The organism is Shewanella sp. AC34-MNA-CIBAN-0136, assembly GCF_040309945.1.
Lineage (GTDB): Bacteria > Pseudomonadota > Gammaproteobacteria > Enterobacterales > Shewanellaceae > Shewanella.
The window spans coordinates 173015-288357 of record NZ_JBEOPJ010000004.1 but is presented as its reverse complement, the minus strand read 5'-3'; the positions used below and the strand labels follow the sequence as shown (position 1 = coordinate 288357).

96 protein-coding genes and 2 riboswitches (1 of these 98 cut by a window edge) are annotated in these 115343 nt (G+C 42.3%); of the genes, 58 read left to right on the top strand and 38 right to left on the bottom strand.

All coding sequences use genetic code 11. The features are described 5' to 3' along the window. Positions 1-107 precede the first annotated feature (107 nt). The 5 genes from AAEY94_RS06075 to AAEY94_RS06055 all read left to right on the top strand — a co-directional run bounded on the left by AAEY94_RS06075 (position 108) and on the right by AAEY94_RS06055 (position 6851). Positions 108-2021: a peptidase U32 family protein gene (locus tag AAEY94_RS06075; RefSeq protein WP_101086306.1), complete on the top strand. Its 1914-nt coding sequence runs from the start codon at positions 108-110 to the stop codon at positions 2019-2021. 194 nt (positions 2022-2215) lie between these two features. Further along, positions 2216-2551, top strand: a complete 336-nt coding sequence (locus tag AAEY94_RS06070) for a DUF3622 domain-containing protein (protein ID WP_101085917.1) — start codon at positions 2216-2218, stop codon at positions 2549-2551. A gap of 126 nt (positions 2552-2677) precedes the next feature. Continuing rightward, a complete protein-coding gene (locus tag AAEY94_RS06065) occupies positions 2678-3343 on the top strand; it encodes a hypothetical protein (protein ID WP_101085916.1) in 666 nt (221 codons plus the stop codon). A 312-nt stretch (positions 3344-3655) separates the two neighbouring features. After that, positions 3656-3869: riboswitch (cobalamin riboswitch) on the top strand. Between the two features lie 141 nt (positions 3870-4010). After that, entirely contained in the window at positions 4011-5990 is a 1980-nt protein-coding gene (locus AAEY94_RS06060; RefSeq protein WP_162022436.1) for a TonB-dependent receptor, read from the top strand. Positions 5991-6110: 120 nt separating this feature from the next. Beyond that, positions 6111-6851, top strand: a complete 741-nt coding sequence (locus AAEY94_RS06055) for an HDOD domain-containing protein (protein ID WP_101086305.1) — start codon at positions 6111-6113, stop codon at positions 6849-6851. Here AAEY94_RS06055 and AAEY94_RS06050 read toward each other — a convergent pair. Beyond that, a complete protein-coding gene (locus AAEY94_RS06050; protein ID WP_101085914.1) occupies positions 6834-7736 on the bottom strand; it encodes a LysR family transcriptional regulator in 903 nt (300 codons plus the stop codon). The genes AAEY94_RS06055 and AAEY94_RS06050 overlap by 18 nt on opposite strands. Before the next feature lie 154 nt (positions 7737-7890). Here AAEY94_RS06050 and metE point away from each other — a divergent pair, with 154 nt between their 5' ends. Beyond that, positions 7891-10182 carry a 5-methyltetrahydropteroyltriglutamate--homocysteine S-methyltransferase gene (gene metE / locus AAEY94_RS06045; RefSeq protein ID WP_350977952.1) on the top strand — a complete coding sequence of 764 codons (2292 nt, stop codon included), beginning with the start codon at positions 7891-7893 and terminating at the stop codon, positions 10180-10182. Positions 10183-10510: 328 nt separating this feature from the next. Next, the gene (locus AAEY94_RS06040; RefSeq protein WP_041412796.1) at positions 10511-10723 is read left to right on the top strand and encodes a dodecin; all 213 of its coding nucleotides are present in this window, start codon (positions 10511-10513) and stop codon (positions 10721-10723) included. A 12-nt stretch (positions 10724-10735) separates the two neighbouring features. Here AAEY94_RS06040 and queG read toward each other — a convergent pair whose 3' ends face one another. Together queG and AAEY94_RS06030 are read right to left on the bottom strand one after the other, a co-directional pair. Beyond that, a complete protein-coding gene (gene queG, locus AAEY94_RS06035) occupies positions 10736-11965 on the bottom strand; it encodes a tRNA epoxyqueuosine(34) reductase QueG (RefSeq protein WP_350977948.1) in 1230 nt (409 codons plus the stop codon). A gap of 40 nt (positions 11966-12005) precedes the next feature. Next, the gene (locus AAEY94_RS06030) at positions 12006-13889 is read right to left on the bottom strand and encodes a tetratricopeptide repeat-containing diguanylate cyclase (protein ID WP_101085912.1); all 1884 of its coding nucleotides are present in this window, start codon (positions 13887-13889) and stop codon (positions 12006-12008) included. 422 nt (positions 13890-14311) lie between these two features. On the opposite strand from AAEY94_RS06030, the gene AAEY94_RS06025 reads away from it, so the two are divergent. Beyond that, the gene (locus tag AAEY94_RS06025; RefSeq protein WP_101085911.1) at positions 14312-14746 is read left to right on the top strand and encodes a DUF3069 domain-containing protein; all 435 of its coding nucleotides are present in this window, start codon (positions 14312-14314) and stop codon (positions 14744-14746) included. A gap of 156 nt (positions 14747-14902) precedes the next feature. Here AAEY94_RS06025 and AAEY94_RS06020 read toward each other — a convergent pair whose 3' ends face one another. The 4 genes from AAEY94_RS06020 to AAEY94_RS06005 form a co-directional block, all read right to left on the bottom strand. Then, a complete protein-coding gene (locus tag AAEY94_RS06020; RefSeq protein WP_101085910.1) occupies positions 14903-16591 on the bottom strand; it encodes an NAD-dependent malic enzyme in 1689 nt (562 codons plus the stop codon). Positions 16592-16875: 284 nt separating this feature from the next. Beyond that, complete coding sequence (locus AAEY94_RS06015; protein WP_101086303.1) at positions 16876-17340, bottom strand: YehS family protein; 465 nt, start codon at positions 17338-17340, stop codon at positions 16876-16878. A 449-nt stretch (positions 17341-17789) separates the two neighbouring features. Next, complete coding sequence (locus AAEY94_RS06010) at positions 17790-19055, bottom strand: NRAMP family divalent metal transporter (protein ID WP_335692913.1); 1266 nt, start codon at positions 19053-19055, stop codon at positions 17790-17792. Positions 19056-19067: 12 nt separating this feature from the next. Further along, the gene (locus tag AAEY94_RS06005) at positions 19068-19607 is read right to left on the bottom strand and encodes a PH domain-containing protein (protein ID WP_101085908.1); all 540 of its coding nucleotides are present in this window, start codon (positions 19605-19607) and stop codon (positions 19068-19070) included. A 223-nt stretch (positions 19608-19830) separates the two neighbouring features. Here AAEY94_RS06005 and AAEY94_RS06000 point away from each other — a divergent pair, with 223 nt between their 5' ends. Beyond that, a complete protein-coding gene (locus tag AAEY94_RS06000; RefSeq protein WP_350977941.1) occupies positions 19831-22398 on the top strand; it encodes a TonB-dependent receptor in 2568 nt (855 codons plus the stop codon). 95 nt (positions 22399-22493) lie between these two features. Next, on the top strand, positions 22494-23126 hold the full coding sequence (locus tag AAEY94_RS05995; protein ID WP_350977938.1) for a glutathione S-transferase family protein: 633 nt from the start codon (positions 22494-22496) through the stop codon (positions 23124-23126). Between the two features lie 62 nt (positions 23127-23188). Here AAEY94_RS05995 and AAEY94_RS05990 read toward each other — a convergent pair whose 3' ends face one another. From AAEY94_RS05990 to AAEY94_RS05975, 4 genes are all read right to left on the bottom strand, one after another. Beyond that, positions 23189-23689: a DUF4447 family protein gene (locus AAEY94_RS05990; RefSeq protein WP_162022444.1), complete on the bottom strand. Its 501-nt coding sequence runs from the start codon at positions 23687-23689 to the stop codon at positions 23189-23191. 91 nt (positions 23690-23780) lie between these two features. Continuing rightward, on the bottom strand, positions 23781-24182 hold the full coding sequence (locus AAEY94_RS05985) for an SMI1/KNR4 family protein (RefSeq protein WP_011636316.1): 402 nt from the start codon (positions 24180-24182) through the stop codon (positions 23781-23783). A 175-nt stretch (positions 24183-24357) separates the two neighbouring features. Next, positions 24358-25137 (bottom strand): nucleotidyltransferase family protein, encoded by a 780-nt coding sequence (locus AAEY94_RS05980; RefSeq protein ID WP_182744895.1) that lies wholly within the window; start codon positions 25135-25137, stop codon positions 24358-24360. A 214-nt stretch (positions 25138-25351) separates the two neighbouring features. Continuing rightward, entirely contained in the window at positions 25352-27439 is a 2088-nt protein-coding gene (locus AAEY94_RS05975; RefSeq protein WP_101085903.1) for a M13 family metallopeptidase, read from the bottom strand. A 292-nt stretch (positions 27440-27731) separates the two neighbouring features. On the opposite strand from AAEY94_RS05975, the gene rsuA reads away from it, so the two are divergent. Beyond that, complete coding sequence (rsuA, locus tag AAEY94_RS05970; RefSeq protein ID WP_101085902.1) at positions 27732-28421, top strand: 16S rRNA pseudouridine(516) synthase RsuA; 690 nt, start codon at positions 27732-27734, stop codon at positions 28419-28421. 183 nt (positions 28422-28604) lie between these two features. On the opposite strand, the gene AAEY94_RS05965 is transcribed toward rsuA, so the two are convergent. The 3 genes from AAEY94_RS05965 to AAEY94_RS05955 are packed head-to-tail and all read right to left on the bottom strand — an operon-like array spanning position 28605 to position 30660. After that, positions 28605-29543, bottom strand: a complete 939-nt coding sequence (locus AAEY94_RS05965) for a DUF4097 family beta strand repeat-containing protein (protein WP_350977932.1) — start codon at positions 29541-29543, stop codon at positions 28605-28607. Further along, positions 29540-30166 carry an anti-sigma factor gene (locus AAEY94_RS05960; protein ID WP_350977929.1) on the bottom strand — a complete coding sequence of 209 codons (627 nt, stop codon included), beginning with the start codon at positions 30164-30166 and terminating at the stop codon, positions 29540-29542. Before AAEY94_RS05960 ends, AAEY94_RS05965 begins: the two co-directional genes overlap by 4 nt. Further along, complete coding sequence (locus AAEY94_RS05955; RefSeq protein ID WP_101085899.1) at positions 30163-30660, bottom strand: RNA polymerase sigma factor; 498 nt, start codon at positions 30658-30660, stop codon at positions 30163-30165. The genes AAEY94_RS05960 and AAEY94_RS05955 overlap by 4 nt, the downstream gene beginning before the upstream one ends. 298 nt (positions 30661-30958) lie before the next feature. Between AAEY94_RS05955 and AAEY94_RS05950 the strand changes: the two genes are divergently transcribed. After that, a complete protein-coding gene (locus tag AAEY94_RS05950) occupies positions 30959-32821 on the top strand; it encodes a methyl-accepting chemotaxis protein (RefSeq protein WP_350977925.1) in 1863 nt (620 codons plus the stop codon). Between the two features lie 131 nt (positions 32822-32952). On the opposite strand, the gene rpiA is transcribed toward AAEY94_RS05950, so the two are convergent. The 3 genes from rpiA to AAEY94_RS05935 form a co-directional block, all read right to left on the bottom strand. Then, positions 32953-33612, bottom strand: a complete 660-nt coding sequence (gene rpiA / locus AAEY94_RS05945) for a ribose-5-phosphate isomerase RpiA (RefSeq protein WP_011636324.1) — start codon at positions 33610-33612, stop codon at positions 32953-32955. Positions 33613-33676: 64 nt separating this feature from the next. Beyond that, positions 33677-34489 (bottom strand): mechanosensitive ion channel family protein, encoded by an 813-nt coding sequence (locus tag AAEY94_RS05940; protein ID WP_101085897.1) that lies wholly within the window; start codon positions 34487-34489, stop codon positions 33677-33679. A gap of 11 nt (positions 34490-34500) precedes the next feature. Continuing rightward, the gene (locus AAEY94_RS05935) at positions 34501-35853 is read right to left on the bottom strand and encodes a P-loop NTPase family protein (protein WP_350977921.1); all 1353 of its coding nucleotides are present in this window, start codon (positions 35851-35853) and stop codon (positions 34501-34503) included. A gap of 345 nt (positions 35854-36198) precedes the next feature. Here AAEY94_RS05935 and pbpG point away from each other — a divergent pair, with 345 nt between their 5' ends. The 7 genes from pbpG to AAEY94_RS05900 all read left to right on the top strand — a co-directional run bounded on the left by pbpG (position 36199) and on the right by AAEY94_RS05900 (position 42242). Next, positions 36199-37107 carry a D-alanyl-D-alanine endopeptidase gene (gene pbpG, locus AAEY94_RS05930; protein WP_101085895.1) on the top strand — a complete coding sequence of 303 codons (909 nt, stop codon included), beginning with the start codon at positions 36199-36201 and terminating at the stop codon, positions 37105-37107. A 171-nt stretch (positions 37108-37278) separates the two neighbouring features. Further along, entirely contained in the window at positions 37279-37923 is a 645-nt protein-coding gene (locus tag AAEY94_RS05925) for a cupin domain-containing protein (protein ID WP_101085894.1), read from the top strand. An 84-nt stretch (positions 37924-38007) separates the two neighbouring features. After that, positions 38008-38628, top strand: coding sequence for an FMN-binding negative transcriptional regulator (locus tag AAEY94_RS05920; protein WP_350977916.1), 621 nt, complete (start codon positions 38008-38010; stop codon positions 38626-38628). Positions 38629-38727: 99 nt separating this feature from the next. Further along, positions 38728-40026 carry an MFS transporter gene (locus AAEY94_RS05915; RefSeq protein ID WP_101085892.1) on the top strand — a complete coding sequence of 433 codons (1299 nt, stop codon included), beginning with the start codon at positions 38728-38730 and terminating at the stop codon, positions 40024-40026. A gap of 247 nt (positions 40027-40273) precedes the next feature. Then, complete coding sequence (locus tag AAEY94_RS05910) at positions 40274-40624, top strand: HopJ type III effector protein (RefSeq protein WP_192115724.1); 351 nt, start codon at positions 40274-40276, stop codon at positions 40622-40624. A gap of 200 nt (positions 40625-40824) precedes the next feature. Beyond that, the gene (locus AAEY94_RS05905) at positions 40825-41373 is read left to right on the top strand and encodes a type II secretion system protein (RefSeq protein WP_101085890.1); all 549 of its coding nucleotides are present in this window, start codon (positions 40825-40827) and stop codon (positions 41371-41373) included. 380 nt (positions 41374-41753) lie between these two features. After that, positions 41754-42242, top strand: a complete 489-nt coding sequence (locus tag AAEY94_RS05900) for a hypothetical protein (protein ID WP_350977911.1) — start codon at positions 41754-41756, stop codon at positions 42240-42242. Between the two features lie 117 nt (positions 42243-42359). Here the strand turns inward: AAEY94_RS05900 and AAEY94_RS05895 are convergent, their stop codons facing one another. The 3 genes from AAEY94_RS05895 to AAEY94_RS05885 are packed head-to-tail and all read right to left on the bottom strand — an operon-like array spanning position 42360 to position 47052. Further along, a complete protein-coding gene (locus tag AAEY94_RS05895) occupies positions 42360-43649 on the bottom strand; it encodes a c-type cytochrome (RefSeq protein WP_350977908.1) in 1290 nt (429 codons plus the stop codon). Continuing rightward, positions 43646-44182 (bottom strand): (2Fe-2S)-binding protein, encoded by a 537-nt coding sequence (locus tag AAEY94_RS05890; protein WP_101085887.1) that lies wholly within the window; start codon positions 44180-44182, stop codon positions 43646-43648. The genes AAEY94_RS05895 and AAEY94_RS05890 overlap by 4 nt, the downstream gene beginning before the upstream one ends. Next, positions 44179-47052: a xanthine dehydrogenase family protein molybdopterin-binding subunit gene (locus AAEY94_RS05885; protein WP_182744887.1), complete on the bottom strand. Its 2874-nt coding sequence runs from the start codon at positions 47050-47052 to the stop codon at positions 44179-44181. Before AAEY94_RS05885 ends, AAEY94_RS05890 begins: the two co-directional genes overlap by 4 nt. Positions 47053-47960: 908 nt before the next feature. On the opposite strand from AAEY94_RS05885, the gene AAEY94_RS05880 reads away from it, so the two are divergent. From AAEY94_RS05880 to trxC, 7 genes are all read left to right on the top strand, one after another. Continuing rightward, complete coding sequence (locus AAEY94_RS05880) at positions 47961-49589, top strand: methyl-accepting chemotaxis protein (protein ID WP_350977903.1); 1629 nt, start codon at positions 47961-47963, stop codon at positions 49587-49589. A 360-nt stretch (positions 49590-49949) separates the two neighbouring features. After that, positions 49950-51236, top strand: a complete 1287-nt coding sequence (locus AAEY94_RS05875) for an acetyl-CoA hydrolase/transferase family protein (protein ID WP_101085884.1) — start codon at positions 49950-49952, stop codon at positions 51234-51236. Positions 51237-51963: 727 nt separating this feature from the next. Continuing rightward, positions 51964-53076 carry an agmatine deiminase gene (gene aguA, locus AAEY94_RS05870; RefSeq protein ID WP_350977901.1) on the top strand — a complete coding sequence of 371 codons (1113 nt, stop codon included), beginning with the start codon at positions 51964-51966 and terminating at the stop codon, positions 53074-53076. A 95-nt stretch (positions 53077-53171) separates the two neighbouring features. Next, the gene (locus AAEY94_RS05865; protein ID WP_101085882.1) at positions 53172-54875 is read left to right on the top strand and encodes an amidase; all 1704 of its coding nucleotides are present in this window, start codon (positions 53172-53174) and stop codon (positions 54873-54875) included. A 717-nt stretch (positions 54876-55592) separates the two neighbouring features. After that, the gene (locus AAEY94_RS05860) at positions 55593-56192 is read left to right on the top strand and encodes a hypothetical protein (RefSeq protein ID WP_350977897.1); all 600 of its coding nucleotides are present in this window, start codon (positions 55593-55595) and stop codon (positions 56190-56192) included. Between the two features lie 603 nt (positions 56193-56795). After that, positions 56796-56990, top strand: coding sequence for a hypothetical protein (locus tag AAEY94_RS05855; protein ID WP_350977895.1), 195 nt, complete (start codon positions 56796-56798; stop codon positions 56988-56990). 92 nt (positions 56991-57082) lie between these two features. After that, positions 57083-57505 (top strand): thioredoxin TrxC, encoded by a 423-nt coding sequence (trxC, locus tag AAEY94_RS05850; RefSeq protein ID WP_350977892.1) that lies wholly within the window; start codon positions 57083-57085, stop codon positions 57503-57505. Positions 57506-57714: 209 nt separating this feature from the next. Here the strand turns inward: trxC and AAEY94_RS05845 are convergent, their stop codons facing one another. The 3 genes from AAEY94_RS05845 to metH form a co-directional block, all read right to left on the bottom strand. Continuing rightward, on the bottom strand, positions 57715-58869 hold the full coding sequence (locus AAEY94_RS05845) for a lipase family protein (protein ID WP_350977889.1): 1155 nt from the start codon (positions 58867-58869) through the stop codon (positions 57715-57717). A 28-nt stretch (positions 58870-58897) separates the two neighbouring features. Beyond that, positions 58898-59383, bottom strand: a complete 486-nt coding sequence (locus tag AAEY94_RS05840; RefSeq protein ID WP_157822773.1) for a DUF6795 domain-containing protein — start codon at positions 59381-59383, stop codon at positions 58898-58900. A gap of 588 nt (positions 59384-59971) precedes the next feature. Beyond that, positions 59972-63688 carry a methionine synthase gene (gene metH / locus AAEY94_RS05835; protein ID WP_350977887.1) on the bottom strand — a complete coding sequence of 1239 codons (3717 nt, stop codon included), beginning with the start codon at positions 63686-63688 and terminating at the stop codon, positions 59972-59974. A 283-nt stretch (positions 63689-63971) separates the two neighbouring features. On the opposite strand from metH, the gene AAEY94_RS05830 reads away from it, so the two are divergent. The 10 genes from AAEY94_RS05830 to AAEY94_RS05785 all read left to right on the top strand — a co-directional run bounded on the left by AAEY94_RS05830 (position 63972) and on the right by AAEY94_RS05785 (position 73382). Next, positions 63972-64715 carry a histidine phosphatase family protein gene (locus AAEY94_RS05830; RefSeq protein WP_350977885.1) on the top strand — a complete coding sequence of 248 codons (744 nt, stop codon included), beginning with the start codon at positions 63972-63974 and terminating at the stop codon, positions 64713-64715. A gap of 230 nt (positions 64716-64945) precedes the next feature. After that, a riboswitch (cobalamin riboswitch) is annotated at positions 64946-65066 on the top strand. Between the two features lie 79 nt (positions 65067-65145). Continuing rightward, the gene (locus tag AAEY94_RS05825; RefSeq protein ID WP_350977882.1) at positions 65146-65955 is read left to right on the top strand and encodes an ABC transporter ATP-binding protein; all 810 of its coding nucleotides are present in this window, start codon (positions 65146-65148) and stop codon (positions 65953-65955) included. Beyond that, entirely contained in the window at positions 65948-67054 is a 1107-nt protein-coding gene (locus AAEY94_RS05820) for a FecCD family ABC transporter permease (RefSeq protein WP_350977879.1), read from the top strand. Before AAEY94_RS05825 ends, AAEY94_RS05820 begins: the two co-directional genes overlap by 8 nt. A gap of 153 nt (positions 67055-67207) precedes the next feature. Further along, on the top strand, positions 67208-68263 hold the full coding sequence (cobT, locus tag AAEY94_RS05815) for a nicotinate-nucleotide--dimethylbenzimidazole phosphoribosyltransferase (protein ID WP_350977876.1): 1056 nt from the start codon (positions 67208-67210) through the stop codon (positions 68261-68263). A gap of 9 nt (positions 68264-68272) precedes the next feature. Then, positions 68273-69058 carry an adenosylcobinamide-GDP ribazoletransferase gene (locus AAEY94_RS05810; protein ID WP_011636351.1) on the top strand — a complete coding sequence of 262 codons (786 nt, stop codon included), beginning with the start codon at positions 68273-68275 and terminating at the stop codon, positions 69056-69058. Continuing rightward, complete coding sequence (gene cobU, locus AAEY94_RS05805; protein ID WP_101085869.1) at positions 69058-69588, top strand: bifunctional adenosylcobinamide kinase/adenosylcobinamide-phosphate guanylyltransferase; 531 nt, start codon at positions 69058-69060, stop codon at positions 69586-69588. Before AAEY94_RS05810 ends, cobU begins: the two co-directional genes overlap by 1 nt. Further along, on the top strand, positions 69588-71159 hold the full coding sequence (locus AAEY94_RS05800) for a cobyric acid synthase (protein ID WP_350977873.1): 1572 nt from the start codon (positions 69588-69590) through the stop codon (positions 71157-71159). Before cobU ends, AAEY94_RS05800 begins: the two co-directional genes overlap by 1 nt. Then, on the top strand, positions 71156-71794 hold the full coding sequence (cobO, locus tag AAEY94_RS05795) for a cob(I)yrinic acid a,c-diamide adenosyltransferase (RefSeq protein ID WP_101085867.1): 639 nt from the start codon (positions 71156-71158) through the stop codon (positions 71792-71794). The genes AAEY94_RS05800 and cobO overlap by 4 nt, the downstream gene beginning before the upstream one ends. Before the next feature lie 683 nt (positions 71795-72477). After that, positions 72478-72936: a hypothetical protein gene (locus AAEY94_RS05790; RefSeq protein ID WP_350977869.1), complete on the top strand. Its 459-nt coding sequence runs from the start codon at positions 72478-72480 to the stop codon at positions 72934-72936. Positions 72937-73181: 245 nt separating this feature from the next. Then, positions 73182-73382, top strand: a complete 201-nt coding sequence (locus AAEY94_RS05785; RefSeq protein ID WP_157822771.1) for a hypothetical protein — start codon at positions 73182-73184, stop codon at positions 73380-73382. A 56-nt stretch (positions 73383-73438) separates the two neighbouring features. Here AAEY94_RS05785 and AAEY94_RS05780 read toward each other — a convergent pair whose 3' ends face one another. Beyond that, the gene (locus AAEY94_RS05780) at positions 73439-74248 is read right to left on the bottom strand and encodes a substrate-binding periplasmic protein (RefSeq protein WP_350977866.1); all 810 of its coding nucleotides are present in this window, start codon (positions 74246-74248) and stop codon (positions 73439-73441) included. 149 nt (positions 74249-74397) lie between these two features. After that, complete coding sequence (locus AAEY94_RS05775; protein ID WP_101085863.1) at positions 74398-74754, bottom strand: winged helix-turn-helix transcriptional regulator; 357 nt, start codon at positions 74752-74754, stop codon at positions 74398-74400. A gap of 110 nt (positions 74755-74864) precedes the next feature. Here AAEY94_RS05775 and AAEY94_RS05770 point away from each other — a divergent pair, with 110 nt between their 5' ends. The 3 genes from AAEY94_RS05770 (at position 74865) to AAEY94_RS05760 (ending at position 78331) form a co-directional block, all read left to right on the top strand. After that, positions 74865-76232, top strand: coding sequence for an aldehyde dehydrogenase family protein (locus tag AAEY94_RS05770; protein ID WP_350977862.1), 1368 nt, complete (start codon positions 74865-74867; stop codon positions 76230-76232). Between the two features lie 137 nt (positions 76233-76369). Next, positions 76370-77164 (top strand): 2OG-Fe(II) oxygenase family protein, encoded by a 795-nt coding sequence (locus AAEY94_RS05765; protein ID WP_101085861.1) that lies wholly within the window; start codon positions 76370-76372, stop codon positions 77162-77164. A 672-nt stretch (positions 77165-77836) separates the two neighbouring features. After that, entirely contained in the window at positions 77837-78331 is a 495-nt protein-coding gene (locus AAEY94_RS05760; RefSeq protein ID WP_350977859.1) for a hypothetical protein, read from the top strand. Positions 78332-78441: 110 nt separating this feature from the next. On the opposite strand, the gene AAEY94_RS05755 is transcribed toward AAEY94_RS05760, so the two are convergent. The 4 genes from AAEY94_RS05755 to AAEY94_RS05740 form a co-directional block, all read right to left on the bottom strand. Continuing rightward, entirely contained in the window at positions 78442-80166 is a 1725-nt protein-coding gene (locus tag AAEY94_RS05755; protein ID WP_101085859.1) for an RluA family pseudouridine synthase, read from the bottom strand. A 90-nt stretch (positions 80167-80256) separates the two neighbouring features. Then, positions 80257-80937: a subclass B1 metallo-beta-lactamase gene (gene bla, locus AAEY94_RS05750; protein ID WP_350977855.1), complete on the bottom strand. Its 681-nt coding sequence runs from the start codon at positions 80935-80937 to the stop codon at positions 80257-80259. A 401-nt stretch (positions 80938-81338) separates the two neighbouring features. Further along, a complete protein-coding gene (locus tag AAEY94_RS05745; RefSeq protein WP_101085857.1) occupies positions 81339-81722 on the bottom strand; it encodes a VOC family protein in 384 nt (127 codons plus the stop codon). 65 nt (positions 81723-81787) lie between these two features. Then, positions 81788-83110, bottom strand: coding sequence for an ABC1 kinase family protein (locus tag AAEY94_RS05740; protein ID WP_335689913.1), 1323 nt, complete (start codon positions 83108-83110; stop codon positions 81788-81790). Between the two features lie 180 nt (positions 83111-83290). Here AAEY94_RS05740 and AAEY94_RS05735 point away from each other — a divergent pair, with 180 nt between their 5' ends. Further along, positions 83291-84865, top strand: coding sequence for a tetratricopeptide repeat-containing sulfotransferase family protein (locus tag AAEY94_RS05735; RefSeq protein WP_350977850.1), 1575 nt, complete (start codon positions 83291-83293; stop codon positions 84863-84865). Positions 84866-84992: 127 nt separating this feature from the next. Here AAEY94_RS05735 and AAEY94_RS05730 read toward each other — a convergent pair whose 3' ends face one another. The 3 genes from AAEY94_RS05730 to AAEY94_RS05720 all read right to left on the bottom strand — a co-directional run bounded on the left by AAEY94_RS05730 (position 84993) and on the right by AAEY94_RS05720 (position 87905). Continuing rightward, a complete protein-coding gene (locus AAEY94_RS05730) occupies positions 84993-86177 on the bottom strand; it encodes an aspartyl/asparaginyl beta-hydroxylase domain-containing protein (protein WP_350977847.1) in 1185 nt (394 codons plus the stop codon). Between the two features lie 98 nt (positions 86178-86275). Further along, complete coding sequence (locus AAEY94_RS05725) at positions 86276-87304, bottom strand: sulfotransferase family protein (protein ID WP_350977844.1); 1029 nt, start codon at positions 87302-87304, stop codon at positions 86276-86278. Positions 87305-87362: 58 nt separating this feature from the next. After that, positions 87363-87905 carry an isochorismatase family protein gene (locus AAEY94_RS05720; RefSeq protein ID WP_182745197.1) on the bottom strand — a complete coding sequence of 181 codons (543 nt, stop codon included), beginning with the start codon at positions 87903-87905 and terminating at the stop codon, positions 87363-87365. 131 nt (positions 87906-88036) lie between these two features. Here AAEY94_RS05720 and AAEY94_RS05715 point away from each other — a divergent pair, with 131 nt between their 5' ends. The 13 genes from AAEY94_RS05715 to AAEY94_RS05655 all read left to right on the top strand — a co-directional run bounded on the left by AAEY94_RS05715 (position 88037) and on the right by AAEY94_RS05655 (position 103267). Then, positions 88037-89074, top strand: a complete 1038-nt coding sequence (locus tag AAEY94_RS05715) for a T6SS phospholipase effector Tle1-like catalytic domain-containing protein (protein WP_350977840.1) — start codon at positions 88037-88039, stop codon at positions 89072-89074. Positions 89075-89261: 187 nt separating this feature from the next. Beyond that, on the top strand, positions 89262-90080 hold the full coding sequence (locus AAEY94_RS05710) for a cobalamin-binding protein (RefSeq protein WP_049763570.1): 819 nt from the start codon (positions 89262-89264) through the stop codon (positions 90078-90080). A 767-nt stretch (positions 90081-90847) separates the two neighbouring features. Next, entirely contained in the window at positions 90848-91279 is a 432-nt protein-coding gene (locus AAEY94_RS05705) for a WapI family immunity protein (RefSeq protein WP_350977837.1), read from the top strand. Between the two features lie 235 nt (positions 91280-91514). Then, on the top strand, positions 91515-91790 hold the full coding sequence (locus AAEY94_RS05700) for a hypothetical protein (protein WP_182754969.1): 276 nt from the start codon (positions 91515-91517) through the stop codon (positions 91788-91790). 377 nt (positions 91791-92167) lie between these two features. Continuing rightward, a complete protein-coding gene (locus AAEY94_RS05695; RefSeq protein ID WP_335689926.1) occupies positions 92168-92494 on the top strand; it encodes a hypothetical protein in 327 nt (108 codons plus the stop codon). A gap of 958 nt (positions 92495-93452) precedes the next feature. Then, on the top strand, positions 93453-94712 hold the full coding sequence (locus tag AAEY94_RS05690) for an efflux RND transporter periplasmic adaptor subunit (RefSeq protein ID WP_101085845.1): 1260 nt from the start codon (positions 93453-93455) through the stop codon (positions 94710-94712). Positions 94713-94789: 77 nt separating this feature from the next. Next, entirely contained in the window at positions 94790-95011 is a 222-nt protein-coding gene (locus AAEY94_RS05685; protein ID WP_101085844.1) for a hypothetical protein, read from the top strand. A 140-nt stretch (positions 95012-95151) separates the two neighbouring features. Next, positions 95152-95850, top strand: coding sequence for an ABC transporter ATP-binding protein (locus AAEY94_RS05680; protein ID WP_192115763.1), 699 nt, complete (start codon positions 95152-95154; stop codon positions 95848-95850). A gap of 10 nt (positions 95851-95860) precedes the next feature. Beyond that, the gene (locus AAEY94_RS05675) at positions 95861-97174 is read left to right on the top strand and encodes an ABC transporter permease (RefSeq protein WP_162022485.1); all 1314 of its coding nucleotides are present in this window, start codon (positions 95861-95863) and stop codon (positions 97172-97174) included. 30 nt (positions 97175-97204) lie between these two features. After that, a complete protein-coding gene (locus AAEY94_RS05670; protein ID WP_123777219.1) occupies positions 97205-98413 on the top strand; it encodes an ABC transporter permease in 1209 nt (402 codons plus the stop codon). 164 nt (positions 98414-98577) lie between these two features. Continuing rightward, positions 98578-99981, top strand: a complete 1404-nt coding sequence (locus tag AAEY94_RS05665; RefSeq protein WP_182745071.1) for a sigma-54-dependent transcriptional regulator — start codon at positions 98578-98580, stop codon at positions 99979-99981. Positions 99982-99983: 2 nt separating this feature from the next. Next, complete coding sequence (locus AAEY94_RS05660; protein WP_101086301.1) at positions 99984-101339, top strand: sensor histidine kinase; 1356 nt, start codon at positions 99984-99986, stop codon at positions 101337-101339. Positions 101340-101950: 611 nt separating this feature from the next. After that, on the top strand, positions 101951-103267 hold the full coding sequence (locus tag AAEY94_RS05655; RefSeq protein WP_350977829.1) for a hypothetical protein: 1317 nt from the start codon (positions 101951-101953) through the stop codon (positions 103265-103267). 758 nt (positions 103268-104025) lie between these two features. Here AAEY94_RS05655 and AAEY94_RS05650 read toward each other — a convergent pair. From AAEY94_RS05650 to bufA2, 3 genes are all read right to left on the bottom strand, one after another. Next, the gene (locus AAEY94_RS05650; protein WP_101085839.1) at positions 104026-104835 is read right to left on the bottom strand and encodes an HvfC/BufC N-terminal domain-containing protein; all 810 of its coding nucleotides are present in this window, start codon (positions 104833-104835) and stop codon (positions 104026-104028) included. A 2-nt stretch (positions 104836-104837) separates the two neighbouring features. Beyond that, positions 104838-105776 (bottom strand): MNIO family bufferin maturase, encoded by a 939-nt coding sequence (gene bufB, locus AAEY94_RS05645; protein WP_101085838.1) that lies wholly within the window; start codon positions 105774-105776, stop codon positions 104838-104840. 124 nt (positions 105777-105900) lie between these two features. Beyond that, positions 105901-106359, bottom strand: a complete 459-nt coding sequence (gene bufA2, locus AAEY94_RS05640) for a BufA2 family periplasmic bufferin-type metallophore (RefSeq protein WP_101085837.1) — start codon at positions 106357-106359, stop codon at positions 105901-105903. A 412-nt stretch (positions 106360-106771) separates the two neighbouring features. On the opposite strand from bufA2, the gene AAEY94_RS05635 reads away from it, so the two are divergent. Further along, positions 106772-107155, top strand: a complete 384-nt coding sequence (locus AAEY94_RS05635; protein ID WP_101085836.1) for an MAPEG family protein — start codon at positions 106772-106774, stop codon at positions 107153-107155. Between the two features lie 146 nt (positions 107156-107301). Here AAEY94_RS05635 and AAEY94_RS05630 read toward each other — a convergent pair whose 3' ends face one another. Then, complete coding sequence (locus tag AAEY94_RS05630; protein WP_101085835.1) at positions 107302-107556, bottom strand: hypothetical protein; 255 nt, start codon at positions 107554-107556, stop codon at positions 107302-107304. Between the two features lie 114 nt (positions 107557-107670). On the opposite strand from AAEY94_RS05630, the gene AAEY94_RS05625 reads away from it, so the two are divergent. Further along, the gene (locus AAEY94_RS05625) at positions 107671-108264 is read left to right on the top strand and encodes a uracil-DNA glycosylase family protein (protein WP_392341505.1); all 594 of its coding nucleotides are present in this window, start codon (positions 107671-107673) and stop codon (positions 108262-108264) included. Positions 108265-108355: 91 nt separating this feature from the next. On the opposite strand, the gene AAEY94_RS05620 is transcribed toward AAEY94_RS05625, so the two are convergent. Together AAEY94_RS05620 and glnD are read right to left on the bottom strand one after the other, a co-directional pair. Next, positions 108356-108856 (bottom strand): YcxB family protein, encoded by a 501-nt coding sequence (locus AAEY94_RS05620; protein ID WP_101085834.1) that lies wholly within the window; start codon positions 108854-108856, stop codon positions 108356-108358. A 147-nt stretch (positions 108857-109003) separates the two neighbouring features. Further along, positions 109004-111652, bottom strand: coding sequence for a [protein-PII] uridylyltransferase (gene glnD, locus AAEY94_RS05615; RefSeq protein ID WP_350977823.1), 2649 nt, complete (start codon positions 111650-111652; stop codon positions 109004-109006). 81 nt (positions 111653-111733) lie between these two features. Here glnD and AAEY94_RS05610 point away from each other — a divergent pair, with 81 nt between their 5' ends. From AAEY94_RS05610 to AAEY94_RS05600, 3 genes are all read left to right on the top strand, one after another. Beyond that, on the top strand, positions 111734-112447 hold the full coding sequence (locus tag AAEY94_RS05610; RefSeq protein ID WP_101085832.1) for a 16S rRNA pseudouridine(516) synthase: 714 nt from the start codon (positions 111734-111736) through the stop codon (positions 112445-112447). 64 nt (positions 112448-112511) lie between these two features. After that, positions 112512-113468 (top strand): LysR family transcriptional regulator, encoded by a 957-nt coding sequence (locus tag AAEY94_RS05605; RefSeq protein ID WP_101085831.1) that lies wholly within the window; start codon positions 112512-112514, stop codon positions 113466-113468. Between the two features lie 335 nt (positions 113469-113803). Then, positions 113804-115343 carry the 5' portion of an OmcA/MtrC family decaheme c-type cytochrome gene (locus tag AAEY94_RS05600; protein ID WP_101085830.1) on the top strand. Its footprint extends 857 nt past the window's final position, so 1540 of the gene's 2397 nt are visible here — the first part of the coding sequence; it begins with the start codon at positions 113804-113806; the stop codon falls past the right edge of the window.

The window sequence follows — 115343 nt, the reverse complement described above, 5'->3', positions numbered from 1 at the left end:
TAAAGTATAAAGCTATGTGAGTGCGTCAACATACTTATGTCAATGCGACAATATTAGTATGCTGGCGCACTTTTTTATCCGAATCAATGCGAAATTTAATTAACATTATGGTTTCTGTAGAATTGTTCACCCCTGAGGCGCCTGTAAAGCGCCAACTTGAACTGTTAGCACCGGCTAAAAATGCTGATTATGGCATTGAAGCTATTCGTCATGGTGCTGATGCGGTTTATATTGGCGGCCCTGCATTTGGCGCGCGTCATAATGCTGGCAACAGCGTTAAAGACATCGCTCGCTTAGCTGAATTTGCTCATCGTTACCATGCCCAAGTGTTTGTGGCGCTCAATACCATTTTAATGGATGACGAGATTGATAAAGCGCAAAAGCTTATTTGGCAACTTTATGAAGCCGGTGTCGATGCCTTGATTGTTCAAGACATGGGGGTTTTACAATTAGATCTTCCACCTATCGCGTTACATGCGAGTACCCAAACTGATAACCGTAGCCCAGAAAAAACGGTTTTTTTCGAACAAGTCGGTTTTTCACAAGTCGTGTTAGCTCGTGAGTTGAATATTCCACAAATTCGCGACATTGCTGCTAGCACAAAAATGAAGTTAGAGTTCTTTATTCATGGTGCGTTATGTGTCAGTTATAGCGGTTTATGTAATTTAAGCCATGCATATTCTAATCGCAGTGCTAATCGCGGTGAATGTTCACAGATGTGTCGATTACCGTGTAATTTGACTACGCGTGAAGGTGAAGTATTAGCTGAAAATAAGCATTTATTATCACTAAAAGACAATAACCAAACGGATAATTTAGAAGCCTTAATTGATGCGGGCATTAGCTCATTTAAAATTGAGGGCCGCTTAAAAGACATTACTTACCTCAAGAATGTTACCGCACATTACCGTCAACAACTGGATGCCATTATTGCTAAACGCAATGATGTAGAATCTATTTCTCATGGTCGTTGCGAGTTTAATTTTACGCCCGATCCTGATAAAAGTTTTAACCGCGGTAAAACAGATTATTTTGTCAATGAACGCACTGAGGCCATTGAGCATTTTAGTTCGCCTAAGTTTATCGGTGAAAAAGTGGGCCGTATCACCCAAGTAGGTAAAGACTTTATTAAAATCGATACCAGTGAAAGTGGCAAAGACATTCATTTTAACAATGGTGATGGCTTATGTTTCTTTGTTGAACATTATGAAACCCAGCGGTTGTCTGACGATAAGCTCTCCGGTGTGCGCATTAACCGCGCCGACGGTAATACCTTGTATTTAACTGAGGTGCCTAAAGATCTTAAAATTGGCGTGATGATGTTCCGTAACTTCGATCATAAGTTTGAAGCTATCTTAAATAAAGATTCTGCCACGCGTAAAATAGCTGTTGATATGCAATTTTTTGATACCGATGACGGCGTCGGATTAACCATCACCGATGTACACGGTATAAGTGCAACCGTTACCTTAGCCTGTGATAAAGCCCCTGCGAATGATCAAGCTAAAACGGCAGAAAATCTGAAAAAGCAACTTAGCAAACTTGGCAGCAGTGATTTTGTATTGAATAAGGTTAATTTACTGACGGAGCAAATGTGGTTTTTACCTGCCTCTGTGGTAAACGAGCTACGCCGCGATGCTGTGAGTGCATTAATGGCCACAAGGGTGACGAGTTACCAACGACCAGAGCGTTGGGTGCACGATAAAACGGCGCGTTTCCCACAAAAAGCATTGAGCTTTTTATCTAACGTGGCTAACGAAAAAGCTAAATCGTTTTATCATCAGCATGGGGTGATTCAAATTGAAGATACCTATGAGAAAAATAACGTGTTGCATGATGCACCGTTAATGGTGACCAAACATTGTTTGCGTTACAGCTTTAACTTATGCCCGAAAGAAGTTGAAGGGATTAAAGCCGACCCAATGTTTTTAGACGTCGGTAAAGATAAATTGAAGTTGGTGTTTGACTGCCATAAATGTGAAATGATGATTGTTGGTTCTAACCAATTAGTGAAACAATAACCGCATCGCAGCGAGATTTTATTCATCATATTTTCTCCAGTGGCAGCATTACGCTTGCCACTGAGTTAATTTTTCAAATAAGCTGCAAAAATAACCATTAAATAGCTGCCCAAACTCGTGCGTTTCGAGTACACTGCGCGGCTGAAATTTCATGGGTTTTAGCCTGTGATACCTTAAGTAGGAAAGAATAGATTATGAGCGATAGCAAAAAGTATGCTTTACGTGTTATTCAAATTGAAAACACGTGGAAAACCGAAATCACTCGTCGTATGACATCGACTAAAACCATAGTATCAAAAAGCCAAGATGGTTTTGCTTCAGAAGCAGAAGCTACTGCATGGGGCGAGCAATCACTGCAAGGTTTTTTATCTAAGCAAGTTGATCGTAACAAGCGTAAAACTGAAAAGCACCTTAAAGCTAAAAGTTTAGCAGCGGCTATAGCTGCAGAATCTGCCGTCGATGAAGAAGAGTTATTCGATGCTGAAGATGAAGACGATGCTGAAGACGAAGATGACGAAGAACTAAACTAACATCTTACCAACGATGTAAATGTTATCGATAAGTGTCAATTTTTGTATGTTCAGGATAGGATATACCTAATTAGAATGATTTTTAGTCAACTTATCTCTTTCTTGACCAAATAAGGATTCATTTGGATGAACAAGATTGCTGCAATTATCGGCTGCTCGGGCTGTCTAGGAATTATGTTCCTGTTCCCGAGTAGTGCATCTGCGACACTTCCAGCACTGATGGCATTTGGCGAAGATGACAACTCATCAGGTGCTATGGTGATGTCTGAGGATGTTCAAAAACTCACGGCTCTATCTGAAAAATTTGGCTTTTTACCGCCATTAGATTGGAAGCTTGCATTCAGCGATAAACGTGGCGATATGACAATGGCTGAGTTTATTCCATCCAATGAATCATTAAATGATTGGTCTCGTTTAGTCTGTATGCAGGGGTTTAAAGGCTTAGCAAATGACGTTGAACCCGACCAGTTTTTAGATTCGATGGCGGCGACATATCAAGAACATTGTGAAGGCAAAATTGTTTATCAACAGCTAGGCAGTTCTAAAGTCGATGGGCTCGAGGCTGTACATGGTTTATTAGGCTGCACCAGTATGCCTAATATTCATCATTCTTCCACAGTGGTTGAAGCGTCTTATGTTTCCAGCCCGCAAGGTGAGATGGGCTATTTTACGGTGATAAGTGATGACGAAAATGTCTACTTAATCCATAAATCCATTCGTACAGCCATTTTTACCACAGAGACAGCTCCTATCACTATCGATAATTATCGTAACTTCATGAGCCAACCTTAACGTCGACATTTATCGCTAACATTGACGACATATTCATATATTAGCGCTGTGTTGATATAATTAGTGCCGTGTTGATAGCGTTGTTGGCCATTTCTAGTGTCACTCTCGTAACATGTTGAATGCCCGACAAGTTGAATAATCTGTGAGTTAAGCTTTTGTTAGTATCAACTTCACCTTAGGATCCGTTATAATCGCCGCGCTAATATTTTGGGATGTCACTCATTAGTCAGACAGTACTATGGTACTCAATGTTAACGCAGACATAACAACAGATATTTTTCAATCATGAGTTGAATATCAACTTATGATAATTTAATAGTCAATCTTTACGGTGCTTGCTTTGAAACGATAGACCAAAGCAGGATAATCGGGAAACCAGTGTAAATCTGGTACTGCCCCCGCAACGGTGATTGGTGAGAGTCAGGTGCGCAATAACCTTGCGTTAATCATCTCGACTCGCGTGCGTTTACCTTTAGTGTAACGCCATAACCTTAGTCCGGAGACCGGCCTTAAAGGTGATTTCGATGATTTCGGTGGGCAGATCTCGAAATGTAATGTGATACCGCTTGTGTGCTTATTTATAGAACCTTTCTGTAGAATAAGGCCCAAGAGGAGTTTTATATTGCGGCGTTATTGCCCCATTTTTCCTTTCAGGAGTTAAAGGTAAATGGGTACTAAACCAACAAAAATTGCACTGTTATTAAGTGCTGTCTTCAGTGTCGCAAGTGTTAATGCTGTTGCGATTGAATCAGTTGTTACATCCCCCTCGTCTTCGGCTATCAGCATGGATGAAACCATTGTGGTTATTGGCCGTAATGCTGCCAAGCCATTAAATATTGCTGCCAATGTTAATGTCATTGATGCTGCTGATATTCAAATGAGCGGCGCCACCAATTTAACCGATTTATTACGTGGACAATCTGGTATTCAGGTGTCGGATAATAACTCGGGCAGTGTATTTTCTATGCGTGGGTTTTCTGCATCACAAGCCGCTAATAACACGCTGATCTTAGTCGATGGACGCAGACTGAATAATATTGATATTGCGGCACCGAGCATTGAGTCGATCCCGATTAACTTAGTTGAGCGTATTGAGATTTTATCAGGCAGTGCAGGGGTACTATATGGTGACCAAGCTGTTGGCGGCGTGATCAATATCATTACCAAAGCACCGACAGAAACGGGTGGTGGTTTACAGGTTAGTGGTGGCAGTTTTGATACCTATGAAGCTAAGGGCGATATTTCAGGGGCTATCAACGATGCATGGCGTTACTTTTTAGCGGCCAGCTATAACGAAAGTGATAATTACCGCGATAATAATGACAATGAAACTAGTTCTATTCTAGGTCGCTTACAATATCAAACAGATACCGAAGACTTCTATGTTGAAGTTAATCATTTTGATAACGATCGCCAAGCACCAGGCGCGCTAACGCTGGCGCAGTACGAAGCAGATCCTCGCCAAGTAGCATCATTTTCTGAAGGTGAATTTTCTCATGAAATAACCACAGCATTGCGCAGCGGTTATCAATACCAGCTGAATAATATTTGGGCCTTAGGTGCTGATTTAACCTACTCGGATACATCAACCACGAGTCTGTTATTTGGTGGAGCAGGGCGTATTGAGCGCGACTTATTAAGTTTCTCACCTAAAGCTACTGCTAACTATCATTTAGAACATGGTGATTTAAATTTTGTTGCTGGTATTGATGTGAGTAAAGGTGAAGCTGATTTCGATACACTTTATACGCAACGAAATAATGAACAAACACAAAAGAGCGCTTATGTGCAAGCATCGGTACCGATAACGCCGACGTTATCTTATGTTGTTGGTGGTCGTTATTCTGAAGTGACTGACGATTTATATGACCAATTACTTTATCCGAACCGTATTGAAATCGATAATGACGCCCATGCGTTGGAGTTAGGGTTAAATTTTCGCCCAAGCAGTGAACATCGTTTTTATGTCCGTGCAAATGATAACTTCCGTTTTGCCAAAGTCGATGAACAAGCTTACACCCCGCTTGATGTACAAGGTTTAAATCCACAAACAGGCCGTTCTTACGAAGCAGGTTGGGACTTTACCACTACAACTCAAACATTAAAAATCAATGCTTATCAACTTGAGTTAGAAGATGAGATTGTTTACGAAGGCGGTCGTACAGATGGGCCTTATGGAGGTGGTGCTAACGTAAACGCCGATGAATCTCGCCGCTTTGGTGTGAGCACTGCTTATGATGTGCAGTTATCAAATGACTGGCTGCTAGGTGCTTCGTACGACTATATTGATGCCGAGTTCACTCAAGGTGAGAACGACGGTAAAGCGTTATCTTGGGTGGCAAAACATTCAGGTAAAGCCTTCGTAAGCTATGATTTTGCTGATAATTGGCAAGCGTTTGTTGAAGGTGTTTACACTGGTGAGCGTTACATGGAAGGCGACAACAGCAATACCGGTGATAAGTTAGACAGTTACGTGCTAACAAACCTTGCGCTTAACTATACCTATTCAGGTTGGAATGGTAGCTTACGTGTAGATAACTTGCTTGATGAAGATTATGTTGGCACTGGTTATTACTCGGCTTATGGCAGTGGTTATTATTCTGGTACTGGTCGCTCAATTAGACTGACTGCGGGTTATCGTTTCTAGATTATCTTTTTTTAGCGAATAACCTTTCGAAAGCCAGTAAACTATTACTGGCTTTCGTTTTAATATATCGTTAAATTAATGAATAAAGTGATTTATTCTAAGAAAAGGTAACTGATGAATATGACTAATCTTGAGCAACAAGTCCTTACTCAAGTTCAAGCTATTATTGGCAATGAAGAGCAAGTCATTGGTCGTCGTGGCATATTAATTCCATTAAAAAAATCTCTGATTAACGAAGCAGATATTCGAGTCGTTATCGATATCATTTCAGCGGATCCTGCTTTGGCAGCACATTTATTGTTACGCAGTAATACCGCGCAAACAGCAGGTGTCATATCAACAAAAAGCCGTAGTGTAAAAGATGCCTTAATCCGTTTGGGCCAAGTGAACATTTATCGCTACGCGTTTTCGTTTTACCTTAAAGAAAGGCTTGATGAACTTTCTGAGCCTTACAAAAAACTGGTTCAAGGCTATTGGGCATTAAATGAAACCATTGCGGTGGATTGCATACAACTGTTACGTGAAGACAACGACATTGGTGTAGGCACTAAAATCGATGCGGATGAAATGCAAACATTAGCGTTGTTTAGTGTGTTTGGGCAGGTGATTGCGTTAACCGCTTTTGCTTATTTAAATGCTGAGTTGTCTCGACCAGTATCGTTAAAAGTATTGAAGTCGCTTATTGATAAACAACAACAGCAGTTATCGCTCGAAGCATTTGCGTCATTAGGGCTAGATGATGATTTACGCGAAGAATTTTTGATTGCACATAACTTACGCCAAACACAAAACCCTGATTCTCCAGGACTTGTGCTTCGACGCGTACTGTCTAAACGAGGTTTATTAATCAACCCGTTGTAGATTTATGCCTTCACTTGCTACCAGTTCGAGCCACTTTTGGATTAAATTTGCATTAGTGGCATCGCGACGATAGGCCCCAAACAAAGGACGTTTTAGTCCTTCTGCTCCTAATTTTACCGCAGTAAGGCTTAGCCCCTGACTCTCTCGGATAGACCAAGTTGGTAGGGTTGCTACGCCATCATTACAGGCTACTCTTTGTAACAGCATGGAGGTTAAATCGCATTGCTTTTGCTCGCCAGGTTCAATCCCCGCGGGCTCTAAAAAGTGTTTGTATATGTCTAAACGCGCTAAAGGCACGGGGTAACTGATTAAGGTTTGCTTTGCCAATTGCGCTGGCGTGACAAACGCTTGTGCCGCTAATGCGTGATCACTAGCAACGACTAACTTTACTTCAAAATCAAATAGATGCTGATATGCGACGCTATGTCCTGGCACAGGGTCAGATGTTAGCACTATATCTAAACTCCCCGTCTCCAACGCATTGAGTGAATCAAATAAATGACGGCTCGAAATGTCAATTTGAGCTGCTGGCGCATGCTGTTTAAATTGCTCAATAACGGGCATTAACCAACGAAAACAACTGTGGCATTCAATGCCGAGCTTAAGCTGTTGGCTTTCACCTTCTAAACCGCGTTTAAGATCTGACTCGGTTGCAATCACTTTCGGTAAGATTTCTTCCGCTAAATTCAGCAGACGTGAACCTTCGTGAGTAAACGTTAACGGTTTACTTTTACGAACAAAAATAGTTGAGTTAATTCGTGTCTCTAACTCTTTTATTTGATGAGAAAGCGCCGACTGGGTTACAAACCGTTTTTTAGCTGCACCCGCTAAACTGCCACTTTCCTTTAACGCCATCAAGGTGCGAAGGTGTCTAAGCTCTATCATTTTCTCTCCACATGAATCTTGCTCAACTAGCTGATGAAATCAATTCGATTGCTTGACAGCAGAGTAACACAATAAACTTCTAGACGTCCAGACGCCTATGTAGCTTTTCTACATAAATGGCTATAAATTTTTGCTCAACGAAAAGGAAAGCAGTATGAAAATTTCAAGTTTAGGATTTCCCCGCATAGGACGTCAGCGTGAATTGAAGTTTGTTTTAGAACGTTATTGGCGTGGTGAAGCCACATTAACGGAGCTGAAAAACGTTGCCAGTGAATTAAAGCGCACTCATTGGCAGTGGCAAGCAGATGCGGGTGTTGAATTACTGCCAGTAGGGGATTTTGCTTATTATGACCAGGTGCTAACCCTGAGCGCGACCTTAAATGTGATCCCCGATCGTCATCGGGCCACTCAAGCTGATGGCAGCCCAGCCGCTGTCGATATTGACACCTTATTTCGCGTGGCTCGTGGCCGTTCGCAAACCGGCCAACATGCGTGTGCGGCAGAAATGACCAAGTTTTTTAATACTAACTACCATTACCAAGTGCCAGAACTAAGCGCTGATCAAACATTTGAGATTGCCTTCGAACAATTGTTTGATGAAGTCACAGAAGCACAGCAATTAGGTCATCAAGCAAAACCTGTGCTGCTCGGTCCGGTGACGTATTTATACTTATCTAAAAGCCTTTCTGAGTTTAATAAGTTGACGTTGTTACCGCAGTTATTGGTTGCCTATCAACAAATTTTGTCTCGTTTTGCTGCCCAAGGTGTGAGTTGGGTACAGCTTGATGAACCGGTATTAGCGGCAGACTTAACCGATGAGTGGCAGCAAGCCATTAGCCACAGTTATCAAACGTTAGCGCAACAAAAGCCAGCATCATTAAAGGTTTTACTCGCCAGTTATTACGGTTCTATTGCCCATCATCAAGCATTGGTGAGTGCATTACCGGTTGAGGGGCTACATCTTGATTTAGTCACCGCGCCAGAACAGCTTGATGTGTTTGTTAATGCTTTAGGCGTTCAGCAGGTACTTTCTGTTGGGGTGGTTAATGGCCGTAATGTGTGGGCTGCTGATGTTGATGTGATTGCACAGAAGGTAACCGAGTTAGCGACCATGTTAGGCGATCGTTTGTGGATTGCACCTTCATGTTCATTGTTGCATTGTCCTGTGGATGTCGAGGTTGAAAGACAATTAATTACGCCATTACTTGGCCAATTAGCTTTTGCGAAACAAAAATTATTTGAACTTAACGAAATTCATCAATTAATCGTTGAGCAAGGTTCAGCAACTAGCCAAGCGATTATTGATCGTTGCCAGCAACGCCGCTTGGCAAAAGCTGCCGCAGCTAATCAGCAGGTTGTAGAACGTGTGTCGCAGCTAACCGCTGATGATTTTGAACGTAACAGTCCATTTGCCCGCCGTATCATTGCCCAACAACAAAAGTTAGCGCTGCCATTATTACCCACAACCACCATAGGTTCATTTCCGCAAACGCCAGCTATTCGGGGTTTACGCAGTCGCTGGCGTAAAGGCGAAATCAATGACAATGATTACCGTTCACAGCTTGAGCAAGTCACTCAAGACACCATTTCTCGTCAACTTAAACTGGGTATCGACGTGCTAGTTCACGGCGAAGCTGAGCGTAATGACATGGTGGAGTATTTTGGTGAACAATTAGAGGGCGTTGGGTTTACTCAATTTGGTTGGGTGCAAAGTTATGGTTCTCGTTGCGTTAAGCCGCCGTTAATTTATGGCGATGTGTCTCGCCCCAAACCAATGACGGTCGACTGGGCTACCTATGCGCAAAGCTTAACCGACAAGCCTGTTAAGGGCATGCTAACGGGTCCGGTGACCATTTTACATTGGTCGTTCGCTCGTGAAGATATTCCACGTAAAGATATTGCTAACCAACTTGCATTAGCAGTACGTGACGAAGTGGTTGATTTAGAGAAAGCGGGTATTGGCATTATTCAAATTGATGAACCTGCATTTCGTGAAGGTTTACCGATTAAACAAAGCCAATGGGCAGATTATTTAACCTGGGCGGTGGATGCGTTTAAGTTATCGGCTGCAGGTGTTGAAGATGCAACTCAAATCCATACACACATGTGTTACAGCGAGTTCAATGACACCATTAATGCCATAGCGGCGATGGATGCTGATGTTATCACCATTGAGACGTCACGTTCGCGTATGGAGCTACTGAGTGCCTTTGAAGATTTTCATTATCCTAATGAAATTGGTCCCGGTGTGTATGACATTCATTCGCCAAATATTCCAACCGTTGATGAAATGGTCGACTTAATAACTAAAGCGTCGCAAAAAGTGCCGGTGAAACAGTTATGGGTTAATCCTGATTGTGGTTTAAAAACCCGTACCTGGGATGAAGTTGAGCCCGCGCTGCGGAATATGATTGAAGCGACTAAAGTGCTTCGACGTCGGTTCTAATTGGGATGAACTCGTTATAGATAACATTGATTTAAATGAAAATAATTTATCAATATTAGCTGGCAGACATGGCGAAGCCAAATGTAGACTTGGCAATTGTATGTAGTTGTATGTAGTTGTATGAAGTTGTATGAAGTTGTATGAAGTTGAATTTGGTTGTTCTCTGTTGAGAGTAGTTGAAAAAAACTTATCTTAGGGAAAAACGGTGTGAGCCCCCCGGATTCAACGGCTTACCGTTATCTGTTTATTATTCAACGATACTGCGGTGAATAGCGCTATTGTTTACTACACTGAAACTAAAGATGTGCAGTTAACAATAGGAGCTATTATGAGTCACACTTATAAAGTCATTGAACTCGTGGGATCATCACCAATAAGTTCAGATGAGGCGGTCAAAAATGCGATTGCAGAAGCCAATAAAAGTTTACTACATTTGCGTTGGTTTCAAGTTATCGAAACTCGTGGTCATTTAGAAGAAGGCCTAATTGCTCATTGGCAAGTGACCATTAAAGTGGGTTTTACCTTAGACTCTAATGCCTAATGCTTATTTTGTTTATGCGTCTCTTGGTAAACCCTTTTGTATTGATCTGATCACTCGTTGAGTTTTACGTGAAAGCGCCGACTGTGGCGCTTTTTGTATTTGTTGAACTAATGCCCATTCAATATGCTCAAGTACCATATCATCCACTTCTTCACTGTGTTTACGTTGCTCTAACGCATTAATAATGGCCGGATTAGCAGGGGCATTACCTAATGCAATCGCGATATTACGTAACCAACGTTTATGACCAATTCGTCGAATCGCACTGCCTTCTGTTTGGCTGAGAAAATAAGGTTCAGACCAAGCAAATAGAGTCAGTAAATCGGGTTGAATAAGCGCACTGCGAGTATGAAAATCAGTTTCTTTTGTCAGTGGTGCTTTAGCATTGACTGGGCACACTAGCTGGCAGTCATCACAGCCATAAATACGATTGCCTATAAGCGGGCGAAACTCTTCTGGGATAGCGCCCTGTAATTCAATGGTCAAGTAAGAAATACAGCGTCTTGCATCGACAACATAGGGCTCGACAATCGCATCAGTTGGGCATGACTTTATGCAGGCTACGCAAGTGTTGCAGCCTTCTTCAATCGGGATATCTAACGGTAACGGTAAGTTAATGAGTAACTCGCCAAGAAAAAACCAGCTGCCTGCATCTGGGTGTAAAATTAACGAGTGTTTGCCTGTCCAGCCTAGTCCGGCTTTATCGGCTAATGGACGTTCTAAAATAGGTGCAGAATCCACAAAAGGTCTAAAATCAGTCGTATCAAAGTCGAGCTGTTGGCAATACTGGTTAATTTTATCGCCGAGCTTTTTAAGCCGTTGTCGGATGAGTTTATGGTAATCACGTCCACCCGCATAACGAGAGATATAACCAAGATTTGGGTCGGTTAAATTACTGGCAAAGCCAGCGTCAGGCGGTAAATAGTCCATCCGAGCACAAATCACTCTAATGGTTCCGGGATGTAACTCAGCGGGTCTAGCACGCATCATTCCGTGATTAGCCATGTAAGCCATCTCACCGTGATAACCTTTATCTAACCAGTCTTGTAATGCTGCCTCATGCTGAGTTAAGTCGACATCAGCAACACCAATATGAGCAAAGCCAAGTTCTTTACCCCAAAGCTTGATTTGCCTATTGAGCACATCAAGTTGAACCGCGGTCAATGGACAGGGCTCGGGGATTGAATTGATCTCAAGATCGGTAATTGGATCAGGCGTTAATACTGCGGTCGTTGTTGTCATAACACTATCATTGAGTAAACACGCTAAAATTATACGCGTTTTACTCAGCTTTGACACAATTTCGACCAGCAGCTTTGGCTGAATAGAGTGCTTTGTCCGCTTTTAGCAACAACGGAGATAACTCTGTTTCATTACTATAACTCGCCACTCCAGCACTGATGGTTTGATGTAAGTTCGGCGAAATCTGAGTCCAGTCGTAATCAGCAATGGTCTCAATTAACCGATTAGCGATTTCAATGGCTTTCGCTTTGTCGATATTAGGTAATAAAATCAAAAACTCTTCACCACCAACACGTCCAACAACATCGGTATCGCGCATCATACTAGTACTAATAGAGGCCAGTTTTACCAGTACTTTATCGCCCATGTCGTGGCCTAAAGTGTCGTTAACGATTTTAAAGTGGTCGGCATCAAAAGAGATGATTGAAAAAGGTTTACCCGACTGTTGTGATGATTTCAGGAAATAATTGCCTTGAGAATAGGTGTCACGTCTATTGGAGAGCTTAGTGAGCTCATCAGTTAGGGCTAAACGTCTAAAGAGCTGTTTTCGCATGACTTGCTTGTAAGCAAACATTGATACGATAATTAAAATAATCGCAACTAAGATTATAATGATGATTTGCATGCTTTCGTTACGCTGTAAAATCTGTAACTGTTGTTCTTTATCTTTGTCGCGTTGTATTAACCATTCGTTTTCGGTTTGAATTTTGTTGGTGTTAAAGCGCGCTTGCATTTCTGAGTTGCGATCAGACATATTTTGCTTATCAAGTGCCATGTGCATTTTAATAAATTTTTGTAATGTTTTTAATGCGTTTTCAATATCACCTTTAGCTTGGTAGATATCGCTTTTGAGATAGATGTTTTCATTTTCACCGCGTTCATTGCCACCACGGTTAAAATCAATTGATGCAAGCTGACTGTATTCAAGTGCCTTATCTAATTCATTTTTAGCTAAATATACTTGTGCTAGGTATAACATTAATGAGCTATGCGGCCCATCATGACTGACTGGGATTTCTTTTTCTGCTTCCTTTAACAGCACTAGTGCTTCATCTATTTTATCTAGCTTAATCAGATTACCTGCAATATTGGTTTTGGCATCTGCAATCGCAACGTTATCTTTTTGGGTTTTCCAGAAGGCGAGCGACTGTTTAAATCGAGCTGTAGACTCATCGATACGTCCAAGCTCTAAAAGTGAAAATGCGATCTGATTATTGATGTTATCAGCTTCTATTTGTTGATTGGCCTTAAGGTAAGCTTGTTCAAGTTTTATTTGGTATTTAAGAGCGGTTTCAGCATCACCAAAACGCCGATAACTTGCAGCAAGTTCACTCAAGTTATCATTTGCCCAATAAGTTAAATTAAGATTTTCATACAATTGTTGCGATGTAATTAAATCTTCTAATGCAGATGAATAGTTGCCTTGATAGGACAGCATTGCCCCTCGAATGCTGCGGCCGTCAGCGATAAGTCGAGGATCTTCAAGTTCGTATGCATTATTTATTGCATTAGAAAGATCGTCCAGAGCTTCGTCTAATTGCCCTGAAAACTGTTTGTAATAGCCCAAACATAATAATAAATCGGTATGAATTGCGGATGGATAGGGTTCTGAATATATCAGCAGTTGCTGCTCTGCATATTTAATGGCGTTGGTAAGTTCACTCTCTGTAGTAGAAGGCTGGTTCCAGCAGTTTAAACGGACATAGAGTTTTTGACGGATCTCATCGTCAGAGGCAATGATCCGCTTATATTCGTTGAGTAGCTTTTCGCCAGCGATCTGATCAATATAATCAGCTAAATCTATTTTTTTATAGATAGCATCAGCTTTGTCGTTGTCGTAATAAGCGGCAAAGACTGAAGTAGGTAAAAAATATATTGCGATAAAAATAGCAATAAAAAAGTGAAAATTTAGTGATTTATTCAAAATAATAAGCTGCTTTTTTATTTATAGTTTTTGTTGGCAACAATAATCATTGTGTAGGCGTAGTTATAGCACTTTTATATACATCTTTACTATCGATGAGCAATTATTGTGCACAATGGGTGTTTTATCAATGATAAATTGATGTGACCTGCAGATTAAAGTCCATATTTAGAGGCTGATCTGCTCATTAAGTTAATATATCGACGGAGTATTACTTTAAAAACTGATAATACAAACAGTAAAAAATCATGTCATAATTGGATTAGCTTGTTTTCATTTACATGAGTAAAAGACATATCACTGCATAGATATGGCATTAAGAGTGCGTTTGTTCTGGCCTAATTTCAATAAATAATTTGATTATTATGCCATCAAACATTCTGATGCCAATCCATGTGTAGAATGTTAATTGAGAGATAACCATGACCAAAGTTGACCCGCAGTATCAAGACGTAGCAAAACAAATTTCGTATAACGTAGCAAACAAAGTACTGCCGATGGACAAGTTACCTGAAACATTACTTGAGGCCTATGAAGGCTTGTTTAGCGAACTTATTGAAGATAAAGCCAATACATTTACTCATGCTTGGGATGCATTACCTGCGAGTGCGCAAAAGTTAATGACCAAAGCAGAGTTTCATGGCTTTTATATTGCCAATGCGTGGATGCAGTTAAGCCGTGTTGCGCAAGAAATTGCTGATAGTGCTGACTCTGAAGAAGAGATGAATAATAACGAATATGATGGTGTCTTCGGACGCTTAGCTGAGCAGTCGTTGAAAGAGTGTTTACGTAAGCTTAAAAAAGCGCGCACCGACCGCCCATTGTTGAATAGTTTTAAGCTAGTGATGTCGGCATAAATTTACTGTTATTACAGACATAAAAAATCCCAACTTAGGTTGGGATTTTTTTATGGTTAAAAAGCGCATAACCTTTTCAATCAATGAGTTTCACTATCACACTAATGACAATCAGCGCTTTACAATTCTAAAGCGCTGAGTCGTACTTAATTATTGTTAGAATGAGGTACGTTTGTAACGACGATATTCAGGTTCCCAGAAGTTAGCCTCAATCGATTGTTGCAGTAACTCATCGGTACAAGGTAATGCTAAACCTTGATCAATGGCAGCTTTAGCAACAGCAAAAGCAATATATTTACTGACAGCTTGAATATCTTCTAGGCGAGGTAATAGCGAGCCAACACCCTCTTTGCCTAATGGCGAACACTCCGCTAAAGCACGACTTGAAGCCATTAACATTTCATCAGATACACGCCTTGCACCACAAGATAATACGCCTAAGCCAATACCTGGGAAGATAAAGCTATTATTACATTGTGCTATCTCAAAGGTTTCGCCATTGACGACCACAGGTTCAAATGGGCTACCCGTTGCCACGAGTGCTTGGCCCGATGTCCAATTAAGAATGTCCTTCGGGGTCGCTTCTACACGGCTCGTTGGATTCGATAATGGGAATACAATTGGACGTTTACAATGGCTGTGCATTGCTCTAATGATTTCTTCAGTAAATAAACCAGGAGAGCCTGATACTCCAATAAGTACCGTTGGCTTGGCATTGTTAACCACATCAAGTAACGAAATATTGTCACTGTAATTGTCCCATGCTTCTATCGTGGCACAGGGTTGCGCTAGCTTCTGTTGGAATGGAAGTAGATTAGGCATGTTATCGAGTAATAAGCCCCAACGATCGACCATAAACACTTGTGAGCGAGCTTGTTGATCGCTAATGCCCTCAGATACCATTGTCGCCACAATCGCTTCGGCAATACCACAACCAGCGCTACCCGCACCCAAGAAGGTAATACGTTGCTCGCTAAGTTTACTGTTAGCGGCTTTACAAGCTGCCAGTAGTGAGCCTACCGTAACGGCTGCAGTGCCTTGAATATCATCATTGAAACTGCAATATTGATCTTTATATCGTTCAAGTAATGGCATGGCATTTTTTTGTGCAAAATCTTCGAACTGAATTAAGGCATCAGGCCAGCGACGGCTGACTGCTTGCATAAATTCTTCAACAAATTCAGCATATTCATCACCGCCAATACGTTGATGACGCCAGCCCATATACATAGGGTCTTCAAGAAGTTGTGGGTTATCAGTACCAACATCTAAGGTCACCGCAAGACAATACGCCGGGCTTATGCCGCCACAACTGGTGTATAGCGATAATTTACCAATTGGGATCCCCATACCGCCTATGCCTTGGTCGCCTAAACCGAGAATACGTTCTCCGTCCGTCACCACGATGACTTTGACTTTATGGCGGGTTGAGTTATTTAAAATATCATCAATGCGATCTTTGTTAGGATACGAAATAAATAAACCGCGGTTACGACGATAGTTTTTTGAGAAACGTTCACAGGCTAAACCAACCGTAGGCGTGTAGATAATTGGCATCATTTCACTGATGTTATTACGCACTAAACGATAAAATAAGGTTTCGTTAGTATCTTGAATGTTGCGTAAATAAATGTGCTTATCGAGATCATTGGTGAAGTTTTTAAATTGTGCGTAAGCGCGAGCGGCTTGCTCATCAATGGTTTCAATGACCCAAGGAATGAGGCCTTCGAGGTTGAAATAAATTCGTTCTTCTTCACTAAATGCACTGCCTTTATTAAGCAGGGGTGATTCAAGAATCGCTGGGCCGGCAAAAGGAAGATAGAGGGGGCGTTTGTTATCGTCCATGGGGAACCTTAATGTGTGAGATCCAGTTAGATCGTTATTAGAATTGGGCTGGTTTTTTGTGCTTGTAGATTATCACGTCTGATCTTTTTTGTGGTCTGTTAAGTGAGTAAAATCACATAATTGTTAGGTACTTTTACTCACCTCTTACTATTGTGTCATTGCTATGTGAACAATCGTATGGTGTAAATGCAAAATTATTATTGTTTAAATGTAAATCTCACAAACAAAAATGCGCAGCCTAAGCTACGCATTTATAAAGCATTATCTCAACAACTTGGCAGGTTTTACTTACCGCGATGTTTGATTGATAAACCTTTAACGAAATTTCTTAATACCTGGTCGCCACAAGGTTTATAGTTTTTATGATCAGGGTTACGGAATAGCGCACCTAGCTCAGATTTAGTCATTGAAAAATCTGCTAAAGCTAATGCGGCAATAATATCTTCTTCACGCATTTCAAGCGCAACGCGTAATTTTTTGAACATAAGGTTGTTAGTCAATTGCTTTAAAGGTGCTGGTACTTCAGCTCCTGGCTTTAATCCACGATTTTGAATGATCAAACCATCTAAGAATTGACACATTAATGTGTCATTACACGCTTGATAACCTTCTTCTTCCTCTTTTTTCAACAGCGCAATAATTTGCTCTGAAGACATGTCTACTTTGGCTTGGCTGAAAATGTTAATCATTTTGGCATTTGAATAGTCAAACACAAAGCGAATACGGCGAAGAATATCATTGTTAATCATAAGGTTCTCTGGCGCGGATGCGCATAAATGGTTTAGGTCAATTGACGAAACACTAGTATAACGGGTAATCATTGATTAGTCAGATTAATCCTGCTTGAACTGCAATCGATTTCTAACGCTGCTAGTGCCGCTTCGCTGCTAGTGCCGCTTCGCTGCTAGGGCGACCTTCGGTCTGCTAGTATCGCTTCGCTGCTAGGGCGAGCTTCGGCCTGCTAGTGTCGCTTCGCTGCTAGGGCGACCTTCGGTCTGCTAGTGTCGCTTCGCTGCTAGGGCGACCTTCGGTCTGCTAGTGTCGCTTCGCTGCTAGGGCGACCTTCGGTCTGCTAGTGTCGCTTTGCTGCTAGGGCGACCTTCGGTCTGCTAGTATCGCTTCGCTGCTAGGCTGTTGATTTTATAGCCTCTAGCCGCGAAGCGTACTAGCAGCGCAGCGTTCTAGGCTTTTAGTGAGGTTATTTAGCGAGATACCAGTAAATAAACAGTCCGGCAAAACCAACTAAATACAATAAACCAATCCAAGACAATCCAACCATCACCCGGCCATAACGATGTTTTTTAGCCAAGGTGTCACTGGTCATTAAACGGAAGTTAAGCCAAGCAAAAATAACGGTAGTCATAAAGGCAAGGATCATCACAAATTCAAGCAGCGGTAATAAGGCACCTTTAAAGAATAAAATGAGTAATAAACCCAGCGCGCTGATCCCGAGCATCACCTGGGTTAAATAACTGCGTGTGGACGTGTTGTTAGACAGTAATCGCCAGCCCATATCAAGTGTGCGGCTATAACCATCAATTACCGTCACTGTGGTGCTAAAAATACATAAAAACGCGACTATCCCAATGAGATAACGGCTTTCATTGCCCATAACTTGGCTATAGAGGGTGATCAATTGCGACGCAAATACCGCGCCAGAGTCAGAAAAACGCTCGCCACTGCCGTGCATCACTAATGCGCCTAACGCTAAAAATACAATCGCCAGTAATGCCGTGGTGACATAGCCTAGATTAAAATCAAAAATAGCCTGCTTGGCGGTTACCGTTTGAGTTTTACGTTTTTCTATTAACCATAATGAGTTCCAAGTACTGACCTCTATCGGAGCAGGCATCCAACCCATCATCGCCACTAAAAAACCGACATACGCCCATTGCCAAGGAGATTCGCCAACCACTGGAGTGCCGAATCCGCTATGACGATTAAAAGCCAATGCCACGGCGACTAAGGTGGTTAACGTAAGAGCCAACATGATAATTTTGGTCATTTTATCAAGTAGTTTGTAGTGGCCGAAAATTAATAATGCTAATGAGCTGACCAATACAATTAGCGCTAATACATCAATCGATAGCGGAATAAACTGGGTTAGCATGGCCGCCGTTAACATACATACCCCCGCCGTACTGGCAATGGCGGCAATAACATTAAGCCCCGTAAACAGCATCAAATACCCGCGGCCTTGCTTTTGATAACCGTGCAATAAACTCTCATCAGTTGCTGCTGTGTAGCGAGCGCCAGCGGCGAAGAAAGGATACTTAACGATATTGACTAATAAAATGAGCCACGCCAGTTGCCAACCAAATTCGGCACCCGCTCGAGTTGAGGCGACTAAGTGAGAAGCGCCAATCGCGGCGGCGGCCATTAAGATCCCAGGTCCTGTGGCTTTAAAAAGTGTGTTAACACGAGATACCCACGGTAAGGCTGATGCAGTTTGTTGATTAAGCATGTTAAAAAAGACCTAGTTTGATTGTTTAGCGGTTAATGATTGTTCAATACGCAAAAGAGTAGCGTTCATTTGTTGTAGATTGTCGAGGATTAATGCATCGGTATTGGAGCGGGCCGATGTGTGGTCTTTCCGTTCAGTGAGTTGTGTTTTTTGTGCCAGTACTTGTGCTCTAAAATCGACTACATTTATGACGCCCGTTAAGTTAATTAACGCCCCAGCACCAGATTGCCCGGCGGTTTCTACGGTAAGTTTATGTATGCTAAACATGCGCATGATGGGGCCTTGGATAAGCGCCATATCGGTGATTTTATCCAATGGAACGGTATTTTCTGTTCGAGTAAACAACCCTTTGCGGACGATGAGTTTTTGCTCGGTTAATTCAGCACTCATGTTATTGATGTAACGCTTTGTCGCCAGTAATCCTAGGGGAAACCATAATAATAACAATGGAATACCAACAACACTTAGGCAAAAGACTAAGCCGCCAGACAATAACCAGTACAGACCTAGGTTTGCATGAAAGTGGGCACTAACTAGCGTTTTGTCACTCATCTGACCTCCATATCAAAAGCATTTAAATTCACTTTTTTTAAGTATTTATTCTTGTTTAAGTGGCTGGTTACATTTACATTACGGGCTTGTGTTGACTTTGTTAAGAAATGACTTAACTTAGTTGCGTAAGTATAAATCCGCACGAGTTGCGCGTCGTTATAGCTTTAACGGCAGTGTGCAACAGTCAAGGATGTAAAACAATAAATTAACGTTAAGGATGATCATGAAAAAAACTAACCTACTGCGTAGTGCTTGCGCTATCGCCATATCACTGTCCCTTGCCCCTATCGCATTCGTTTCTCAAGCTGCTGAAGCCGGTGCTGAATCAAAAGTTGAACGAATTGAAGTGACTGGTTCTCGTATCAAACGAACTGATATTGAGGGACCTTCGCCAGTACAATCGTTGAATAAAGACGATATCGCCAACATGGGTTTCGATAACCTACAACAATTGCTTGAGCGTATGCCTGCAAACGGTTCTGGTGCATTTTCTACTCGTGGAAACAGCCAAGATTCTACCGCTAACGGTGGTGCATCAATCAGTTTACGTGGCTTAGGGCCAGATGCCACTTTGGTACTTATCAATGGTCGCCGAGTGGGATCGAGTGCCTTTGCTGAAGGTATTTCGAATTCATTTGTTGATATCAACAATATCCCAGTATCAGCGATTGAGCGCATTGATATTCTTAAAGACGGTGCTTCAGCCATTTATGGTTCTGATGCTATCGCTGGTGTGGTTAACATCATATTAAGAAAAGATATCGAAGGGCTTGAAATTAACCTAGGTTATGGTGATGACAGCGGTACGGGTTATGACGAAACCACAGCCAGCTTAGTGTGGGGCGTAAAAGCCGACAAAGGCAGTGCGTCAATTATTCTTGATTACTTTACCAATGGCACCTTGTCAGCAAGCGATATGGGTCGTTTTGGCACCGCTAACCAATCACCTTACGGCGGTGAAGATTACCGTTCATCACGAGGCTTTCCAGGGTATTTTTATGTTAATGGTGTGAAAACTATCGATCCTGATTGCCCCGCTGAGAATGCCACAGCAAGTGGCAGTTGTTTGTTTGATTACGGTCCATACAATTTAACCATTCCAACGTCTGAGCGTGTTGGTGCTATTGGCCAATTTGATTACATGCTAGGTGAAGATTTAACTGCATTTTTAGAGTTATCTGTACAACATAACACCTCTGAAGCGGGTGGTGCACCAACGCCATTAGATGAAGATGCTGGTTTAACCGTGCCTGGTTCTCATCCTAACAACCCATTTGGACAAGACATTGATATCGGCCGTTACCGTACAGTTGATGCTGGCGCTCGTCGTTGGGATATTGAATCAGATACTATGCGTATTGTTGCCGGTCTTCGCGGTGTAATAAACGATTGGGACTGGGAAGTGTCAGCGCAACGTGGTCGCAGTGAATCAACTCAAACAGGCGATCGTTCACAAGGTTGGGTAAGAACTGATTACTTACAAGCCGAAATTGATGCCGGTAACTACAACCCGTTTGGCGGCACGATGAACTCGCAAGATGTGATTGATCGCATCACCACAAGTCTAGTAAGACAAGGTAAGTCGAGCATCACAGCTTATGATGCGAGTATTTCGGGCCATGCATTTACCATCGCAGATCGCGATATCATGATGGCTGCAGGTGCAGAGTATCGCGAAGAAAGCGTTAGTGACGTGCCAGATGAGCAGTTCCAGCGCGGTCTGATTTTTGGTACTGAAGCGGTGTCTGCATTTGGTTCACGTGATCAACATGCTGCCTATGTAGAATTATCAATTCCTATTGCAGATAACTTTGAACTGCAGTTAGCGGGTCGTTATGACAGCTACAGTGACTTTGGTTCAACCACTAACCCTAAAATTGCCTTCCAATGGGGCATTAGTGACGAGGTAACTGCACGTGGTTCTTGGTCAACCGGTTTCCGTGCACCATCGTTAGCGCAAATAGGCTTAGGCCCATCTGAAAAAAGTGACTTTTTAATTGATAGCTATCGTTGTGAAGCTGATAACGTAGATTGTGAGTTATTGGATTACAACTTTATATTTGCCGGTAACCCTAACCTTAAAGCAGAAGAGTCAGAAACCTGGAATGTGGGTATGATTTGGGCTCCAAGTCAGCAGTTTGATATTGGTGTCGATATGTACAATATCCTCCAAGATCACAAGATTGATTCACTGCAAAACCAGGTTCTTTATGATGAAAATTGTAATGATCAAAACAGTACGGTCTGTTTGCGAAATGCACCGCAAGCAGGTCAGACATTTGGTCCGCTTGATGTGATTAAATCTGGATTCGTCAATATTGGTTCACAAGAAGTTCAAGGTGTGGATTTATCAACTCATTATGGTCTTGAATTAAACCGCTATGGTGACGTTAAGTTTGGTCTAGAGTACAGTTACTTAATCAGCTTTGAAAAAGAAATTGATGGCGAGATCATTGATTACACTGGTGAGTATGAGTATCCACAACACCGCTGGTTAGCGACAACTAACTGGAACATGGATGACTTTGCCGCTAACGTTAACTTAAGTTACATCGGCGAGTTTGAAGATTTCAACGAAACCCGTACCGTTGATGCACAGTTGTTAGTTGATATGTCTGGTTCATATCGTTTCAATGACACGGTTAAGCTATCTGTAGGTGTTAATAACGTGTTTGATGAAGAGCCATCATTTGCGATTGGTGATGGTGATGCTGACCTATATGGTTACGCAATGGGTGTACATAACCCATTAGGCCGTTATATTTATACTAAAGTCACAATGAAGTTCTAATGACAACGTCATAAGATAACAACAGCCACATTCACTTAAGGTGCAATGTGGCTTTTTTTATTCTCATTAACCTCATCATACAAAATGGAGCCAAAATGATTACGTTATACGGAACCCAAAAAAGTCGTGCGCTACGCGTATCTTGGCTTTTAGAAGAGTTAGGTATTGCATGGCAGTTTTATGCTATCGATTTTGCTAATGGTGAACATAAAGGTGACGCATTTTTAGCCCTTAACCCTAGTGGCAAAATGCCAGTACTCACAGAGGGTGATTTTGTGTTAAGCGAATCTGCGGCCATTATGCGTTATTTAGCGGAAAAATACGGCCAAGGTAAATGGTTGCCAAAACCGGGTACTCAAGAGTCTGCTATCCATGAACGCTGGATGAGTTTTGTCATTAGTGAACTTGAACAACCGATTTGGAGTATTGCAAAGCATCGTTTTGCGTTGCCAAAAGAACTGCGTGTAGACACTATGTTTACTGTAGCTAAATGGGAGTTTGATCAAGCAGCTGCTATTGCAGAAACTTGGATACCGGAGTCTGGGTTTGTATGTGGCAGCGAGCCAATGGTCGCCGATATACTATTAAGCCAAACATTAGGGTGGGCTTTGGGATTCAAGCAAGACATTCCGCCCAAGTTGTCAGCGTATCGTGATAGGCTAAAGCAACGTCCTGCTTTGGCTGCTGCGCTCGCCAAAACAGTAGCACTTGCCGATGTCGCTAAATAACCGTTATTAAAAAGGAAGCCCGAAGCTTCCTTTTAGTGATTGACTGTCAAAATGGAGGTTTTTTATAACTGAGTAGCAGCCCATTTTGCACGGCTTTCTCGGCTTTCGCTCATGCCGTTATCAGCACGATAAGCTTTATAGGCTTCGGCATCGAGCGCGACTAAGCTTACATCCACTTCAAGTACGAGTTTACATTCTTTTTTAATACGCCAAGCTGCGGCATTGTACAATTCAGTTAATGGTAAAGTGCTTAAAAATTCTGGATTGTATTGGGTATATAGCGCTTGAGTCGGATACACCACAAAGGCTAACCGACGCTTAGGCTCTTTTTTAAATAGCTCTTCAATACCGTCAGAGGTGTTGAGCACTTGCATTTCGATAATATCATCGATTTCTAGTAACTTTTTTTGAGCCGGAATCGGTGCTTCTTTCTCGCCAGATTCCCATGCCATCACGTCTTCATTACTGGCTTTAGTGATGCTAGCAACCTGTTCAGTTGTTAGGCCTAAAGACTGACGTAAACATTGAATTTCAATTGCATTTAAACCGGTATTTTTCGACATGATCGTTCTCATTGTTAGTGATAATTTGTTTGATAACCGTTTATTATCTCGCGTTGGGTTAGTTAACTCCAACCGAGGCTAATAAATAAGATTATCGATTAAGCCATACGTCTTCGGCCCAATGCCAAAATGATTCCCATACTTTGTCGCTAAATCGGCCTTTTTTCCAAAACAACACTTGGCTTTCTTCATCAATACAATAAAAGCTATCACCGATTTGGCAAATGGCAATTTGTTCGCGAGGTAATCCAATAGACCAAGCATAACAAGCCACTTCAGGTAAGTAGGTATGTGAAGATGGATCGGCAGCGGTAACAGGTTCAAGCGTGCCATAAATAACATCGCTGCCATACAGTAAGAATTCTTTTAGATCGTTGGGTAAACCAATTAAGATCTGTTCTTCAACTTCTACAAGTTGCTCAAAAGTTGGCAATTCTAACGGCACCGGTACGGTTTCGCTTAATTCTTGTAGTTGTTCAATAATGTCATTCATCGCATTGTCCAGCAGATCGTTTTGTAATGGGCGCGAGTATAGCAGAAGTGATTGTTGCGGATCTTGTTTGGCAAAAAAAAAGCGCTCATATGAGCGCTAAAAGGGTGGAAACTTACTGTGATTAGAAAAACGTTAGGGGTTGTGAGTTATTCATAATAAGGATAGTTATCAGTATTTATGCTACTTGTTGTTGTGAACTATATAAACTTTGACGTTTATAGCTTAACCACGCTTTATGATACTGCTTGTGCGAGTCTTGACGAAGCTTGGCTATCATGGCTTGTTCAATGTCATTTAAGTGTCTAGATGTGGCTTTCGCCTGAGACTCTATCTGTTGGATTTGTTCATAAACATGATGTTCAGGGCCACTTTTTATGTCGGCAATATCATTTAAATGAAATTGTACTTCAACCACCATTTGGCTAACGGGTAATTTCACTAATACATTTAAATCACGATAACCTGACACTTTAGGATGAGAAAAACGATTTTTTAATTGCACAATTTCGGTGTATTGGCTCAACTGTTGGTAACTTGATAGCAAGCTTTTTACGTCATAGGCCACCACACTTGCCCGTGCTATATCGGTTAGTTGGCTGGCGTCGCCATTAAATTTTGTTTGCACTTTTTGAGCAGCACGCTGATAACTTTTGGTCGCAGGAATAATGGTTTTAGTATTACTTGATTGATCAATGAAGTGGAGTAGGTCAATAAGTTCTTGCTGCGCCACTGGTGCCCGAGACATCAGAGCATGCAAGTTATCACTATCTTGTGTCACCAAGTCGCTGTTGTGATCATAAAGTGCCATTAGCTGCTCAATATCATTAGATGATTTTTGGCTGAAGTCCGATGGCTGAGCTAGCTTGGTGTATTTAAGCTCGTTAGGCTGGGCAATAGCACCACGTGTAGACAGTAAAATTAAGAATATAAAGAAGGTACGAAACAACTTATTCATTGAATAGCTCCAGCATAATGTCTGTTAACCCAATGTACCGCTTTTTGGCTGAATAGGGGCTGAATGAACAAGGTTTAATGATATATATTAACGTGGCTTTGTGTTGTATTTGTTTTTATTATCAATTGGTTAGTTTTTTTTATAAAAAAAGGGCATCTTTCGATGCCCTTTTTTGTGTGTAAATGTGACCTAAGTCAGTCATTCGTCTTGGTGATTACCAAATTTTTACGCGACTAGCAGGCTCAATGTACATTTTGTCGCCTTCTTTCACGTCATAAGTGCTGTAGAACTCAGGCATGTTAGATAGCGCACCTAATGCACGGAAATGACCAGGTGAATGCGGATCAGTTGCAACGCGGTTACGCATGGCTTCTTCTTTCATCTTCACACGCCAAATTTGAGTGAAGCCCATGAAGAAGCGTTGATCGCCTGTTAAGCCATCAATAACTGGTGCTTCTTTACCGTCAAGTGACATTTTGTAAGCTTTATAGGCGATAGTCACACCTGATAAGTCACCAATGTTCTCGCCTAATGTTAGGCTGCCATTCACGTGTAGGTCGTCAAACACTTGATAACCATTGTACTGAGCGATTAATGCATTGCCTTTTGACTCGAATGCTTTTAAGTCAGCTTCGGTCCACCAGTCACGCATGTTGCCTTCACCATCAAATTTAGCACCTTGGTCATCAAAACCATGGCCCATTTCGTGACCAATAACAGCACCAATACCACCGTAGTTAACCGCATCATCAGCTTCTAAGTTGAAGAAAGGCGGTTGTAAAATCGCAGCAGGGAACACGATTTCGTTCATGGTTGGGTTGTAGTAAGCGTTAACGGTTTGTGGCGTCATGTGCCACTCGTCTTTGTCAATTGGTTGGCCTAACTTAGCAAGACTTTTGTTATGCTCAACAATCGCTGCACGCTTGGCGTTACCGACTAAATCATCTGCTTTAATGGTTAGTTTGCTGTAGTCATCCCACTTGTTCGGGTAACCAATTTTAGGATTAAACTTAGCCAATTTATCTTTTGCAGCAACTTTAGTATCAGCACTCATCCAATCTAATGAATCAATGCTTGAACTATAAGCGCCACGTAGGTTTTCAACTAACTGTTCCATGCGGGTTTTAGCTTCTGGTGCAAAGTGACGTTTCACATACACTTTACCCACTACCTCGCCTAGCGTGTCACTCACAGTGCTCACGCCACGCTTCCAACGAGGTTCTTGTTCTTCTTGACCATTAAGCGTCTTAGAGAAAAACTCAAAGTTTTCGTTATCTAATGCTTCAGATAAATTGCTGGCATTATGAGTTAATGCCATCCAAGTCATGTAGTTTTTCCAAGTATCAAGGTCGTTATTTTTAAGCACCTCGTTTAAGCCTTGGATATAACTTGGTTGGTTGATAATGATATCTGTTTGCTTGTCGCCGCCAAGCGCCGCTAAATAACCATCCCAGTTAATTTCTGAAGCCAATTCTGGCAAATTCTTAACTTGGTATAGGTTGTATGTTTTAGTACTGTCGCGCGTCTCAACTACGTCCCAATGCTTTTCTGCAATTTGAGTTTCAAGTGCAAGAATGGCTTCAGCGTTGGCTTTTGCATTTGGTAAGCCAGCAAGGTTGTACATTTTCTCAATGTGTTCAACGTAGGCTTTACGGATGTTGACGAAGCGTTCTTCTTGATTAAAGTAGTAATCTTTCTCTGGCAGGCTTAAACCATATTGCCAAATGTGTGTGGCATAACGGCTTGAATCTTTAGCATCAATTTCAACATAGAATGCTAGCGGTGTACCGCCACCGTTTGCTTGGTTTTCACCAAAAAATGCGGTTAATTCTTTTTTATCTTTCAGGGCTGCAATTTTATCCAAATCAGCTTGGATTGGTGCAATACCTAATTTATCAAGCGTTTCAACATCCATGAATGAGCGATATAAATCAGCCACTTTCTGTTCATCTGTGCCATCGGCTAGATTTGGCGTCGCGCTTAAATCTTCAATAATGGCTTTAACATCATCACGTGCATTTTCACGTAAGTCGTAAAATGCGCCAATGTTGGTACGGTCGCTAGGGATTTCTGCATTTTTCATCCATGCGCCGTTAACATACATATAAAAATCGTCTTGTGGGCGCACTGACTTGTCGATGTTGTCAAACGTGATGCCAGACGTAAGTGCTTTTTCTACTGCAGCAGCAGTAGCTGTTTTTGCGACATCTGCAGCAGGCGTAACGACTGCCTTGTCATCACTACAAGCACTCAAGCCTGCAATTAATGAGGCGCATAGACCGCCAATAACCAATTTTCTCATGTTGTTTCCTTTGCTTGATGTAAAAAGCCCTTCAATGGGGCATTGCGATCAGTGTCGCTTAATTCAGTAATAACCCCTTTATCCAAAGGGAAAAGCTATTACTTTTATTGTGAATTGTATGTTAAGGCCTTATCCGCCTATAAAACAAGCCGCAAGGAGGCCTTTTTAGTGTGTTTTTTGTGAGGATGTGTAACCAAAAATTACCTTAGCGGTGAAAAATATCGGTGATTGATTTCTATTTAAGCGTGTAAGCAGCATAATAGCGTCAATATTTTTAGATTGAGTAATCATTGTGCGTTTAGACAAATTTATCTGTGAAAGTACCGAACTGACTCGGTCATTGGCCAAGAGAGCCTTGCATCGTGGTGACGTTACCTGTGATGGTGTTGTGGTCAAAAACTCAGGTTTTAAAGTACTACCACAAATGTCGGTGCATTTAGACGGCATATTAATTAGCGTGATTGGCGAGCGTTACATCATGTTAAACAAACCGGTAGACACCATTTGTTCAACCATCGATGAAGAATATCCATCCGTATTGAGTTTGATTGATATTGAGAAAATGGACACTTTGCACATTGCTGGTCGATTAGATGTCGACACCACAGGCTTAGTGTTAATTACCAGCGATGGTCAGTGGTCGCATAAAATCACTTCGCCAAAGAAAGATTGTGGCAAACGCTATTTGGTTGAATTAGCCGAACCTATTGATGACAGTTTAATCCAGGTATTTGCCGATGGTGTTGAGCTGCGCAATGAAGATGAGCTGACCAAGCCTGCTTTGCTCGATATTATTGACTCAACTCATGTGCGATTGACGATTAGCGAAGGTAAGTACCATCAAGTTAAGCGTATGTTTGCCGCGGTGGGTAATAGAGTGGTTAATTTACACCGTGAAGCGGTAGGTGATATCGAGTTAAACACGGACTTAGCCGCAGGTGAATGGCGCTTTTTAACCGATGCTGAAATGAAATCTGTTTAGTCATTATTTGAATATATAAAAGTGCCCGGTTGTCACCATATAATGATTACCGGGCATTTTTTTATCTGCTCATTGCAAATCAATTTCTACTCAATACAAAATCACTTTTTCAATACAGAATCAATTGCGAGCAAAGCGCTCTTTTATAAGCATCGCTTACCCCGAGCTAATGTTATTTTACACTTATTGAGTCAGGCTAATTTTGCCACTAATGGTATTGATGTTGACTTGACCTGTGCCAGCTTGAGTTTTGAACTGCAACGTTTTGGCTGGTGAGTACTTTTGTTTTAGCGGTTTATCATCGGTTAATTGATTGTCGATTTTTCCACCAGGGCCGCCATCAATCATAAAACTGATGTTAGGCATACCAGCAAACGTTAGTGCCATATCTCCACTTATGGTTTCGAGTTGAGCTTTGTTTAAATCGGCCCCTAAGGTTAATTGTGCATCGCCACTGATGGTAACAATATTCAACTCAGTGACTTGGTTAACGATTGCGGTTATGTCACCAGACACTTGGTCGACAGACAAATGTGTAAAAGCGCTTTGGCTTTTTAGTTCGCCACTGACTAAGCGCAGCTCAGCCTCGCCTTGGCTATTGCTATCAGTGATATCGCCCGATACTGTTTCGAGGTTAATTTTTCCTGCTAGCTCAGAGGTATTAATATTGCCTGACACCGTGGTGAGTTTAGTATTGCCACTAAGTTGTTGGGCGTTAATGTTGCCGCTGACTAACGCTAACGATATTTGGCCATTTAGCTGTGATAATTGATAACTGGCTGATACTCCCTCGGCATCTAAACCTAGCTGTTTAGGCAGGTAAATGGTCAGTTGTGACCCTTGTTTATTACTGCCTTGATAACTGCGGGGTAATTTATCTTCTACAATAACGCTATTGCCTTTAACCTCAAATATTAAGCCTTGGCTTAACTCATCAAGTTCACCTTTAATCTGAATGCTATTTTTATCCCAACTGACGAGCTCAACGTTACCCCGTTGTATTTTCATGCTGACCGAAGGGTTATCAGAAACACTTAATTGTTGGTCAACGGCTTCTTTGCCCATTGAGATAAAACTGATACCGATTAACGGCACGATTAACACGTATTTAAGAATGCTCATATTGTATTTCCTTGTGGTGTCCGTTTAGACGTAAATGGGAGCTTTTGGCCTTGCTGCAATAGGGTTATTTGACGTTGCATGATCCAGCGCCATAATTGCCACATTTGTTGATTAGTCGGTTGTTGTTTCAATGCTGCTTGTACTTGTTTTGAGGCGGTATCCAGCTCGGCTAATGCTTGGCTAATATCGCTCTGTATCTGTTGTGGAGCATCAGTTGATGATAATTGCCAACTCACGGTGTATTGGTTTTGATTAAAAACATCCAGTTGGGTCTGATGAGTCATGGCTATTTGATCGACTAGCTCAGCTAATGTTGCCTCGGTTTGGGTTGAAGATGTCGTTAGGCTTACCTCGGTATTCACTGTGGCTTGTGGGGTGGTTGTCGTTAGTGCGGCAGTTTGCGGCAGCAATGAATTACCCTCTGGGCGTTGCCAAAGCAGGATGGTCAGCATACAAAAAACTGCAACGCTAGCTGCGATAAGCCAAGGGCGAGTCAGATGTTTTTTTTGCTGAGATTGAGGTGGTAACTTAGCTGCAATCGCTGGCCACAAATCGGTTGTAGGTTGCATCTCTAGCGGCAATGACTTGATTAGGCTATCGAGGTCTTGCGGTGACGTGTTCATGCAAGCATCTCCTGTAAAAATTGTTTAGCATTATGGTACTGCGCTTTACTCGTGCCCTCGGCAATGTTGAGTAGGGCGGCAATTTCTTTATGTTGATAACCTTCAATTGCACACAGTACAAATACCATACGAGTCCGTTGAGGTAATTTGGCAATACACTTATCCAATTGGTGATATTCATCAAAGGCAACCGTGGGTATGTCCTGCGGCTCAAGTTGCTCTGTCGGTATAAAGCGTCGCCACCACGATTGTTGTACCTTTAATTCGTTAATCGCTTGGCGGACGCACAAGCGATGCAACCAGGTGGTAAATTGGCTGTCGCCTCTGAATTGGTCCAATTTATGCCATAAGCGTATAAAACAAACTTGGGTCATATCATCAGCAAGTTGAGCTTGGCCACTCAATCTAAAGCAAATGGCGTAAACCCGCTTATGATGGCGCCGATAGAGTTGCTGGAATGCCTGTTTGCAACCAGTAACCGCTATTGCGACCAACTGACTGTCGTCAAGTGCCGCTAAGTGGCTTAATTGCTCGGTTTTTGACTGATTAATAGTGGCATCCTTAATGTCACAACATATCCAATATGATGGTGTAGTTATTTGACAGCCTCAAGTCGGCAAAAGGTTTATATGAGTGTTTATAAATAATCACTTTTCTTTTAAAAAGTTTAGCTTTATTCATGTTTGCCGATAACTAATTGCTATACTGATGTTGCAAGATTGATCTAAATTCCATGCCAGATCATAAAATAATAACAATAACGTTAAATCTTACTCTTGGGTGGTAGAAAATATGCTTATTCGTTCGAAACTTATTTTAAGTTCGATCATTTCAATCTCCTCAGTACTCGCGATGTTCGGGTTACAAAATTATTCTGAATCAGTCCTGTTGGAATTATCAACCGCATCGAGCAGTATTGTTGAAATTGAAAAAAAAGTGCTTGAATTACGTACTGAAGAAAAGGATTTTCTCCATCGTAACGACACTGTTTATGTTGAAAAATTTAAACATAGCATGAATGATATTTTGGCTTATATGGCCGAAGTACGTGTTGCGCTAGAGCACCAAGGAATGGATGTTGATGCTTTAGATGATTTTGAAAACAACCTCAATGATTATAAAACAATATTCAATGAAATTACTGCACTAAAAATTGAGATAGGCCTAACTCCCGAGTCAGGTTTATATGGCGATTTGCGTTCGGCAGTTAAAAAAGTTGAAACTGTGCTGAGTGATAATGCTGAGGATGCTCTGCTAGTGGCAATGCTACAACTGCGTCGCAGTGAGAAAGACTTCATGCTCCGTCGTGATCCTAAATATGTACAAGCTTTTGATGACGGAATTGGCCGTTTTTTAGCTCAAGTACAACAGTCTACTTTGTCTTTCTCTGACAAGGAGCAATTGAGCGCAGATATTAAAGATTATCGAGTGAATTTTAACAATTTAGTCAATAAAGAAGTGCTATTTGGTTTGTCGGAGCAAGACGGTAAAATGGCTGAGTTGCGGGATAAAATTCATCAAACCGATAATGATACCGTTACCCTGCGAGAGGAAACCTTGGCCGAAATTGAACATGGTAAAAATCAGGCTTTCATTATTGGCTTAAGCATATTTTTGTTAATCGCTGCAGTACTGTGTATTTTCACCTATTTAATTATTCGTAGCATTATTAAGCCGGTGCAAGATATTACCTATGTAATTTCTTCAATTGAAAAAAGTAAAGATTTATCAATGCGTTGTGATGAGTCTGGTAATGATGAAATATCGAAAATCGCCTATCACTTCAACCAAATGGTCATGACTTTTCAAGAATTGATTCAACAAGTGGACGAGTCGGTTACTGCAATGAATGAGTCGTGCCAAGAGCTGTCTCGAAATGCTATGACAGCTTCTAAAGGCGTATTACGCCAGCTTAATGAAACCGACATGGTCGCTACAGCCGTTACCGAAATGGGGGCTACCATTGACGAAATTGCCAAGAATACTGAATTGGCGGCCAGTAAAGCCAGCCAAACTCATGAGAATGCTCAATCTGGTCAACAGGGCGTAGAACTCACCGTTCAAAAAATAAACTTGCTAGCGAAGCAATTAGCCGATTCAGCCGCTGTAGTTACTGAACTTGAGCGAGACAGTGTCACTATTGGCAGTGTGCTTGATGTGATTAGAGGCATTGCTGATCAAACAAACTTATTGGCATTAAACGCGGCGATTGAAGCAGCAAGAGCGGGGGAACAAGGCCGTGGTTTTGCGGTTGTTGCCGATGAGGTGCGCACGCTAGCCTTGCGAACACAAACGTCGACTCAAGAAATCTCCAGCATCATTTCAACCTTACAAGCGCGAACTCATTCTATTGTTAACCTTATGCACGAAAGCCAACAACAAGGGCGGGAGAGTGCTGAACAAGCCGCCATCGCGGGTGATGTTTTACGAACCATTACCAATGACGTGACCAATATTATGGACATGAGTACTCAAATTGCAGCGGCAATTGAAGAGCAAAGCATGGTTGCCGCAGAAGTGGGTAAAAACGTGGTGGTTATCCGTGATATTGCTGATGAATCATCGCAAGCAGCGGAAGAGAATGCCGCGGCTTCTGAAGATGTGAGAGTACGAGCCAAAGCACTGCATGAAGCGGTGAGCCAGTTCACAGTGTAATTCGTTGTCATTGCAGAACAGATACTAAAACAGAGACTAAAACAGATAAAAAAATGGCCTAGCAGTAATGCTAGGCCATTTTTTTGTGCTATTGCTAAACATTCAAGTTAATCAAGCGAATGGTTTAGTTTTTACAGTGTGATGGTGTTAACGCCATCAGGGGTGCCTACTAGTAGTACATCGGCACCGCGGTTAGCAAATAAACCGTTAGTCACTACACCGACAATGGCGTTGATTTTAGTTTCCATCACTTTAGGGTCTAAAATTTTCATATTGTAGACATCTAAAATAACGTTGCCGTTATCGGTTATTACGCCTTGACGGTAAACGGGGTCGCCACCTAATTTTACCAACTCACGCGCCACATAAGATCGTGCCATCGGGATGACTTCAACAGGCAACGGAAACTCACCTAAAATGGGCACTTGTTTGGTATTATCTACAATACAAATAAACCGTTTAGCTACCGCCGCGACAATCTTCTCGCGCGTTAATGCAGCTCCGCCACCTTTAATCATATCCATGCGGTCGTTAATCTCATCCGCGCCATCAACATAGACATCAATCAAATCAACACTGTTTAAATCAAATACTTCAATGCCGAGTTCGATGAGTTTTTTCGTTGATGCTTCAGAGCTTGATACCGCACCTTCGATGTCATCTTTCATGGTGGCAAGTGCATCAATGAAGTGATTGACTGTAGAGCCTGTACCTACACCGACGATGGTGTCTTTTTTGACATACTGCAGCGCTGCCCAACCTGCCGCTTTCTTCATTTCATCTTGAGTCATAGCAAATTCTCCATTTTAACAATCAAAAAGTGTTATCTAACAATTGAGTCGATTATAGCGTAAATTACTGAAATACCGTTTGTTGTACATCATAAAATTGGGCATTTTTAAATGCGCTTAATACTCTGATATTGATGTCACTGATAAACTTTTTCTCTAATCTTACGTCCATCACATACGCTTTGACTGTGATGGTTTGTAAAAACTGGCCAAAGTCGTGCTCGTTACCTAAGTTGACAATAATGGGCTTATTTAAAAAGGTATATGGTGAGCATTGCGTTGCTTCTCTGGCCAGCGCGATGGCTTTGTTGTGATCGGCATTCATTGGAATGGTAAAACTCACTACCACCATTTCATCTAAAGCGCCGCTATTTGCATTGGATACTGCAGTTTTTAACGCCTCAGCATTAGGCACCATCACGGTATTATCATCAAAGGTACGCAGCCAAGTTACGCTCCATTCCAGTTTAATGACTTCACCATAATGTCCAGATAACGTTACCATATCACCAACGCGATAAGGCGGGTTGATCATAATAATAAACCCAGCAATCATGTTTTTGGCTGGTTCTTGGGTAGCTAAACCCACCACAATACTGATTGAACCTACCACTGCAAGGATTAAGTTCTCATGTGGATCGATAATGCCAACGATCGAATAAACAATCACACTCAGCCACACAAATAAACGCACAAAAGGGTATGACCGATTCCAAATTAAGCGGTATTTAGGCAAGGCTTTATTCAGTTGATTTAAGCAAAATTGGATCAGTACCAATAACAGCCACGCCATTAGACACAGCAGTAAAATACTGATTATTCGGTCAAACGAAATGATCTCTAAAAATGCTTGTAATGCTTTACGGGAATCTTCCATAGTCGCCTCGTTTAATTAAACAACTTATTGTGATTCACCAAATGGCTGGCGACAATTTTACTTAATGTTGGAGTAATAAAGTAGAAATGCTCGGCAAAATCTTGTTGTGAATATTGCGCAATAATAAGTCCTTGGCGAGCTAAATATTCTAACTGCAAGCTGCTTTGTTCAATCGTAATGACAAAAATATGTGCATGCTGACTCACTCGTAAGCCACCATGAACATAAATTTCTGCTAATGAAAATAGGTCATTGTCTTGGCATTGTTGCAATACAGATGAGTTAATGCGGCAAATATCAATGCCATTATTTGAACGACTATTTGAGCTATTATCCGAACCGATATCGACTTGGTGCGCGAGAGAATACTGTAGCAACAATGATGCTAATTTGGGGTGCCCTTGGCTGATAGTGTACAGCTGTTTTAGCTGGTCTTTATAAGGATTTACAATATCCGCTTGATTATTGTTGGTTTGTTCAGCTTGCTGTGCAGTGCTTTTTTTGGTGTTTTTATCGGCTGCAGTAGCGGTTTCTTTGGTCATCACGTCGTTACTGATTAACCCTAAATCAAGCAGATGCTTTGTTTGTATTGTGGCTAATTCGGTTTCACTGAAATAATCGAGCTGAAAAACATGTTTAATAAAGTGATGAATTTGGTATTGTGCACTTAATCGTTGCCATGCAAATATTTCACAGCTTATGATCCAACAATGATGTTTACGCGTTTCCATCACGATAGTTGCAAAGGTTACCAAGGCTTGATTATTTCCCATCACTCTCAACATCAGTTTGTGCATATCATCTATCATAATTAGCTGTGGTGGTTGCTGGTTGATGGCGGCAATCGTTTCGGTGATGGTGTTTGGTGGCGTAATACCAAAACAATAACAAACATGGGCTATCGCGTCATTTGCGCCTAATGGCGCTTGATAAAAACTCATCAAAAGCCACTTGGACGGCAACGGTTTTACGTCAGGCATCGGTGCTTTTTTAGTGTCTTCGGCGATAATGGTTTGCAGTAAAGGCGGCAGTTGGCCTAAAAAAGATGATCCTCCAGCTCCAGCAGGCGAGACAATGGCACTGATTTCGCCGTGATGATTACGCCATTGGTTTATCACATCGGTAATTTGCTTGAGTTGTTTTTCTCGGCCAACGAAATCATCACTGGCATAAAGTGACTGATATAGCATCACCTGAGTAATTGGACCCCGACGAGCTTGAAGCGGATATTGGTTGGCGATAGTCTTGAGCGACATCTGCCCTTGTTGCGCTTCATCAGCCTCTGTTTTTAGGGTAGCTTTAGAGGTCAATAAGCTATTGAGCCATGGGTTTAATCGACTAAAAAAACGCAAGTTAATGTCCATCTATACTCTCTTTTTAAACGACTTATTCAATCTTAACATGAAGACAACAAAAAGCGTTATCTGTGCTGAAGCTCATCTTCTTGTGCCCTTTATTCAATAACAAAGACCTCACTAATCGATTGCCAACACTATGACTAAATAGCTCGCTTGGAGAATGCAGGGTTATCGTTTAGCTGTTTATCACTTAGCTTGAGCCGGATTGAGATGAGTCATTGCGAATGCTTTTGACTCAAACTGCGCTAAATTCACTAAAAACTTACTAATAGTGATTATTTATCTATTGTCGGTCTAATCCTTTATCGTATACTCAGTGGACTTATTAGGTTTATTTTTCAAGTGATGTTAATGAAACTTCGTTTCTTTTTTGCCTGCGCTTTATTATGTTCAACTTCGTTGAGCAGCCCAATGTCTTTTGCAGCACAAGTTGTGCAAATCAAACCTCAACAAGAGTTAGCCTCCGGTAGTGCCATGTTGGTCGACTTAGCCACCAATGAAGTTTTATATTCAAGTAATCCAAATCAACCTGTGCCTATTGCGTCAGTTACCAAGTTAATGGCTGCCATGGTGACATTGGATGCCAAGCTTGCATTAGATGAAAAAATCTCAGTAAAAATTACTGACTCACCTGTGATGCGCAATATTTATTCACGTGTCCGTTTAGGCAGCGTGGTGACTCGTGAAACCATGTTGTTATTAACATTAATGTCGTCAGAAAATCGTGCCGCGACCTCACTTGCACATAATTATCCAGGTGGATTTAAGGCTTTTGTGCGTGCAATGAACGACAAAGCGACCGCACTGGGCATGAGCCAAACCCGTTATGTTGAACCAACAGGCTTGTCACCTGACAATGTATCTAGCGCTAACGATCTCATATTATTGCTTAAAGCCAGTCAAACGTATCCGTTATTAGGCAAGCTGAGCTCGACCACTAAAAAGCACGTTAACTTTGAATCACCACGTTATGCCTTAGATTTTCAAAACACCAATAAACTGGTATTTAAAAACAATTGGAATATTGCATTAACCAAAACGGGCTTTACCAATAAAGCGGGCCATTGTTTAGTGATGTTAACTGAAATGAACAAGCGTAAAGTGGCATTTGTGGTACTGGACTCATTTGGTAAATACACCCACATGGCAGATGCTAATCGATTAAAAAACTGGCTAGAAACCGGGCGTACAACACCGATCCCTGCATCGGCTAAAGCCTATAAAAAACAACGCCAAGCGATTCTGAATAACAGTATTTAACTGCTGAATGACCACAATTAATGCCCATTCACTTTGTTGAATGGGCTTTTTTTTATCAATACACTTTTAATATTGGCTTATTAATATCTATAGGTACCATAAAGTACCTGCTGTTTTATCGATTGTTAAAGCCTTACACTAGTGGCAATTAAACGGTTGTAAGGTAGCAATATGTTAAACATGGATCTTAGCCAACGAGTGGTGATAAACACAGCCGATCTTGAATGGCAAAATAGCCCCGCAGCGGGCGTATTACGTAAACGCCTAGCGCGCGAAGAGGCTGAGCGAGGTCATGCGACCAGCATTGTAAACTATCAAGCTGGTGCTAAATTTAACTCACACCCTCATCCGTTAGGCGAAGAGATTTTAGTGCTCGACGGGGTGTTTTCTGATGAAACCGGTGACTATCCTGCAGGCACGTATTTGCGTAATCCTGAAGGTTTTGTCCATGCGCCATTTAGCGTAGAAGGTTGTACGTTGTTGGTTAAGCTGCACCAGTTTCAACCTACAGACTCACAACAAGTGGCCATTAATACCAATGAGACAGAATGGTTGCCGGGTCATGGTCAGTTGCAGGTTATGCCGCTACACCAACATGGTACTGAGTCGACTGCATTAGTTAAGTGGCCTGCGGGGACACATTTTCAACCACACCGTCATTTTGGCGGCGAAGAAATCTATGTCATTAGCGGAGAGTTTATCGATGAACTGGGTCGCTATCCTGCAGGTACGTGGATCCGTAGTCCGCATTTAAGTCAGCATAATCCGTATGTGGAGCAAGACACGGTGATTTTGGTCAAAGTAGGCCATTTGTAATAATCGCTACAAACCCATAAAACGATGGCATTTATTCGTCAGATTCACTATAAAGACTTTATAGACTATTTTAGTAAAGAGTGAATGATGCAAGTGCCTGATAAGTGGGATATGGGAGCCAGAGAGTTAATACATCTGTTTATCAACCAATATGGTTTTGCGACTGTTGTGTCTAACGATTTAGAGGGCTCACACTTACCGTTATTACTCATTGCCTCAGAGGGCGAAAATGGTACCCTGTATGGCCATTTTGCTCGTAGTAATCCGCATTGGAAAAGTGTTGCGGGTACTAGAGTCCTTTGTATTTTCAATGGTCCTCACTCTTATATCTCACCCACTTGGTATGACTCCTATCCAGCGGTTCCGACTTGGAATTACAGCGTAGTACATGCAAAAGGCATTATTGAATTAACTGATGATGCGACCACCGCACAAGTACTCGAATCTACCATCCAACAATATGAACCTTCATTACTACAAAGTGGTGGCTTTATTGCCGATGATTACCAACAACAACTAGCCAAGGGCATTGTTGGTTTTAAGATTGTCATCGATGAGTTACAAGGTAAGCAAAAATTAGGGCAGCACCGTAACCAAAGTGATCAACAAGGTGTGGTTCAAGGATTATCGCTGTCAAATAGAGCTGATGAAAAACAGCTATTAGCTTATATGATCAGTAATAACATAGGATTAGGCAATAAATAGTGGTTCATCCGCGCAAATGCCGTTAGGATTAGCTCTATAACAACCCCATCAATTTAGTCTGTCATAATCTATTTCAGCATCACTCTTTAAGGATAAAAAGTGCATAGCGATATTTCTGTAGCGCGGTTTAAGCAATTTCCACGATTAATGTGGATACTGTTATTTGGCTCGTTTATTACTCGCGGTAGTTATTACATGGTGTGGCCATTTTTGGCTGTCATTTTGTATGAAAAATTTGCTTTAAGCGCCACAGAAGTGGGTTTAGTACTGTCGAGTGCGGCGATTATATCGGTATTTACCAGCTTTATTGGTAGTGCACTGTCAGACCGAATCGGCCGCCACAAGCTAATGTACTTTACCGGTGTGCTTTATATCATCTCGTTTTCATTACTGGCGCAAGTCGATTCCGTCAAAGGCTATGTTGTCGTCATGACACTGTGTTCTATTGCGACTGCAATATGGCGGCCACTAACGTCTGCCACCATTGGCGACATTATTGACGATCCTAAAACCCGGGAGTTGGCGATGCAATCACTGTATTTTATCGTTAACGTAGGTTGCGCCGTAGGGCCAATGTTAGGAATATGGTTGGGCTTAACCGGAAAACAATCGAGTTTTTACATTACCGCTGCGGCTTTTGCTGCTTTATTGGGGTTATTATTTTGGGGTTTTAGGCATCAAGCTCGCCAGACTCATTCATCGGCTCCAGAGCTGGTTGCAGATGGACTCATTCCAGTTATGGGCGATGCAACAGCTGCTGTTAAGCGTAAACCTGCTATGATGAATCGAAAGCAAATAATGTCGATTTTATGGCAAGATAAATTACTGCAAGGTCTTATTTTTGCAAACATTTTGTGTATGTTTATTTACGCGCAAATGGACAGTTCGCTGATCCAATATCTTACTCGTTCAAATGCCCCCGATTTATTAACACTGATTTCGGCAATGATTTTTACCAATGCCTTAGTCATTATCTCGACCCAATTTTTATTGTTAAGATTAATGGCTGGTTACAGTTTGGTGCATCGGATTCAGTTTGGATTGATGCTGTTGGTTTGTTCACAAGTTTGGTTAGCGTATAACCCCATTGATTTGTTTTGGGGCTGGATTGGCGCTGTTGTTGTTATGAGCCTAGCAGAAACCATTTTATTCCCAACGATGAACGTGCACATTGACAGGCTAGCCCCTAAACATTTACGTGGAGCGTACTTTGGCGCAGCTTCATTTTATGATTTGGGGTTTGCATTTGCGCCGCTGGGCGGCGGGATTATACTGGATCATCTTGGTGGATATTGGTTGTTTATCATCGGCGCATTATTGTCGTTGGTGGTGATGTATTTATACAGTAAGTTGGAAAGGTTACCACGGCCAGATTTTACTGCACTAAAGTTGGATTAAGTGTCGATGGTCTATGCTTGCAAACTTTATTGAATTTAACATTGTAGTAGGCAGTTACAGAGGGTATGGGCCTCGCTTTGCTTTTGAGCTTTTTAATCGTTTGCTTGAGTCTTTTTCACTATAGTAAATGTGATCATTTTGATAAGGTCTCGAACTATAGTGTCGGGAGTTTTACTGTTTATTTTTCTTTTAATTCAATTTTATTTTAACTTTAACTTTAACTTTAACTTAAGGCAGGGCCAATTTTATGCCATCAACGGCTATTAACCCGTTTATTTCATCGCTAACATCGCAAGCAGATACTATCCGTTTTGAAGAGACTATGGCTGTTATTGATGGCCAGTATGACTTCACGATAAGTGCATTTAAAAATGGTGATCAGCTTAATGACGCTGGGGAAAATTCTGGTTCTTGTAAGGTGTTTGCGTTCGGGCAAATTCATCAGTTAACGGTGCAACAAACCTTGGCTATGTTTGGCCAACATTACCGAGATGTTGTGGCGACGCCGCAAGGGACGGATCATCAAAATATTCGTCAGTTTATGCAACATGGCTGGGATGGTATTTTATTTTCGCAACAGGCATTAAAGGCTAAATAACCTAGGTGCTAAACAAGGCTTAATACAACAAGGCTTAATACAACAAGGCTCAATACAACAAGGCTCAATACGCAAAACTATGATGAAAGCCTCTATAACTTAAGCTCGTGTTTAGGTTAAAATAACGTCTCATGTAATTGTTTTAAGTAAACTCTTTCTAGCTGAGCAGTTTGTTTACTGTATCAGGAGGCATTCATCATATGATCAAACTTAACCGCAGTATCGTTTCCTCTCGTCAATCCGGTTTCACCCTTATAGAGCTTGTCGTTGTCATTATTATTCTTGGCGTATTGGCTGTTGTCGCAGCGCCTAAGTTTATTAATTTAAAAACAGATGCACATATTGCAGCAATCAAAGGTGCCACAGGCTCAATTAAAACAGCAGTGATGTTATTTAAAACAAAAACATTAACCTCAGGCAATGCGCTTACAGATACGGTTGAATTCTCGGGTGTTAAAGGCAGTCATTACCAACCTTGGGCCGCAGCGGCCAATACTAGTGGTAGCGGTTTTAATGCCGGTTATACAACGTCGTCAGAAATCTTTAAAGCGGCTGGGTTAGAAATGAATGATTGGTCATATCGCATTTTTACATCTAATAGCAGCTATGCTGTTGTTGCAGCCCCCAAAAGTGCACTTGCCCTTGCAGAGCCTACTGCAGCCGAAGTTATTGCAACCAGTTGTTACTTTCAGTATCACTGGCAGAGTACTGGAGAGCCTGTCATCACAACGGTAATCGTTGGGTGTTAACGGTATTATTAAAATCTAAAGGGGCAAACGCACTCTTGTTTATCAATTTTTTGTATATTCGCTGCTTTTCTGTGTCCCTTTATCATCGATAAAAAAGTCTTAACGAGTAACGTCATAAGGATTAAAACATCAAATATTGCTGGGGTTATGCGGAACGAATAAGGTGTTGTTTTCACAATTGGTATTGAAACAAAAGTAACGATTCTACGCGAACATTAATTAACAATAATATAGATTAGTGTCGACAATAGAGCGCAATACAACTACCTTTGCACCCATATCAACCGTAATATTAATAGTATTGGTTTTTTTAACGGTCAGGCATATCGCTGGTTAACTATTATGACAAGCGCCTATTTAATCGCAAAGGAATCCATTTTATGAATCGACATATACTACCTCTCATCATTATCAGCACCTTAATGGTGTGTGCTTCCGGTTACAGCGTTGCTAAAGACAACGACTCGCATGGTAATAGCGGTAAACATAAATCTGAAAAACATGAAAAAAAGCATGACAAGAAGCATGATCACGAACAGGAAGAAACTTATCAGACCTATTTTAGTAACGATCGCCAAGTCATCGTTAATAATTACTATTATACCAACCGTGATGCTAAGCATTGTCCACCAGGATTAGCCAAAAAACACAATCGTTGCCAACCACCGGGCAGTGCTAAGCAATGGCGAAAAGGCTACTCGTTACCTGTTGATGTTGTTTACTACGATGTACCATCAGCGCTTACTGTTCAGCTAGGTCGTACGCCAGAAGGACAAAAGATTGTCCGTGTTGGTACTGATTTGCTGTTGATTAGCATTGGTACGGGTATGGTGATTGATGCAATACAAGACCTTAACGATGTGTTGTAACCTCGTTGGGTAAACCTTGTTATGGCGTTAGTTTTGCCATTAATTGTTAGTGAAACGAAAAAGCCGACCAAATGTCGGCTTTTGCATAAACGGATATTCTACAACGGACTACAATGGTTAATCGCGTTCGAATATCACTTCTTTTAAATTATTAATTGTATTCAAATCTACATCACCTGGCTGATTACTCCATGTGACGCGCAGATAATTGGTTAAGTCTTTAAGCTGTTCATCACTTAACTGATCGGCATAACCTGGCATGGCATAAAAGCTGGTGGTGGTGTTGTAGTGTTGGCTCTTTATACCTTTAAGCATTACCGCAACGATATTGTGCGGGCTGGCTTTATCTAATGTGGCGTTACCGGCCATTGCCGGAGCAACATTAGGTCGACCTTCACCATTTTGACCATGACATCCAGCGCAATATCCCATGTATAGGTTATATCCTGGTAATTCACGCTGGTGGCCATTAAAGGTCAGTGGTTTGGCTTCTACAGTCTCGTCAGTATCAAGTAAGTAACTGCTTACCGCATGCATGTCGGCATCGGTTAAGTGACTAAAGCTGTGGTATACCACAGGATACATGCCACCAAATACTGTACCTTTACGAGAATAACCTTCAGTAAACAGAGACTTTAAATCGTCATGAGTCCAGTTTTGTCGGTTAAGTTCAGCAGGGGTAATATCTGATGCTTCTAAGCCCTCGATAACGGCGCCTTGAAAATGCTCATCCTGCTCCATGGCAAATAAGCTGTCTCGAGGAGTATGGCATTCACCACAATGGCCTAGCGCATTGACTAAGTAATTACCTCGGTTCCAAGGCTCACTTTTGTCTTTCTTGGGGGCAAACTTTTCAGCATCATGAGCGATTAAGTTCCACGCCTTGAGACCAAATCGAACGTTAAAAGGGAAGGAGACATCATTGTCGAGATTAGCTTGCTTGATGGGTTTGGTGCTCATCAAGTAGGCATAAATCGCTTTGGTATCTTCATCGGTCAATAGGCTATAAGACGTGTAGGGCATAGCGGGGTACAAATTACCGTTAATACCGACACCGTGATGCATGGCATCAAAAAATTCGTCATAACTGTATTTGCCAATTCCGGTATCTTTATCTGAGGTGATATTGGTTGAGAATACCGCCCCAAACGGGGTTTCGAACGGCAGTCCACCGGTTAACTCTCGTCCGCCTACCGCGGTATGACAAGCCACACAGTCGCCTATCTTCATCAGATAAGCCCCACGTTCGATATCGCTACTGTTATTGCTCGCCTTATCAGCCGCGCTGCTGGAACAGGCGAACAAACCCAAACCTAAACTTAGGCCTAAGCTGAGTAAAATATTTTGGCGGAGATGTTTTTGCGCCTTTATTAAACGGCTTAAGTTACATTGATATAATGGCTTCATGACAGGGTTAGCCCCTCTGTCTTGAGGATCAAATCTTTGATCGCCGCATAGTATTTTACATAACCCGTACAACGACAGACGTGTTCGCCCAAAGCATCTTCAATGACTTGCTCAACTTGATCTTTGGCTATAGGTTTACGCTCTAGTCGTTCAATCAGTGCAGTCGATTCATTGACAAAGCCTGAAGTACACCAACCACATTGAAACGAGAAATGTTCTAAAAATGTTTGCTGTACAGGGCTAAGTGCAGTGATTTCACCTTGGGCATTTTGCTTAGCATGACCTTCAATAGTGCGAATCGATTTGCCATTGAAACGCTCGACGCCATTGATGCAAGTACGAACCGATTCGCTCATACCTTGTTCGTCATCGACGATTACCGTGCAGGCATGACATACACCCGCGCCGCAACCAAATTTAGTCCCGGTGAGATTTAAATACTCATGCAAAAACTCAATCATCATGATGCCATCGCCAACGTCAATCGGGCCCACAGCTTGGTTATTTATGGTTAACTTAATTGATTGGCTCATGCCATGGCCTCCTTGATTTTTTTCGCTGTCATTGGTAATTCGTAAAAACGCACTGCGGTAGCTTGGTAAACGGCTTCAACCAGCGCGGAAACAACAGGTATCATCACCACTTCGGCGATGCCGCGGCTAGGATCGGTTTCGGACAACTGCGGTAAAATAGTATGTCGCTGGCTCCAAACACCAACATGTCGCGCTAACGGCACCTTATAACGATTGATATTCCAGGTGCCATTACCAGCGCCGGCTTCAAATGGGGGTAATTCTTCATGCAATGCATGGCCAATTCCCATAGCAAGACCGCCTTGAATTTGGCCTTCAACTAACTCATTCACAATCACTTTACCGGCTTCTAACCAGGTATGAGAGCTCAATAAACTGACTTCGCCATTACCTTCATTAACGGCTACTTCTACTAAAGTGGCGCATGGAGCGTAGTAAGTTACCATGGCGTTATTCAGCTCGGCTTTAGGATAGCTCATCGCTTGACGATCGATTAAGTGATAGCCGTTTGAACTCATGCGGGCTTTGCGATCCGCGCTGCCATGATACTTGTCACCCTCGCCGTATTGCAGTGCCAATGCATCCAGTGCAATGCGTTCTTTGGTACCGAAAATCTCAAAATCAGCTTCGGCCCAAGCCCAACGGTTAAAGGCATGACCCATTACGCCAACCACTAAGCCTAAATCGTGGGCTCGTTTAGCGAGAATGTCGATTGAAAGCGGCGGGAATCCCATAGCGGTAAGCTTGCCATCAGTCCAGCGGCCGTCACGAGAGTGATTGAGATTAGTTTTGCCCATTGGGGTGTTGAAATACAACTCGTTCCAAATCGACACCGCAGCAGGCCAGAGTCCGTGACGATAAATAATATCGGCGGCAATACGAGTGACATGGCTTTGATAATATGCCGACATAGATGCCGACGATGCCATGGCTTTAACCGGTGTCCAACGTGGATTTGCCGTCATTTCATCTTGGCGCTGCTGCGAAATAATGTATGGATTGTCGGTTTGCACTAATTGCATTGCATCCCAAATATCTATCTCAGCAAGTTTCACTTCATGAGCAAAACTACCTAATGACTCGCTGACTACCACGGCTTGTGACGTTTGAGTACCAGTACCCATTTCGATAAAACCAATTTCTAAGGTTATTTTACCGTCTTTAGATAATCTAACCGCCGCACTTGGTGCTGCAGCACCGGTACCATAATCTTTCGTCGCAATACCAAAACCAACGCCGTAACGCATGCCTGGGTTTTTAGCCTCATAACGCGCTTTATTATCTGCACGGTTTTGCCACACAGGGTCTAGTTCAGCCATGTCGAGCATTTCACGGTATCTAAGCGTGCCATTAGGGATAGCACCTTGAGTATTACGCTGTCCTGACTCCATCACGTTAGCCGCGCGTAACTTAAAGGGATCAACCTTTAACTCAGCAGCCATCTCGTGGATCATGCCTTCCATTGCGGTCATCGATTGCAATGTACCGTAACCGCGCATCGAGCCTGCATCAGGGTTACGTGACGCATAAGATGTGGCGATAATATCGTTACGTGGGGTATAGTAAATGCTTTGCATTGCCGTCGCCCCAACAGAGGTGACCGATGGGCTGAAATTAACTCGACCACCGCCATCAACTGTCATCTGTGAGGTTAACGCTTGAATTTTCAAGGTTGCTTTATCAACGGCCAAACGACTTTTCATGATGAAAGGATGACGCTTAAGACCGGATTGAAATTGCTCGAAGCGGTCGTTAGCTAACCGAACCGGACCGTTAGCGTAAATGGTTGCCAACACGCCATAATACGGGAATATTGAGTGATCTTTAGCGCCAAAACCGCCACCAATATAAGGAGAATGCACTACTAGATTTTTGACTTTGTCAGCCAATGGCCCAGATGACAGCATGTGTACGGCCATCTCTTGAAAGTCTTGCGGCGACTGAGAGGTAATAACGGTATGAAAGGTTTGGCTGCTGGCATCAAACCAGCCATTAAAGGCCTCTGGCTCCATCATCATAGGATCGATGATTTGAGTGCGATATTCGCGCTCTAATACTTGCCACTGTTGATCTGCTTTGGCACTCGCAATCTGTTTTTCTATCTCGCCAGCATAATACAGCCCGCGCTCAGAAACCGAGCCTTGAGCATTAGCATCACCTGACCATACCGGTTTGTGGTGCTTAACGCTGGGGAAAAATAGTCCATCGTGTAGTGGGCTATAAGTATCTTCACGGGCACCATTTTCGCCTTCAACCCGAATAAGACGCCAGCTGGCATAAGGGTCTTTAGTGTCTGACACAAAGGGCGTTTTTTCACCAAAGCGCAATAAGGTATTGTCGAACTGCAACAATGACTTAGCTTGTTTAAATGCAGGGAAACTATCAAATAATAATATGGCTACCGCATGACCAAGATAATCTGCTGTTTGTCCCTCGGGCAATAACATATTGTCACCGTAAAACTCAGGCAATTTAACTTTGTCGCGGGCAAGGTCTGCTGCAGTAATGACTTTATAAGGCTTAGCTGAAGCTGGGAGGTGGTCGAGGGAGAACCCTTGATAGACATGGGATGCATCTGCAGCGCGTAAGATAAACGCGTAGCCTTGTTGTTTTGGCCAGCCTGCCATGTCCATTGCCCGGTAGTCACGACCATAAACTTTTTGACCGGTGACTTTAGCAATACCGTCGTTACGAAATTTGGGTTTAGATTGGCCGCTAACCTGAGTTTGCCATTGTGCAGCCAGTTCAGGCGAAATGATGGACGCATTGGCCCGACTCATTTCCCACAGTAAAGGCGCGGAATATACCGCGACCCCGCCAATAACACATTGTTTTATAAAGGTCCGTCTCGACGCGTTAGATACATCCATATCTCACCTCAGTTATTCTAAAGGGGAAAATCAGACGGCCTATTCATTGTCGCCCGATTTAGGCTTATTCACTTGATTGTCATTGTATAATTTTTGATTGCGCTGAATCTAAATTAGCAGTATGTACGGTAACATACTGATTTAGGAATGCATATTTACGATTGTGATAGGGTTTCTCGGTTGCTTGCCGTGAAGTTGAATAATTCATCTTTTTGATGATTTAATCTGCGAATAAAATGATTGAGTAATTGAACGTCTCATAAAAACCGTTTCGTTTATACTTAAATTATTAAAAAGTCATCACGAGTAATATTTTATTCATTTAGATGTGCTGATATATTTTTACTATTTAATCAATTATATAGTAAACGATCGGTGATCTCGTTAACTGTATATCTTGGACTCGATCCAAAGTAATTATTTAATTTTAGTCAGTTAAAGTAAATTCTCGATAACGATAATTATATTTTTTCATTTATTTTAGCTAATACATTGAATTGTAAGATTAAAGTTGTCGAGTTGTTTTTGTTTATCGTTGCTTTTGGTTGCTAGTTAACTTTAACGTAAACTGCTTGTTGCTGATTTAACTGCACATATCTGCAAAGTGTTTTTTATAAGACCAAGATTCTAAGTTCTCCAACTTATTTTTGTCGTGTTGAATCGTTTTCTCATTATTTAAAAAATTTAGTTTACAGATTTTTAATACCTTGAAAAAAATCATATATATCGATGAGTATAGGCATAAAAATGTGATTTATATATTTGATTGGAGTTATATTTTATATTATATTAAAATTTTAAATAACATAATTGTAACATTTGCATTGATTATTGTTTTTCATCGTAAAGTTCCTCCAAGGATTGATCGAGCTTTTGTAGTTAGTTCATTTTTACTTGGTGGTAGATTTATGCTGAATTTTAAAATTAAACAAAAAATGCTCATTAGTTCGTTAATTCCATTAGCCATTCTCATCATAATTTGTGGAATTGCTGTCAATATGATGGGGAAAATCGAAGATGGAGTGATGAGGATCTATTCTGATCGGGTGGTGCCATTAGAAGATTTAAAAATCATTGGTGATGACTATGCTGTCTTAGTCATTGATGCAATAAACAAAGCCAATGCTGGCGGCTCAACCGCTCAAGATGCTGCTGAGACATTAATGAGTGCAAAAAGTAATATTGATACCCTGTGGAAAAAATATTTAGCCACTACGTTAACACCCAAAGAGAGCCAACTTAGTATTGAAGCCAATGATATGTTTGGTCCCGCGGATGAGAGAATTGATTTTTTAATCAGTAAACTGCAAAACATGTCGGGGAATATTTCAGGTCAATTGACCGATGATATTATGCCTTTATACGGCGTAATTGATCCCATTAGCGGTAAAATAGCCGAATTAGTGTCATTGCAAATAAAAGTAGCAGGCGATGAATGGCGATTAACTCAAGATATATACCAATCATCAGTTAAGTTATTTATTTTCTTTACGTTATGTGCAGTTGTTATCAGTGTCGTGTTAACCATTTGGGTGCTGCGCAGTGTGATGAGGCCTGTGACTGATATTTTGATGAAACTAAAGCTCATCAAGCAAAACTCAGATTTAACCCAAGTGTTTACTCCTTATAATGATGATGAATTAGGCATGATTTCAACGAGCCTTACAGGCGTTATCACCCATCTAAGAAGCATTATCGAATCAATTTCAGATGCCGCTAATACCATCAATATTTCATCAGAAGAGTTGCAGCGTTTCACAGAAGACACTAATCATAGAATGATACAGCAGCAAGATGAGTCAGAACAAACCGCAACGGCTATGAATGAAATGACCGCAACAGTGGCTGAAGTCGTTCAAAGTACCAATTTTGCTGCTGAACAGGCGAAACAAGCTAATGATCATGCTGAAAATGGTAATATTATTGTTCGAAATTCAATCGACAGTATATCGCAGTTATCTAATCAAATTGGCACCACGGCGGAGGTGATATCTCATCTCGCTAAAGAAAGTCAAAACATTGGTCAAGTGTTAAGTGTCATTAAAGGTATTGCCGAGCAGACTAACCTTTTAGCCCTAAACGCCGCCATTGAAGCCGCAAGAGCCGGTGAACAAGGTCGAGGATTTGCTGTTGTTGCTGATGAAGTTCGTACTCTAGCTAAGCGTACTCAAGACTCAACACTGCAAATTGAAACCATGATTGGCGGGTTACAAAAAAGTGTCGTGCTTGCGGTTTCTTCAATGGATGAGGGCTTGGTTCTAGTTAATAATGCCAACGATAAAACGAGTAGTGCAGGTGTTGTGCTAAGTGAAATTGTCACTTCGGTCGACAGTATCAATGAGCTTAATACCCAAATAGCTACCGCTGCAGAAGAACAATCCTATGTGGCTGAGAGCATCAATAAAAGTATCATCGCAATAAATGATATTACTAAAGCCTCATCAGCGGCGACTGAAAAACTCACCCATTCTGTCAACGACTTACAATCACTGGCTCGTTCAATGCAACGTCAAGTGGCGACATTTAAAATAGCCTAACGTTTTTATTGATGAGGGCTGAGTTAAACTTCAGCCCTTCCTCGCAATCTGTCAGTTAATTTATCCGTACAACCTGTATGGCTAAAAAGCTAGCGAGGGCAGTGTTATATAATTCCCTTTAATTATGTTGGTTTTTTATCCTTTTGAGCATAACGGCGGCGATATTGTGATTGGCGTTAAAGAGTCGTTTTGATTAACTGAAGCAGCCGTAAGTTAGACATCACTTATTATCAATTAACGTCCTATATGTCTCAATTTCTCCACTATTTTGTGCTAGTTCAACGTTACCATCGTCAACACTATTAAAGGGGTAATTTACCGCTTACACTACAAATAGCTTAATTACCTTGAGTAATATTAATGAAACCAATTATTTGTAGCAGTGCTTTAGAGGCCGTATCCTTAATTGAAAACGGTGAAACCTTGTGGACTCATTCGATGGGGGCAACGCCAAAATTACTGCTCGATGCATTAGCACAACATGCGTTAACAAAGCATGGTTTAACATTATTGCAGTTGCATACCGAGGGCGCTGAGTCGCTAAGTGATCCCCGTTTAAGGGATCATCTTCGCCATCGTTGCTTTTTTACTGGTTCACCCACAAGGTCACTGCTACAACAAGGTGATGCCGATTATGTGCCAATTTTTCTCTCTGAGGTGCCCAAGTTGTTTCGTTCCGGCGAACAGCATATCGACACCGCCATCGTTCAAGTTTCCCCACCAGATAAACATGGTATCTGTTCTTTAGGCATATCGGTAGAGGCAACCTTAGCAGCCTGCCAAATGGCGGGAAAAATCATTGCTCACATTAACCCCATGATGCCTCGCACCCATGGTGACGGTTTTATTCATTACAATAAGTTCGCTGCCGTGTATGAGCAGAGCATGCCGCTACCACAACACCTATTCGCCCCAAGTGATGCGATAAGCTTGGCCATCGGCCAGAATGTGGCCAAATTGGTACTTGATGGCGCTTGCTTACAAATGGGCATTGGCGCTATTCCAGATGCCGTGCTGGCGTGCTTAACCGAACATAAAGATTTAGGCGTTCACACTGAGTTATTTTCTGATGGTGTGCTTAATTTGGTCGAGCTTGGCGTGATCAATAATAGCCGTAAGAAAGTCCATCCCGGCAAGACAGTGACAGGCTTTGCATTAGGTAGCCAACGACTTTATGATTTTGTTGATGACAACCCATCGGTAATATTCATGGATATTGAGCAGGTTAATGACACGGCTATTATCCGTAAAAACCCTAATGTGATGTCGATAAACTCAGCACTGCAGGTCGATATTTCAGGGCAAGTTTGTGCTGATTCATTGGGTACTCAAATATACTCAGGTGTAGGCGGTCAGATGGACTTTATACGCGGCGCGGGGCTTTCTGAAGGTGGTCGTTCTGTTATCGCATTACCCAGTACTGCGGCTAATGGCACCGTGTCGCGGATTGCCACCGTTTTATCGCCAGGCGCTGGCGTGGTAACCACCCGTGCGCATGTACACTATATTGTTACTGAGTATGGAACCGCTTATTTACGCGGAAAATCGTTACGAGAACGAGCCCGTGCGCTTATCGACATTGCCCACCCTAAGTTTAGAGAACAGCTTTGCCAAGAAGCTTTTGATATGTGGCGACTTAAGGTTTAATCATTGTTGATTTATGAATCTTGTCATTCCGGTAATGCTTATCAGCCGGAATCCAGTTCTTCTTTTATTGTTTAGATTTATGGCCTGCGACCACATCAATGTTAGAAACAAGAGTCGATCGCAAGGTTCCACCCTGCACGGGCCAAGAGGGGATCAACAGCCATCCCTTCTTTACTGTTTATAAAAGAATTAGCAATCTGATAGGCAGGATGCCTGAATGCCTTGAAGCACATGGTCAATGATGTTGCCGACATCACTATGACATTTCCAATATCAATATAGGTCAGATATGCATGAAAGGCCTGTCAGGCTGATGGATTCTTTTTAAAGAGTCTTCAACGTCCTCAAGTTCAAAGTTCAAAGTTCAAAGTTCAAAGTTGAATTTGTCCATTTCCTGGTCGAGAAAACTAACTCCGTTTCTGCCCTAAAGTAATTTCACTCATCTAATGTGCAATAAACTTACAAGCATTTTATCGTATAAATTCTTATCTATCCTATGCATACAACTATTTAGCGCAAGCAGTCTTAAATGATATGATATACAGTCATATTTCAACGAAGCTAAAACTCACCTAGTAGGACGTGGCAATTTCGGCCTAGCTATCCGTGTGATGAATACGCTATTTCGATTTGTTTATTTGATTAATGTTAGGTGTATTTCTATTCTGTCGTCCTATGTTAGGGCGCTCACCCTTATCGTTTTTAAGCATTACTGGAGATAAAATTCATGACAAACGTGAATGTGGATGCCACGCAGTTAACCACTAAACCATCTCAAGATGGTTTTAGCATGCCCGCCGAATGGGCGGCGCAGCAAGCTGTGTGGATGATTTGGCCATATCGTCCTGACAACTGGCGCTCTGCAGGGGCTTATGCTCAGGCAACCTTTGCTAAAGTGGCCGATGCCATTGGTGCTGTTACCCCAGTTTACATGGGGGTACCTAAGGCGTTTTTGGCAGAGGCCAAAACGGTTATGCCTTCTCACGTTACGTTGGTCGAAATAGATAGCAACGATTGCTGGGCTCGCGATACAGGTCCTACTGTAGTGGTGAATGCCAAGGGCGAATGCCGAGGTGTTGACTGGGGCTTTAATGCCTGGGGCGGTGATAACGGTGGTTTGTATTCACCATGGGATAAGGACGAGCAAGTCGCGCAACAAATGCTTACGCAGCATGGTTTTGAGCGTTATCAGGCTCCGCTTATTCTTGAAGGTGGTTCAATTCATGTCGATGGTGAAGGCACCTGCATGACCACGGCTGAATGTTTACTTAACAGCAACCGCAACCCAGATTTGACTCGTGAACAGATAGAAGCATTACTGGCTGAATATTTAAATGTGCAGCAGTTTATCTGGTTGCCAGACGGCGTATTCATGGATGAGACCGACGGACACATTGATAATATATGCTGTTTTGCTCGCCCAGGCGAAGTGGTTTTACACTGGACTGATGATCAAACCGATCCGCAGTATCCTCGCTCAAAAGCCGCTTTGGATATTTTGCAAAATACTGTCGATGCACAGGGGCGTAAGTTAACAGTTCATCTAATACCACAGCCTGGTCCTTTGTATTGCACTGAAGAAGAAGCGCAAGGCGTAGTGGAGGGTACAGGTGTTCCACGCACCGCGGGTGAACGCTTAGCGGGTTCTTATGCGAACTTTTTGATTACCAACAATCGCATTGTGTTCCCACTACTCGACCCAGCAACTGACGATATTGCAGCTCAAAAATTGCAAGAAATTTTCCCTGAGTATGAGATTGTCGGTGTGCCTGCCCGTGAGATTTTATTAGGTGGCGGTAACATCCATTGCATCACCCAACAGATCCCCTCTGGTCAGTAAGTAAAAACCAACGAGAACACAATGACCATTAATGTCACTATTGTTTTAATAAAATTGACTGTCAATACTTTTGGCTTTTAAGAAGAGGTCGTAACATGTTCGAAGTCACTGAGGTTTCTATTGCCGAGCTGCGTGCAGCCCTCGAATCCGGTCGCACCACAGCGGTTGAGCTGGTCAAGTCTTATTTAGCTCGGGTTGAGGTTTACGACGGCCCAGCGACACAGACCAAGCTAAATGCGCTGGTGGTTCACAATCAAGATGCGATTAAGGAAGCTGAAGCTTCTGATGCGCGCCGAGCGCGTGGTGAAACGCTGAGTCCACTCGATGGTATTCCTTACACTACGAAGGACAGCTACTTAGTTAAAGGGCTCACTGCGGCTTCTGGTAGTCCAGCGTTTAAGGACTTAATTGCTCAATACGATGCATTTGCCGTTGAACGTCTGCGCGAAGCGGGTGCTATTTGCTTGGGCAAAACCAACATGCCACCTATGGCTAATGGCGGTATGCAGCGCGGTCACTATGGCCGTGCCGAAAGCCCATACAACGCTAATTATCTTACAGCTCCCTTTGCCTCAGGTTCTTCCAATGGCGCAGGTACTGGCACGGCGGCAAGCTATTCTGCTTTCGGTCTAGCTGAAGAGACATGGTCGAGCGGTCGTGGTCCTGCATCGAACAATGGCCTGTGTGCTTATACTCCATCACGCGGTGTTATTTCTGTGCGCGGTAACTGGCCGTTAACACCGACGATGGATGTTGTGGTGCCTTATACTCGTACTATGGCCGATATGCTTGAAGTACTTGACGTTATCGTGGCAGATGACCCTATCACTCGCGGAGATTTATGGCGTCTACAACCTTGGGTTGATATCCCAAAAGCATCAACCGTGCGTCCAGCATCGTATCTGGATCTTGCAGCTCAAGCCGATACGCTTAAAGGCAAGCGTTTTGGGGTGCCGCGCATGTACATTAATAAAGATGAATTGGCTGGCACCAGCGAAAACCCGGGCATTGGCGGCCCAACTGGTCAGCGCATCAATACTCGTGCGTCGGTTATCGACCTTTGGCAAGCCGCACGCAAAGCGCTGGAATCTGCCGGAGCCGAGGTCATTGAAGTGGACTTCCCGCTGGTTTCCAACTGCGAAGGTGACCGACCTGGTGCGCCGACCGTGTTCAATCGCGGCATCGTCACGCCTGAGTTTCTCGAGGATGAGCTGTGGGCACTATCGGGCTGGGCTTTAGATGAATTTTTACGTGCTAACAATGACCCTAAACTGAACAAATTAGCTGACGTTAATGGGCATTTGATTTTCCCGCATGACTTAGGCACTTTGCCAAACCGTGAGGGCGACCTCGCAGCTGGCATGGATGAGTACGTCAACATGGCCAAAAGAGGTCTCAAGTCGTATAACCAAATCGATAGCATACCGGATGGTCTGCGCGGCTTAGAGAAGACGCGCAAGTTGGATCTGGAAGACTGGATGGACGAGCTCAAACTTGATGCAGTGCTGTTCCCAACCATGGCAGATGTAGGTCCAGCAGATGCGCACATTAATCCTGCTTCAGCTGACATCGCCTGGAGCAACGGTATTTGGGTCGCTAACGGCAATCTTGCTATTCGCCACTTAGGTGTACCAACAGTTACTGTGCCGATGGGGACAATGGCCGATATTGGCATGCCAGTAGGGTTAACTTTCGCAGGCCGTGCTTATGACGACAACAACCTGCTGAGGTTTGCGGGTGCATTTGAAGCGACAGGCAGCAAGCGCCTGATCCCTACACGCACACCTGCGCTTAGCTGATAAGCACTAAGCACTATAAATTGAAAAACGGGATTGGTTACTGCGCGCCAATCCCGTTTTTTTAACTCCAACGTAAATACTTGGTTAACTCATTTTCCCCATATCCGTATAGGTCAGATGTGCGAGAAAGGCCTGTCAGGCTCACGCATTCTGTTATAAAGAGTCTTCAACGTTCTCAAGTTCAGAGTTGAATTTGTCCATTTTTAAGTCAAGAGAGCTAACTCGGTTTTACTCTAAAGTATGTTTAGTTATGGCCTGCGGCCACTAACGTCGTGGCGCTTCGCCCACACCAGACCAAAAGGAAACCAACGGCTGTTCCCTCTTGGATCACCCAGCCGCCCCGCAACATTTTCAAACAGCGAAAAGGTCGCCATGGGGTAGATCCAGCTTTTAACTTTATTTTTAGTCAGCCTCGGCCTTATTCGAAAATGCTAACGCTTCCGATAGGCCATCCATGGCCACCGAAAGCTAGCCTGACGTCCTGTCAGGCTCACGTTATTTTCTTCAACGGCCTCAATTCAGAGTTGAACCCGCCCATTTCAAAGTCAAGAAAACTAACTCGTTTTTGCCCCGTTATCAGTTAGCGCTAAAGCTCATACACATCCTATTAATTTGATTTTGCCCTACCCAAAATTATCCGATAGCAGCGCTATACCAGTATAGATATGCTCCATTTACGAATTCAATCTTATATATCACTAAATAATTGATTGTAAATTGAATTCAAAAGTAAAAGGCGGCATCATAGTTGAGAACACGGCTGAAACTGTTACATATTTTATTAAAGGTAGTAACTTGAAGTTAGATAAATGCGAACTTTGTTTAGAGAATAAAGAGCTTAAAAATAGTCATTTAATGCCAAAGGCTCTGTACAAAAAGCTAAAAGGCGCATTTGATGGTGATGATTTGGTATTAAACCAAAGTCACGACAAATCCTCTGTATACACTGATTTCCAAATAACAGCACACTTTCTCTGTGCTGAGTGTGAATCACTGTTTTCTCGCCTAGGAGAGAACAGTGTTGTCTCAGAGTGTCACGGTGGCACTGATAAATTTCCTCTTCTACATCGAATCAATGAAGCAAAGCACTTTGCAAGTATTCGTGGTGAGAGGTGGTTTAACCCCATAAAGTGCGAGTTTCCCAATACTGAAAGATACCTGTATTTTGCTGCAAGTATAATCTGGCGTGCATCTGGATGGCCCGTAGCAAAAAACGCTAATCAAAAATCACTTGGTGTACATTACCAAGAAGAATTTCGTCGCTATCTTTTGGGGGAGCAAGGTTTTCCAAAAATGCATACCTTGCTGTTTATGTAGACTCTGACGAGGATATTGTACCGAAGATCTCTTTCCCAACATCATCAAAGAAATTAGGGTACCACCATCATATTTTCTACATACCGGGTATTAAATTTAGTTTAGTTGTGGGTAACGACGTCGGTGAAATCAGAAACTTGAGTTCAGTCGAGAACACTAAAGTATTTTTCGTATCTTACAGTTTCAAAAGTCACCCTGATTATCAACTTATGGTTGGGGAACTGATGCACGAGTACAAGGCGAAGGGGCGTTTAGCTCGAGAAAAAAATGTATAACAACTATGACATCAAGAGTTAATTTCCCTAATCCCAAATAGACGAGTTAGGACTCTGTCGCTAAAACGTTTGTGTCCAAAAATCAGTTAGGCTTGCTTAGAAATTTACAAATTCAACTCTAAACAGAGGCCGTTGTAGAAAATAGCGTGAGCCTGACAGGACGTCAGGCTAGCTTTCGCGGTACAGGATGTACCATCGGAAGCGTTAGCATTTTCAAATAAGGCCGAAGCAGGCTGCAAATGAAGTCCAAAGCTAGAGCTATTTCCGTCGCAATTTTTTCGCTGCTGTTGTTTGGTTAAATAGCGAAAATGTTGCCGGAACGGCAGGGGTGATCCAAGAGGGGATTGCTGTTGATCCCCTTTTGGCCCGTGCAGGGTGGAACCTTGCGATCTTAGTTCAAACGAAGTTTGAAAATTCTGGTGTGGGTGAAGCGCCACGACGTTGGTGGGCGCAGGCCATAAAGCGAATTAATCCGGCAGGGTGGAACCTTGCGATGTTAAGCGTTGGTGCCCGCAGGCCATAATATGATAAAAAAATTAAAACGATTATTCGTTTAACACACCAACAAGGTTTATGATTAAAGAGTCTCGATAATGAAGTTGATGAGGTCTAATCATGATAATAGCTTGCCCCCATTGCGATACCTTAAATCGCGTACCTGAAGAACGTCTTGAACAACAACCAACTTGCGGAAAGTGTAAACAAAGCCTATTCGTTGGTGAACCGATAGAGCTCACAGCCGTCAATTTTAGCCACCATGCTAATAAATCAGAATTACCGCTGGTCGTCGACTTTTGGGCTAGCTGGTGCGGTCCGTGTAAAAACTTTGCGCCGGTATTTACTCAAGCAGCTAAAAAGTGGGAGCCCAAATTCCGTTTCGGCAAGCTCAACACCGAAGAGCAACAAGCCCTTGCTGCCCAATTTAATATTCGTTCGATCCCAACTCTGATGGTATTTAAGCAAGGCAAGGTTATGGCTCAGCAATCAGGTGCCTTGCCTGCATCATCATTCAACCAATGGCTTGAATCGATTAAATGAGCTTAATGTCAGTAAAGATAAATTTGTAGTATCAATATGAAGCAAAGCTTAATGCTTGGGTAATAGAGTTCGGGAGTTTAGTGCTTATACATGATGATTCTGTTGATGGGATAAGGGATTACTCATGTATTTGGAGATATAAATAAAAGGTCCCGGTCACTGATTATATATTGCAGCGACAAGGACCTTTAAAATGTCATTATTTTTTATTACTTGTGTACAGATTTAATCGCGTCTTTCACGCTGCTATATAAGCGTGCAAGCATTTTATTGAAAATGGCTCGAATAGTGGCATAAGTTAAGTCAACTACGGTTGTGACTACAGCCCCTGCAAAAGACAACATATGGCCAAGTAGTCCTCTGACATCGTCGGCGAAAGAATCTGCCGCGGCAGCAATTTTTTCAAGGGTTTTAGCGACAAGATCATAGAATGTCAAACCGTAAGATGCCGTCGCTTGCGCTACAATTGCGCCATAATAGCCTGCCTCTTTTAAGACCGTAATCAATGCTGCGCTGAGTTTGTCACTCCACTGGTCTGAATAGCTTGCTTGATTGCGGTTTTCATAACGTAATTTTACCGGCTTTAAATATTCGCTAGCTTTAACATGTAAATGGCCCCAATGCTCAGTGTTTGCAGAGACTAAATAACCTGGTTCGGCTCCAGCTTTAGGATCCATACCATGAGCACTAATCCTCAAACCTTGACTGTTATCTAAGCGATATTCCACTCCTTGATAAGGCGCATGAATAAAAGGCCATAAAGGCACTTTTGGGACTACATCAGCGCCGTGGGTGCAGCGAAAAATTTGATTTAGTCTATGGGTGTTAGCCGAGGCAAAACCTTGTTGTCCAACTCTTGGGGAGCCAAAAGTGTATAAATTAATATTTGAAGCGTAGTTATTAACAGATGCCCAGTCTGCAGCTAGAGAAGCTAGTGCGCCACCTAAGCTATGACCGACAAAATGTATCGCTTTTCCGGGATTTGATATACGCCACTTATCCAAAAAAGTCGCAATTTGTTGTCTTAGTGAAGCAAAAGCATTATTAAATCCAGCGTGCACTATTTGGTTACCATCACCGACGCTTAAACCAAGTTGCGCATTCGTTCCCCAATCTGCAATAAGCTGAGTACCACGAATAGCGATGATTGCATCTCCTAGGTATTGTCCTTTACCTAATCCCATAACAGCAAAACCCGACTGGCGATTAAAAATAAATCCGCCTGTTTTTCCTATACCTTTGCTATTAATGGCAAAGTATTTTTCTATGTAGGTATTTCCAAATATGTCAGCATCCTCTGCATCAATTAAACTATAAACATTTGCTGCTAGTTCTGACGCTAACTTAGGCGATAATTGATTCATAAACTGTCCTTGTCATTTAATGGCTTTATTAATCGTATTTTTCTCTTTTCTGTACTTCCAATCGTTCTAATTCTGGCCAGCGACAAATACTCAATACCTGATAGCGCACAACACCACTAGAGAACGCTTCATCAATGATTTCATTTTTAACTTCTTCATTTGATACGTCGCAGTTTAATTGCGTCAACCTTTCAGCTAAATATGAAATATGTTTTTCGCCTGTAGATACCGATAGCCAAAGTCTTAGATCTGAATGACTTCCTTCAGCGATTTTAATCGTTTGAGATACACGTGTTTCTGCAAAAGGCTTATTTGGATGTGCTGTGCTGTAAATGATTTCAGGAAAGCTAAATTTTCCATCAGCGTCTGTAGTGGTGTAGTCCCATTCTTTTTCTTCCATGACACCAGAGTATTGATAACCTCTTTTTAGCTTAATACCGGCTAGAGGTTTTCCCTCATGGGTTAAGCTACCTATCACTTCAGGAAATACTTCGACATCGACTTTTTTAAACATGCTAAACATTGACTCCTCCGAGTAGCAACTAACGGCGACAATCAGACACAGGAATGCAAAAATCCCAATATATGCTCTATAGGCCATAGATGAAGCAACTCCCTGCTTTGTAATTCAGATGATTATTTTTTAAACGAAGTTATTGTAGAGTGATTCTTTAAGGGTATCTATTATTATAAATGACTATTTTTTATAGTGTAATGATGAAAAGGGTATGTCCAGTTGAGATGTTTTTACTTTATCCAGCAGTAAATTAAATTGAGAAGATCAAAGACGTTTTAAGTTATTTATTGTAAAAACGACGAAGCGTTATCCCGGCTAAAAAGCATTGCCGGAATAACGCTTGATTTGACCCGTGCAGTATGGAGTCTTTTGACCAAAATCCAAACCAAGTTTGGACATAAAAAAGAGTAACCGTGATGACTCAAGGTTACCCTTTTTTCAGGTTCACTTTTTATTCAGAAGCACTCTTTATTCAGAAGCACTCTTTATTCAGAAGCACTCTTTATTCAGAAGCACTATCTACTCTGGGTCTCTCTTTATTCAGGATCTCTTTCTACTCTTGAACTCATTCTATTCGAAATAAATCTATTCTGGATCATAGTCCAATATCGGTGACAACCATTTCTCTGCTTCTGCCAACGTCATGCCTTTGCGCTGGGCATAGTCTTCTACCTGATCTTTACCAATATTAGTCACGCCAAAATAGCGTGATTTTGGATGGGCAAAGTACCAGCCAGATACCGCTGCGGTTGGGTACATGGCGAAGCTCTCGGTGATGTTCAAATCAATCGTTTCATCGGGTTTTAGCAAATCCCACAACAAACCTTTTTCAGTATGATCTGGACATGCTGGGTAACCTGGCGCTGGGCGAATACCTTTATAACGCTCACGAATTAACGCTTCGTTATCGAGCACTTCATCCGCGGCATAACCCCAAAACTCTTTACGAACACGTTCGTGCATGCGCTCGGCAAAAGCTTCGGCTAAACGGTCTGCTAAGCATTTAAGCATAATCGCGTTGTAGTCATCGTGATTGGCTTCAAAACGGGCAACATGTTCATCAATCCCGTGTCCCGTCGTTACCGCAAAACCGCCCATGTAATCAGCAACGTCTGAATCTTTTGGAGCAACAAAGTCTGATAAACAGAAGTTGTCGTTACCCACGCGTTCAAGCTGCATACGAAGATGATGAGTGGTCATTTCCAATGTGGTGCGGCTTTCATCGGTATACAGTTCAATGTCGTCATGGTTGACGGTATTGGCTGGGAATAAACCGATTACTGCTTTGGCGGTAAGCCATTTTTCAGCAATAATTTGCTTCAACATGGCTTGGCCGTCGGCAAATAATTTAACCGCTTCTTCACCAACGACTTTGTCTTTTAAAATTTCAGGGTAATGACCGTGCAGTTCCCAGCTTCTAAAGAACGGTGTCCAATCGATACGTTCGACTAGGTCTTCTAATGGATAGTCATCAAACACCTGGCGACCTAATACATTAGGCGTAAATGGGGTGTAGTTTTCCCAGTCGTGTTTACAACGGTTTTCGCGTGCGGCTTCAATCGACACGATGGTTTTACGCTTGGTTTGCGACAAACGTTTTTCACGCATCATGTCGTATTCTGCGTAGGCCTCGTCGATGGTTGCTTGGCGAGTGGCGTTATTAATCAGCTTAGACACCATAGGTACAGCGCGAGATGCATCGGCAATGTAAATTGCGCCGTGTGGGTAATGCGGTGCTATTTTTACTGCAGTATGAATTTTAGAGCAGGTTGCACCACCGATAATAGCAGGGATGGTTAAGCCTTCACGGTGGAAGGTTTTCACGTTGTGGACCATTTCATCCAAGCTTGGCGTGATTAAACCTGACATGCCGATGATGTCGATATTATGCTCTTTTACTGCATCGAGAATTTTATCGACCGATACCATGACCCCAAGATCGACCACTTCGTAGCCGTTACAGGCAAGTACTACTCCAACAATATTTTTACCGATGTCATGCACATCACCTTTTACTGTGACCATTAAAATTCGCCCGTTTGACTGGCCAGCAACCTTTTCAAGCTCAATATATGGGTTTAGGTAAGCGACGGCTTTTTTCATTACTCGTGCCGATTTGACCACTTGCGGTAAGAACATTTTGCCAGCACCAAATAAGTCGCCGACCACGTTCATGCCGTCCATCAGCGGTCCTTCAATAACATCGAGCGGGCGCACGGCTTCTTGACGAGCAGCTTCGGTGTCTTCATCAATAAATTCGGTAATGCCTTTAACCAATGCGTGCGATAAACGTTTGGATACCGGCCAGCTGCGCCAAGCTAAATCTTCTTTTTTGGCCACTTGTGAGCCATCGCCTCTAAAGCTTTCAGCGATGTCGAGTAGTTGCTCGGTGTTGTTTGAGTCGGCTACCGGACATGGTAAGTTTTGAACTACGTTTTCAACCCGTTTTTTCAGCTCTGGTTCAATATCATCGTATATGGCTAACTGACCAGCGTTAACAATACCCATGTCCATGCCGGCTTGAATGGCATGGTATAAAAACACCGCGTGAATGGCTTCGCGTACTGGGTTGTTACCGCGGAACGAGAATGACACGTTAGACACGCCGCCTGAGATCATTGCGTGTGGCAAGGTGGCTTTTATGTCTTTTATCGATTCGATAAAGTCGACGGCATAGTTGTCGTGTTCATCAATACCGGTGGCAATGGCGAAAATGTTAGGGTCAAAAATAATGTCTTCTGGTGGAAAGCCAACAACATCAACCAAAATGCGATAAGCACGGGTACAGATTTGGGTTTTACGCTCACGTGTATCGGCTTGGCCGTCTTCGTCAAAGGCCATTATAATGGCTGCCGCACCATAGCGTTTTACTAAGGTGGCTTGTTCAATAAATTTGGCTTCGCCTTCTTTCATCGAAATAGAGTTAACAATCGACTTGCCTTGAACGCATTTAAGCCCAGCTTCAATGACTTCCCACTTTGATGAGTCAATCATGATGGGCACGCGGGAGATGTCGGGCTCAGAGGCGATTAAGTTTAAAAACTTCGCCATTGACGCCACGCCATCAAGCATACCTTCGTCCATGTTGACGTCGATAATTTGCGCGCCATTTTCAACCTGCTCGCGCACGACATCTAAGGCTTCTTCAAACTTTTCTTCTTTAATTAAGCGTAAAAACTTAGCCGAACCGGTCACGTTAGCGCGCTCACCGACGTTAACAAATAACGAGTTTTTGTCGATGGTGAGTGGCTCTAGGCCCGATAAACGACACGCCACAGGTATATCTGGTATCTGTCTTGGTTCGTGTCTGAGCACCGCTTCACGAATAGCACTAATGTGTGCGGGTGTACTACCACAACAACCGCCGACAATGTTGAGCATGCCTTCTTGAGCCCATTGATTAATGACTTCGGCCATTTCTTCTGGGGTTTCATCGTAGCCACCAAATTCGTTGGGTAAGCCAGCATTTGGGTGGGCAGAGACATAACATTCGGCAATACGTGACAATTCTTCAACGTACGGGCGCAGCTCTTTTGGTCCGAGGGCGCAGTTAAGGCCAATCGATAACGGCTTGATGTGGCGTAAAGAGTTATAAAAGGCTTCGGTGGTTTGGCCGGTTAATGTACGACCAGAGGCGTCGGTAATAGTGCCAGAGATCATAACGGGTAGGCGATCGCCAAGTTGATCGAATACTTTTTCAATCGCAAATAGGGCGGCTTTGGCGTTTAAAGTATCAAAAATGGTTTCAACCATAATGATATCGGCGCCACCTTCAATTAAGGCGCTGGTGGATTCGACATAAGCGTCGACTAATTGGTCGAAACTGACATTACGAAACGCTGGGTCGTTAACGTCTGGACTGATAGAGCAAGTACGGTTGGTTGGGCCTAATACACCGGCCACATAACGTGGTGAACCTGTTTGCGCTGCCACTTCGTCGGCAGCTTGGCGGGCGACTCGGGCGCCAGCAAGGTTAATTTCAGCGGCCAGCGACTGCATGTCGTAGTCGGCCATGGCAATGGTGGTGGCGTTAAAGGTGTTAGTTTCAATAATGTCGGCACCGTTTAGCAGGTACTGAGTATGAATATCTTTAATGATTTGCGGTTGGCTGAGTACTAATAAGTCGTTGTTGCCTTTAACATCGCAATGCCAATCTTTAAAACGCTCGCCACGATAATCTTCTTCTTCCAACTTATAGTCTTGGATCATGGTGCCCATGGCGCCATCTAAAATCACAATACGCTGCGCTAACAATGCATTAAGTTGTTTAAGTGTTTGACTGTAAGAAGTCGATTTCGCCATAACAGTTACCTTTTTATCACTATGTTGCTTGATACCTTGATTGAGATAAGCATACCCTTATTTTTACAATAGTAGGGCGATAACATCATTGCTGTGCACAAGTGTTGTAAATAACAGTTATACACAACGGTTGCTTTAACCGTTGCAGGCAATTGCCTTGGACAATTACTGCGTACAATGATTATCTTCTAAATGATTATCTTTTAAGATAGTATTTTAGACATATAAACGTATAGACGTCCATAGTACGCGAATTTTTATCACTAGAGCAAGGCTGAATTAAATGAAACAAGCCAAGATAATATTAATGCGCCATGGAGAATGCGAAGGTGGGGCAATATTTCGCGGCCAAACCGATGTAAAGCTCACCGACACTGGAATGGCCCAAATGCAGCAAGCGTTTGCTGAACTGCAATATCCAATTAGCCATGTGTTTAGTTCGCCATTGCAACGGTGTCAGCAATTCAGCCAGCCTTTAACGCAGCGATTAACATTACCGTTAACGACGATACCAGCACTGCAAGAAATTGATTTTGGCGTCTGGGATGGGCAATCGTTTGATGCAATTTACCAACAAAACCCTGCTAAATTTGATGCTTACTGGCATAACCCATGGTCGGCTGATAGCACGCCAGATAATGCCGAGTCGGTGATTGATTTTGCTGCGAGAGTGGAGACCGGGCTTATGAGCGTGGTGGATGAACTATGGCGCTCGTGTCACCAGCAGCACTCTTGTTTACTGCCAATAGACGAACAACAAGGGCAAACCGTGCCGCAAACCGCTCAAGCTGTCGATTGTCCCCATGCGTTAGTGGTTACTCACGGTGGGGTGATGCGTTGCTTAATGGGCTATGTGCTTAAGGTTGGCCAATCTAGCGGATTATTCGCTAACCTAGCAATCCCCTATGCTGCTATTATGGTGCTCGATGTCTATTGGCCTGATGATGTTGATAAGGTTGACGCTTTTCAAGCGACAGCAATGAATAGCAATACCGCTGAAGTGAGCTTTACATTACATTGGCCGTAACACTTCATTGGCTGAGCGTTATAACCATAGTGTCATTATTTTTGCGCCATAATTTGCGTAATAATTTGCGTAATAATTTGCGTAATAATTTGCATAATAATCTGCGCCATAACGTGCGTAGTCATTAGTGTCACAATTTGCATAGTTATTGGCATAGTTATTGGCATAGTTATCAGCGCCGTAATTTGAATAGTTATTTGCGTCATAATTGTCGTAATAATCTGCGTCGAAACCATAGTGCCTTTCAAGGTATTGGGAATTGGGATAAGCCCAAACTGTACCCGCAACTGTAGATGTACCCATCGAATATGGGGACATAAGTCAGATACCAGCTTTGAATCGCCTCAATATCCATGCCTAAGCGGGTGACTTAGGGGAGTTATTAAATAGATGTTTGTGTTAATTAATTGGACATGGCGGGCTAACTTTCATGTCTGAATCTGTATTAGATGTAAATCATCTTTTTTGGCAAGTCGATAATAAAACGATTCTGGCGGACATTCATTTCAGTTTGCCTAAAGGCCAGATGCTAGGACTAATTGGTCCCAATGGCGCAGGCAAGTCGAGCCTGCTACGCTGCTTATATCGCTATATTGTGCCGACCAGCGGCGATATTGAGATATTTTCTAAACCCATCAGTGAGTATTCCTCTAAGTTGTTAGCGCAGAATATTGCTGTGGTGCAACAAGATACCCCGCATTATTTTGACATGACCACCGAGCAATTAGTGTTGATGGGGCTTACTCCGCATAAAGGCTTGTTTGACTCTAACACAGCCCAAGACCGTGAACGTGTGGTGAGTGCCTTAACCAAAGTTGGATTACAGCAAAAAGCTCAGCAACAATATGAACTGTTATCTGGCGGTGAAAAACAACGTGCCCTAATTGCCCGCGCCATTGTGCAACAGCCGCATATTCTTATTTTAGATGAACCGACCAATCACTTAGATATTCGTTATCAAATTCAAATTCTTGAACTTGTTGCATCTTTAGGCATCAGTGTTATTGCTTCTATACACGATCTGAATTTAGCCAGTGCAATGTGCGATAAATTACTGCTACTCGACCAAGGACGATTAATTGCTAAAGGTACCCCAACAGAAGTGCTAACCGAACGGCAAATTAGTGAGGTGTTTGGTGTGTGCTGCGACATTAATCTTCACCCACAACACGGTAAGCCGCTGATCAGTTATTTTTATGGTTACCAACCTAGCCAGAAAGGATGCCCCGATCATGATTGATGCATCGCAACGTCGGTATTACGTTTGTTTCAGTCTGTTGGTATTGGCTACGCTGCTTACCCCGATATTTGCCGCCAGTTTTGGGGCGGCCAACATTCATCTTAATGACGTATTAATGATATTTAATACCTTATTAGGCGGCGACATGCCGAGTGCGATTGATGGCAGTGAACATGCGGTTACGATAACCCAACGTATTGTGCTTGAATTACGCTTACCGAGAATTTTGTTGGCCTTTGTGGCTGGCGCAGGGTTGTCTATAGCAGGCAGTGTATTACAAACCGTGACCCGCAACCCGTTGGCCGACCCGTATTTGTTTGGCATTAGCTCCGGGGCGTCATTTGGTGCAGTGCTGGTGGTGTCGTTATTCAGTCAAACCGGTTTGTTTGCCGAAATGTTTTCTGGTGTATTGACTATAGCGCCAAGCTTTACCGCGCAACCTTGGTGGTCTTGGTCGACATTAAGCATACCGATAGGAGCATTCATCGGCGCCAGTTTATCGGTGTTGGTGGTGTTTATTTTGTCGGGACCTGGTCGAAGTAGCCAAGTTGAACGTATGTTGCTGTCTGGTGTAGCAACGTCGTTTCTGTTTGGGGCATTGACTAGCTTGCTGTTGTATTTTTCAACCCCTCAAGCTGCGGCGTCAGTACTGTTTTGGAGTTTAGGCAGTTTTGCTAAAGCCAGTTGGTCTAATCTACTCTTACCCAGTGTGACGGTAGGGGTTAGTTTATTGATTATGTTGGCATTTAGACGGCAAATTATGGCGCTGCAAGCGGGTGATGAAACGGCTCATACGTTAGGAATAAATGTCGCTAAATTGCGCTTAAGTATGCTGTTACTGTGTTCGCTTATTACGGCAATGTTGGTGGCAACTTGTGGTGGCATTGGATTTGTTGGTTTGATGATCCCGCATACGGTTAGGCTATTATTTTCCGGACGTCAGCCGATGATCTTAACCGCGATGTTAGGTGGCTTATTTATGGTGTGGATTGACGTGATAGCACGATGCATTTTATTTAACCAAGAATTGCCTGTCGGCATTATTACAGCTGCATTGGGCAGCGTGTTTTTCTTGTTTATTTTGCGTCAACGCCGTTAAACACTGAGCTCTTTTTATAGGCACATAGCTAAGCACATAGCTAAGAATTAGATAAGCACATAGATAAGCTCTTTGATAAGCACTGGATGAGTGCTGGATGAGTGCTGCAATACATCATATTGAATTTTATCTGCCCGAATTGTTGGAGTCGCCATGTTTGTTATAGAAGCCGTTAAGTCAGATGTTGATGCCAATATTCAACATAAGATTAATCAAAAAACCAAACCATTAGGGGCGTTAGGGCAGCTAGAAACCTTGGCGCTACAGATTGCTCGGGTGCAGTACCGCGGCGATAAACAGTCGTTAAGCACACCGCTGCAAATCACTAAACCAACGATGTTAGTGTTTGCTGCCGACCATGGCATTGCCGCTTACGGCGTGTCGATTGCGCCAAGCGAAGTGACCACTCAAATGGTACATAATTTTGTCCAAGGCGGCGCGGCAATTAATGTGTTTTGTCGCCAAGTCGGGTTTGAGCTTGAAATTATCGATTGCGGAATATTACAACCGCTTACAGGCCAAGCCAATGTTATCGACCAACGCTTAGGCGCAGGCACTAAGGCTATGCATTTAGCGGCGGCTATGCCACTTGAAAAAGTCGCCCAAGGGTTTGAATTTGCTCGACAGTTGGTTGCTCGCCATGTTGATGCCGGGTGTAATTTAATTGCTTTAGGTGAAATGGGTATCGGCAATACTTCTGCTGCGACTGCGGTAATGTCAGCTATGCTCAATATTGATGTTGAGCAATGTGTTGGTAGAGGCACGGGAATTGATGATGCTACCTTGGTTATTAAAACAAAACTCATTAACCAAGCACTTGATTTACATCAACATGAGTTAGTTTCTCCTGAAGCTATTTTGGCTCACGTTGGCGGTTTTGAAATAGTGCAAATGACCGGGGCGATACTGGCGGCTGCGGAACAAAAAATATTAGTGGTGATTGATGGTTTTATCGCTACTGCTGCAGCATTAGTTGCGGTAAAATTATCTCCACAATCAAGAGACTATTTAGTTTTTGCTCATGAGTCGCAAGAGCAAGGACATAAGCTTCTGTTACAACAGCTACAAGCAACACCATTGTTGTCGCTGGGATTAAGACTTGGAGAAGGCACTGGCGCTGCGTTAGCGTTACCGTTAATTCAAGCTGCGGTGAATTTTTACAATCAAATGGCCAGTTTCGATGATGCTGGCGTTAATAATGTGGTTTAAGGGAACAACATGTCTGGCGAGATAAAATGGTTGCGGCAGTTAAATTTATTTTTTGTGGCGATGAGTTTTTTTACTCGGATCCCCGTTCCATCGTGGGTGGTGATTGATAGCGATAAGCTCAACAAAGCTAGCCGTTATTTTGGTTTAGTGGGCTTACTCATTGGCTTAATTTGTGCGTTGGTATTTTGGCTTGCACAGCTGATTTTACCGGCAAGCATTGCCATTTTATTAGCCATGGTCGCGGGTGTATTAGTGACCGGCGCCTTCCATGAAGACGGCTTAGCCGATACCGCAGATGGTTTTGGTGGTGGTTGGACGGTAGAAGACAAGCTGCGCATCATGAAAGATTCGCGTTTGGGCAGTTATGGTGCCTTGTCGCTGGGATTAGTGTTATTGCTAAAATGGCAATTGTTAGTCGAACTGGCTTTATATAGCCCAATGGCGGCGGTCAGTGCGCTTGTAGCAGGCCATACACTCAGCCGCGTTGTGGCATCAAGCTTGATTTTTAGTGAGCAATACGTCCGTGATGACGACACCAGCAAATCAAAGCCAATTGCCCAAGATCAGCAATTAAATGATTTATTTATTTTAATCGCCAGCGGTATATTTGTGTTGTTATGGCTTAACGGTGTGGCGGCGTTTGTGCTATTTATTACCTTGTGGCTAGTACGCATTTTGTTAGGCGGCTTTTTCCGTAAACAAATTGGTGGCTACACCGGTGACACACTAGGCGCTGCGCAGCAAATCAGCGAAGTGTGTTGTTACTTAGTTATTTTAGCGGTTGGATTAAGCTAATGATTCATTTGGTGTTGGGCGGTGCGCGTAGCGGTAAAAGTCGATATGCAGAGCAATGTGTGGCGGAATACGCTGCTATTGGTTATTCCTGTGTTTACTTAGCCACAGCCACAGCGTTAGACCATGAAATGTCTGCGCGCATTAATCAACACCAACAAGACCGTATGTCCAGCGTCCATAGCTGGACATTGCACGAACAAGCTTATGACGTTGGCCAAACATTGGTGGCGATAGATAAACCACAACAAGTCATATTGCTCGATTGCCTGACGTTATTATTAACCAATCACTTATTGTTAAATGACGGCGCCTCGTGGGCCACGCAAAAGTCATTACTCATCGACAGTTTGTCTGCTTTGCAAAGCGATGTGGTGTTAGTCAGTAATGAAGTGGGCTCGGGCATAGTTCCCATGGGTGAGTTAAATCGTCGTTTTGTTGATGAAGCGGGCTGGCTCAACCAAGAAATAGCCGCAATATCTGATCAAGTCACTTTGGTGGTCGCAGGCCTACCGTTGGCCTTAAAAGCATAATGTCATTGGTTGACGATCAATCTTCAATCGCCCCACCATTACGTGGCGCATTAATGGTGCAAGGCACCACCTCTGATGCGGGTAAAAGCACGCTTGTTGCCGGTTTATGTCGTTTATTTTCCCGTCAAAACATTAATGTCGCGCCTTTTAAACCACAAAATATGGCGCTAAACAGTGCTGTAACTGTCGATGGCGGTGAAATTGGCCGAGCCCAAGCATTGCAAGCTATTGCTTGTGGTTTAGCACCCCATACAGATTTTAACCCCGTATTATTAAAGCCAAGTTCAGACACTGGCGCCCAAGTCATTATTCACGGTAAAGCGTTAACTACATTAGAAGCCAAGGCCTTTTTCGGACCCGAGAGTCATGGTTATAAAACCTTAGCGTTAGCGGCAGTGATGCAATCTTACAGGCGCTTGCAGCAACAATACTCGTTAGTGGTGATTGAAGGGGCGGGCAGTCCGGCAGAAATCAATTTACGTGAAGGTGATATTGCCAATATGGGCTTTGCCGAAGAGGCAGATTGCCCAGTGATCATTATTGCTGATATTGATAAAGGCGGTGTGTTCGCCCATTTAGTTGGTACGTTGGCATTATTAAGCCCGTCTGAGCAAGTGCGAGTAAAAGGCTTTGTGATAAATCGTTTTCGCGGTGACATCAGCTTGTTGCAGCCAGGAATTGATTGGCTTGAAGCCTATACCAACAAACCAGTATTAGGCGTATTACCATATTTGCACGATCTACATCTAGACGCTGAAGATGCGTTAATTGATACCCCTCAAAGCTCATTACCGACAGCATTATCTGCCAACCAGCGTATGTCTGTATTGGTGTTAGTGTACCCAAGGATCAGTAATCATACCGACTTTGATCCGCTGCGTTTACACCCGCATATTGATTTTCATTATGTGAGTATGCAGAGCATGGCTCAATCATCCCATTGGCCCGCTGCAGATTTAGTCATATTACCTGGCAGTAAGAATGTTCGTGCAGATTTAGCTTTTGTGCGTGAGCAAGGTTGGGACATCGCCTTAACAAAACATTTACGTTATGGCGGTAAAGTCATCGGCATTTGTGGCGGTTACCAAATGCTCGGTGAGCTTATTGATGATCCTTTAGGTATTGAAGATAATGCTGGTTGCAGTGACGGATTGGGCTTATTACCGATTACGACCGTATTAACTGCCAGCAAAACCTTAACTCAAGTAAGGGGTCACTTACGCTTACAAGACCAGCAGGCAGAGTTTAGTGGTTACGAGATCCATTGTGGTGAGTCTTCACTCACTCAAAGCGACGTTATCCAGCCGCTATCGATTGAACAATACGCCCAGCAGCCAATGGCAATGGCCAAGCTTGATGGCATGGTGAGTAATGATCAACAAATTTTAGCGACCTATGTGCATGGATTATTTGACCATCCCGCTGCATGCCAACTTATTTTGCAATGGGCTGGCTTAGACAGTCGCCATACTATCGATATTAACCAAATTCGCGAGCAGCAACTAAATCGTCTTGCCGACGTATTAGAAGCGCATTTGGACATGAATACATTGAAAGGAATAATCTCATGACAACTGATAACCACGAAAATGAACAAGCTAACACTATTGATGCAAGCAAAGCTGAACGTCATAAAGCCCGCCAGCAGAAAGTCAAAGTGGGCGTTGATGCCAAAATTGCCGCAGCGCAAGACGAAAAAGGTATTTTGCTGGTACTAACCGGTAACGGAAAAGGCAAATCGACATCTGGTTTTGGTTCGATTACCCGCGCTGTGGGCCATGGTCATAAAGCCGCAGTGGTGCAATTTATTAAAGGCACTTGGGCTTGTGGTGAACGTAATTTACTCGAAGGTGCTGGAGTGCCATTCCATGTAATGGGTACCGGCTTTACTTGGGAAACTCAAGACAAAGAAAAAGACACCCAAGCAGCAATGGAAGCCTGGCTTGAGGCAGAAAAACTGCTTAAAGACGAATCGATAAATATGGTGCTGCTTGATGAGCTGACTTACATGGTCAGTTACCACTATATCGAACTTGAGCGAGTATTAACCGCTTTGAGAAATCGCCCAGCGATGCAGCATGTGATTATTACTGGCCGCGCTTGTCACCGTGATATCATTGAGTTGGCCGATACGGTCAGCGAAGTACAGCCGATTAAACATGCGTTTAACGAAGGTATTAAAGCCCAGTTAGGCTTTGATTATTAAAGTTATTTTTTATTTTTAATTATGGCCTGCGGCCACTAACGTCGTGGCGCTTCGCCCACACCAGATCTTTCAAACTTCGTTTGAATTAAGATCGCAAGGTTCCACCCTGCACGGGCCAAAAGGGGATCAACAGCAATCCCCTCTTGGATCACCCCTGCCGTTCCGGCAACATTTTCAAAGAGCGAAAAGGTCGCGACGGAAATTGATTTAGCTTTAAATCGCGTATTTAATCGTCTTCGACCTTATTCAAAAATGCTAACGCCTCCGATGGGGCGTCCCTTCCCCTCGAAAGCTAGATGGCCATCCTTGGCCTGCTCACGTCATTTTCTTCAACGTCCTCAAGTTCCAGAGTTGAATCAAACCTATTACAAGCAAGGCAAGTAACTTATTTATGATCCATTATGTGGCAGTAAGGTATATCTGGCAAAATTCATAAACGGGTAATATAAAAGCTAAAATATCGAAAAAGCTCTCTTAAAAGATGTAATCAGAACAGGTGATTAGCTACAAGACTGTGCAAAAAACAACTACCGCAAAAAAGCAAATTCCTATAGCATCTTGCGTTTAGTAAAAAGTGACCGATTAATATGGATGTGGCATAGGCCAAGTCCAACAAGCGATTTATTTTTTGCAAAAAACGCAACGCATAAAAACTAGAACGCTATATTTATCAGGGAGGTTCCGTGAAAGCATCTGTTCTGCTAACAATATTTCTAATGCTGCCGGCAGTAGCGCAGGCGGAAACTTGCAATCTAAAAAATGCAGAAGTTTACATTAACCTTATATCTGATTTGAAAAACTCCATTAACCCTATAAATAGGTTTAATGTTAAATACATTTACACCCAAATGCGTGCAGTTGATATTCCAAAAAATGAAATACCTGACAAAATCGCTAATTATACAGCGTTGCTTTACTACCTCCATGAAAATATTACAATCCATGGAGTTTATGCACCACCAAATAGCGCGTGCAACAGATATATTTACAAAATATCCGGGGCACCTGATGAATACAAAAAACTTAGCTACGTAGCTGTTGGGCTCATGGATAATAAAATTACAAACATTTCATTTGAGGAAGATGATACACCAATTGAGGGTAAAGCTTTTGCTACACTTTCATATAGCGAGGTCAAGTAAATATAACTCATATGAGCCTCCTGCCAGTCAATAGACGAGCCATTTTATAAAATCCGTACTTGACTGTTTTTACAGTAAAATTTTAATCAATCAACTAAATTATTAATCAAAGTATACACATTAAGGAGCTGTTGATGACTCGTACTGATATGATTCAAAAACTGCAACAATTCGCCCCAATAATTACGTTGGTGACAGGAACTGAGGACATGGGCTTTTAGTTTTCAGAGGTTGTACCTGACGGGGTGATCTATTCTGAATCAGGCATGTTATTGGAATATTCAAGTGGTCAGTGGCCGCCTAGTGAATGGGAAGATGATACTGATGAAGAGTTAACGTTGTTACGACAAGAGTTTTTGCTAGATGAAACTTGGCAAGTTATACCTTGGGCAGATTTGGAAGATAAAGAAATTGCCCAGTGGCTTGAAGATGTTCAGAACATCTAATGCGGAAGTTAGGAATAACTGAGATAAATCACTGCAGAGATGTCATGACTAACAATCTATTTTTGTACAGCTTGAGTTAAAGCCTTTATGTCAGTTGTTTGTATGATTGATTGTGAACTTAAATCTTCACCAAACCAGCGAGCAGTTATACTTTCAAGTTGGCCACTTTGAGTTAGGGTGTTTAATGCTTGGCGCATACTTTTGGCTAATGCTTCATCTGTATCTTTATGGGTGGCAATACCAATGGGCATGTTTACCACAGGCAATACAGCGGTAAAATCGCTTAGTTTAAAGCCCATTTTTTTAACGTCTTCGCGAAAACCCACTTCGTTATTGTAAATCAAATCTACGCGGTCAAAATTAAGCATTCTTAACGCCGCTAGTTGGCTTCTTACTAGGTATACATTGGGATGTATTCCATCGAGTTTAAGCCGATCTAGTGAGGCATCGTTTCGCGATAATGCCATAGAGTAACGATTAATATCATCTATGGTTTTAAGCTGAATGTCGGGACGATTACTTTTTCGATAGATCATATCTTGCACAGTATAAAAGTCGCCTATCCATTTGAAATAGGCTAAGCGTTTGTTGGTATTGGCAATTGAAAAAATGAATGTATTCGGGTACTTCTGCGCATTATAATAAGCGCGGCTCCAAGGCATGATTTTAATATTGATATCAAAATCAAGATATTGCTGGGTAGCATGTAAAATATCGATCGAAAAGCCTACCAATTCTCCTTGAGAATTTAGCGACTGAAATGGAGGATAACTTTCTGTGTAAAAAGTGACTGCAGGTCTAGCATTTGAAACTGGCGAACTGAAAAATGTAATGATGAAAATCACCACAGATAAGTAGCGGAACATAAATAACAACACCTTAATTTAAGGCTTCCATGCACTTCATATCCGTTTTTATAACAAGTCTAACATAGTGTTATTATTTTGTGATCATTAACCCGTTGTGTTGTCAGATAATTAATCATCTGTGATGATAAACAGGTCATCGTACTTTGTTAAACAATATATTCATCAGCCCAATCTTTTAAACGTTCTAAAATATCCAATGCAGTTCGGCCAAGTTCGGTAATGCTATAAGACACAGCAATAGGACGGTCACTAATCACATGTCGAGTCACCAGTCCTTGGGCTTCTAATTCTTTAAGGCGCTGATCGACCATTTTTTTACTCGCCCCGCCTAACATGCGCGATAAATCATTAAATCGCACTGGACCATCTTGCAAGTGCCATAATATCGATGCTTTCCATTTACCGCCTAATACCCGCATTCCTCGCTCGACCGAGCAGGGTTCAGCACAAGCATTAATAACTTTTTTTTGACCATTAGTCATTGTTTCAATTTTAGTTTTCATTAATTTAACTTAAGTTATTCTAGGTTACTAAAAGTATACTAGTTGCTTTTGTATTCCATTGTAGCAAAATAGACATTAATTAGACTAGTACCATTAAGGAATGTTTCTCCATGGCAGTATTAACCTCTTACGATCCCGCTAGTTATCACAAAGTCGATGGCGGAGAACATATTGAAGCCACTGCGGTTGGCAGTGTTGAAACCTTAGCGATATCTCAGTTACCACAAGTTGTCGCCAACGCTCAAGTTGCACAAAAGGCGTGGGCTCGTTTGTCATTAATTGAACGCCAACAATATGTGGTTAAGGCATATCAGCAGCTTGTGACAGTGCAAGATGAACTTGCAACATTAATTGGCCAAGAAATGGGTAAAGATTATCGCCGTGCCACCTATGAAGTTGGCGGTACAGTGCAAAATGCACCTTATTTTGCCGGTGAAATAAGCGATGCACTAACCACTGAACAAGTTGATAATCGCACCGAATTACAATATCGACCATTAGGTGTAGTGGCAGTGATTTCGCCGTGGAACTATCCGATAGCCATGGCTAACAACTTACTGATGCCTGCCTTAATTGCGGGTAACAGTGTGATATTAAAGCCGTCTGAACAAACTCCGCTGGTGGCCGAATTATTCATTAATACCCTTAATAAGGTGCTGCCAGAACATGTGTTGCAAGTGGTTCAAGGTGATAAAGCCCTTGGCCAAGCATTAGTGGCAGCAGACATTAATATGGTGGCGTTTACTGGGTCGATGGCCGCAGGTAAACACATTATGGCCAATGCTGCGTCTGGCTTAAAAAGGTTAGTGATGGAGCTTGGCGGTAATGACCCCTTGATTGTGATGGCTAGCGCTAATATCGATTCCGCGGTTAGATTTGCAGTCGCTAGTTCGTTTGAAAATGCCGGACAGATGTGCACTTCAACAGAGCGCGTTTACGTGGATGAGCGTATTGCTGATGAGTTTGAACAAAAGGTGTTGGCTTTAGCCAGTCGTTACCGTGTCGGTAAATGGGACGACGCGAATGTGAATATTGGCCCTATAGTGAATCCAACCCAACACCAAAAAGTGCTTGAACAGTTGCAAGATGCCAAAGCCAAAGGAGCGAGCTTTTTACTCGGTAGTGATGAGTATCCATTACCGTTTATTCAACCTACTGTGGTCTCAGGTATTACCCCTGACATGCTCCTAGAACGTGAAGAAACCTTTGGCCCTGTGGTGGCTATCAGCCGTTTTAGTGATATTGATGAAGCCATTAGTCGTGCTAATAACAGTCACTATGGTTTAGCTGCAGTCGTGTTTGGTGGTCAAGGTGCCAAAGCCGTTGCTGAACAACTTGAAGCTGGCATGGTTGGGGTTAATCAAGGTGCTGGTGCGGGCAATGCTCCATGGGTAGGAGCAAAGCATAGTGGTTTTGGTTTTCATGGTACTGCTGCAGGGCATCGCCAATTTGCCCAAGTGCGAGTGATGAGTTATTAATTTCTGGGTTTAACCCTTATTGATGAGTAAGCCGTCATTAGTAAGCTTTTATTTGTAGAAAATCATTAGTAAACAGTCATTAGCACACTTTTTAGTAAAGCATTGCTAGCCCATTTTATGGTTAAAGGTATAAACAAATGAACACAACAAGTGTAAATTCAGATTATTTTGTGGTGGCACTAGAACCCGGCGCTGAACATCCGGCTTTGCCAACATGGGCTAATCATCAAGCTAATGTGGCTGAGCTTAATGAAGCAGAGCTGACTGATGCTGAGCGGGCTAACGTGAGTAAAAAAATGTTAGCCGAAGTACCAGGTGCGTTCCAATTAATGAATGTATTGACGCCAGCTGAGTGCAAACGGTTAATTTCGGTCAGTGAGTCGATGGGCTTTTTACCCGACGCCGCGGTGTCATTACCACGCAATGTACGCCATAACGACAGCTTAACCTGGGTGGTTGATAACACCACAGAGCAAGTGATTTGGAGTAGAGTTAAGCATCTTATGGATGATAACTTGGGCATTTTTGGTGGTAAAGCTGCTTTAGGATTAAATAATCGTTTTCGTTTTTATCGCTATAACGAAGGCGATTTCTTTAAGCCACATTCAGATGGTTCGTGGCCTGGAAGCCAAGTTGTAGATGGTCAGTTAGTGCGAGATGCCTTTGGTGATCGCTACAGTCTGCTGACATTTTTAATCTTACTGACAGAAGACTTTGAAGGCGGTGCAACGCGCTTTTTAGTCAATGCCGACAACCCAAGCTTACCAGCAAAACACGGCGATAATATGCGCCAAGTTGACGTGCGAACGCCTGCGGGGAGTGTGTTGTGTTTCCCACATGGCATGCATCCGCTGCATTGTATTCACAGCTCAGAGCCTATTTTCTCTGGGGTTAAATACATTATCCGCACTGATGTGTTGTTTGAGTTGTAACATTATTCATCAATATGGGTTAGCTTATTGATAAGCTAACCCATTAGTTAATCACTGTATTTTTTAACTAAATAAAGCACCTGGTTCGCTTTTTTAGAGCCGTTGTTGTACTTTTTCTCCTTGCGTAAGCGTAATCCTCGTGAATTAAGTCGATGTTAGTAATCCGCCATGTATTTTCTGCTCCATATAAGCACGCTGCTATCAAACTGACTCGCTTATCTCTTTCAAGAATAAACTGCTATAAAGCTGATCAAATAAGCTTACTCTTCGAGAGTGCTATTGTGATGGCGAATGCTCGTCAAATAAAATTATCAGCGTAAATAGCCAATGATATGGCTAGCATTTTTACCCATTAGCAGTGACAAAAACATACTGATAGCCAGAGGTGATACGGTGCAATAAATCAATTGAGTAAACAGATAAAAAGTCGATGAGTTTTTTACTATTGAGTTTATCAATCGGCGCTGTTGTCCCCCGAGTACACTAGATTCATTAACGCGATTTAATGTGCCGCAGTACTTGCTATTTGACTGACTAAACTATCTAATTGCGCCGCTTTCCTAACCACATATATAGAGACGTTTACATGAAATCAGTACTGTGTAGTTTGTTTGTTGTCAGTGTTATTAGCCTATCTGGATGTGCTGCACCGCAGAATAATTCGCGTCTAAAGTGAAAGCCGAAGGTGAGCAACACCTCGACTTGTCTCAACAGTGGGAACAAGGACAAAAAGACCTCAGAAAAGGTAACAGTTTATTAATCGATGGGCGTGAGTTAATCGGTAAAGGTAAAAACCAAATTCGTGAAGGTGAAGCGTTAATAGCACAAGCCAAACAAGCTGCGCAGCAACAACGTCAACTATTTCAGTTGATGGCGAATACATTAAACGGCGCTCAAAATGGTGCCCGTGCAGTAGTGTTAGTCGATAGGTTGGATGATGTAGCCGATGCTTGGGAAGATGCTGATGATAAGTATGCAGATGGTAAAGAGCTGATTGAAGACGGCAATACCAATGTTGCTGAAGGCGAGAGTTCAATTGAACAAGGCCAAAACATGGTGACGAGCGGACGTAGTAGAATGCAACAAGCGGAATCTACCTACCAACAACGTACTGGTAAAGGTTTAGTCGAGCAAATGCATTTAGAAGAGCAACCTAGTAACTTCTAATCAATAGAACTGAGACTAATCAAATAAACCGATATTGTTAATTCAATATCGGTTTTATCGTTTCTAGCGGATTTACTTTCAGCAAAAAGCGATTATATTATACGACTGCTCTATTCAAAATCGGCTTTGATTTCAAACACCATATCTTCGCCGGTCACTGGATGATTTAAGCCTAAATATTGGGCGTGTAAATGCAATCTGTTGGTCGCAACACCGTATAAATCATCACCTACTATTGGCATGTGCAATCCGTCATGATGAGCACAATGCATGCGTAACTGATGGGTTCGCCCCGTTTTAGGATACAAGTGAACTAAGGTTTGATGTTGTTGACGCTTAAATACCTGCCAATGCGTCTCGGCATGCTTGCCATGTTCATAACACACTAGCTGCTTAGGACGGTCGTCTAAATCTACCCGCAATGGCAAACTAATATCACCCTCATCTTGGCTAGGCACCCCATCAATTAACGCGATATAACGTTTGGTCACGCTGCGTTGAATAAACTGTTGTTGTAGGGCTTTGTTGGCTTCTTTGGTGAGAGCAATCACCATTAAGCCTGAGGTCGACATGTCTAGGCGATGGACTATCAGCGGCCCCGTCGCATTGGGGAACAGCTGCTGCATACGGCTAAACACCGAGTCGGTGATATTTTTGCCAGGTACCGATAATAGTTCCGCAGGTTTATTAATAATCACCATCGCATCATCTTGATAAATAATATCAATGTGCTGATCTTTACCCGGATTAATCAACAGTGGATCGTTATCAACTTGCATGCCTTTTAGCATGTGAGTCAAAATAGGTCGGCATTTTCCGTGACAAGCGGGGTAGAAGTTTTTGTGCTGTTTTATCTCAGATTTAGGCGATGAACCCCACCAAAACTCTGCCATGGCAATCGGGGTCAATTGATGTGTAAACGCGTATTGTAATAACTTAGGTGCCGCACATTCACCCGCACCTGCAGGTGGCAAATGGTTAGGTGCGTCATTGAAAATATCGTTTAAATCTCGCGCTTCACCCAAGACATTTAAAAACTGATATTGAGCAAAAAGTTTGTTTTGTAATCCATTTGAAAGTTGTTTGCGCTGACGTTTAAGCTGTTTGATTTGCTGCGCAAGTGCATCTAAGGCCACTTTAGTGACTTCGATTTGAGTCTGCCACTGTTGCTTTAACGCGTTCAGCTGATGCTTTTGCTGCACACTTTGACGGCTTAACTCGATAGACAATGTTTTATGGGTATCGTCGTTAATGCTTGCTTGCGCTAATGCATCATCTGCTTGCTCACGTAGCAGCTTACGCATTTTACGACCTTCAACTATTGCGTTACGTTGCTGCTCAAGCTCACTTTCCGCTTGGTGTTGTTGCGCAGTTAACGTCGCGGTTAATGTTGCCAGTACTGGATTAGCTTCTTGCTGACTAATCGACAGATTAATTTGGTTAATCTGTTTATTTTCATGACTGAAAAAACTGTCTTGGGTCAGCATATCAAACACCGGCGGCACAAACGGCGGCAAGATATTTTGATCGGCTAACTTACCTGAAAATGCGGCTAAAAAACCAAGTTGCCCAAGGGTGTCTTTGACCACCAACACACCAAACATCTTACCAATCACCATGCCAAGGTCATGTTCGCTGTCTAAGCCAAAATTATGTCCCCAGGGATTCGTCTCAAGTAACTCCTGCTGCAACTGCTGTGCTGCCAGTATCGTCAATGGATGAGGTTGATAATAAAACGGGAAGGTAAAAGATTCAGGCAACCCTTGTTCGGCAAGCGTGTTATTGAAAGCTATCGCATCATTAAAAGGAATAAAGCACGGGTCGTTAACAGACATCAAAAACACACTCACTACACTAAAGGGCGGCTATTTTACCCTTTCAAACTAGCAGATGCATTATTTACTGAGCTCGGTTGTTTTGGAATGTTAATCTAAACGTAGTTTGGCAAGGAAATCGTTAACCAACCCTTGAGTATGATCAAGCAACTGAGCATTACCAATGGCGCCATGCCCTGGCACAATAACCTCAGCGTCAGGATATGTCGCTTTAACCTTACTAATCGTTACTGGCCAATCGGTTAACGATGCCTCTGCAATGTAGCCCATACTCTTACTGTGAGCGCTTTTTACCAGGCAGCCGCCAAAGAGTAATTGTGCCTTCGGGAGCCAGACCACAATGTTATCAATTGTATGGCCAGCGCCTAAATAGCGAGCTTCGAGTAAACCATTAGCTAGGATAAATGAGTCACCATCAAACGGCTGGTTTGCGAGAGTTTGATGTTGTGTGGTCAATATTTTCTGAGTCATTGCAGACACATGAGTGCTAACCCCAATACTGTTTAAATAACCTATCCCAGCCGTGCGGTCGGCATGAGAATGAGTCGAAATACTGGCTTTGAGTACAAACCCTTGCTGCTTTATCCACTCGACTAACGCAATAGTGTCTTTCTCGCTCCATGGAGTATCGATTAAATACGCCTCTTTGCCTTCAACAACCACTAAGCCATTAGCATCGACCAAACCAAAGTCTTCAGTTTTGAAATATGACTGGTATTCAAATAGTTGGATTTGTGTCGCTTGAGCTTTGGTTAGCCGTAACCAAAGCATTGCTACTGAGCGGTGTAATAGTCAGTTGGCCTGATGACTCAGCGCTCATCGCAAGCGGTACACAGCAAATAAAACCAACTAGTAATATCAATATTCGTGAAAACATAATGGTACTCAATTAACGTTCAGTCAAAGTTCAGCCGAAAAGAATAGGCGTTAAAGTGTATCACTGAATTTGTGAGTAATGGATAACATAGAGGGAAGTCATGCCTGATGACATTGGTTGAGTTAAGCGGATAGTGTTGAACGAATCGATGGGCAATAGCCTTAAGCTATTAATTCAAAACTATCAATTCTTAAGCTATCAATTCTTAAGCTATCAATAATAGATGAAACCGTACTGGTTTCATCTATATTTGGACATAGTTATTGATAAGAGACGTTACTATAAATAACGACGATTATGCCTTTGGTCTGTGCAATACACAGACTTTGTTACCAGAAGGGTCGCGTAAGTAAGCTAGATATAATGGACCATTTGGACTGTCGCGAACACCAGGAGCATCTTCGCAAGCTTCGCCACCACTCGCAACACCAGCAGCATGCCAAGCATTGGCTTGCTCTGCGCTATCGGCATGAAAACCTATGGTGCTGCCATTACCATTACAAGCGGGTTCACCATTAAGCGGTTTAGTGAGGGCAAATACACCTGCGCTAGTAACATAAAAACAACGGCCTTTAGGATCAATCATCCCAGGTTTAATGCCTAGTGCGCCAAGTGTGGCGTCGTAAAAGGTTTTTGATTTGTCGATATCATTAGCACCAAGCATGATGTGGCTGAACATTGTGACTCTCCTTGTTGGGGTGAATAAACACCAATTTTATATATCTATTTTACTTATTTGTTAACTTATTCGTTTTTACTATTAACTACCTGATTAAACAGGGCGTGTACATTAATATTGGCGTTAAGTTTAGCGGCTAATAAATACATGCCTGCTAACTTGCGATGTATGAAAATAGCATCGGTCGGTGGTGTGTGCCATTCATTTTGTTGAGTGCTCATGGCTTTACCTGCCTGAGTGATCCTTTTAGCCAAATTACTTGCACCAAAATCATACGTTCCTTGAGTACGTAATGGCTCACAAGCTTGGTAAAAAATATCAATAATCAGTTGTTTTTGTTGTGGGTCGATGGCGTCTTGAAAAAAGCCGATTTGTTGTGCCGCTTGTATCATTTGTTGTTTATCATCGGCAATCGCACCTTGCATCAATTGCATATAACCTTGCGATAATGTGTCGCTAATGGTGCGAGTGGCGCCAAAGTCGAGTAATACAATTTTCTGGCTGTCGGCTTGATACTGGAAATTGGCAAAATTAGGATCGCTTTGCACCAGTTGAAAACAAAACAGCTCTTTAAAACACAGCTCCATCAAGGCACTGGCAACCTTGTCACGCACATCTTGCGGATACTGTTCGACCGATTCAATCGCGACGCCTTCAACAAATTGCATGCATAAAATGCTGTTGTTGCTCAATTTCGGATACACCTTAGGCACGATGAAGTGAGGGCTGTCGCCTAACTGTTGCTGATAAAGTGCGATTTGCTGTGCTTCAAAGTGATAGTCTGCTTCGTTATGTAACTGCGCTTTAGCTTCGGCCAATAAAGTATCGAGTTTTACGTTAGCGGGGATTAACCGCGAGACTTTTAATAGGCTGGCAACGTTATCTATGTCGCTGTCGATGCTGTAGCGGATCCCTGGATATTGAATCTTTATCGCCAGCTTTTCGCCAGTATCCAAATAGGCTAAATGTACTTGGCCGATAGAAGCTGCGGCAAACGGGCGCAGTTCAAATTGGGCAAAAGGTGCTAGCCAGTCATGGCCCCAGTGCTGAACTAATAACTGAGTTAATTGTTTGTGCGGCATGGCTTTAGCGTCAGAACGCAGCTTCGCCAATATTTCAGCCAATTCAGGAGGCACTAAGTCACCGGCATCCATTGACAACATTTGCCCCACTTTCATGGCAGCGCCGCGCAGTTGCGACAGCTTATCTGCCACATGACCAATGTTTTTAGGGGTCATCATCAGTTGTTGCATTGACGGCGATTTACCCTGGCTAAGCTGCTTTGCCCCTTCTAACAGCACATTACCCGCAAGGCGAGAAGCCAGTCCGCCCATTTTTGATAATCGGGACAATCGACTGGTTGGCACTTTAGCTTCATTATTTTTCATCAGATCTCACTTGTGTCGCATGAACTCGTAGCGAATATAAATAATTGTACGCTGAAGTTGATTATTTCGTTCAATATGAGCCAATAGCGTGGTCAAAATTTACTATTTTCTATGTTACTCTGATTTTAGAGGCATTTAAGCCATTCTTTGGGTGAGCAAAACAATAATAAGGACCCTAGTTTGAGTATTATTGAACAATATTTAAGTCAAGCTGAAGCGCTGTTTCAGTCTAAAAACTATTCATCGGCCAGAATGTACGCACGAAAAGTGGTTAAGCGTGATGATAAACACCTTGGGGCATTGAGCTTATTAGGTCAGATTCATTTACAGCAACAACAATATAATGAGGCCGAAAACTATTTTGTCAGTGCAGCAACTATTGATCCCCATGCGGTTTCAGTGTTGACTGGCTTATTGGCTATTGCTGAAGTGAAACAAGACTTTTTCTTGGCGAAAACGTATTTATTACAATTAATTAATACCCAAAGTAACCTAGGGAAAAATCAATACAAACTCGGATTAGTCGCCACTAAAGTCGGTGATATGGCCTTAGCTGAACAATGTTTTGAATGGTGTGTAGCAAATGATTTTTCTGACCCCGCTGTGCAGCTTAATTTAGGTCATATATATAAAGCCAAAGGCGACACGTTACGAGCGGCAGATTTTTATCAGCAATATATTCAATTAAGCCCAAAGCAAGTGGGTGTAGGCTATTGGAGTTTGGCAGATTTAAAGCAGTATCGATTCAGCACGGCTGATGTAACCTTATTGCAAGGTTTTGCAACCGATGAGTCGTTAAGCAAACAAAATCAGGCATTGGTGTATTTTGCTTTGTGTAAAGCTTACGAGCAAACACAGCAAATCGATAAAGCCTGTGAGTCGATGTTATTAGCCAATCAAATAATGGCGCAGCACAGATCGTTTAAACAAGCCCAGTTTGCCAATATTGTGTTGTCACTACTTGGGCATGCACCATCGCCACATATTGATAGCTTGCCGACCGCGAGCCAAACACCAATTTTTATTGTTGGGATGCCTCGTTCTGGTACCACATTAGTAGAGCAGATTTTGGCTTGTCACAGTGACGTTGGCGCTACCGATGAGTTACCGTTTATGGAACGCTTTGCGCTGCAAATGGACATGTCGGGTGGCTATAATGCAAGACTAAGCCAGCTTTCTGCCAGTCATATCGATCAATTCCGCCAACGGTATTTAGCTGAAGTGAATCATTACTTTAGCGATGCACCAACCTATGTAATCGATAAAAACCCAAATAACTTTTTACACATAGGGCTAATTAAAACCTTATTTCCTCAAGCAAAAATCATCAATGTGGTACGTAATACCGTCGACAATGGCTTAAGTGTATTTAAGCAGTTTTTCAGTTTTGGCCATGACTATTCGTATTCGTTTGCGGGTATTTCAAGTTACTGGCAACATTATTTAGACATCATGCAACATTGGGATAGGTTGTACCCTAATGAGATTTTACATGTTTGTTTTGAGCAATTAGTGCGTGAGCCAGAGTCACAAATTCAACGAATATTAGATTACTGTGAGTTAACGACTCAAGCGCAATGTTTTACCTTTTATGAGTCTGACCGAGCCGTATTAACGCCTAGCGCTAGTCAAGTTAGGCAGCCTATGAATCCTAAGGCAATTGGTCAGGCAGACAAATATCAAGCTTTTATACCTGAGCAAATAGCCGAGTTGGATGCCATTGCGAAAAAAGCAGCACTGCAATTCTTTAGTTAAGCAGAACTTGGAATAAGAATTTGCTACAAGCCAAAACAACCTAGTTTGGCTGACTTTATAGAAATGGCGCCTAATGGCGCCATTTTTGTATATATTCTTAGATAAACCTATGCAGGTATTCTTCTCACTAATTCACTTTACCGTGGCAGGCTTTATAGCGCTCGCCACTGCCGCAAGGGCAAGGACTATTGCGAGATGGCGGTGCAGCAATAGTGAGGGCGTTATTTTCAGCTGCTGTTTTTGGTATTATTGTTGATGTTGATGTTGCTGATGCAGATTTTACGGATGCTAAATTTGCGCTTTCTGGTGAGTTTTTTGGCGAAGTAATAGCCTGTTTGCGTGTTGCTAATTGCTCACTAAGTTCAACATTCATACACGCCACGATAACCAATTGTTCGAACGCCTTTACCGCCGAACCAGAATGGATCAGTTGCAGTGACTTAGCGCACTGTAGTGCTTTTATCATGGTTTGTTCACGTAGCGCATGATAATGCGGCCAACCTGCTTTAGTGCACTCATATTGCAGCCATAACATCCGCCAATCGGCCACAAACTCTGCGATGACTACTGAAAATGCATTCACTTCGGCAATCTGATTTACAGGGTTGTGTTTAACCTCAGTTAACAGCTCATTAGTTAAGTATTCAACCTCAGCAACAGGCATGATCACTGGGGCATTAAATTGCTCTGTGATGAAGGTTGTAGGTGAGTCTGGGTTAAAACCGACGAATTGACTGTTTAATGTTGTTGATTGATCATCTGCGATTGAACGTGAGTGCTGAAACACCGTGCGCCAAAATTGACTAGAACCTGCTAAATCAACCACTAAATGAACTCGGTATTGGTCGCTGTTATTCTCCACTTTGTGGAGCTTCCATGAGTCGAAAATCCAACACTCTCCGGCGCCCATGTGCACTTGTTTGTCATGGCAAAAAAACTGTACTTGTTCAGTGGTGGTAATGGGAATATGCACTCGTACCCGTTTATACCAATGGTAATTAATGTCTGAATGCAGTGGCACTTGTGCACCTGGCGCTAAGCGCATTAATCTTGAGCGGCTGAGCACCTCACCAAACGAAGCGAGTATTTGTTTTATGTAAGGGCTTTTTGCTAACGCCGCAGTGGGCTGCATTGGCCCTTTAAAATCATTATTAAACTCGCCATTGACCGATATTAACGGAATAGCCGAATTGCCCTGAAAACCTTCATGATGAGTTACCCAATCTTCTTCGGTAAATTGTCCGATCTCTTTGGTTAATTGACCAACATCAAAGCGAAAAGGTAACTGATAAAACTCATGGGGTAACTTCATAATTGGGCTCTCTGTATGCGGCGCTTAACGTTATGATTTTCTTTACAAGGTATTTTTACCCGTTCTACTGACTATTTACAAATGACTAATGCAATTGGCTAACGCAACTGGCCATGGCATTGCTTAAATCGTTTGCCAGACCCACAAGGGCAGGGACTGTTACGAGATACATTTTGCTCGCTTGGCGTAGCGAGTTTTTCAGTTGGTTCGGGTGTCAGTGCTACAGGCTCTGCAATGTCGTGTTGCTGCCATTGAGTGTCATAGATGGGATGACTACGCTGGTGTAAATGACGATTGATTTTGTTCAGTGTTGCAGCCGTACTCGGCCAAATTTTGGCGATGTCATGATAATTTTCGAGCCACTTATTGGCTTTAGGTGTCGAGATGGTGTAGCGAGAATGCGCTAATGGCTTACTGCATAATTGCGCTAAAGCAGGGTCAAAATCCGTACCGGTAAATTGGCATAGCTGCTTAACGGTTTTCGCAGGATCTGCAATTAATTGATCATAAGACACCATGCACCAGCGATTACTGTCAATCTTTTGCAATGAATCCATAATCGCTTCATTAGCGGATTGCCATTGAAACGCGGCAATAGTCTGTAATGGCTGGCGATTAAGTTGCTGCCATTTTTCTGGTAACAGTAGCGACCAATTACGCTTATCCCATCCCGGTAGATTTGGGTAAGTGACAAACTTATTCGACCGCCACGCTTGCATAATACTGCTGATGTTTTCTTTAGGCTCCCTCACTAAATAGATAAATAAAGCGTCGGGAAACAGCGCATTAAAAAAGTCGACCCGCAAACTGTTTTTTGGGGTTTTTTCTAAAAAGCGGATATTAGTCGTATCAATACTATCGGGTTTATTACCCTGATTATCTTGCAGCGCATCGCTAAAACGTAGCAGTAATTGCTGGTGTAATTCGTCATCGATATCTTGTTCCGTTAACGCATTAGAACTAAATTGACGATAGGCGATATTCAGCTTGGGTATGGTTTCAATCAGCGCATGACTTTCGCCGCCAATGGTCCATATGGACTGGCTTTTTGATAGAACTTCAAACAACAAAGTGCTGCCTGAACGAGGCGCGGATAAAATAATAATGGGCCGATCAAATTGATGCATAGCGGTATGATGTTTTTGTTATATTTTTTAACATCATACCCACACCATTATCATATGGCTACTTTATCAATTTCAGTAGAGCCTTAAAGCGATCACCTTGGGCAACATGTTGTAGCTCAAACAGTAGTGATTCAACATTGGTGAGATTGGCACCATCATTAAGCATCATTTGCACCCCAAGTACTTTATTGTCTGTACCCCTTGATGCAACAGCATCGGCAACAAGATGCACTTGATAGTCGTTGGCCAGTAAATCTTTGCACGTTTGGTAAACGCAAACATGGGTTTCGATACCCGCAAGAATGACATTATTGCGGTTTAATGCGTTAAGTTGTTGTTTTGCTTCTTCACAATGCCAACCACTAAAGTGCTCTTTAGCGATAGGTTTAGTTGTTTGCGATAATATTTGTGCGAGTTCGTCGCTGGTATGGCCTAATTTATTGGGTAATTGTTCTAACCAAATAATCGGAATATCAAATAGTTGTGCACCTTGAATTAATACTGCAAGCTTTTGGTGTAGTTGAGCTGATTGCTGCATAACCTGGGCTAGCTTGCCTTGTACGTCTACAATCATTAATACACTTTGTTCTGCTGTTATCATGGTCAGTTACTCGAATGATTAAGTGAGCTGTCGAGTATTGGTTATTTTTACCGTGGTGCAAATAAGCATTTAGTCTATTATGGCTATGATAATTTTTATGAATGTTCGCTCAGAGAATGTCAGGGATTGATATGAATAAACGTATTGTCATTTGTGCCGATGGAACCTGGAATCGGCCAGAAAAAGATCTTGAAAAAGATCACGCCACTAATGTACTTAAACTCGCCAGAGCCATCAAACCCATTGCTGATGATGGTGTACCGCAACAGGTGTTTTACGATTGGGGAATTGGTTCGTACTATGACTCCATGATTGGTGGGGCAACTGGGCGCGGCTTACATAAAAACATTATGGATGCTTATCGCTACATAGTGCAAAACTACTCTCCTGGCGACGAGATATACCTGTTTGGTTTTAGCCGTGGTGCATACACAGTGCGTTGTTTGTGTGGCCTCATCAATAATTGCGGTATTGTCACTCGGCCAGATGCCAAGCTTATTCAGCAAGCGTTTGACCACTATAAAATGAAAACTCAACCTTTTTCACCAGATGGTGATCGCTCTGTGGCGTTTCGTCAGCAACATTCGCATCCTTCACGTGAAGTGGCTTTTGTTGGCGTGTGGGACACCGTAGGGGCGATGGGGATCCCGCTGTCTTTTTTAGGTATGTTTGAAGATAAAGATGAGTTTTATGACGCCAAGTTAGGCCGAAATGTCAAAGTGGCTCGCCATGCACTCGCGTTAGATGAGCATCGCAGCGATTTTGAACCAACCATTTGGGCACCTCGTACCAGCATAGACATACAGCAGGTTTGGTTTATTGGCGCCCACAGTAATATTGGTGGTAGCGTTGCCCCCAATGATGACGGTAGCACCTTGTCTGATATAGCGTTGCAGTGGATGATAAGCCAAGTGCGAGCAGTTAACTTAACGGTCGAGTTACATTTAGCCGATGCTTTATTGCCTAATCCTATGGCGGATATTCAAGATTCATATCGCAGCTTTTATCGGGTTAAAAAACGTTTTATGCGCGAGCTAGACCCCGAGCAAGCACCGATATTATTGCATCAGTCGGTTAAAACGCGCTGGCTGAATGACAGTAATTATCGACCGAAAAATTTGGTAAATTTCATTGATAACCATGGTTGGCCCGATAAACTGGTGCAATAATCTGTGTTAACACCATCATTAAATAACGAGTGTTAGCAATCACTAATAGCAACCACCATTAGTCACCACCATTAGTCACCACTAATAGTCACCACTATTACTAACCATTATTAAAAACATTTCGATTAAGGACAGTATTTTGCTACGTGTATTTTTAACGCTCATCACAGTGATATGGCTCTCGTCTATATCACTTTTTTTACCCGCGGCTGAACCGACGGCTTCTGATGATTTACAAGATAAGCCGCCAGCAAAACGGATTATTGCTCTATCGCCTCATGGAGTTGAAATGCTGTTTGCTATTGGTGCTGGCGACTCAATTGTTGCCACCACCGATTATGCCGATTTCCCTGCAGCAGCTAAGAATATTCCGAGTATTGGTGGTTATTACGGTATTCAAATCGAGCGAGTGATTGAACTGAATCCCGATTTGGTGCTGGTGTGGCAAAGCGGTAATAAAATGGAAGACATTAATCAGTTACGTGATTTAGGTTTTACCGTTGTGAATAGTGATCCTAAAAGCTTAGCTGATGTTGCCACGGATATTGAACTGCTGGGTAAACTCACCGGACATTCGGTTAAAGCCAAGCAAGTGGCAGATGACTATCGTCAGCAGTTGGCTGATATTACGTTGCAAAACCAAACGAAACCAGCGGTAAAAGTGTTCTATCAATTATGGTCAACACCATTGATGACGGTGGCTAAAGGCAGTTGGATACAAAACCTTATTGAAGTGTGTCATGGTGAAAATGTGTTTTATGATGCAGCAAGTGAGTACCCACAAATTAGCATCGAAAATGTGTTACTAACCGGCGCTGAAGTGATTTTACAAAGCCAAGATGAAGGCAATATTTTAGGTATCAATTGGTCTGACTGGCCTGAACTACCCGCGGTAAAAAACCAGCATATATATCAGTTTGACGCCGATTTACTGCATCGGGCAACCCCAAGGGCAATTCAAGGTGTTAATGCGGTTTGCGGGGCGTTGGATAAAGTAAGAAAGTAAGATTTTATTCCGTCGCGGCGGTATATTCGATTTCTTATTCCGTCGTGGCGGTATATTCGATTTCTTATTCCGTCATCCCGGTAATGATTGTGAGCCGGGACCCAGGTGTTTGCTTGTTGCTTTTATGGCCTGCGGCCACTAACGTCGTGGCGCTTCACCCACACCAGAATTTTCAAACTCCGTTTGAATTAACATCGCAAGGTTCCACCCTGCACGGGCCAAAAGGGGATCAACAGCAATCCCCTCTTGGATCACCCTTGCCGTTCCGGCAACATTTTCAAACAGCGAAAAGGTCGCGACGGAAATAAATCCAGCTTCTGGCCGCGTATTTAACCATCTTCGGCCTTATTCGAAAATGCTAACGCTTCCGATGGTACATCCTGTACCGCGAAAGCTAAGCTCACATCCATGTGAGCTTCACGCTATTTTCTTCAACGGCCTCAAGTTCAGAGTTGAATCTGTCCCTTTACAAGCAAGGCATATTGCTCGTTTTTCCTCATTTCGTGTTAGCTAGGTGTATTAGGTAAAAGGCAATAACCGAGCAAAGAAAAAGATGAAATACAATAAACCCCATCTTGAAAGGTGTAATCAGAACAGGCAATTAGCCGAAAGGTTGTACAAAATACCACTACCGTAAAAAAGTAAATTCCTATAGCATCATACGTTGATTAATATGGATGTGGCATCGACTAAGTCCAACCAGCGATTTATGCCTTGCAAACACCGCAACGCATAAATACTAAAACGTTATAAAACACAAGGAACGTATGAGTTTATCCATCGGTTGTTCTCCAAATGAGCAAGTTGAGATCACTGTAGAACAGTATCAACATTCTCCAAGCAGTGAGTCTTTTGATGATAACTGGCTTATTTGCTCTGTTAGTGTTTCATTTGGAAGCTTCAGTGGTAAATTCCCTGCCAGTTTTCAAACCTATGATTTTGTTAAGTTCTCTAAAGAAGTACAAAAGCTCTATGCTTGCCTAAAAGGTACCGCTACATTCGATAGTCTTGAGGGGCAGCTTGAAATCAAGCTAACCGGGAATGGAAGAGGTGGAATTGAATTAGAGGGTAATTGCATGGACAGTGTTGGTGTTGGAAACAAACTTAAGTTCTCTACAGGATTTGATCAAACCTATCTCCAATCTATTATCGAAGACCTAGATGAGATTTTAGAAGGCTTTCCCGTACGAGCTTTATAACAAGAGACTATGGCGTTAACCTAAATTCACCATACTTATCATAATGCGAATAGTGAGTGTTAGAGCTTGGGCACTAACAAGCTTCTGTCCATAATTTAGTTAGATATAGTGTTTTCTCTGGCTAAGATTCATATAATGGCGGGTATCGCCAAATGAATAAGAATGATTCTAAACCTTAGCCAATAATTGTTGGCCACTACAAGTCTCAGTCTCAAAGGGAGTAAATAATAACAATATGGATAAACTTTTAATAACTTGGATTATGCTCCAAATATTTTCGTGGTTTATAATTTTTTTTGCAGGAAACAGTAAAACGTATATTGGCAAAAAGGTCAAAAAAGTAGGTATAGCTCTTTGTGTAGTAACCACTTTTGTTCAACTTTCATTTTTTGGCTCAGCATTAAGCGCTACAGTTAAAGATGTATTTTTTGTTTTAGGCTTAGTTATGACACTGGTAATAATGTATAACTTGGTTTCAATACTAAGAGCTATCGCATCGTCAGACAGATAATAATACTACTATTGTATTTTGCGGAGTACCGCCCCCTTAAATTAATTCACTTATCCAAGCACTAACCCGCCCTGTCCAAAAATGAGCTAATCACTACTTGAAAATACCTCAAACTCAGCTCTGAACTTGAGTTCGTTGAAAACTCTTTATAAAAGAATGTGTGAGTTCAGGCATCTTGTCTATCGATGTCTGGCTAGTATTAGGCTAGCTTTACAAAAAATTACCGCAAAAAAAGCAAAGTCTTAAAATATCTTATGTTAAGTAAAAAATTACCAAATAATAAGGATAAGGCATCGACCAAGTCCAATAAGTGATTTACACTTTTAAAACCGCGCACAGATAAATACTAAAACATTATTTTTTATGGATATTTGATAATGGATATGACTCAAAAAGAAGTTGCAGTTGTTAAAGCTGCCATTAAATCACGAAACAAAAGTAAACTGTTCCAGCCAGTGTTATTTGCGATATTAGTTGGCCTTTTAATCGCCATGTTGTTTGGTGTTTTACCTGAAGAACAGTTTGCCTATTTGGCTATTCCCTTAGTTATTTTAACGATATTGTTGCCACAACTTGGTGCTTCACCTAAATATAATGAACTAGTTGATATACTTGAAAAACAACTACCGCAACACGACACAATGGAAAGTGTTTTGTCTCAAGAGTTAAATAAAATACAAGCCAGCCAAAAAGATCATTCATAGTCATTCATGGTTTAAATTTCTGCAAAACATAAGTTTTTGAAAATATTGCTGTTTAATTTACGTCATGATGAAAAGGAAACATCCCCCGGTTATCAACATCCTCGCTTTACTTAACTAGCTGAAATAGTTTTAATTTTTGTTTAAGTCTTACTACTAGATACACAAAAGGCTATATCGAAGAGAATTAAATTACTGGTGTAGATGAGTCAGCGAGTATCCAAAACAGGGATGTTTTGGTTAAGCCCACATGGATGTGCTCGCGGCGTCTCGCTTAATCATCTGCACATTTAGAATAACTAAGATACCCATTTTTATGTTGCTCTAACCAATTTTTGTACCTAAATTAGTTAGATGCCTAGGTTAGAAATGTGCAAATTCAACTCTGAACTTGAGGCCGTTGAAGAAAATGACGTGAGCTGGCCATGGACGGCCAGTTAGCTTTCGAGGGGAAGGGACGCCCCATCGGAAGCGTTAGCATTTTCGAATAAGGCCGAAGAACACACAGACGAAGTTAAAAGCTGGATTCAACCACGTCGCGAAATTATCGCTTTTCAGATAATTTTGATGTGGCGGCTGGGAGTTCCAAGAGGGAATAGCCGTTAATTTCCTCTTGGTCTGGTGTGGGTGAAGCGCCACGACGTTAGTGGCCGTAGGCCATAAGTACAAAGCATAAACAAACACCTGGATCCCGGCTCAAAAGCACTACCGGGACGACGAGAAAGTTATTAACAAGGTAACCCCCGCTATACATAAAACCATAAGTGTCCGCTCGGACACTTTCTCAATGATCGGACAGTTTTCAACGCTGTCCGCGGACACTTCTAGAGTGTTCGGTTATCTTTTTAAATCCTTATCATTCTGAAAATAAACAATAAATAACTATTGGCATGGCTTGTGCTTTATCTTGGCATAAATGTGAAGAGGTGGGTGCGGTCAGCGCGTTACCTAAGGACCTGAGATGATTAAAGACACAAGTAGCCAAGATACTGTTATTGCGCCTAAGTTAGGCCGTAAATTGCGCTTACCCTTGATGATAGGTTGTGGTGCCATATTGATGAGCGCGTTGGTGTGGGCGAGTTTAAGTCATGACAGTAATCAACGCTCGGTTGATGGTGCAGATTTACGTTTGGCAACCTTAACCCGTGGCACGTTGGTGCGAGATATTGCCACTACCGGTAAAATTGTCGCGGCCAATGCGCCGATTTTATATAGCACGGAAGAAGGTGTGGTGACGCTATTAAGTCAGCCAGGTGATGAAGTTGAGCTGGGGCAAGTGGTAGCCAAGATTGAAAGCCCGCGTTTACAAAGTGAATTGCAACAACAGCAGTCGATGCTTGAAGGCATGCAGGGCAGTTTAGAGCGTGCCAAGTTAGATGCTCGCCGTGAGCAATTGCGCGTTAGCCAGATTTTAGACATGGCGAAAGTGGATTTAGAAGCGGCTGATCGTGAAAGCCGTCGTGGCGATCAATTGATTGAGTCGAGTTTGATCAGCAAAATCGATTTTGAAAAAAGCAAAGATGATTTACACAAAGCCAAATTATTACATAAGCATGCCCAGCAAGAAGTCGAGCTTATGCGCGATACCCTCAGTTTTGAAATTAAAAACCGCACCCTTGAAGTACAACGCCAGGCTTTAGTCGTGAGAGAGTTAACTCGTCAAGCCAACGCCTTGAGTATTATCGCTCCGGTTAGCGGCATTATTGGTAACTGGCTGGTGGAGCAAAAAGCCCGTATTGCCGCCAGCCAACCAATATTAACTGTGGTCGATTTAACTGCCTTTGAAGCTGAGTTGGCTGTGCCAGAGTCTTATGCCGATGAACTGGGTTTAGGGATGGATGTCGAGCTGAGTTTTGGCAACGTTAATGTGGTAGGCCAATTATCGTCAATTTCACCCGAAGTCCGTAATCGTGAAGTGACCGCCCGAGTGCGTTTTGCTGACAGTAACACCTTATCGTTACGTCAAAATCAGCGTTTGTCTGCCCGAGTCTTACTGGAAAACAGACCCAATGTGTTGATAGTGAAACGCGGTGATTTTCTCAATATGGGCGGCGAAGTGGCGTATCAAGTGAGTGACGCTGTTGCTCATAAGAAAGTCGTTAAATTGGGCGCACGCAGTATGAGCCAGGTTGAAGTGCTTGAAGGCGGTGAAGCAGGTGATGTATGGGTGATATCCGGTACCGAAACCTTTAAAAATGATCCAACAATTCAAATCCGATAGCTAAGTTGATAATTAAGTCGATAGCTAAATCAATAACGAATCAAATAACCAAACACTCAACTGAGTAAGGACATTTTATGACTTTTATTCAACGTAGACAGCTTATCGCGCTACTGGCGTTATTTATTCTCGCAATAGCGGTGAGTTATCGCATTGATAATCATACAGATTGGTTATCGGTTAGTTTGCAATTAATTGACATGAGTAGCCAGGTTTCGAATCGATTAAGAGATATTAGTCCTACCGTTAGTTTGCATATTGATATTAGCGACATGGTCAAGATTAAGCTGCTGTTTTAGCCATGACTGATACTAACGGCACTGACGCCAATAACATTAAAAACAAAAGTATTTAACAAAGCCGTATTCAGATTTGCAAGATTGACATTATCAGCCCTAGGCGCTGGGATGCGACAACCGAATTAACCAAGGAAGCCATTATGTTATCCATGAAAAATATCAGTAAAGTATTCAAAACTGACTTAGTTGAAACCCATGCTCTACGCGACTTTAACCTTGAAGTGAAAGAAGGTGAGTTTGTTGCGGTGACAGGCCCGTCTGGTTCAGGTAAAACCACCTTTTTGAATATTGCGGGTTTGCTCGAAGGCTTTACTTCTGGCGAGTTCAGCCTTGATGGCGTTAATGTGTCGAATTTAAGTGACAACAAAAGCGCTAAAGTCCGTAATGAAAAAATTGGCTTTATCTTTCAGGGGTTCAACCTTATTCCCGACCTTAACCTGGCCGAAAACGTCGAAGTGCCATTGCGTTATCGCGGTATGAATGCCAATGAGCGTAAGCGCCGAGTCGAATCAGCATTAGAACAAGTAGGCTTAGGTGCGCGGATGAAACACTTACCGACGCAATTGTCTGGCGGACAACAACAACGTGTCGCCATTGCGCGTGCATTAGCAGGCGAACCACGGTTTTTATTAGCCGATGAACCTACTGGTAATTTAGACAGCTTAATGGCGCGCCAGGTGATGGAATTACTTGAAAATATCAATCAACAAGGCACCACTATTATTATGGTGACCCATGATTCAGAACTTGCTCGCCGTGCTCAGCGCAATATTCAAATTGTTGATGGTCAAGTATGTGATTTTTCGATGTACCAACCAGCTGCTACCGGCACTCGCTAAGGGGAACACTATGTTTTTTTACTATTGTGATTTAGCGTGGCGAAGTATCCGTAAAACGCCGATGTTATCGATGTTGATGGTATTAGCGATTTCGATTGGTATCGGCATTACTATCACTACGCTCAATGTCTATAAAACTATGTCTTATAATCCGGCGGGCGATCGCAGTGAGGTGATTAATTCAGTGCAGTTGTGGAGCCAAGGCTTGGATACCTGGGATGAGTTTATTCCAAGCATCACCTATATGGATGCGATGAACTTGCGCAATAACAAAGAATTAAGCCTCAAAGCAGCGACTTATCGAACTGGCTTAGCATTACAATCTGACAATCCTAAAATTGAACCCGTGTTGAACAGCGTTCGGTTAACCGACAGAGACTTTTTTCGGATTTTTTCGGTACCCTTTATTTATGGCAGTTACTGGGATACCAGTGTTGATTTACGCCCAGCTTACCAAGTGGTGATTAGTCAAAAATTAAATTTACGCTTTTTTGAAGGTAAAAATAGCGTAGGCAAAACACTCTTTTTAGACCGTAAACCTTATCAAATTGTTGGGGTGATTGATGACTGGAATCCGCAACCTAAATACTATGACCCACTTAATGGTGCCTTTAATGATGCTGAAGAGATATTCATTCCGTTCTCGTTAACAGGCCAAGAGGAATTTGATGTATGGGGTAACACCAGCGGTTGGAAGTTCGAACCCATGATCACATACAGCGACCGCTTAGCGTCAGAAAAAGTATGGATTCAATTTTGGACTGAACTGAACACCGATGAGCAAAAACAAAGCTTTTTAGGCTGGTTAACGCGTTATGTTGAGCAGCAAAGAGCGCTCGGCCGCTTTACTGATACCGCTAAAATCCCTAGCGAATCAGTGCAAATTAGCGACATCGCGAAATGGCTTGAAGATAACGATGTGGTGCCCAAAGATAACAAAATACTCGTCGGTTTAAGCTTGCTGTTTTTAAGCGTGTGCTTGGTGAATATTCTCGGGCTGTTGCTAACCAAGTTTTTAAAGCGTGCGCCAGAGGTGGGTGTTCGTCGTGCTATTGGTGCCAGTCGTGGACAGATTTTTAGTCAGTATATGGTCGAAGTGGGTATGATTGGTTTTATCGGTGGCGTAGTGGGTTTGTTATGGGCTTGGGGGTCGTTAACGGCGCTGCATAGCTATTTTTCAATGGACCAAAGTGTTACTGGGCTTGATGCCAGTATGTGGATTATCACGCCATTAATTGCTATCTCTACCGCGGTATTGGCTGGGGTTTACCCTGCTTGGGTGGTGTGCCGCACTAAACCCAGTGTGTATTTAAAAGCCCAATAACTCCAGTTAAGCTTAAGAAAGGACATCACCATGTTACATATCAAACCGATTTTATCCAGTTTAATGCGCAGTAAAAGTGCGCCGGTTTTATTGCTATTGCAGATTATTTTGTCGGTTGCGATAGTCGCCAATGCGAGTTTTATTATTAACGAACGTTTGTCGCTAATGCAGCGAGAATCTGGCTATGCCGAAGATCAGATCCTGACCTTTAACCTGTATAATTTCGATCCTGCTATCGACAACATGAAACAGAACCAAGTTGACCAACAAATTTTGCGTTCGCTGCCCAATGTGATTGATGCCAGTTACAGCAATATGTTGCCGTTAAGCGGCAGCGGATGGATGGATCGCTATGTTGACGGCCCAGATGCCGATACCGCTAAAAGTACCCCTGGGTTTGCCTTTTACTTGGGTAATGAGCACTTACTCAATGTGATGGGAGCGAAGTTAATTGCCGGGCGAAATTTTACCGCCGATGAAATTAATACCAGCTTAGATGACAGCGGCATGATGGCGTTAGTGTCGCAACCGTTAGCCAAAGCCTTTTGGGGCGATGAGTCACCTTTAGGTAAAACCATGTATCAAGGTGAGCAAGCCGTGACCATTATAGGCGTAGTTGATAAGCTGCAAGGTGCTTGGGTTGACCACGAAAACTTTGAATACAGCGTGATCCAGAATATCGATTTTGGTGGCAGTAGTAGTAATAAATCATACATGGTGCGGGCATTACCTGAACATATTCCAGCGTTAGAAGAAGCCATTAGTAAAGCCTTGTATGCAGAAAACCCAAACCGTGTAGTGGAAAACTTCCAAACACTCACCACGATTAAAAATTTAACTTACAGTAACCACCGTTTAATGGCGACAGTGTTAAGTATTATGGTGGTGTTATTGTTATTAATTACAGCGTTGGGATTAACCGGTATGGTGATGTTTAATATTCAACGCCGCACCAAACAAATAGGCACTCGCCGCGCGCTGGGTGCACGTAAACGTGACATTATTGAATACTTTATGGTGGAAAATTACCTAATTTGTATTGTCGGTGGGGTCATCGGTGGCATGCTATCGTTGGTACTTGGGCAGCAATTAATGTCACTGTATAGCTTACCTATGGTACCGGTGATTTATCCGATTATCTCTGTTATTGGTTTGCTGGTTGTAACTACGCTAGCGGTAATAGTGCCCGCAGCTAAGGCGGCTAATATTTCACCCGCCATGGCAACGCGCAGTGTGTAATTTGTTAAACTGCGGCGCTTGCGCTTAACAATAATGTGACAGTGAGGTCTTCTGTCATGTTATTGTTTATTTACGTTTGTGAGTAAATGTTTATTGTATAAACATGCAGTTGCATAAACATGTTTTTGTATAACAGCAACCTAATTGGACTCAAACATATTCTAATGGATAATATTTTAATTGTTGATGACAATCACGCCATTTGCCAAGCGCTTGCGCTAATGATTGAGCTGCATGGCTATCAAGCTATTTTTTGTCACTCACCTGATGCGGCTATTGAGATTGTGACTAATAAAGAGATCAGCTTAGTCATTCAAGACATGAACTTTAGCCGTGATACCACCTCGGGTGAAGAAGGCAAGCAACTGTTTTACGCATTGCGTCAGTTACAGCCTAATTTACCGATTATTTTAATGACTGCGTGGACCCAATTAGAAACCGCTGTCGAGTTGGTTAAAGCGGGGGCAGCTGATTACATGGGGAAACCGTGGGATGACGCTAAGCTGCTCAATAGTATTAGCAACCTATTATCAATTTATCGACTGTCTCAGCAAAATAGCCAATTAACCCGGATAGACAGTGAACGCATGTCGGCCATTAATGGCGCCGATTTATGTGGCTTAATTTTTGGTAGTGGCGCCATGCAGCGCTGTGTTGATTTGGCATTGCAAGTTGCGCGATCCGATGTGTCGGTGATGATCACTGGCCCAAATGGTGCGGGCAAAGACAAAATAGCCGATATTTTACAGGCCAACTCGCCATTAAAAGACAAACCGTTTATTAAGGTCAACATTGGTGCTTTACCAATGGATTTATTAGAGGCCGAATTGTTTGGCGCTGAAGCGGGCGCTTTTACGGGCGCCAATAAAACCCGTATGGGCCGTTTTGAAGCTGCCGATGGTGGCACGTTATTTTTAGATGAAATTGGTAATTTGCCATTATCTGGCCAAGTAAAGTTATTACGGGTATTACAAACCGGTGAGTTTGAACGTTTAGGCAGTCATCAAACCCGCAAAGTGAATGTACGGGTAATTAGTGCTACCAACGCGGATTTAGCCGACGACATTGCTCATGGGCGTTTTCGTGAAGATTTATTTTATCGTTTAAATGTCATTGAGCTAGCCATATCACCATTGAATCAACGCCAGGACGATATTTTACCGTTAGTGAAACACTTTATAGGTGCTCATTTTAGCCTTGATAAGTCGACCCAGCAGGCGTTAATTAATCATAGTTGGTCGGGCAATGTGCGTGAATTAGAAAATGCCTGTAAAAGGGCTGCGTTGCTAGCTAAGTCACCACAATTAACGATTGATGATTTTGGCTTGATGGCGATAGCTAATGGCGGTGCAGCTACCCAGCATGCGCTTGTTGTTGAGCATCATCTTGGCCAACAAGATCAGGGCATTGATGATACTCAGTCGATTTGCGAACCCGATAAGCAACAGCTAGAAGACGCTTTAGCGCAATATAATGGCGTCATTGCCAGAGTAGCAAAATCCTTTGGCTTAAGTCGGCAAGCCCTTTATCGCCGTATGGAGAAATATGGCCTTAGGGTGACTAGATAATGATGTTATCACTGCGCACTAAATTGCTGATCAGTAACATGTTGAGCTGCCTTTTGGGAGCGATGTCAGGCGCTTTAGTGTGGCTTACATTGGGTGATGACACCTTATGGTTGGCTATTATTGTGATGCTGGCGGTGTGTTATTTTTGCAGTATGTGGCTAACAAGACGATTAAGTGAAAGTCTGCAAGCATTGGAAATCGGTCTACTTAACTTTAAAGATAATGATTTTAGTGTGTCGCTGCATCCCTACGGCGAACCACAATTAGATGCGCTAGTGAGCTTATATAACCAAGCATCAGCAAAGCTGCGTAGTGAGAGGCAGTTTATTTATCAGCGCGAGTTAATGCTCGATAAAGTGATTCAGAACTCACCTAATGTCATGTTATTAATCGATGATTCCCAGCGAGTCATTTACGCCAATGGCGCTGCAAGGCATTTGTTTAATCAGGGCGTCAAAGTAGAAGGCATGTTGTTACCTGATCTTGTGGTGATGTTACCCGACACGCTTAAAGCGGCGTTAAGCAGTGAGCAAGAAGGACTGTTTTCGATGGGCGGTAGCGGGGCCGATGGTGTTGATAGTCATTCTAATACTGATGCTGACAGTAGCGACGTTGAAACCTGGCATATCTCTCGTGGCCGCTTCACTCAAAACAATCAGCAGCACCATTTAATTTTGCTTAAACAGCTCACCAAAGAACTTAACCGCCAAGAAGTGGCTGTGTGGAAAAAGGTGATTCGAATTATTAGCCACGAGCTTAATAACTCGGTCGCGCCCATTGCTTCTATGGTCAACTCCGGTAAGTTTTTAACCCAGCACTTAGACAACAGTAAGTTGCAATTGATTTTTGATACCATCGAAAATCGCACCACACACCTGAGCCAATTTATTTCCCATTATGCTCAGTTTGCTAAGTTACCACTGCCACAAAAAGCCTCAATTGATTGGGCTAAGATGACCCAGCAATTAGCGCAGCAATACCCATTTAACCTGTTATCACCTTTACCAGTTAATCCAATCAAGCTCGATGCAGTGCAATTAGAACAAGTCTTTATCAATCTGCTTAAAAACGCTCACGAGTCTGGCGCGGAGGCAGACACTGTGTCGATAACGTTTGAGGAAGTGACTCATCCAATTAACGGGTTATTAATCAAAGTAGATGACCAAGGTTGCGGGATGTCTAGCGAGGTATTGTCGCAAGCCTTGTTACCGTTTTACTCAACTAAACAATCTGGTACAGGGATTGGTTTGCCATTATGTCGCGAGATTATTGAAGCCCACGGTGGCCGAATTAGCATGCAAAACCGCGTAGAGGGTGGCTTAAGCGTTAAAGTATGGTTGCCTTCACAGCAGGGTTAACACTGACTAATGATGAATAAAGTCTGATTTTTTCGAGTTATATTTTCCAAAAGAGAGTTGGAGCCGTAAAACTTTTTGCCCCAAAGCTTGTTTAGGCTATGGCCTGCGGCCACTAACGTCGTTGCGCTTCGCCCACACCAGACCAAGAGGAAATCAACGGCTATTCCCTCTTGGATCACCCAGCCGCCCCGCAACATTTTCAAACAGCGAAAAGGTCGCAATGGGGTAGATCCAGCTTTTGACTTTATTGGGTAACTGCCTCGGCCTTATTCGAAAATGCTACCGCTTCCGATAGGCCATCCATGGCCACCGAAAGCTAGCCTGACGTCCTGTCAGGCTCACGCTATTTTCTTCAACGTCCTCAAGTTCTGAGTTGAATCACACCAATTGCAAGCAAGGTATGCAAATCATTTATGCCCCAAAGTGAGCTAGATAAGATCTAAGTGAGAGGTCAATTTGAATTAGCCACTACAGTTATCTGTTATCTGACTATATGCAGTGATTTATATAGATTGAATGTGTAAATTAATTTACTTTTGTACATTCCAAAATAATTGGTATACATTATAAATCCATGAAATATAGATAGTTATACATATCAAGGAAGAGAAATGTTAAAAGGACTTAAACAATCACGTACTACGCTTGCAATAACTTTACTAGCACTTTTGAGCAGTGCTTCAGTTATTGCAAACACTGAGAGTTGTCACGTCAGAATTACTGGAACGGTGCCAGAAGGGATACCATTAGATAATTTATTTGTGTCAGCCTCCTATGAACACCAATTTCCTATCACAACCCGAACTTTTTCTGTGTGTGCAAATAAGCAAGAGTTGAATGTTAACGGCACTTTTATCCCTAACAGTCGACTTTCATTAAGCTATAAAGTCGATGGCATCCCTAAAGGAGTATTTGATGCGTCTTTATTTGTTCAAACAAAAGAAGTCGAACTAAGTGATATATCTGGCATGGCGATGACAGCGTGCGATCGCAGGTGTAACTATTATCAATACCAAAAAATGTTGTCATCAGAGTTAGTCGCTAACGCTGTAATAGAACATGCTGCTGCTTTTGCCAAAATTTCCGATGATGATATTGAAGCTAAAATAGCAATAAATTCGGCAACTCAGTCAGGATTAGATAAAGCTTTCAAAGGCGAAAGACCAATCCAATCAATTATAGCAAAAGAGGATTCTTCTGATACGCCCGACCCTTATAGCGGTTCAAGTTATGGGTTGCTAAAACCCGAAAATACTAAAATGGGTCAATTTAAAGATAGGTTTGCCATAGGCGTTAAAGAGGCAAAATTTGACGAACTCAAATTGAGCAATCTTGCGGAAAAGTATAAAAGTGAGTTCGCACCATTTCTTCAGGGAGGTTTCAAAAGTTGGGCAGAACAAGTTAATACAGTCGATCAGTTCGTCGATATTCTCAATAAATCTGGCTCTGAAACTGAGATAAAAATGGCATTACTGTTAAGGCAAACCGTAGCTGATGCTGAGCAGTATTATCAAGATTATGTTTCTAACAAAGGTGACACGCCTTTTGAGGACTTAAATCATGCTAAGCAATCATTTGACCTATTACTCGCTAATTGGACAATTTCAGCCTATTTGAATTACAAGGATGAACAAGTATTCTCTGCGTTATTTTCTGAACGTTTTAAGCGTGAAGATGTGCCGAACATAAGCCGAGAATCTGACAAAGCGTTGAGTCAATTAATGTTTATGCCAGGCTATTTTGCGATGATGAATATCGAAAAAGGCTATGAGAATATCCAGCGTAACTACTACGGTTTATTAAATGATTCTGCTACAGAATATCATTTTAAAGATGAGTTACATTCAGTGAGCTTTATATACGAAGAGGGAGCATGGCGCCTTGACCATGTATCACAAATTCCAATGAATCATTATGAGATACTTTAAGTATTGCAGCGAAGCAATTGTCTTGTTTTTTTCTCTAAGATAAAATTATATGTCTGCTAATTTCGTTGTTAAAATATTGGGTAATGACAAATTAGCAGGAATCTTTAAAATCTAAAAATTGAAGACAACGTTGCTTAGTATTAACGTAAGTGCTGACTGACAAATTATAAACGTGCATATTCAAGAAATACATCCACAGGCTTCTGCTTATTATTGCTTATGAATCAGGCGCATTATCTTATAAATTACTCAAACCTTACCTAATCAAAACTTTTGAGCTTAGGTCTCCGTTCTAACTCGTTTATGTCCATAAATGAGTTAGATGCCTCAGCTTGAAATGTCCAAATTCAACTCTGAACTTGAGGCCGTCGAAGAAAATGACGTGAGCTAGCCACGGATGGCAAGCTAGCTTTAGAGGGGAAGGGACGCCCCATCTGAAGCGTTAGCATTTTCGAATAAGGCCGAAGAATACACAGACGAAGTTAAAAGCTGGATTCAACCACGTCGCGAAATTATTGTTTTTCAGATAATTTTGATGTGGCGGCTGGGAGTTCCAAGAGGGAACAGCCGTTGGTTTCCTCTTGGTCTGGTGTGGGTGAAGCGCCACGACGTTAGTGGCCGTAGGCCATATGTACAAAAGTAAATAAGTGCATAAGTACAAAGTAAGAATAACACCTGGATCCCGTCTCAAAAGCTCTGCCGGGACGACGAGAAGGTGATTATCAAGCTTTGTCCAGAAATGCGTTAACGTAAATTAGCTACTTACTCACAACTGCTCGAATTAAGCCGCGTTGAAACCAGGTTTGCATGGTTTGCAGTACCATCATTGGCGCAGATTGCTCGTCGTGCCATTGCAACATTTGTTCGCACTGGTCGGCAAAGTTGTTGCCATGAATAAACCCAAGTAACAACGCATGTTGCTCTGTCGATAACGACACAAACTCGGTTAAGCGAGACTCTCCCCGCCATAATAACCACGCTCTAGATGATTGATAGTCTGGCGTCGGTGGTGCAGTGTCTATTTTCAAGGCTTGCCAAGCTTCGACTGCATTACTGTTACAAGTGAATATTTGTACGCTAGGATGAAAGCGTAAACAGCAATTGGGCCACAATTCTGGTGATATGGCCTGTAAGTCGCTAAAGCTTGTACGGGCACAATCGGCTGCATCAAATGCATTGAGTAACCGGCGCTCGAATCGCGCTAAATCGGCAATAATGGGATGCTGTTTAAAAAATGCATCTTGCTGTAAAAACTCCGGTAAACCATCACAAAACTGGCGCAATGACTTATTACTTGATGGATATTGACGAGTATAGTCGGCTGCCATTTTATCGAATAAATCGTCACCCAAATACAAACCTAGCAGCTGGTGGTCGGTTTCAATGGTTTCTTTTAATCGAATTCGGTAAGCATTTGCATAAATTTGTAGGCGATCATCGGCGCTGATCCCCGCTTGTTCAGACACGTTTGCTTTCATCACCGACTGAATCTGTCCGTGCTGTGTATCCGAACCATCAGACAGTAAATATTGCATAAATTGTTGTTGAATTTCAGCTAAACGACTCATGTTTATGCCCTGACTTTTTGCGATGAAGCATGATTAGCGCTGATGAATTTGCTGACGTCATCAAGTGAACGAGTGCCAAACTGTGAGCGTGCTAGGGCAGGGTCGTCGGGCAAGGTTAACTGAGCAATGTTTTTCGCTTCGAGTAATTCTTGGTATAACGCTGGGAACTCGGGAATATTAGCGTCGCGCTCAATCATGGTGCTAACCGCGCCAAAGCGCTCTAGTGCCGCTTGGTATAAGGTCCACACTGACGGCGGAATATCGTGGTCGTGGGTATCAATGACATAATCACCAAAATCGCTGTGGCCAGCTAAGTGAAACTGTTGTACCCGGCGTGGGTCGATTTTTTTAAGGTAATCGAGTGGATTAAAATGATGATTACGGGCGCTGACATAAATATTATTGATGTCGAGTAATATTAAGCAATCTGCGGCTTCTGCTACTTGGCTTAAAAAATCCCATTCATCCATGGTCGAGTCTTGGTATGACAAATAGCTCGATACGTTTTCCAGTAAAATTCGACGACCTAGTACGTCTTGTACTTGCCGAACTCGCTGCGCTACATGATTAACGGTTTCTTCGGTATAAGGCAGTGGCAGTAAGTCATGGCTATTGACGCCGTGAATTGAGGTCCAGCAAATATGATCAGATATCCATTTAGGTTGAATGTCGTTACTGAGCTTTTTAAGGGCTTTTAAGTAATCCATGTCTAAAGGATCGGTACTGCCTATCGACATCGATACGCCATGCATCACTACAGGATATTGTTCGGCAATGGCTTCTAAATAATATCGGGGTTTACCACCAGCGACTAAGTAGTTTTCAGATAGCACTTCAAACCAGTCAATATCTGGCTGGTGTTGCAAAATGTATTCAAAATGGTCGGTTCGTAAGCCCAAGCCAAATCCGAGAAAGTCTTCTGTAATGCGCGTATCTGGCATGGTGAATCCTATTTTAATGCAAATGTTCTAGCTTAATTTAGGCAAAACTTGCGTTAATAATTGAGATAGTAAGCTGATGACCCTGTCACAATAGTAGGTGACAGCGTCATCAAACGAAGCTTAATTAGCTTGTTTTACCGCCAATATCAGCACAAGATTTTGCTGTAGTGCTAACAAAACCAGTGCCTTTACAACTTGCCATACCGCCACAAGCGTTATCAGCACCTTTACAATCGTTATGGCCTTTACAGACGTTAACACCGTAACAATGTACTAAATCAGCTTTAGTGACTTTACCAACCCAATCATCTTTTTGCGTGCCGCCTACATCAGCACAGGCTTTTGAAGGCATGCCAACAAAACCAGTGCCTTTACAACTTGCTTGACCGCCACAGGCATTGTCGGCTGTTTTACAATCGTTATGGCCTTTGCAGGTGTTAACGCCGTAACAATGGACTAAATCTGTTTCGCCTGCTGCCAAAGGTGCCGTGCTTGTTTCAGCGGCCATAGCCTGACCTGATAAGCTTGCCATTGCGAGTGCTAATGCTGCGCCGGTTAAGCTGCTTTGTGCTTTCATATTCATGATGTATTCCTTGCATTTGTGGTTATTATGTTTACTGCTATTCATGTTTACCCATGACAAGATTGACTAGATACAGCCATTATTCTTGTTAGGAGGTATTAGTAATGACCGTGGTGCTGCGAAAGATCTTTCAAGTTAAAGTGTAGACTAGTCACTAAAATGTTGTTGATGTGTTAACTTGTGATTGATTTATAAGGTGAAACAATAATTTACGATTTTGCAGATGAGTGCTTAAGCATTATATGAATTAGGTTGTTATTAAGGCCGGTAGATTATGTTATTTTGTTCTGATTACACTAGTGGTTAACACAACGCGTTCAATCGTAACGAATACAGCTAATACAACTAATACAACGAATACAACTAAAACACAGCTACACATAATAAGAATATTAATAACTAAGGATAGATTATGCAGACGATACTGATATGTTTATTGATTGCCATGCTGTTGCCGTATGCGGCAAAAGTTCCATTAGCGATGGCAATGGCTAAATTAGGCCGATATGACAATGACCATCCAAGAGCCCAGCAAGCTCAATTAACCGGTTTTGGGGCGCGAGCATTAGCAGGGCATCAAAATGCATTTGAATCGCTAATCGTATTTGGGATTGCAGTATTAACAGCATTACTGACCAATAATGTCACCGATATTGTTGCGCTTTTAGCCATAGTACATGTGGTCGCACGGCTGGTTTACCATGCGCTGTATTTATTGAATTTTGGCACATTACGTTCATTGTCTTGGTTTGTTGCCATCGGTGCATCGATTGGAATATTTTGCCAAGCGTTTTAAGCTTATGTTACTCAAACAACGGTGACTCCCATAAAAAAACGCCTTAATGGCGTTTTTTTATGGGAGTCAGTTGATACTCGTCATCATGAGGGTAGTCTAGGCTTAGTATTGGTTTAGTATTGGTTTCGCATTGGTTTAGTATTGGCTTAATCTAGACTCGCAACACGTTCGTAGCCCATTTCGGTTAATTGGTCGTTAACGCAATCAAGCAAAAATGCGCCGAGTTCACTTTCTGGCAGTTGGTCTTCAAGTGCAATTTGCTGGCAGGCTTCTTTTAATGAAACTACATCGCTAACGGGTGCTTGGGGAAGTGCAGCAGCACTAAAACTCATCGCTGTACCGCTAATTAACATAGCAGCTAAAGTCGTAAGGGCTAAACGTGAATGACGTGAATGTTGCATGGTTGTTCCTTCTTGGGAGAACTTTGTTATTTTGACAAATACTACTGCAGCTTAGTTCCGTTAGATATAGCGATTAACGCGCTTTTTATGATTTTATATACAAAAAGTAAGGTATTGAATATGGTTTCGTTGCTCACTCAAGTAAAAAGTTGTCAACTTTGCGTATCAAGCCTGGTAGATGGTGTACGCCCAGTAGTGCAAATTGATCCGCAAGCAAAAGTGTTGATCATCGGTCAGGCCCCTGGACGTAAAGTACATTTGTCGGGTATTCCATTTGATGACGCCAGTGGCGACCGATTGCGTCTGTGGTTAGGGGTAACGAGAGACGTTTTTTACGATGCAAAACAGATTGCTATTATGCCGATGGGCTTTTGTTATCCGGGCAGTTATGCCGGTTCTGGTAAAGGAAAATCTGGCGACTTACCTCCTCGGCCAGAATGCGCGCCTAAATGGCATGGTTTATTGCTGCAGCAGTTAGTTAACGTCAAGTTGGTCTTGCTGGTGGGGCAATATGCACAACAGTATTATTTAACCGATAAGCCGAAAACATTAACCGAAACAGTGCAGCAATGGCGCAGGTTTGGGCCTCGTTATATCCCAATCCCACACCCCAGTCCGCGCAATAATATTTGGCTTAGTCGTAATCCATGGTTTGAAGATGAGTTACTTAGCGACATTCGTCCACGCATTGCGAATGCGTTAGCCTAAACGTGGTGTTTTTTGATCTACTGTATTTAACTACTGTCTTGAACTACTATATTTAAATACTGTCTTGAACTAGTACTTAGTTATTTTTAAGCTATTGTTTTTGATTAATAAAGTCGATAACGCTTTTATCTAAGCAGCGTTTAGACAAATAAGTCGTGGTTTTTTGCAGTTTAATTAACAAGCCCGCATCGGTTTCAGTAATTCGATAAATATCAGTCCACAAAATCTGTTGATTAACATGCAGTGACTGACTACTGATACCATTATCATCTATTGTAAGATTGACATGCTCACCTGCCGCTTTACTCATCATTTGACGCCATAACCACCAGGTTTTATTAAAACGAATACTCAAAAACTCTACCACGGCTAAGCCAATAAAAAAGTAACCTAAATAGTAGGTTTCTTTGGTGCTCATTGATGTTGGGCTTAGAGTGTCGAGCATTAAAATAGCCAAACCAACCAGTGCAAAAATGGCGGTTTTAATAAAACGTTTTGGTGATGTGCTGGGATGAATTGATTGCAGATAGCATTCTTCAAAGTACGACTTGTCTAGTACATATTCAGCAGTATAACTAAAGGCTTGTGACATGATGACCTAATTTACGGCAGTTGATGGGCATGATTATCGCATAGTCATCAGTTTGCTCAAAGCCTGCTTAGTGGTGAAATAAAAGCGCCATGGTGATTCATTCACACATGGCTCATTTGTATCAACAACACTGACTGATTAAGGTCGTTATTCGTCTGTGGTGATAGCTTGCATTAATGTTGCCGACAATTGCTGCTGTTGTTCAGGGGTTAACTGCTGATCGTCTTTATTGGATAATAAAAATACATTGTCTGCGCGTTCGCCGACCGTACTGATGGTGGCCGAATGAATATTCAAATCCAATTCCCTGAATGCACTGGCAATTTGTTCCATAAACTCACTGGTGTCTAATGCAGACACATTGACTAAGCTACGGGTCGATTTACGTGAATGCAAAAATTCGATATTGGGCTGATTATCGAAACTCTGATGTCGCCTCGACTGGCGTTTTTTCGGTAAATTAATACCTTTATCCAGCACCTGATGTAACTTGTTGATGACTTGTTCACGACGCTGTGCACTGGTAATTGGCTTTTCATCAAAATCGAGTACTTTAAATGACTCAACCACATAACCGTCTTTAGTTCGGGCTATTTGTGCCTGTTTCACCGAAATACGTAATGTCGCTAATGTATTGAATAATTTTACAAACAATCCGTGTCTGTCTTTGGTGTAAACAAACACGTCACTGCAACCTTTTACCACGACATCGTCGAGTAAAATTAGCGTGTTGTATTGATTGTCTGTTACAGGCGTAAGATCGTGGTTAATCATCGCTTGGGTGTATCTGGCGATATCATCCGCTTCGGCATTACTGAAAAAGGCGATAGGTAAACGACGCCATAATTTTTTGATATCGTGACTGCTATCGTCATCTGTGGCTAATAAATTCAGTGCTTCTTGCTTGTGTTCCCGTACCAAAGTACGCAGTTGCAGAATATTTTCAAAACCATTGCGCAGTGCTTTACGAGTAACAAAATACAAATCTTTTAATAGTGACGCTTTCCAGTCATTCCACAGATCATCATTGGTTGCCTGAATGTCGGCAATGGTCAGGCAGTACAGGGCGTCTAAACGGGTTAAGGTACCTACTTTTTTGGCAAAAGCATTCACGACATCAGGATCATAAATATCCATGCGTTGTGAGGTAATAGACATTAACAAATGATTTTCTACTAGCCAGCAAATCAGTTTCTCTTGTGAAACTTTTAAGCCATGAAACTTAGCAAATAAATTGGCATCAACAGCACCGAGTTTACTATGGTCACCGCCACGGCCTTTGGCTAAATCATGAAACAATGCAGCAAATAACAGCGTCGACTTATTAGACATTTTTTGATAAATATCAGCGGCTAATGCCAGATCTTTATCCAACGTTTTGATGTCGTTTCCGTAGAGATATATATTTTTAAGCACCTTGTGGGTGTGCTCGTCGACTGTATAGGCATGGAATAAGTCAAACTGCATCTGGCCAACAACTTCACGCCATTGCGGTAAATAAGAGGCTAGAATACCATGTTGATGCATCAAGGTGATGGCGAGTCCCATGCCTTGAGGGTGAACAAATATCGCTTTAAATTGCTCTCGACAACGCTGAAAATCTTGTAAATCACCCATTAAACGACGTCTTACTTGGCGTAAAGATCGTAAGGTTTCTGCGGTAATACCGATTATTTTGTCGTGATGAATCGCGATAAACTCAAATAACGCCATAATTTGGGTGCGATCGATAAATACGGTTTCGTCGCGAACGTGAATGTACTTATCAACAATTTCAAAATTATCGTTAATCGCGATTATTTGTGGATTGAGCTCTGGAATAATTTCTCGTTGGAAATACGCCATTAAAATTTTGTTTAACTCGCTGATGCGCTTCATGGCGCGAAATAATTGGCGCATCATTTTTTCAATAGCAATATTGCCGCTTTCACCGATGGGCATACCATCACCAAAACCCATTAATTTAGCCACTTCAGCTTGGTATTGCAGTAATAAACGATTTTCAGAACGTTGGGCTGCTTGATGTAAGGCAAAGCGCACTCTAAATAAAAAGTGTTGGCACTCCATTAATTCAGCATATTCGTCATTAGTTAAAAAACCAAAGCGACGTAGTGATTGCATATTGGCAACGCCGAAATGTTTGCGAGCAACCCAGGTAAGGGTTTGAATATCACGCATACCACCTGGGCTGGTTTTAAGATTGGGTTCAATACTGTATGAAGTGCCTTGTGCTTTGGCATGACGTTCTTGTTGTTCGCTGAGTTTGGCATTAAAAAACGCTTGGCTTTGCCATAAATCCTGGCCGTACAGTGCATTCAACACTTGCTGTTGGTGCTGACTATTACCGAATAAATGACGAATTTCCAGTAAACTGGTTGCAATGGTTACGTCATCCTTACACGCTTGGAATGTGTCAGTTAAACTGCGTACAGCGTGACCTAAATCGAGATTAAGATCCCAAAGTTGAGTCAGAAATTGGCTTACAGAAGCGGCTTCCGTAGGCGTTAATGGACCATCGTGAATAACGCAGATGTCGATATCAGAGAAAGGATGTAAGGTTTGCCGGCCGTAACCCCCAACTGCATTGAGCGAGATACGCGCGGGATCTAATTCGAAGGGTTGCCAAAGTTGGCATAATAGCGCATCGAAAAAATGTGATCGCTTATTCAAGGTGTCATTAATTGCACTTTGAAAAATGTTATCTTGTAAATATTGATCCAGTGACTTAATCGCCTGTTTTAATTCAGCGCTGGTCATATCTGGGCGCAAATCTGTACTAGCAGGTTGCGAAAGCATGTTACTCCTTAATGTTTTTGCCTTTTAACAGAATAAGGTATTCTTAAACAAATTGGTATCATTCTATATTGGTGAAGTTTTATGGTGTCTAAACGAGGTCGACTGGACCAATTTATTGCTGGTACGTTACAAATCCCCAAAAAAGCGGTTCGGCTATTGTTAGTCACCAATAAAGTGCTTGTCGATGGCCAGTTTGCTAAGTCACCAGACTTACAAATTGATGAGTTTACTCATATTGAATGTAATGGTGTGGTGCTGCGTCAATATCAAAAACAGTACTATATGCTTAATAAACCTGATGGGGTAGTAAGTGCAACCATTGATGATAAACATGCAACAGCATTAGGATTAATGACCGGGGTTAACACTGAAATGTTGCATATTGCCGGTAGATTAGATTTACATTCTACCGGGTTATTATTATTAACCAACGACGCTAAATGGTCCGAAGCATTAATGTCGCCGCAGCATAAAGTCGACAAACAGTATCTGGTAACCTTAGCTAATCCGTTAGAGCAAGGGTATGTAGAGGCATTCGCTAAAGGGATGTATTTTGAATTTGAAGACATCACCACATTGCCGGCACAACTCACGGTATTATCGAGTCATCAAGCTCGGGTGGTGTTGCGTGAAGGTAAGTACCATCAAATTAAGCGAATGTTTGGTCGTTTTAGAAATCCGGTGGTGGCGCTGCATCGTGAATCTATTGGTGAAATCGTGCTTGATAGCCAGTTAGCGTTGGGTGAATTTCGTTCATTAACAAAAGCTGAAGTTGATAGCATTTTTCAGCACTAGATCAATTTTTTTTATTTGGATACATGTTAATTTAATCGCCTCATTACAGCAGATTAGGTGATATGTGGATATTCAAGCACTGAAAAAAGTCAGCGAATTAGATGTATTTAGTTTGTTGGTGTTTAAGCTCATTTACGAAACCGGCTTTGCTAATTTTGCAGCCAAAGAGCTTGCTGTATCCGCGCCAAAAATTAGTCGATGTTTAACATCATTAAGGGCTATTTTTAATGACGAATTATTTTTTCGTCGCCAACAAGGGCTAAAACCGACCCCATTAGCTGAACGTTTATATCAGCCTGTATGCCAATTGTGTGACATGGTGAGCCAAATTGAGCGAGTGGCAGACGACCGCTTAAATCACCATCAAACACCGATTTTACATATTGCAGTATCGCCGAGCATTATTACCAGTGTAGCCATTGCGTTAAGTAAGCTTCCGCGTGATGTTATCGGCAAAGTTAAACTTCACAGTTGGCAAGCTGACACGGAAGAGTTGATTTACAATGGCGAACTCGATTTTGGTATTGGCTTTGAAACTCAAGATGCTCATGGTTTAGAGGCTTATCCTATTGCCAATGTGACGTCTTTATGCGTTGTAGGTAATATTAACCATTCATTTTGGGGTAGTGTTGAGAACATCAAGTTAGAAGATATTATTCAACACCCTGTGGTGTATTTACGCTGTAAAGGCTTTAACAATCGTATTGATCCTTTAGAGTTATATTGTCAAACCCATGGTTTGCTACTAGAAGATATTGAGTGCGCAAGAAAACTCGAAGATTGGTATTGGCACATACTGACCATGGACAGCTTAGCCATTACGATTTGTAATGAAGGTTCGTTTGCGCAACAAATTCCTCAATTACGAGTAGAAAAACTTCCACATGATGAATTTAATAAGCTCAATAGCGTGATGGCTATGCCAAGTTATTGTTTAATTGAGCGAGCAGAACACTACCGCCGTTATTCGTCAAATGTTAAGGAAGTGATAATCAATATCATTAAGTCATTGCTAGTGTGAAGATTGGTAACATTTTTTGATGAGATTCAGAACACTTAATTTTGTGGTCTGAATCTTTTTTATAGCCATTATTTATGTAAATCGCTGATTTTATGGTTTTTTATTGGTCACCCACTATTTTTTACATTATCAAAATACATTTAATACCTCTTTAGGGTTACTTAATCTGAAACTGACGGTTTCATTTTTGCGTATACCTAAAACTAAAACTATCGATTACTGTTAACGAATTTGTAACCAAACCTCACAGGTTTACCACTGCAGACGGGTGTTTTGTTCTATTTCCTTATATTTTAGATGCGTAAAACCTACAAATTTAAATCGGGGGATTTAAAATGAAGAAATATAATAGAACATTACTTGCTGCAGCGTTTATTGCAGCGTTAGGTGTGACCGGTTGTGGTTCTGACGGCAGTGATGGTGCTGACGGAGCTGCTGGTGCCGCGGGTACAGATGGAACACCTGGCACGCCTGGTACTCCAGCTGGTTCGGTTGTTACAACAGTTGAAAATGCCTATGACTTTACCTTAACACTGGCTCCTACGGATATCGTCGTAGTAGGTGCTGATCCATTTAACGTTAAATTTACTGTAACAGGTAAAGGAAGTGGCGGAGCGGACGTTCCATACACTGGGCTTGATAAAGTTGCGTTATACGTGACCAGTCAATCAGCTAATGCTACTGACACTGGCGCACCAATGTTGTGGACAAACCATGCACTTGCCAATGATTTTGGTAGCAGCATGTATTGTACCTTAACCGGTACTGCCGCAGCTCGAGGCGGCGCTGTAGTCGATGCTTGTACATTAGTTGAAGATGAAGCTAATCCTGGTACTTATACTGGTTCTTGGGCACATGATGGTAATGCGCCTGTGGTATTAGCAAGTGGTGATGCAAACGATTTAGTCCGTGTGTTTATTCGTGCCTATGACGTTACGATGGCTGATGGTACAGCAGTAAGTGATAAGATTTTATCAACTCCAGTAGATTTTATTCCTGCTACTGGCGAACTTGCTGTTTCTGCAAAAGATGCTGTGTCTAGTGCAGCATGTATTAGATGTCATAGCCCAATGGAAGGTTACGCTGATACTGATATGCGTATTGCCAACATTGGTGCTCATCATAATTACCAAAAAGTTGAAAATTGTGTAGCTTGTCATAATCCTGCTTATGCTGGTGGACAAGACGATCCTGAAGTTGGTTTTAACGTTAACTTCAATGCCATGATCCATACCATTCATGCTGGTCATCATATTGCTGACAAGTTGACTGGTGAAGCCAAAGAAATGTTTGGTGGAGTTGGATTTCCTGCTGAGTTAAATGAATGTACTGTTTGTCATGATAATGGCACACAGTGGAACGACAATGTCTATGCTGAAGCCTGTTTATCATGTCACGTTGATGTTGATTTAACGACGGGTGTTAACCATAGAGGTATCGTTCCTGCTAGTGACGCTGTTTGTTCTGGTTGTCATGGCGCAGGTAGTTTAAGCCCAATCGAAGCTCACAGTGTTGATCGCCGTGCCGCCTTTGAAAATGGTTTGGTACTAGAGGTTGCTTCTGCTGAAGTCGCGTCAGACGTATTAACTGTCATCATTGATGTTAAATTAAATGGTGTGGTTGCGGCTGATGGTACTGATTTAACTCAGTACTTAAACAAAGCTAAATCAGGTGATGATATTTTAATCGGTACACTTGATGGCAATGGCGATTATGTGCGTGGTTTAAGTATCAATACAGCTTCTAATCCAGAAATGTTTGTGGTTCAAAGTGGCAAGTTAACCTTAACTAAAGCACTTACACCTAATCAGTTAGACGGCCAAATACTTTCAGTTACTTCTGAAATGAACATGTGTGGTAATACAACGACCGATA

Bases quoted from the DNA above. Each gene is read 5' to 3' on its own strand.
- AAEY94_RS05830 (WP_350977885.1), top strand. From the start codon at position 63,972: ATGAAACAAGCCAAGATAATATTAATGCGCCATGGAGAATGCGAAGGT.
- AAEY94_RS06040 (WP_041412796.1), top strand. From the start codon at position 10,511: ATGAGTCACACTTATAAAGTCATTGAACTCGTGGGATCATCACCAATA.
- AAEY94_RS05940 (WP_101085897.1), bottom strand. From the start codon at position 34,489: ATGGAAGATTCCCGTAAAGCATTACAAGCATTTTTAGAGATCATTTCG.
- AAEY94_RS05670 (WP_123777219.1), top strand. From the start codon at position 97,205: ATGTTACATATCAAACCGATTTTATCCAGTTTAATGCGCAGTAAAAGT.
- AAEY94_RS05655 (WP_350977829.1), top strand. From the start codon at position 101,951: ATGTTAAAAGGACTTAAACAATCACGTACTACGCTTGCAATAACTTTA.
- AAEY94_RS06075 (WP_101086306.1), top strand. From the start codon at position 108: ATGGTTTCTGTAGAATTGTTCACCCCTGAGGCGCCTGTAAAGCGCCAA.
- AAEY94_RS05965 (WP_350977932.1), bottom strand. From the start codon at position 29,543: ATGAGCATTCTTAAATACGTGTTAATCGTGCCGTTAATCGGTATCAGT.
- AAEY94_RS05690 (WP_101085845.1), top strand. From the start codon at position 93,453: ATGATTAAAGACACAAGTAGCCAAGATACTGTTATTGCGCCTAAGTTA.
- AAEY94_RS05920 (WP_350977916.1), top strand. From the start codon at position 38,008: ATGATGCAAGTGCCTGATAAGTGGGATATGGGAGCCAGAGAGTTAATA.
- AAEY94_RS05730 (WP_350977847.1), bottom strand. From the start codon at position 86,177: ATGAAGTTACCCCATGAGTTTTATCAGTTACCTTTTCGCTTTGATGTT.
- AAEY94_RS05610 (WP_101085832.1), top strand. From the start codon at position 111,734: ATGGTGTCTAAACGAGGTCGACTGGACCAATTTATTGCTGGTACGTTA.
- AAEY94_RS06050 (WP_101085914.1), bottom strand. From the start codon at position 7,736: ATGATAGAGCTTAGACACCTTCGCACCTTGATGGCGTTAAAGGAAAGT.
- bufA2 (WP_101085837.1), bottom strand. From the start codon at position 106,359: ATGAATATGAAAGCACAAAGCAGCTTAACCGGCGCAGCATTAGCACTC.
- AAEY94_RS06020 (WP_101085910.1), bottom strand. From the start codon at position 16,591: ATGGACGATAACAAACGCCCCCTCTATCTTCCTTTTGCCGGCCCAGCG.
- AAEY94_RS06025 (WP_101085911.1), top strand. From the start codon at position 14,312: ATGACCAAAGTTGACCCGCAGTATCAAGACGTAGCAAAACAAATTTCG.
- pbpG (WP_101085895.1), top strand. From the start codon at position 36,199: ATGAAACTTCGTTTCTTTTTTGCCTGCGCTTTATTATGTTCAACTTCG.
- AAEY94_RS05665 (WP_182745071.1), top strand. From the start codon at position 98,578: ATGGATAATATTTTAATTGTTGATGACAATCACGCCATTTGCCAAGCG.
- AAEY94_RS06010 (WP_335692913.1), bottom strand. From the start codon at position 19,055: ATGCTTAATCAACAAACTGCATCAGCCTTACCGTGGGTATCTCGTGTT.
- AAEY94_RS05660 (WP_101086301.1), top strand. From the start codon at position 99,984: ATGTTATCACTGCGCACTAAATTGCTGATCAGTAACATGTTGAGCTGC.
- AAEY94_RS05900 (WP_350977911.1), top strand. From the start codon at position 41,754: ATGAATCGACATATACTACCTCTCATCATTATCAGCACCTTAATGGTG.
- metH (WP_350977887.1), bottom strand. From the start codon at position 63,688: ATGGCGAAATCGACTTCTTACAGTCAAACACTTAAACAACTTAATGCA.
- AAEY94_RS05700 (WP_182754969.1), top strand. From the start codon at position 91,515: ATGGATAAACTTTTAATAACTTGGATTATGCTCCAAATATTTTCGTGG.
- AAEY94_RS06065 (WP_101085916.1), top strand. From the start codon at position 2,678: ATGAACAAGATTGCTGCAATTATCGGCTGCTCGGGCTGTCTAGGAATT.
- AAEY94_RS05895 (WP_350977908.1), bottom strand. From the start codon at position 43,649: ATGAAGCCATTATATCAATGTAACTTAAGCCGTTTAATAAAGGCGCAA.
- AAEY94_RS06000 (WP_350977941.1), top strand. From the start codon at position 19,831: ATGAAAAAAACTAACCTACTGCGTAGTGCTTGCGCTATCGCCATATCA.
- AAEY94_RS05630 (WP_101085835.1), bottom strand. From the start codon at position 107,556: ATGCAACATTCACGTCATTCACGTTTAGCCCTTACGACTTTAGCTGCT.
- AAEY94_RS05635 (WP_101085836.1), top strand. From the start codon at position 106,772: ATGCAGACGATACTGATATGTTTATTGATTGCCATGCTGTTGCCGTAT.
- AAEY94_RS05985 (WP_011636316.1), bottom strand. From the start codon at position 24,182: ATGAATGACATTATTGAACAACTACAAGAATTAAGCGAAACCGTACCG.
- AAEY94_RS05925 (WP_101085894.1), top strand. From the start codon at position 37,279: ATGTTAAACATGGATCTTAGCCAACGAGTGGTGATAAACACAGCCGAT.
- AAEY94_RS05775 (WP_101085863.1), bottom strand. From the start codon at position 74,754: ATGAAAACTAAAATTGAAACAATGACTAATGGTCAAAAAAAAGTTATT.
- AAEY94_RS05715 (WP_350977840.1), top strand. From the start codon at position 88,037: ATGAATAAACGTATTGTCATTTGTGCCGATGGAACCTGGAATCGGCCA.
- AAEY94_RS05720 (WP_182745197.1), bottom strand. From the start codon at position 87,905: ATGATAACAGCAGAACAAAGTGTATTAATGATTGTAGACGTACAAGGC.
- AAEY94_RS05650 (WP_101085839.1), bottom strand. From the start codon at position 104,835: ATGAGTCGTTTAGCTGAAATTCAACAACAATTTATGCAATATTTACTG.
- AAEY94_RS05910 (WP_192115724.1), top strand. From the start codon at position 40,274: ATGCCATCAACGGCTATTAACCCGTTTATTTCATCGCTAACATCGCAA.
- AAEY94_RS05810 (WP_011636351.1), top strand. From the start codon at position 68,273: ATGTCTGGCGAGATAAAATGGTTGCGGCAGTTAAATTTATTTTTTGTG.
- cobT (WP_350977876.1), top strand. From the start codon at position 67,208: ATGTTTGTTATAGAAGCCGTTAAGTCAGATGTTGATGCCAATATTCAA.
- cobU (WP_101085869.1), top strand. From the start codon at position 69,058: ATGATTCATTTGGTGTTGGGCGGTGCGCGTAGCGGTAAAAGTCGATAT.
- AAEY94_RS05780 (WP_350977866.1), bottom strand. From the start codon at position 74,248: ATGTTCCGCTACTTATCTGTGGTGATTTTCATCATTACATTTTTCAGT.
- AAEY94_RS05675 (WP_162022485.1), top strand. From the start codon at position 95,861: ATGTTTTTTTACTATTGTGATTTAGCGTGGCGAAGTATCCGTAAAACG.
- AAEY94_RS05890 (WP_101085887.1), bottom strand. From the start codon at position 44,182: ATGAGCCAATCAATTAAGTTAACCATAAATAACCAAGCTGTGGGCCCG.
- AAEY94_RS05620 (WP_101085834.1), bottom strand. From the start codon at position 108,856: ATGTCACAAGCCTTTAGTTATACTGCTGAATATGTACTAGACAAGTCG.
- AAEY94_RS06055 (WP_101086305.1), top strand. From the start codon at position 6,111: ATGACTAATCTTGAGCAACAAGTCCTTACTCAAGTTCAAGCTATTATT.
- AAEY94_RS05950 (WP_350977925.1), top strand. From the start codon at position 30,959: ATGCTTATTCGTTCGAAACTTATTTTAAGTTCGATCATTTCAATCTCC.
- AAEY94_RS05995 (WP_350977938.1), top strand. From the start codon at position 22,494: ATGATTACGTTATACGGAACCCAAAAAAGTCGTGCGCTACGCGTATCT.
- AAEY94_RS05865 (WP_101085882.1), top strand. From the start codon at position 53,172: ATGTTCGAAGTCACTGAGGTTTCTATTGCCGAGCTGCGTGCAGCCCTC.
- AAEY94_RS06015 (WP_101086303.1), bottom strand. From the start codon at position 17,340: ATGATTAACAATGATATTCTTCGCCGTATTCGCTTTGTGTTTGACTAT.
- AAEY94_RS05745 (WP_101085857.1), bottom strand. From the start codon at position 81,722: ATGTTCAGCCACATCATGCTTGGTGCTAATGATATCGACAAATCAAAA.
- rpiA (WP_011636324.1), bottom strand. From the start codon at position 33,612: ATGACTCAAGATGAAATGAAGAAAGCGGCAGGTTGGGCAGCGCTGCAG.
- AAEY94_RS05820 (WP_350977879.1), top strand. From the start codon at position 65,948: ATGATTGATGCATCGCAACGTCGGTATTACGTTTGTTTCAGTCTGTTG.
- trxC (WP_350977892.1), top strand. From the start codon at position 57,083: ATGATAATAGCTTGCCCCCATTGCGATACCTTAAATCGCGTACCTGAA.
- bufB (WP_101085838.1), bottom strand. From the start codon at position 105,776: ATGCCAGATACGCGCATTACAGAAGACTTTCTCGGATTTGGCTTGGGC.
- AAEY94_RS06070 (WP_101085917.1), top strand. From the start codon at position 2,216: ATGAGCGATAGCAAAAAGTATGCTTTACGTGTTATTCAAATTGAAAAC.
- AAEY94_RS05875 (WP_101085884.1), top strand. From the start codon at position 49,950: ATGAAACCAATTATTTGTAGCAGTGCTTTAGAGGCCGTATCCTTAATT.
- AAEY94_RS05740 (WP_335689913.1), bottom strand. From the start codon at position 83,110: ATGAAAAATAATGAAGCTAAAGTGCCAACCAGTCGATTGTCCCGATTA.
- bla (WP_350977855.1), bottom strand. From the start codon at position 80,937: ATGCTTTGGTTACGGCTAACCAAAGCTCAAGCGACACAAATCCAACTA.
- AAEY94_RS05685 (WP_101085844.1), top strand. From the start codon at position 94,790: ATGACTTTTATTCAACGTAGACAGCTTATCGCGCTACTGGCGTTATTT.
- AAEY94_RS05800 (WP_350977873.1), top strand. From the start codon at position 69,588: ATGTCATTGGTTGACGATCAATCTTCAATCGCCCCACCATTACGTGGC.
- metE (WP_350977952.1), top strand. From the start codon at position 7,891: ATGAAAATTTCAAGTTTAGGATTTCCCCGCATAGGACGTCAGCGTGAA.
- AAEY94_RS05770 (WP_350977862.1), top strand. From the start codon at position 74,865: ATGGCAGTATTAACCTCTTACGATCCCGCTAGTTATCACAAAGTCGAT.
- aguA (WP_350977901.1), top strand. From the start codon at position 51,964: ATGACAAACGTGAATGTGGATGCCACGCAGTTAACCACTAAACCATCT.
- AAEY94_RS05840 (WP_157822773.1), bottom strand. From the start codon at position 59,383: ATGTTTAAAAAAGTCGATGTCGAAGTATTTCCTGAAGTGATAGGTAGC.
- AAEY94_RS06005 (WP_101085908.1), bottom strand. From the start codon at position 19,607: ATGAGTGACAAAACGCTAGTTAGTGCCCACTTTCATGCAAACCTAGGT.
- AAEY94_RS05960 (WP_350977929.1), bottom strand. From the start codon at position 30,166: ATGAACACGTCACCGCAAGACCTCGATAGCCTAATCAAGTCATTGCCG.
- AAEY94_RS06060 (WP_162022436.1), top strand. From the start codon at position 4,011: ATGGGTACTAAACCAACAAAAATTGCACTGTTATTAAGTGCTGTCTTC.
- queG (WP_350977948.1), bottom strand. From the start codon at position 11,965: ATGACAACAACGACCGCAGTATTAACGCCTGATCCAATTACCGATCTT.
- AAEY94_RS05725 (WP_350977844.1), bottom strand. From the start codon at position 87,304: ATGCATCAATTTGATCGGCCCATTATTATTTTATCCGCGCCTCGTTCA.
- AAEY94_RS05695 (WP_335689926.1), top strand. From the start codon at position 92,168: ATGGATATGACTCAAAAAGAAGTTGCAGTTGTTAAAGCTGCCATTAAA.
- AAEY94_RS05705 (WP_350977837.1), top strand. From the start codon at position 90,848: ATGAGTTTATCCATCGGTTGTTCTCCAAATGAGCAAGTTGAGATCACT.
- AAEY94_RS05845 (WP_350977889.1), bottom strand. From the start codon at position 58,869: ATGAATCAATTATCGCCTAAGTTAGCGTCAGAACTAGCAGCAAATGTT.
- AAEY94_RS05980 (WP_182744895.1), bottom strand. From the start codon at position 25,137: ATGAATAAGTTGTTTCGTACCTTCTTTATATTCTTAATTTTACTGTCT.
- cobO (WP_101085867.1), top strand. From the start codon at position 71,156: ATGACAACTGATAACCACGAAAATGAACAAGCTAACACTATTGATGCA.
- AAEY94_RS05885 (WP_182744887.1), bottom strand. From the start codon at position 47,052: ATGGATGTATCTAACGCGTCGAGACGGACCTTTATAAAACAATGTGTT.
- AAEY94_RS05825 (WP_350977882.1), top strand. From the start codon at position 65,146: ATGTCTGAATCTGTATTAGATGTAAATCATCTTTTTTGGCAAGTCGAT.
- AAEY94_RS05680 (WP_192115763.1), top strand. From the start codon at position 95,152: ATGTTATCCATGAAAAATATCAGTAAAGTATTCAAAACTGACTTAGTT.
- AAEY94_RS05765 (WP_101085861.1), top strand. From the start codon at position 76,370: ATGAACACAACAAGTGTAAATTCAGATTATTTTGTGGTGGCACTAGAA.
- AAEY94_RS05905 (WP_101085890.1), top strand. From the start codon at position 40,825: ATGATCAAACTTAACCGCAGTATCGTTTCCTCTCGTCAATCCGGTTTC.
- AAEY94_RS05990 (WP_162022444.1), bottom strand. From the start codon at position 23,689: ATGTCGAAAAATACCGGTTTAAATGCAATTGAAATTCAATGTTTACGT.
- AAEY94_RS05755 (WP_101085859.1), bottom strand. From the start codon at position 80,166: ATGTCTGTTAACGACCCGTGCTTTATTCCTTTTAATGATGCGATAGCT.
- AAEY94_RS05935 (WP_350977921.1), bottom strand. From the start codon at position 35,853: ATGGACATTAACTTGCGTTTTTTTAGTCGATTAAACCCATGGCTCAAT.
- AAEY94_RS05975 (WP_101085903.1), bottom strand. From the start codon at position 27,439: ATGAGAAAATTGGTTATTGGCGGTCTATGCGCCTCATTAATTGCAGGC.
- AAEY94_RS05880 (WP_350977903.1), top strand. From the start codon at position 47,961: ATGCTGAATTTTAAAATTAAACAAAAAATGCTCATTAGTTCGTTAATT.
- glnD (WP_350977823.1), bottom strand. From the start codon at position 111,652: ATGCTTTCGCAACCTGCTAGTACAGATTTGCGCCCAGATATGACCAGC.